Below are 115,343 nucleotides of genomic sequence, written 5' to 3' on the forward strand. Positions count from 1 at the left end.
GCACGGTTTCGTAGACGGCTACATCTAAGAACTCATAGACTAAGTTTTCAAAATTCTGAGTTAAGATGGCATATATAATCGCTATAAAGTTTTGTCGAGCATTCTTGGAAAGGTTTCCAACAAGACCAAAATCAATCAGAGCAATCTTTCCATTTGGAAGATAAAAGAAGTTTCCACCGTGAAGGTCTGCATGAAAGAATCCTTCATTCAGAAAACATCTCATAAAGATTTTTACACATTCATCGAGCTTAGAATCTAAATCAGCTATATGTTCACTAATTCTAGCACTATCACTAAAAGGAATTCCCTCAATCAATTCCATTACTAATAGGTCATGACAAGTAAAGTCTTTATATATTTTAGGTAAATGAAAAATTTCAGATGAATCGTACTTCGCAATTATTTTCTTTAGTTTTTCACAATTGAGTGCTTCAACATTGAAATTTAACTCACTTTGAAGTGAAAAAGAAAAATCCTCTAGGACTTTAGAGAAGCCTAAGAACTTAAAGTCATCTGCAGCCTTTTCAGTTTGAGTTGCCAAAAAGATAAGAATTGAAAGATCTGTTTGAATGATTCGATCAATACCTGGTCTTTTAACTTTTAAGACAACTTTTTCACCAGTAAGTAGTTCAGCTCGATAGACTAATCCAATTGAGGCAGTTCCAATCGGCTGCTCTTCAACAGTTTTAAAGACTTCTTCAATCTTTTTTCCTAACGATGCTTCGACATTCTTTTTAATGCCAGAGAAAGGAATCGGCTTCACTTCATCTCTAAGTTTTTTCATATGCTTGATGAAGTCTTCATCAAAAATATCTTCTCTGGTACTAAGTAGCTGTCCAAATTTAACAAAAGCAGGGCCAAGCTCTTCAAAACAAAGTCTTAAGCGATACCCCATCACATCTCCCCATGAATTGTCATGAACAGAAACCTTTTGTGACTCTTCACTTTTTCTTGGGAAAACAAAGTTTGGGATTATATTAATAACATTTTGAGAAACAAACTCATCAAGGCCATTTTTAGCAAAAACAGTAGCAATCTCTCTTAAACGAGAAATATTTCTAATTGTTTTCGTTATTTTAAAACTCGTCGTTATTAGGCCCACATAATATCCTTTAAAAAATATCTATTATTTTATCACGATAGATTCAAAAGGTGCATAGCCCTATTGCCAGAAAAATGGTAAAAATAAGGAGTGAAAGAATTTTTTATTATTACATCGCTTTTATTTTCTCTAGTGACTCATGCAAATGATGAGACTTGCTCGCGCGTTGCAGTAATTAACCAACAAGAAATTCTTATTGATCCAAGCTCCTCACTAAAGGGAGAGGGCCTTCGCTATCATCTTGAAAAAGATAAAGTGGCCCTAAGTTATTTAAATGATTATCAATCACTACAGGAAGATATTTGGCGTCCTGCAATAATGGGAACTGTTGGTTCGGGCCTTATTTTATCGGCCTTTCTAACAAACCCTAGCTCAAATACCAGAAGAAGCCTTATTGCATCAGGAACGGTTGTTCTTATTCTCAACTACTTATTAACGAAGACAATTCAAACAAGTAATGAAGAATTACTTTATAAGAGTATTGATGAGTACAATAAGAGACAGGAACCTAAGATTTTTCTAAAGTCAGATGACCAAATTAATACACCTGAAGTTTATATTGAAAAAAGCTGGAGCTTCTAATGATGGACAATAAAGAAATTACTTGCCACGCGTGTCATAAAGCACTAGATCTTCAACCGGGACAGAAAATCTCATTAAAAGAAGAGTGTCCGTATTGCTACGCTAGTGTTCATTGTTGTAAAATGTGTAAGTTCTACGACATTACCGCATATAACGAGTGTCGCGAATCAAGTGCTGATCGCATTGTTGAGAAAGAAAAAGCTAATTTTTGTGACTACTTCGTCCTTAAGGGCGGTGGTAATGGCGGAGATAGTCAGGGTGACCTACTTGCCGCTGCAAATGCATTATTTAAATAAAGGAATTATTAATGGCAAATCCAATAACAAAACAAGGTTACGATACAATTCAAACTGAGCTTGACCACTTAATTAAAGTAGAAAGAGAAGAGCTTAAGGTTACAATTGCGGAAGCAAGAGAGCTTGGTGATTTAAAAGAAAATGCTGAGTATCACGCGGCCAAAGAAAAACAAGGAGTTGTTGAAGGACGTATTTCACAACTTCAAGGAATTCTTGCGAGCTGTGAAGTTATCGATCCTAGTACAATTAAATCAGATAAGATTGTTTTTGGAGCAACTGTATCAATTTTAAATATGGAAACTGATGAATCACAGACTGTTAAGATTGTTGGTGAGTCGGAATCAGATATGAAGAAAGGACTTATTTCATATAATAGTCCTCTAGGTAAAGCACTTATTGGTAGAGAAGAAGGCGACGAAGTTCTAGTGCGTGCACCAAAAGGTGATATTGAATATGAGGTGGAGAGCATTGAGTTTAAATAAGGATCTCCTATCCACTCAAATTTCTGATCTCTACGCAAAGCCTACCAAAACACTCGAAGCGCTTAATAAAAAAAATATACATACAATTAATGATTTGCTTTGGCTTATGCCAAGGCGAATCGTTAAATTACCAGAGATAGCAAAGTTTCAGTATGCAAATATTGGTGATTTCTTTAGAGGTCGTGGCACTATCATTTCAATGCAGGCCAAACCCAATTTTAAATCAAGAGGCAAAGGACGAGCAGTCCTCTTAAATATAGCTGTTACCATTAAGGATGATCTCAGTGAGCATTATATTACTCTTAAATGGTTTAACGCATATCAATCAATTCAAAAAAAATTAGAACAACTTAAACATCTTGAATTTTTAGGTGTCGTATCAATATTTAACGACTCACTACAAATTGTTAATCCTGAACTATTTGAAGTAGGAAAGTCAGATTCAGAAAGTGGTCTACGTATTACCTACCCTACAATTGAAAGTGTTAAATCACATCATATTCAAAAGGTATTTGATAAATTACCAAGCGGATTCTGGGACAAAATTCCAGAAATTATTCCAAGTAATATACTTGAAGACAAAGGTCTTCTGTCTCGCAGTATGGCCTTTAAATATCTCCACGGCAGAGTTCCTTCTGACAAATGGAGCCAAGAGAAATTTGATCAAGCAAAACGTCGAATTATTTATGAAGAATTTATCTACGATCAACTAAAGATCAAATTGCGAAAAAATAAAAGAAGTGAGTTATCCAGAAAAAGCCTTAAAATAAGCTCTGATCAGATTCAAAAAGCTAAATCATTATATCCTTATGAATTAACAATAGACCAAGACAAGGCCCTAAACGACATTGTAAATGATTTTGAAGGAACGACACCTGCAATGCGATTAATTCAGGGAGACGTAGGTTGTGGAAAAACGACTGTTGCCGTAGCCTCTGCTTACTTAATCTTAAAGACAGGTGGGCAAGTCGCTCTTATGTGTCCTACGGAAACCCTAGCACTTCAACACTACCGAGAAATAGAAGAAATTCTTGGCAACGATTTTAATGTTGAACTACTTGTTGGAAGCACTAAGACCAGAGAAAAGAAAAAAATAAATGAATCTTTAGAAAATGGTAGTTGCAATATCGTAATTGGAACCCACTCTCTTTTTCAAGACAGTGTAAAATTCAAGAATCTTGAACTCGCTATTATCGATGAGCAACACAAGTTTGGTGTCGAGCAAAGAATTAAACTAATGAAGAAAGGTGAAAATCCTCATTGCTTAATTATGTCAGCAACACCCATCCCACGATCACTTAGCTTAACCAAATATGGTGACCTTGATATATCCATCATTAAAACAATGCCTGGAGGAAGAAAAGGTCAGAAAACTCGTATTGTTACAAATTCAAATTTGAATAACTACTTAAGTTTTGTGAAAACTAGGCTCGAAATGAAAGAGCAGGCTTATATTGTTGTTCCGGCAATTGAAGAATCTGAAAATGAAGACATCAGAAACCTTGAACACACATACGAACTTTACAAAAAATACTTTCCCGAGTTTAGAATTGCCTACCTACATGGAAGAATGTCTCCAGATGAAAAACAAGCCGCGATTACAGAGTTTAAGGAACATAAGACAGATATTCTCATTGCGACTTCAGTTATTGAAGTTGGTATCAATATTATTAACTCAACTATTATGGCCATTCTAAGCCCTGAAAGATTTGGTCTCAGCAGTCTCCATCAGATGAGAGGACGCGTAGGACGAGGAAATAAGCCGGGCTTCTGCTTTCTTGTCACAGACAGAGAAATCACACCTGATAGTATGCAGAGACTACAAGTAATCGAAAAGTACACAGATGGCTTTAAAATTGCTGAAGAAGACTTAAAGATTCGTGGAGAGGGAGATCTCTTTGGACAAGAGCAGTCAGGAGTCGTCACTCAGAAAAGATTGGCCAATATCGTCCTCAATCAAGACATCTTATATGAAGCGATTGAGGATATAAAGAAGTACCCTAATGACTTTGACTCCATCATTGATTTTATGAACCATGATGAAAAAGTTTTCACTACGATTTAACTTAGCAAAAAACTCAGATCGAGTATAAAATAGAGCTATGATTCACTTAAAAGTATTAAAAACAAATGACCTTTTATCTCTAGGAGAATATCGTTTTGATCTTCCGAGGGTTTATATTGGGAGATCTATTCACAATAACTTGATCATTGAAGATAATAGCATTGAAAAAGAAATTGGAGTACTGAAGTCAATTAGTCATTACCTAGTCTTTGAAACAAATAGCTCTTATAAAGTGAATTCTAAAGCCGTTGAAGGTATCGTAAGGTTAGAAAATGGTGATATCCTTGAGTGCCAAGGGCTACAGATACAAATACTTGAGTTTCTTAAAAGTGAAGAAAATGACTTTCAAGACTATTACAAATACCTTGAGAAATTAAAAGTAGAAGATCCTGCAAAGTACGAATTTATTCAATCTCTTGAAGAACATTATATTACTCTAACTGGAAAATACGACGATGACTTCTTGGAGAAATAAAGCAAAGTATCATCGAGTGGATGAAACAACTAAGATTCAATATTGGACTAATATTGATAACTTAGAAGAAGTACATAATCGTGTCATTGTTTTTAATTACGGCCTAGTTTGTAATATAAGGCACTTTGTTTATCAGATTGATCACTATGAAAAGCTTGGATATAAAATACTACTACATGATTACCGAGGACACTATCAATCAGAAACAACTCAAGGTGTTGAGTCTATTACATTTAAGAATATTGTTAGTGATCTCAATTCATTAATCAGAGCTCTTAATATCAAAACATCAATACATATCGGACACTCGATGGGAGTTAATGTCACTCTTGACTATGCTCATAAGTTTCCAGAAGAGGTACAAAAAATTGTTTTGATTTCTGGAACAATCTTTCCTCCACAAGATGTCATGTTTGATTCGAATATTATTGATATGACTGAACCCTATATCAAAGAATTAAAAAGAAAGTGGAAATCCCAATTTCAATTCATTTGGAAAAATGTTTACCGTAACCCTCTTGCTAGCGCACTGGTATGGAATGGCGGTTTCAATATTAAGAAAACGAATATTGAATTTGTTGAATATTACATGAAGAAGCTCGGAGAGCTTTCACCGGATATTTTCTTTCAACTACTTGATCAAATGAGAGATCAAAGAATTATTAAAGAGCTTGAAGAAATTAAAACTCCAACACTAATCATTGGTGGCGACAAGGATAAAGTCATTCCAAATTATCTGCAACAAATCCTTCACGACAGTTTGAAGAATTCAGAGCTCTATATCATTAAAAACGGAAGTCATGTTCCGCAAGTTGATTTCCCAGAGTTTATCAATGAAAGAATTGATTTATTCTTGAACTAAACCTTTATGAATCAAAAGCTTTTTGAAAACACGATTCATAGCATAGATACGTTGTGCTTTCTTATATTCACTATGTGATGCTTCACCTTCAGAATTAATGCGATAAGAAGTTTCGTCAACAACCTGAACTTCAAAAGGGTAAAAGAATCTGATATCTCTAGCCAGTGAAGAAAAGTCTAAACCAAGTAATTCCTTAGCAACTGCTGAATCCTCTTCTTTAGCAAGCTTTCTTAATTTGAAAAACTCTGCCAAGAAAGGGTTCTTATACTTAATTAGCTGACGACACGTAAATTGAACTGAACGGTATTTTGTAGAAGAGTGAAGATTATTTTCATTCTTTAAATTATCAAAGCTACATTCATCAATTTCTCGATTAACTGCTGAAACAAATCTCTCTTCTGAAAGATTATTTCTTAACGCCATTTTAACTAAACTTGAATACTTTGTTCTAAAATGATTGATATCAAAAATAGTATTTAGTGATCTTGAAGGCTTAATATTATGCGGAGTCACTACATAATTACGAATTAAGAATTGTAGAACTTTCAAAATATCTAATTTGTTTTTAGTAACTAAACGAACACCTACTCTATCAAAAAGTTCTTCCGCAACGTTTTCTGCCTTATGAAGTAACTTGATAATAACACTATCACGTGACTTCTTTGACTTAGTTTCAAAATCAACGAGAGGAATTGAGATATCCCCAGACTTTAAGTAAAGGTTATTATCTTGATCACGATGAAGATAGCGATAGAACTTATCAAAAATTTGCGTTTGAATTTGATTGAAGTAATTTGAACGAAGGTCTTTATCCGCGTGCAAAATAGTATGCATAACCTTTAAAACGATTTCCGCCCATAATTGCTCCTCAACTGTATGATCTGAATTTCCAGTGGCCATAAGAAATAAACCACTAATATCTGTGACAGTATAAAGAGAATTAGGAATCTCTAGGTCAAGCCCATCAGGAGTCCCATCCTTTAAAAAGTAGCGTTTAATGAATTGGACCGCTTCTTGAAAATTACCAAATAACTCAGCTCTTGAAACGGGATCATCAGTATCTAATCCATAACCTTTTAAGAATTTATTTACTTCTGTGATGTCATCCAGCTTGGCAACAAAGAAGTTTGAGTCGAGTGCAGATTTTCCACCTACTACAACATCAAATACATCCCAGTCGAAAATATAATTTTTTAAATAATCAGGTCGATTCATAAAGTTACTTTGTTCTATCGTTGAGTAATGCTACCATAAGCCCATGAAGACAGAAAATCAGCTAAAAAATACAAAAAAACTGACATTAAAGTCACTAACTGACTTAAGAATTCTTTTTCTTACTTTTTTTGGTGCAGGACTTGCGCCAAAAGCACCAGGAACAGTTGGAAGTTTAGTGACAATTATTCCTCTCTATTTCGTTGGTAAGCTGAATGCACCTTTCTTCTTCTTTATTCCCTTTCTTCTAATATTAACAATTGGGGCAGTATTTATAACTGGTGTAATTGAAAAAGAATATGAGTGTGCTGACCCATCATGGATTGTTATTGATGAGGTTATTGGAATTTGGATTGCGTCATTTTTTATACTCGATCATAGTTACGTAAGTTACGTAGCTATTTTTGCCCTATTTCGCCTCTTCGATATCTGGAAGATAGGACCGGTAAAATACTTCGACAACCGCAAAGACGCTATAGGAACGGTTTTCGACGATGTCGCAGCAGGTCTTATGGCAGGTATCTGCTATATCCTTACTTTTAAATTGTTAGAATTTATCTCTTGACTTACGCAAAACTTACGCTAAAAATATTTATAAGCAAAAAGTAACAAATTAGAAAGTGATCTAATTGGATCTTTTAATTAACTGTACTTACAGAGAAGTTAAAAATCCTCCTTTTTGCATTAGCTGATGACAGATAAATTTGGTAGAACAAAGTAAATAGAAAAATGGAGAGCTTATGGCCACAACATCAACTGAAAAGAACAACAAGCAAAAAGCATTAGATCTAGCACTTTCAACAATTGAAAAACAATTTGGAAAAGGTGCAATCATGAAGCTGGACAATGAAAATGGTCCAGAAAAAATTCCAGCGATTCCAACAAGCTGTTTAGGTCTTGATTTAGCGCTTGGTGTAGGTGGTGTTCCAAAAGGTCGTATTATCGAAATTTATGGTCCAGAATCATCTGGTAAGACAACACTAACTCTTCACATTGCTGCAGAAGCTCAAAAGCAAGGTGGAACTGTTGCATTTATTGATGCTGAGCACGCTCTTGATACAGTATATGCACAAAAGCTTGGTGTTGATATTCCAAATACACTTATCTCTCAACCAGATAGTGGTGAGCAAGCTCTAGAAATTACAGATATGCTTGTACGATCTGGTGCCGTTGATCTTCTAATTGTTGACTCTGTTGCAGCACTTACACCAAGAGCTGAACTTGAAGGTGACATGGGTGATTCACACATGGGACTTCAAGCAAGACTTATGTCTCAAGCACTTAGAAAGCTAACTGGTTCTATTAATCGTTCAAATACGACTGTAATTTTCATTAACCAACTTCGTATGAAGATTGGTGTTATGTTCGGTAACCCAGAAACAACAACTGGTGGTAACGCTCTAAAGTTCTATTCTTCAGTAAGACTTGATATCAGAAGAACTGGTGCTATTAAAAACGGTGATGAAGTAATTGGTAACAGAACGAAAGTAAAAGTTGTTAAAAACAAAGTAGCTCCTCCATTCAAAGTTGTTGAGTTCGATATTATGTACGGACAAGGTATTTCACAAACTGGTGATTTATTAGATCTTGCAGTAGCAAATAATATCGTTGGAAAGGCTGGTGCATGGTTCTCATATAATGAAGCTAAAATTGGTCAAGGACGTGAGAACTCAAAACAATACCTAGCAGATAACCCAGAAGTAGCTCTAGAAATTAAAAATAAAATTCTAGCACTACACGGACTAATTAAAGATAACACAGTCGTAGATCAAGCAACTGGTGAAATTATTGAAGATGAGCCAGTAGTTGAAGAAAAGAAGACTAAGAGTAAGTCTAAGTCTAAAAAAGTAGTACAATAATCAAATATAGCCCCTTAGGTTTCTATCCTATCGAATGATAGATATTAATATTAAGGGGCACCCTTTTAAATGACTCTCAAAGAAACTATCGATAAACTTCCGCTTGGAGAATCTGAAACAAAATCAGAGGATATTCGTTCATTCAAACGAGCTTATCAATACTGCATCTGGCTTCTTTCAAAGAGAGATTACTCAAGATATAAACTATCCCAAAAACTATACGAAAAAAAATACACTCCATTTATTGATCAACTACTCGACTTCTTAGAAGAGGCAAAATACCTACAAGAAGAACAATATATCCGTACACGAATAAAAACCTTCATGTACAAAGGTTTAAGTAAGAGAAATATTCTGAATAAGTTACGTGCAGAGAGAGTTGAACCAAGCACTGAACTTATCGATGAGTTGTTTGATGAGTATAGATATACTGAAAATGGGCAATTACGCGAGTTAATTAACAAGAAATTGCGCTCTAAAGGTGTTTCGGCCCTCGAAGATTTTAATTTTAAGCAAAAGTTGATACGCTTTCTTTTGTCAAAAGGACATTCATACGACAAAATTAATACTGAACTAAAAAATGTCCAAAATGATGAGGAAAGTAATGCACAAAACTACCCTTTTTAATTTCATTCTATTTATCTTATTACTACCTCTATTATCATGTAGAGTAGATAGAGATGATAAGAATACACTTCGATTTCCTTTAACAGAATCGATTTCTACAATTGACCCTGTAAATGCATATGATTCGGTTTCAATGTCTGTAATTTATCAAGGGTATGAACAATTATTTGAATATCACTATCTAAGAAAACCACTAAAGCTTGTTCCTCTTTTAGCAGAAGAAATGCCACAAGTTTCAGATGACGGGCTTACATATACAATTAAAGTTAAAGAGGGAGTTCAATACCACGACCACCCTGCCTTTAATGGACAGCCTCGTTATGTAGAGGCGCAAGATTTTATTAACCAAATCAAACGTCTAGCTTTTACACCTTATCGTAGTAATGGTTGGTGGCTATTTGATGGAAGAGTTGTTGGTTTAAACAAGTTTAGAAAAGAAGTTGGGAGTGATTTTGAAAAACTTTTATCAACAAATGTTGATGGACTAAAAGCACTTGATAAGAGAACGCTACAGATTAAACTTATCGCTCCCTACCCTCAAATGCTAAATGCACTTGCAATGAGCTTTACTTCACCAATGCCAGCTGAAGTAATGAAGAAAGATACTTTTCTTGATGAGTTGATAGGAACAGGGCCATATAAATTAGATAAGTGGTTTCGTGGCTCAAAGCTTTTTATGAGCCGATTTAATAATTATCACAAGTCTTTCTATCCTGGTAAAGGTGATCGTTTTGCTCACAGTAAGAACCTTTTATCGGATGCTGGTAAACGCGTTCCTTTTATCGATAAGATTGAATTTCATATTATTAAAGAAGCTCAAACAAGATGGTTGCAATTTATGTCTGGAAAACTCGACTTCCTAAGAGTTCCAAAAGATAACTATCATTCACTTGTTTCACCAAGTGGAGAGCTAACAGAGGAATTTCGCGACAAGAAGATCACTCTTGATATCTTTTCAAGTTTCACTTATTGGTGGTTCTCATTCAATATGAAAGATCCAATTGTAGGAACAAATAAGAATTTAAGATTAGCAATTGCACATGCTGTAAATGTTGAAAAGTATATTAAGACTTTTACAAATAATATTGGTCTTAAGGCAAACTCAATCTATCCTCCAGGGATCCCAGGGTATGACCCATCAAGGAAGCTGCCGTATTCATATAATATTGAAATGGCCAAGGAGTATCTAAGAAAAGCAGGATACCCGGACGGAAAAGGGCTTCCTACTCTTGTCTACGATACAAGAGCATCATCGACGACACAAAGACAGCGTGCAGAACTTCTTAAGCAGGATCTTGAAGCAATTGGTATTAAAATGAAAATACAACTTAATACTTTCCCTGCTTTCTTAAAGAAATCAAAAGAAGGAAAGCTTCAAATTTGGCTAGATGGTTGGACTCTTGATTATCCAGATAGTGAAAACGTTCTTCAACTACTAACAACTAAGAACCAGGCACCTGGACCTAATGTTTCAAATTACTCAAACGCTGACTTTGATAAAAAATTTGAAAGTATTAAAGTTATGAATGATAGTGATGAGAAATATCTTCTGATGTCACAAGTTGAAGATATTGTTTTAGAAGACCTTCCATGGGTTCTTCTTTACTATTCACGTGACTATATCGTTTATCATAACCGACTAAAAAACTTTAGATATAACGATCTTGTTGTTAATAAAGTTAAATACTTAAGATTAAAATAGTAAATAAGCACCATATTTCGGGGGAATAAATTTCCCCCGAATTCCGACACTACTGCCCCTATCATTTTTTTCCCTATATTTCCGAATAGTAGATCAGTACGCTTGTAAAGCCTACTACTGCAACAAAGGAAGTAATGAATGAAGACTCTTGCACATTTCATACTCGTCATCATAGGCATACTATTTCAAGCTCAAGTCATGGCAAAAGACTATATGATCTATTCTGTAGAACATGAACTACCAATGACAAATGACGTACAAGAAATTCAAAAGAACTACTACGTAAATTTAGGAGAAAAGCAAGGTATTAAGAATGGTACCTTACTTGATGTGTATCGTGTTGTGATTCTAAACGATCCATATGATCGTGAGAAACGCTACCGTCACAAGATGAAAGTTGGACAACTTGAAGTTATTCATCATGACTCAGATACCTCAATTGCAGTAACAAAGAATTTTAATGATAAAGAAAGGCATCCTATTTTAGAGATACCTGCATTTATGGTCGGTGACCAAGTTAACGTAAGTCTTAATTAGAGCGTTCATGGAGCAGAAATCTTCTTTGCTTAAGAAGTTCTATCTGCTCCTTAATGGCCTTCGTGGCCTTCTTCTGTCGTCTTATCAGCTCTTCATCTCCACCTTGTTCTTCTAAAAGCTTTAAAACCTTTGCGGCCATTCCATCTGCAATCGCTAGCTTATTAGACATTTCGTGAAGAAACTTTCTTTCTTCTAGGGCAAGTTCAACAATTGTAGAGTTATCCATTAGTCACCAAAATATTTATAACTTAACACTTCACCATAAAGTGTTTGTGATTCTATTCTTAATATATCAATCTTAAAAATATAGTAACCAATTGCCAAATCACATGGACCATTTTTAAAAATTAAGTCAATTTTACTTAAAATTCTTCCAGCGCAAATACCGTGGAATTTTTGTTGATAATGTTTAACTGACTCTAATACAGCTTGATGTTCAATAAATATAAATAATTGTTGCTTCATAGAATATTATTATGCAAGTAAAGCACTCAACAATTACATCTAAGTGTCTTAAATCACATAGGTAAAGTATAAGTACTTCTAAATATTTTAAATATTTAGGCCCTATCTCTAGACAAAAACAGCGCTTTGTCCTATAAAAATAACTTAAGTCACATTTAATTTTTCGGAGTGCACAAAATGGCAAGAATTACGATTGAAGACTGTCTAGAAAAAGTTGAAAACCGCTATGAGTTAGTACACCTAGCTGCTAAACGCGTAAAGCAATTAAGAGATGGTGCAGACCAACTTGTTAAGAGTAAAAATAAAGATGTAGTTACAGCACTTAGAGAGATCGCAGCTGGTAAAGTTAAGCATGCTCCAGTAAGTGAGTACGATTCAGACGAATTCTAAGTCGAATTTAATTTTAAAAAAATTATTTTGAATATAAGAAAGGCCCTAATTAGGGCCTTTTTTATTACTTAAATTTTGGTTTGAACTTTGGTAGCGCGATTTTTAAAACTTCATCAAAATGCGCAACAGGATAGAACTTCATTCCCTTTCTATGTCTTTCAGGAACTTCTTTTAAATCCTTTTCATTATCAATTGGTAACATAATATTCGTAATACCTGCTCTCTTTGCAGCTAGTACTTTTTCTTTAATACCACCAACAGGAAGAACCTTACCAGTTAAAGATAGTTCACCAGTCATGGCCAGATTACTCTTAATTGTCACATTGTGAGCAAGTGAGTAAAGAGCAAGTGCCATCGTAATACCTGCAGATGGGCCATCTTTTGGTGTTGCACCAGCAGGAAGGTGAAGGTGAACTTCTCTTTCAGAAAGGAAGTCTTCCATTTCATCTTCGTTTTCATCAGAAGCTTTTCTCTTAGGCTTCATCTTGAAGTGTTCTTCCATTTCATTTTGAAGAAGTTGCTTAACATAACTATATGCTAGGTTAGCTGACTCATTCATTACATCACCTAACTGGCCAGTTAGTTTGAAGCCTTTTCCGTTAAGAGAAAGAGTTTCGATATAAAGAATATCACCACCATAACCAGTCCAAGCAAGACCTGTTGTCATACCAGGACATAGCTTTTTAAGAGCCTTCTCACTTTGATAACGAGCAGTTCCTAAGATATCTTCAAGGTCCGTAGGCTTTGGATTGAATACCTTATGTCTCTTGGCCTTAACTTTTTCAAGAGCAGCACGACGACACATTTTAGCAATCATCTGCTCCATTACACGAACACCTGGCTCACGAGCATAATCTTCGATAAGCTTTTTAAGGGTTGCTTTTGTCAGGCTAATATCTTTCTTTTCTAAACCGTGTTTTTTAATTTGTTTAGGAATTACCCACTTAGTAGCGATTGAAAGTTTCTCTTCCATCGTATAACCACTTAGCTCAATAATTTCCATACGATCTAAAAGAGGCTCAGGAATGTCGCCAATATAATTCGCTGTTGAGATGAAAAGAACTTTTGAAAGATCAAAAGGAACATCTAGGTAGTGATCGATGAAATTATGGTTTTGCTCAGGATCTAAAACTTCTAGTAGCGCTGATGCCGGATCACCTTGAAATGATTGTCCAAGCTTATCGATTTCATCAAGCATGATTACAGGGTTATTCACCTCAACACGCTTCATTGCTTGGATTAAACGTCCAGGCATTGCTCCAACATATGTTCTTCTATGCCCTTTAATCTCTGCCTCATCTCTCATACCACCTAGAGAGAAACGATAGAACTTACGACCTAGAGATTCAGCAATTGATTTCCCCATTGATGTTTTACCAACACCAGGAGGACCTGCTAAACAAAGAATTGTTCCATCAAATTGTGGCTTTAATTTACGAACGGCCAAGAACTCCATGATTCTTTCTTTCGCTTTTTCAAGGCCATAGTGCTCTTTCTCAAGAATCTTCTGCGCCTTATCCATATCAACATGATCTTCAGTTGACTTTGACCATGGTAGATCCACAATCCAATTTAGATATGTACGAGTTACATTGTATTCTGGTGACGAATCTGGAATTACCTCAAGTCTTTCAATCTCTTCATTTACAGACTTAAGTACATCTTCTGGAAGTTTTGCTTCAAGAATTCTTTCTTTAAGCTTACTGATATCACGGGCCTTATCATCTTCTTCCAATCCTAGCTCAGATTTAATTACCTTGAGCTGTTCACGTAAGAAGTACTCTCTTTGATACTTATTAACCTTATCATTAACTTCATCAGAAATTTTCTTTTGAATGTCTGCAACATCCTTTTCTCTTTTAAGATATACTAGTAGTTTCCCAAAACGTTTTTTAACAACAAGAGTTTCTAGGAAGTCTTGTGCCTCTGGAATATCTAGAGATAGTGCAAATGCAACTAAGTCAGCAAGTGCTCCAGGTGAAGATGAGTTAATCATAGCAAGCTTCATTTCTTCGTTAAAGTATGCATTTACTTCACTAAGTTTTTTAACCTGATTGATGATTGAACGAGTGTATGCATCTAGTTCCTCATCTTCTTCTAAGATATCGTCAAATACTTCGTACTTAGCTCTTAGTAGAGGGGATTGTTCATAAATATTTGAAGCACGGTATCTCTTAATACCGTGTACAAGAACGTTTACAGAACCATCTGGTAACTTAAGCCTTTTAACAACCTTACAAAGAACACCTACTTTATAAATATCCTTTGAAGTGATTTCCCTAGAATCTAGGTCTTCTTGAATTGAAGGATCAATCTCACCTTCTTCATTTTTTAGATCATTCTTAACTAGGTTAAGAGCAAGATAACCACTCTTAATTAGATACTCATCTAATTCAGCAGTGAACTTATCTTCAGTTAAAATAATTGGCGCAATCATTCCCGGAAAAATCGGGCTATTCATAATAGGTATGATTACAACATCTTCAGGAAATTTTTCATCTCCTTGTGAGTCTTTAATTTGCACGTTGTATTCTTCGTATTCATTCATAATAAATCACACCTACTTTTTAATATCGATTACTAATCGACCTGGATTTTTTAAAGTGAAAACATCAATTGAATGTTTTCCATCAATGACAAGTTCTGCAGAAAGTGTATCGTCTCCAACTGGATAAAAATCTACTTTCTTCACAAGTTTAGAAGTTCCAAAAGAACCTACTTTTTTATTAAGCTTTGTTTTAAAAAAATCTACATAAATCTTATTCTCTTTTTCAGACTTATAACCGTAGACTCTAGGGGCCTCATTAGTTTCAAAGTCAAAGACAAGTCTTTCAAAACCTCTTGAGCTACCATTTCCGTGACGAATTGATTTCAATACAGAATTAGTATTACTATTTGTCGAATGAAAGATTCCTTTGTTGAAAAAGATAGATCTTTTTTTATCCGGAATTTTACGAATTCTTTCGTTTAATAAATCTTGTGAATAGGCCTTGTGACCCAGAGAGAAAACTGTGATTAACAAAAGTACTTTTAATAGATTCATATTTACCTTCCATGGGATAATTAGTTAAATTTTACTAAATTGCGCGTTAAAAATGAATAGTAAATTTGGATAATTAGACTTTTGATTTTCTTAACTGTGCTGCACCAAGCAATCCAAACAAAAGAGCTAACCAATAGATGTGAATCTTATATTCACTAGATTCTCGAGAATTATCAACTGAAGCAATTTTCCTGCCTGCAGTCTTCTTATGAAAAATATCTTTATCAGTTCCAATTCCTTTCAGTCCCTCACCATAGATACTACTTATCCAAAGATTAAATGTGCTAAATGAGTTGGCACCAAACTTAGGATTATCTGGGAAGGCTTGAGAAATGACAGCATCTTCGCCATTGCGACCGATAACATTATAAACGCCAAGACGCTCATTCAATGGGTAGAAATCATACTCACCTTTTCTTAAAAGAACGATATAACGGCGTCCGACAACGAATCTTGGTTTAAGCTTATTAGGATAATCGATCCCTTGCCAAGTCCCACCATCATAGACAAAGCTAAATGAATTCTTATTCAAGAGTTGACGAGAGCCAAGACCAACAGACTTCTCCAATTTAAATGAGACATTAGTAACAACTGATCCATCGCTTAATTTCTTGGGAAAGCTTCCTTGATAGGTTCCCATAATAATAGCATTGGACTCCGAAAGCTGTTTGCTCAATGGGATTTGAAATAACTCTTGTGCCGAACTAGTTATAGAAATAAATATAAAAATAGAGCACAATAAGAACCTTAACATACGATTCTTATCGGATATTCTACTTAATACTTTAGTCTTTTAATCAAGCTCTATCGTATTGAAATTACTAAATATCTCATGGTTATCGAGAAGAACTAGCGTATTGCCCTGGCCAGTTAACCCCTCAAGTAATTCACATATTGATGAAAGTTCATTAATTGATAGACCGTAAGAAATATTTGTTAGCACAATAATCGAATTTTTAACCTTCTTATCAATGGCCTTAAGGAGTTTAACGCGAAGGCGCTCCCCACCAGAAAGTGAAGGAATTGTTCGATCGAGAGTTAAGTAATCGAGATTAAGAAGTTTTAAATATTCGATTGTTCTTTTAATCTTAGGTGTTGTAGGAAGTGTTTCAAATAAAGTTGATATCGGTGTTTTACATGCATCTATTATCGTATACTTTCCATCTGTGATAGTGGCATAAAATTTCTTCAGGCCTGTTCCACCACACTCATCACAATCAAAAGTAACATCTTCTAGAAACTGCATATCAATTTCTTGTATACCTTTACCTTCACAAACTGCACATTGACCTAGTTTACTATTTTTAGAAAAGTGTCCTTTCTCTAAACCAAGAGACTTAGAAACAGGAAGCCTTGAAAAATAATTTCTCACATGGCCACTTAAGTCTAGGGCCGTCCCGACAGTAGAACGACTAGTCGACTTCTCAATCCTTGTTTCATAAATAAAGATATTCTCAATTCCATCAGGATAGCTTAAATCATCTATTTCATAAGAAGTTTCAAAATCGTATTTTTCATTAAAGATATCTTCATTTAACTCATTAAAAAGTGCATTGATTACAAGTCTCTTATCAAATGAATCCATTTGAGTCTTTACTTGATTGATTGTTCCAACTTGAAACTTAATTTCATTATATCTAAAGCCCTCAAACTCAATATTTTTAAAAGTAATTTCTTCATCAACACGTTTCTTTTTTGATGATTGTTTTTGAATTTTTTCTATTTTAGGTAACTTATGTGCGACAACTTCACCACCAAGATGACCTGCCCCTGGACCAATGACAATATTGTGATCACTTCCCTGCTGTAGAACTCTACTATGTTCAACCATCACAACTGTATTGTTTATCGAAAGATTTTTGAGAAATTTTAATAAAACTTTTTGTTCATCTGAGTTCATTCCAAGACTAGGCTCATCAAGAACAAATAAAGATCCACTTCCTTGAAAGCTTAAATAGCGTACTAAGAGGGACTTTTGGTATTCACTCGTTTCTAATGACTTAAGCTTTGTCATCAATGGAAATTGCCCTAAACCTAATTCAATGGCAATTTCTAACTTGCTTAATATTTTTTTTACGATCGTATCACTTTTGTCTACAAATAAGTTTTCGTATAACTCTTCTAGAGTAAGAGATAAACAATCTCCATATGAAATTATATTCTGAAGTTTTCCACGATGAAGTAAAGCACTTGGAGAAACTCTTCTTCCCTCACAAACATGACAACACTTTTCACTTTGAAGAGACCTTAGAAAAATTCTTGCTGAGCGCTTGTAGCGTTTTTCTTCAAGCCCATAGAGAAAGTTTAATACACCATAAAAGCGTCCACTTCCATTCATAAGAATTTCTTCAACTTCATCTTTTACATCACAAAAGCGACTATCTGGAGACACCCCTATTTTTTTAATTTCTGCTACAAAGTATTTATAATGCTCGCTATACTTGGCATACTCTAAAAAAGTAATGGCACCGTCAGAAATTTTTTTCTTAGGGAATTTTACAATTTTATTAATATCATAACTAAGTGTTGATCCATATCCCTTACATTCGGAACATGCCCCTACTCCATTATAAGGAAGCAGGTCACTAATTTGCCTCGCACTACGCACATTCTCTTCAGAACATTTAGGACAAAAGGCCGTTGTATTTAAATTGAAGTGCTTTAACTTATCTTGTCCTGCAAGATAAACACTTAACTGAGCAACTGCACTATTTTTAATTAGTTCCATCCATTTTTTTCTAAATTGGCCAATACTCTTAGGCTTCATTCGAAAGATCTCCCACTGGGAATCTTCTTTATCAAAATCACGAATAGTCTCAGTTTTTGAATCAAAACTTCTCGCAGGCATTCCATTTATGTTTTCGAGATAATGATCTTTACCAATAAGCACATGGATAACTTTACAATCATCGCTAAGAGAATCCGTTATGTCAGTTTCAACTTGTGAAAGTCCATCAACAAACTCATTTCCATGTATCAAGCACTTTGTAGAAAATGGTTCAAAATATAGCTGTGCTAATTCATAACTAATCTCTAATTGGTCGGCCATATTTAAGCGCGATCCAACAATTGGATTGTTTTGCGCTAGACTCCAAACTGGTAAAACAGGTGAAATACTATCTACTTCAGCACTTGTAGGAACTCTTTCAAAAAAATTCATTGAAGATGGTAGTGAATTTAAGAATCTTCTTTTGGACTCATTTGCCAGTGTATTAAAAACAAGTGAGGATTTTCCTGATCCAGACACACCTGAAACACAAGTTATCTTATTAATCGGAAACTCGACATTAATATTTTTTAAATTATTAGTTCTTACGCCTTTAAGCTGAATGGATTTTGCCATAAGGATTTATAGCATAGAAGAAAAGTTTTTGGTAAGCCCTTGAATAGACAAGGCCCACAAAAGTGGGCCCTGCATATATTCGAAAATATTGTAAGATAAATCTTAACGCTTCGAGAATTGGTACTTTGCTCTTGCACCTTTCTGACCAGCTTTTTGTCTTTCAACTTTTCTTGGATCTCTTGTAAGGAATCCAGCTGATTTAAGCTCGCCTCTAAGAGCTGCATCGATCTTAAGAATTGCTCTTGCAATACCAAGACGAGTAGCACCCGCTTGACCAGTAGTTCCACCACCAGTAACGTTGATCTTTAGATCATATTTATCTGCAAGTTTAAGTAGGTTTAGAGGTTGGTTAACAACGTATCTATCTGTACCTTTTGTGAAGTACTCTTTGATATCTCTATTATTAACAACAACTTTACCAGTTCCTGCAGCCATGTAAACTCTAGCAACTGAAGATTTTCTTCTACCAACTGCCTGTGAATCCCAAGTTTTTCCTTTAGCCATAATAATAACCTCTTACTAGAATTTGTATTCTACTGGGTTTTGAGCGCTATGAGCATGCTCAGATCCAGCAAAAACCTTAAGTTTTGTTAGTTGTTTTCTACCTAGAGAATTCTTAGGAAGCATACCTTTAACAGCGTTCATAAGAATCGCTTCTGGCTTTCTTTCTAATTGTTCTTTAGCAGTTCTTTCTTTAAGTCCACCAGCATACCCTGTGTGTCTGTAGTAAACTTTATCGTTCCACTTATTCCCAGTAAATCTAACTTTTTCTGCGTTAATAACAACAACAAAATCACCAGAATCTGTATGAGGAGTGTACTTTGGTGAGTTCTTCCCTCTTAATACATTAGCGATTTCAGTTGCTAAACGTCCAACTACCATATCAGTAGCATCAATTAAGTGCCATTTTTTGTCAGCGTCTGCTGGCTTCAACACAAATGATTTCTCAGTGTACATAGTAACCTTCCACTTTAATAATGTTAAAAATCAATAAAACGTAAACGCATCATCAGAATAAAATGATTTGTTTACAACACTTAAGGACCTAAAGGCCCATAATTCCGTTGTTTGTGGGGTAACGGGTTTCGGCAGATATTAAACAATTTATGCCAATAAAACAATGGGAAATTGTTATTTTTTTGGCCATGCGTAATATTTTCTTCGATCTTAAGTCTTTGAAATTACGAAAATTCCTAAAATTGGCCAATCGTGATGTGGAAACGGCCAAATGAGTCACCACCAACGCGGTCTAATTTTATACCATAGTCAAAATCCAAGGACCCAATTGGTGTAAAAAACTTAAAGCTCATCCCTACTGATTTTAATAAGTCGAAGTTATCAACTTTATCAACAAATACGCGTCCCGCATCAAAGAAGACAGCAATGGCAGAATAGTCGCCAATATAATATCTTGGTTCAAGTCTGAAGTTTACAAAGAAAGCCTCACCTCTAACTGTTGTATCATTAATATACGTACCGTCTGTTAGTCTTCCACTTTCCAGATCACTATAACCACGAAGATAATCACGTCCAATTAAACGAAAAACTTTTAAAGGTGGAATATAGCCTGTTGTCATTGGCTTACCATCTGTATCGATAATAATATTTCCACTACTATCTTTAACAATATCACTTGAGAAGTTATGCTCGTACCCTAGGGCAATCGAAGTTGCTAAAGTAATATCTCCCATAGGGATATAGTTAAAATTTCGAACGACGGCCTTGTGATAGTCAATTGTTAGGTCTTCACTTTCTTGCGAACCAAGGTAAGGGTTTGCAAATTCCCAAGAGAAATTAAACCAAGAGCCTTTCTTAGGTAAGGTTTTATTATCTCTAAAGTCTAAAGATAGCTCTGGTCTGATTGCACCAATAATATACTTATCTTCATCAATTGCATCTGTTGCATCAAACTGTCTGATATTATCAAATTCATAAGTCAGGCTCATTGATAAGACATCAGAGAAGGTCTTAATTAGCTGCGGAGAGAAACTAATGATATCAGCATCAAAATCAGAGTATCTTTTTCTTTCGTAACGAGCAGTGGCCTTAAAAGTTACTTTCGATTTGAATAAATCGTAGAATAAATACGGCTCAACATATTGGAACTGTACTAATCCTTCTAATAACTTTCTTGAATTCTCCCTTCTTCGATCATCAAGATACGAGAAATCAGTTCTCCAGTTTGTCTGTGCCTTGAAGATGAAAGAGCGGTTCATTCCATTGAAGTTATTATAAGAAATTGTCGTAGAGAATTTTAAACCGAGATCGGTTCTAAACCCTGGGGCTATTTCGGCAAGGCCAAAATCTTTCTCAGTAACTTTAATAACAAAGTTTAGATATTTCTCTGTTTGTGAAACTTCTTCTCCAACAAATGAAGAAATATTTACGTTTGAAAATAAGCCAAGTTCTCTTAAGCGTGCAATAAAGTCGTTCATGGCCTTAGGGGTAACAAGATCCCCACGCTCTAACGGAAGCTCTCTTCTAATAACAACATCTTTAGTCGTCGAGTTACCAGTTACAATGACATTTCCAAGATAGGTCTTTACACCAACACCAAATTTTAGATTTAATTCAATTTCGTTAGTTGCGGAGTTTACATTGACAATCTTTTTCGGACGTTTTTCAGTATATGTGCTGAAGTAATAACCACGTGTCTTTAGTGAAATCAGGGCATTCTTTAAATCCTCATCAATGTGAACAACATTGAAAGGTTTCCCTATTTTATTTTTAAGAACATCTTTAATAAAGTATCTGGCCTCTTCATCTTCAACACCCTCAATATTGATTTTACTCAAAATATATTGAGAACCTTCTGAAATTGAAAAAGATACAATTGCAGCATCACCACCATCGATAAAGTCGACTTTAGGCTTTTCAATATTAACGAAAATATAACCATCTTTAACATAAATCTCTTTGATCTTCTCAGAGGCATTCTCAAGTCCTCTTTCATGTAGATAGTCTGCCTTTAACAAATCTGAATCAGTCTTATAGTAAACTTCTTTAAGCTTTTTACTGTTTTTGAAGTGATTTCCATTAAAGTTAATTTGAGCGACTTTGACCTTACGTCCCTCATCGATAGTAAAATAGAAGTTTAAAATTTTATTTCCATTAATATCAAGCCCACGAGCTTCTGTTAGCTTAGACTTTGCATAATAGTAACCATTTTCACGATAGAAGTTAACAATATGACGATTAAGTGAAATATCATCAAATCTTCCCTTATTATTTTGAATATACTTTTTAACATGAGAGAGAAGGTCGTTATGATTTAAACGATAGTTATTATAAAAATTAACACCGAATCGAGAACCTAATTCAACATTAAAAACCAGCTCATAATTACCGTTACCAAGAACGTTCAATTCTTCTTTTACTCGTGATAGCCAAAAACCGTTTCTTATTAATAAGGAACGGTACTCTTGAAGCATTTTTTTATAATTCGTAAAATCAAGAGAGCTTCCCTTAATACGATGCCAGAACTTCTCTGCTTCGATTAAATTTACTCCAGATAAACCATTTAATTTTATTTCTTCAAGTCTCCTGATCTCATTCTTTAATAGATTTAGAGTAATCTTTATTCCTTCTTGATTTAGTTCTTTAGAGATTGAACCTACTTTAGAACCCTTTTTAAAATACTCTTTACCTATGGCCTTAAGTCCCTCTTGTGCTGACATATCGTCAAAGTAGTCACCTTCCTTCAATTTAAAATCGTTTTTTATACGACGATTAAGAACAGAGTCTGTCCCCTTTACATTAATTGATAGGATTCTAGGTTTTGTTTCTACAACAATATTTAGACGGCTCTTTTTAACTTCATAATAAAAAGTTTTATAATATGGTTTTGCTAATTCAAATTGAATAATTCGACTTAGCTCTTCACGAGTTAATTCTTTTCCTTCGTACTTTTTGAAACTTTCGATGATAAAAAGACATTCTTCACGTCCGGTACAATCAATATCAACATTTTTGATATGTATATTTTCGGCACCAAGAACAGAACCAATTAAAAAGATGAATGTGGTAATTAATCTTAAAATGACCATTTATATTTTATGTCGGCTCCCACTGAACCGTCTGTTCCTTCTTTATTATTAGTATCATCTTCACTTTCAAAGATCCCTTCAATAGAGAGTTTATCACTTATACTATAATCAACATTAATCGATTGTTTATTACTTTCACTATCAAAGGTATTGGAAAACTTTAAATTGATATTGTCATTTACTTTTTTGGTAATCTGTAGCTTCGTGGCCGTCTTTACAGATTGTTCTGATTTCGTAGCTTCTTCAATTGGACTATCAGAACTTTCAGTAAACTCTGGTAAAACACTTAGTTTTAACCCAAGTGCAGCATCTAGGCCTTCATTTATATTTAACTGGTCAACCAGAAATGTACCAATTCCAATAGTCGTTAAGTTAGTTCTTTGACTATCTTCCAAGTTTTGAGAAAAGTCAGATGTTACTCCAAGAGTGAGTAAAGAAAAGATATTATCACGAGAAAGAGATGGATTTGACTCTAAATTGATAGAAATGTCATCAACTGAACCAGTGATTCCCATTTCGATATCATATTGTCCAATAGTTGAGTTTGCTAAAAGGTTAAGAGTAATAGGCTCAATATTCTCTTCTTTCGTAAAGTAAACAACACCCTCAGATAAGATGAAATCATTACCTCTAAATTTAAACTTACTTAATCCTGGAACAATAATAAGTTGTCCCTGCATGGCCGGATTAGTAAACTGTCCATCAATATGTAAATCACCTGCTATTAAAAGATCTGCTAAGCGATTTCTTAGCCTAACTGTCTCTTTAATACTTAAGTCGATATCAAGATTGATTAAATCAGGGATACCTCTTTGATTCTGGGTAATGTACTTGCTCAAACTTTTATTGAATTCTGAAGAAGACTTGAAGTCATTAAATTCATTTTCAATAAGTCCACCATTAACAAAAACACTTCCTTTAATTAAATAAGGAAAACCACGGCCACTTAAGGTCAACTTACCATCTGTATTAATAATAGATCGCGACTCAACCTGATAGCCTACATTTGTATAATTAGAAGTTATATATACTTCAGGTAGTGGAAAACTTGCTTTTATATATCCAGACAAGTCAAAGTCACCTGAGCCAATCTCGCCACTTAGATTATTGATTAGTATTTTTTGGTCACGATAGGCGCCGACACCACTTGCATTAGAAATTTCTAAAGGAACACTTTTTAGCTTTAGTCCAAAGTTTGAAGTACTTAGAGAATGGGAAACGTCATATTTTTTACGATTTCCAACAATAATCCCCTTACCTTTAATAGTTCCAAGAATCCTTTCAATCTCACTTGTTAAAAGTGTTAAATAGCTAAGATTAATATCTAAGTCTTGTACTAGTTGGAAACTTTTATCTACGTTTCCACTACCAATTAAGTGATAGAAACCACCAGAACCACTCAATGATAAATTAAGTTGCTTAATCTCCGATTGGTCAATCTCAATTGAAGTAGGTTTTTTTAAAGTTAAAGATCGTCCATAATTACTTATATGAAACTGTGTTAAATTCATAATCGAACTTACTGGACGATTTGGATCGAAGTCGTAAGTTAGTTGTCCACTAAGCTGAACAAAACCATTCAATTCATTGTTAAAAGAGTTGTGTTCCGATATAAATGATAGGGACGGTTTAATATCTGGCATATCGACATTGTAGTTTAGGATAACTCGCGGATAACTTTTACTAAAGTCTAACTCACCGTCCATATGAATACTTTGATTAAGAATATTTGTATTAAAGTTAATTATCTTATCCTTAAAACTAAACTCTAACTCCGAAGCACCAATTTCGTCATTTCCAACTTTTGTTTCAGTTAGATATGCATTCCCTTTTCCCCTAAGAACGCCATTTCTCTTTGCTTCAACACTAGCAGAAAAGTGGCCATTATAACCTAAGCCTAGATCACGATATCGATAAAAATCACCAAGTTTGATTGGTGTTGTAATAAAAGAAATTTCTTCAAATCCATTCTTAAAATTATAAATAAAGTCTGCCGATGCACTAGATCGGTTCTTCTTAACAAAAGCATCTTTGACTGATACATCATCATTTGAAACGATAAGCTTCAAAGAGATGCTATCAATAGGCTCTTTATAAATGCTCACCTTATCTGAATTGATATTTAAAGAAGTAATAAAATTAGAAAATTTACCATTCAAATTTACATCAGCATTAAAAACACCTTCAAAAGGTGTCGTATAAATTTTTATATCTTCCCAGATTGGCTTAACATTTCGTTCTAGCAGACTTAGATCAACACTCTTGAGTCCAATATTTAAATCAACTTCATCTTTGACTAGATTTACAGTTCCTGAAATAGAGGCTTGGCCATTGGTCCTATTTCTAAGTTCATTTACATAAATAATATTCTTATCAATTGAATATTTTAAATTTGCACTAGACTCTTTTTCCAAAAGAAATCCAAATACTTCAACATATTTTGCGTTCAAAGTATTCACATCGATAATTACTTCATCTGAACCTTTTATCGAAATATCAAAGTCACCTCGGCCTTTTGCAACTTTAGCAATCTCCCCACCTAGATCAGAGATGCTAAAATCATTTGCTTTAACAGTGAAGTCCACTTCACTCCCAACAACAGATCCCCAACCTACAAGCGACGAAGAGTTACTTTTTGCATTAATACCAATTCGAAAAACACTTCCTGCAAAAATATTGAGACTAGATATGTCTACTTTCTCAAAGTTTAAAATATTATCATTAGTAGGTTTTAGTGCTAAATTTTTGATATAAAAGGGACTACCTTCAATACTATCAACAAGAACACTTCCATTTTCATCCATACTTAAGAGAACGTTCCCATTTGCACGTCCTTTCAAAAGGGTGAAGTCATCACCTAAGAAGTATAAAACGTCATTCAAGTGAAGGTTTTTCGTTTCAACGACAACTTTATTTTCAACGACTTTATTCTCACTAAAGTTCAAGATTAACTCATCTGATATTTTAGCCTGGCCATTATTTATTTCACCAATAAATTCCTTTATTGTAAGTTTATTATTATGAAATGAGTATTTTGATTTAAACGTGTCGAGGTTTACAAAGTCAGAATGAATGTTGCTACCATTGGAAAGTCCACTTACGAAAATATCTTTCTTATCAATAGCTCCTGTTATCGTCGCCTTTCCTTCAAGGATACCATCTATATTTACACTATACTTCTTCTTTAGCTCCTCAAAACTATCAAAATTTATTTTATACTCAATATCTGAATGAATTTTTTTGTTTTTAAATTCATATTTACCAGAACCGCTTATTTTAGAGTCTTTAATAAACACATAACCATTTCTAACACGAATGTTATCTTCAACTATCTCAGCATCTAAAAATAAATTATCAACAATAGCACCCTGCCAACTCACATTTTCAATATCTAAGATAATATCGTAACTGTACTCGAATGGACTTAGTGCCAAATACTTTATTGGAATGTTGAGATTGTTTTCAGCAATATAAAAATCAGAATTTCTAATTTCAATTTTATTAATTTTAAAAGGTAATTGATTGGTTACATTATTAAGCGTGTTAAAAATACTCACTTGTGAAGTATCATCTTCACTCTTTTCTAACTTTTCAAGAACAATGTAACCATCGCTGAAGTCTACTGCGTTAAATCTAACATTTGATGAAAATAGGCTTAAAAGAGAGAATGCTGCAGAAACATCCTTTACATGTACTTCTAACTCGTCTTTCACCTTAAAGTTTACATCTTCTAGGATAGTACGAGGAGGAAAGAATCCACCGGAAACCCTTGAGAATGAGAGAGTCATATTAGAATCAAGAATGATATTCTTATTTATATATTCAGTTAGTATTGTTGAGACATACCTAGATTGAATAAATCGCCAAGCTCCAACAGCAAGAAGTCCGAATGCAAGTGTGAATATGATTAGAAATTTATTAACAAATCTCATCTCTTCAACATAACCTCTACATTTCTATAACCAGGATATATTCGGTTAACAATTATTGCTAGGAAGTAAGCTCGTTCCTTATTACCAAGTTTTCGATAGGCTACGGCCATTTCAAATAGAGTGTTTATATATTCATCTTTCGACTCACAACCATCCACTAGTCTTTCTCTTAGTTCAACTAGTGTTAGGAGCTCATCCTTTTTATTTAGAGTTGTCTCATAAGCTTCAATATATTCTCTATCTAATGTACGTTTTGGTGCAACTCTAACAAACTCCGAAATATCATCAAAGTCTTTTAGGTAGTAGTTAATAGCTCTTATCAGATCATTATCATCACTATTCTTCCCATACTTATAGATAATAGACTTATGCTCACTTGTTTCGAAAAATAAAGGAATGACTTTAAAAATAGATTCGATGAACATTAAAGGGTCAATTAACTCTATGTCTCTTTCAAGTTTTTTTCTTAAAGTTGCGTATTGAAAATATTTCTCAGAGTTTTTAACAGTACTAATCGTTGAAATAGAATTTGAAAAAGTTTCATCTACTTTTTCAGTACTTAATACACTTATATAAGAATCAAAATTTTGTGAGTATGAAACACTGAAATGATTTAAAATATTTTTTAATTCATTTAGTCGATTTATTTTTTTTCGTTTTAATAAATAACCAATTAGATTTTTTATTTCGATTGATAGTTTTTGTACTTTTCCATTTGAATGAAATAATAAAATTTTTAAAATTGAATCAATATATAGATTCTGACTTAATAATGATTCTTCATTTTCGATACTATGACTTTCTAAAAACGCAATGAGTTCCTGCGTACTACCAAGTAACGTTTTGATATCATAATTTGTATTTGTCATTGTGTTTTCTGACACATTGCCTCTGGTATAAGAAATACTAGTAACTATCTAATATTATTATATCAAATAATTAATTTAATTAATGTTAAGCGTACTTTTTACCACAGAAATAATTGGATTAGAGACAAGAAAAAGGCCCTTTTAAAAGGGCCTTCACTATTAGAAAAATTATTTATTTACACGTTCTACGTAATCGCCAGTTCTCGTATCAATTTTCAGGATTTCACCTTCTTTGATAAATAGTGGAACGTTAACTTGAAGGCCTGTTTCCATAATTGCCTTCTTTAGTCCACCTTGAGCAGTGTCACCCTTTAGGCCAGGGTCAGTTTCTGTAACTACAAGCTCAACAAAGTTTGGAAGCTCAATCGAGATTGGTTTTCCTTTATAATATAATAGTTCTACTTTAATACCTTCTTGAAGGTAATTAGCCGCGTCTTCGATATATTCTGTTGCTACGTGAATTGTTTCAAATGTTGATTGGTCCATGAAGTTAAACCCTTCAGGATCATTGTATAAGTATTCTACTTCTTTTTCATCTAGATCTGGTTGCATTGCACCCGTTGCTACACCTGACTTAAAAGTTCTTTCAATAACTGCACCTGTTTCAAGGTTCTTAATTCTTAACTTGTAAAAAGCAGAACCTTTACCTGGATTAGTGAAGTCACATTTAATACAAACATATGGTTTGCCATCGATTTCTAGTTTTAAACCTTTCCTAAAGTCATTTGTCGATATTTCCATAAAAATCCTTTAAATTAATTGCGATAATATTGCTAGGAAGTAACCTTTTTCTTTTAAACCTTCTATCACAGCTGTTGAAGATTTTGCAGTAATTTTATTCTTTCTAAACTCCTCTCTGAGGTTTGTGTTTGAAAGATGTACTTCAATTACTGGACATTTCATAACGCGCAAAGCGTCTAATATAGCAATACTAGTATGAGAAAAGGCCGCTGGATTTATGATCAGAGCTTTAATATCAGACTCCGATGCGGCGTGTATTTTTTCAATTATTTCTCGCTCGCCATTAGATTGAAACCATTCGACATCAACTTTGTACCCAAAGTCCTCAAATTTTTTATTTGTATACGACTCGATAGCGGCAAGGTCTAAGCTGCCATAGATTTCGGGTTCACGCTTACCTAACAAATTTAAATTAGGTCCATTAATGACTAAAAATTTATCCATTTAAAACTTCGCTGCTTCTTTTCTTTAGATATGATTCAAATAGCTCAAATGCCATTGATAGTTTTTCGAATTCAACCTTCGGCTTTTCTTCTAGCTTTTTGGCAGTAGATTCAAATGCGGCCATTAGATCTTCACGCCCTTTGCTCTCACTTATCTCATCAAGTCCTTCAAGCTCTCTTAACCTATCTTGAATTCTCTTATCATCTGGATTTTCAACTAGTGCGCTATTTAATACCTCAATAGCTTTTTGCTTGGCACCTTGTTTTAAGTAAAGATCAACTAGAGTATGACTAAAGATTTGTCCTGGTTCTTCTTTACTCTTGTCTTCAACAACAGGCTCTTCTTTTATTTGTGGAACTAAGCTTAAAGTGCTCCAGCTTTCAATCTCGTCATCAAGATTAGAGATATCAAAAGTCTTTTGAGTTAAGTCCTCATCTTCAACGCTATCGAAGTTATCATACTTAACAATAAACTCAGTCGCTTCCATATCTTTAGGTGAGATAAAGAGAACTCTCTTGTATGTATTAAGAGCTTCTAGAATGAGATTTTGTTTAAAGCAAGATTGTGCAAATAATTTTAAAAACTTTATATTATCGCCATTTATAGAAAGCTGAGGCTTTAATATAGTATACGCCTCTTCAACCTCATCCTTTTCAAGGAGAAGTTGTCCATAAATAATGATTGCAGCAGAAAAATTTGGATGATGAATTAAGCCTCTTTTTAGCAAAATAAGAGCTTCATCGTTCATACCAACTTTGCGATATACTTCTGCCAGAGGAGCAAAGACTTTCGACCGAGGGTCTTTCTCCAATTGACTCTTATATTTTGAGATTAAATTATTATAATTTTTCATCTACAAGCTACTTGTTAACCCAGCACGTTCTTGGTTAATAACCCTTGGAGTGATGAAAATGACAAGTTCAGTCTTACTCACTTGAGGATTATATGGAGTTCTAAATAGCCAACCAACAATCGGTACATCCTTTAAGTAAGGTACACCAGAGTGTGATTCAATTTTCGAGTAACTATAAAGTCCACCTAAAACAATAGTTGATCCATTCTCAACAAGAACATTAGTCTTTACTTGTCTCTTTGTTTTATCAGGTGGTGCTCCTGCCGCTGGTGCGGTACCAAATTGCTCTTTTGATAGTTCTACAATTAAATCGATTGCCCCATCATTTGCAACCTGAGGTGTAACTGCAAGACTTAACTCAGCAGTTGTTTCCTTAAATGTAATTGTAAGATCCTCACCAGTTCCTTCTCTTTCTTCGAATGAAGTAGTATCGGTTGAAACAATCTCAGCTTTTACATTATGCTTAGTTACGACACGTGGTGATGCAATAATCTTTCCTTTCGACTCACTTTCAAGAAGTTGTAATTGAAAGTTAAGGTCAAATAAGCGACCAAAACGAGAGATTGTTACACCAAGAAGATTTCTTGTTGCTTCACCAGTTGTTGGAGCACTTGAAAAACTTAACCCCGGCCCTGAGATACTCGTGCTACTCGCTGCTCCTGTTATCTCCGTTGATGTAGGAATTTGTCCAATAGGATCATATCCAAAATTTAAACCATTTTGTAGACCAATTTGCTTTTGATAACCTTCGTTGACTTCAACAATTTTTGATTCAATCAATACCTGAGGTGTTTGACGATCTAGGATATCAACAATTTTTGCAATCTTCTCTGTCGTCTCTAAGGTATCATTAATAATTAAGTTGTTTGTTCTCTCATCTGCAATAATTGAACCTCTTGCAGGAGTTACATAGTCCTTTAGAAGTGTTGTTAAGTCTTTTGCTTTTGAATATGAAATTGGAAGAATTTTAGTCACTAGAGGTTCCGCAACTTCTTTAATTTGTGTCGCTTCTCTCTCTTTTCTCTTCTCTTCAGTTGCTTGAGCAAGAGTTTTAATTGTTAGGATCGCCCCATTCTTTTCAGCAACAAGTTTATTGATTGATAAAACAGTATCAAGTGCTTGGTCCCATGGAACATTCACAAGATTTAGTGATAAAGGTTTAAGCTCCGCTACATCATTTGTCATGATAACGTTAAATCCAGAAGCATCCGCAATTAAATCAAGAATATCGTTAATCTTCATGTCTTTAACATTTAAAGAAATCTTATTACCAACGTATTTTTTTTGTCCTGAAAGAGTTAGGTTCTCGAGAATATCTTCCATGCTCTTAGATTTTGGCTTTAAAAGTCTTTCAGCTTTCTTTTCTTCAACTGCAGACACAACGTTATCTTGCTCTTTTGAACTAGCAAAGGCACCGTAACGATTTTCAAAGATAATGCTCGCTAAATTTCCAGAGGTTTGAATTTTGGAACGTACGTTATCACGTAGTTGTACAACAACTCTAATATCTTGAGAACTTCCAGGTGCTTTGAATGCCGAAACAAATACAACACTTCCAGAGAACTCAGATGTATCAAAGGCCCTTAGAACTCTTTGAGTTGAAATGGTGTTTTCAATATCGATGATTACTTGCTTATCTTTTACAACTTGAAACTTCTTGATCTTGAAGTCATTCTTATCAAAATTAAAATTCAAGTAACTTAAGTCATCTTTTTGTTGAAAATCAATTTTCGTTAAATTTGCAGATAGTGCAAAAAATGAGTATAGAATCGATACTGCTATGACTATTTTTTTCATTTTTACTCTTCCTAAGTAAAATTATTATATTTTAATGATATCACAATTTGAATTTTATAAAAGTATTATGCATTACTCAGATAAAGGAAGTATTGTTTCGAGATACTCTTCTTCATCATATACATTAATAATTTTCTCAACTAATACTACCCCACCAGGTAGAATTGCTTTAACTTCAACTTGATCTGGGCCAATTTTCATCCCTTCTTTAATTATGACAGCTTCTGATAATCCTTCATCATCAACTTGCTTAATTATAGCTCTTGCATCTTTACCTAAGAATATTCCAGTCACTCTTAAGCGATCAATTCTCAAGTGGTCAGTTGTAAGCTTATTTGAAAATCCAGTAAACTTCTCTCTTCTGGCTTTTTTATTACCCATTTTCTTTTTATATTTTACCTTAAATGGGTCACGGATATTACGGCCAGAACTTAAATCAGACGAAACTTCTCCAAATGAGAGATATGAAAATAAACAGATGAGCATTATTTTGCTAAATTTTATCATTTTCTCTTCCTAGTTCTTTTCTTTGGCGCTGGCTTCTTTTGTTTTTCGCTTAACTGCTGCTCAATTTCTTTAATACCACGTTTTTCTCTATGATTTTGATTATAAATATAACTCTCAATTGTCGCATAGAGATTGATAATCTCGTATCTAGACTTATTCGTTTTTGTAATTTTACTAAGATTAATATCTCTAACATTAAGAATTCGCTCTTGTTTAGAGATATTTTCTAATAATAGTAAAAATTGTAAGTAGGTTCCTTTTCCAGAAAATGTATAATACTTCGTTATGTAAAACCCATTCTCTTCTTGACCACTTGGATTAATCTGTACATCTTTAATTTTCAGACTCTCACCTAGTTTTTTGATGAGATTAATACTTTCGTTATCACTTATATCTTTAGGTAAGCGTCTTTGTGTTTCTTCCAATTTTTGAGCAACGATCTCAATTTCTTCTTTCTTTTGCTCAACATCTCTCTCATAGTCTTTAAGTTTTTTTAGCTCTTTTTTCTTCTTAGCTATTCGACCATTAATCGCATTAAGATCAGACTGTAGGACTTCTCTTTCTGAATCAACTAGATTATAAGCCTCGTATGCCTGAAAGGCTCCCCAAAGAATAAGTAGTAAATATAGCTTATTAATTAATGATAACATTACTAAAGGTCTCCATATGATTGAACTTTCCCTTCAATCGAAAAACTTTGTAACGTTACGTTTTCACCATATAATTGGTCCTGTATCTCTTTCAATTCTTTCATTCCAAAGGTCTCTGAACTAAAGCCATTTCTTGGGATGAAATATTCTAGCTCCTTCACATTATTGATGAAGTCCCCAACTGAAGAGAAAGAAATGGACTCCCCTTCAATTTTGATAACTTTCTTATCATCGATAGTCAGCGTATTGAACCAAATATCATCATTTAAAGAACTAGACAGACCTCTAAGAACTTTATATGGATTTGATTTCTTTGACATTACTTGTGCAACAAGTGCTTCACGACTTTTAAGCTCTTCAATTCGCTTGGTAAATGCATCCATAACTTCTGTTAAAGAGCCATAAGAGTCTACATCTTTCTTAATCTTGTTATAAGTTGCTCTTTGCTGAACAATCTGATCTTGAATATCTTTATTTTGATTTTTAAAATTTGGAACCAAATAAGATGTCATCGCGTAGTACATAGCATAAGCAATCACGAGTGATTTCTTATTCACCTTATTAAGATCAACACCAAGAATAACTGGAAGCTCTATTGGCTTCTTTTTTTCTAATAGGTTAATTTCTATCATTTTGGAAACTCCCTAAGGGCCAATCCAAATGAGACAACACCTTCGTGGGCCATATCATTTAACTCTTCATCATCAAAATCATTTTCATTAAATTCAATTTCATTAAATGGATTTAGTACGTTTACATCAACACCAAATGAAGATCGAATCTCTTCTAATAAATTCGGTAATCGAACAGAGCCGCCGGTAACAGTAATATTTTTTAATGAATCATCTGATGTAGCATTTATATAAAAGTCGTGTGCCTTCTTTAGCTCATTAACTAGGGTTCCATTGATTTCGTTAATAATCATTAAAACATCGTCTGGAACGCCTCCGCCAGCGGACATCTTTTTCAAGTCCTCTGCCTCTTGGAAGGTAACTCCTAACTGCCTTTGAATTTCTTCAGTAATGCTGGCACCACCAATAATAATTTCCTTAACAAAAACGGGAATACCTTTCTTAAGAACAATAAATACAGTCGCCTGAGAACCTATATCAATTAACAAAGTAGAAGGAATAAGTATCTTATTAACATCTGTACTTGTTGTAGGCTCGAAAACGTCCTCATCGAAATCTTTAGTGATGCTACTTTCGATATCATCATCTTCAGAAGCAAGTTCATAAATATTTGTGAGAGCAATAGAACATAAGTCCACGACTTTAACTATTTTACCCAAGGATTCAATTATTGACTTGAATGACTCGAGAACATCTTTTTTAACTGCACAAACAATAACATCGAGACCTCCCCCCATGTTTTCGCCTATAACATACCAATCAATATTACAGTCCTCTACAGGAAATGGAAGATACTGCTCGGCTTCCCAAATAACTTGATCTTCAAGTTCTTCGTCATCACCACCAGCTAATTGTAACTTTTTAATGACTGTATTTGGGCCAGATAAACCAAGACAAATATATGGTTCATTCACCTTAGCATCTTTGAAGGCTTCCTCTAAAGCTTCTTTGAGAGCGTCCTCATCTTGAATTTCGTCTTCGATAATTGCAGCTTCCGGAAGTGGAACAGATGCATACTTAACTAATTTATAAGTATCATTTTTAGTAATTATTTTAGAGACCTTTACTGAGCTTTGACCGATGTCAACACCAATAAGTTCTTTAGGTACTAAACCTAAACCTTCCCTAATTTTAAATATAACATCCTGTATATCAATATTCTTCTTCATCCGTGACCTATCAAAGTATTATTTTATTATACTCTGCACAGTCCAGTCATTTCAAGAAGTTATTTAAAACAGTAATGCGCCCAGCATCATTTTAAAGACACTTGGAAAGTAGATTTGTATCACTGCAACGATGATTATGAATGGCCCAAAGGCAATTGCCTGATCTCTTTTGATAACCTTAAACATCAATAGCGGCAGCATAAGTAAACTACCAAAGATGCACGAAAAGAGCATATTGTGAATAATTCCAAGTGGCCCGAGATATATACCTAAGACGCCAAAGAGCTTGATATCTCCACCGCCAAGACCGATGACCCCCTTAATTCTATAAAATAGGTAAGTAATTAAGTAAGGTACTAAGAATCCTATCAAACCACCAAGCACCCAGTGTTTCCAATGAAAGAAAAAAACAACATGAATGAAGAAGATCACACCAAGGTATACATTGATAACATCAGGTAAGATTTGGTGTCGAATATCAATAACAAAGTGGACAAGTAAACAACAGGCAACAGTGAAGAAGAATAGATATGACGTTAGGCCATGAAGACTAATATCGTCGCCAAATAACAAGAGAGAAATTGATGCTGTTAAAAATTCTATTACGGGATACTGAAAGCTTATATTTGTTTTACAATTGGCACACTTCCCCCTTAAACCTATGAAGCTGAGAATTGGTATATTGTGAAACCATTTAAGTTGAAATCCACATTTCGGACAGCGAGATCGATCAATAAAGAATTTTTCATTAGTCGGAAGTCTAAGTATTAGAACATTTAAAAAACTTCCAATAAGAGCGCCAAAAATAAATGCATAGATTTTAAATAGAATTATCATTAGCTCAACTCTTTATTTTTGAAAACAAAAGCATTAATGAATGAAAGCACCAAAATATAAGCTACACCATAAAAATAGCTATTCATAATATTTTGACTTGAGACAAGATCAGTATTGAAAACAAAAGGTTTGTAATTAAGTAAATTTAAGTCCGGCAATACTGCTTTATAAAGTCTAAGAACAAGTTCTAACCCTTCACGATTTTTTACAAAAGATAAACTAGAGATATGTGTTATGGCATGACCAACAAAGTATATAACGACAGTATTAATAACACTAAGAGCACGTGAAGTTATTAAGCTAAAAAAGAGGACTACTAAAAACAAAAGAATTGACTCTAAGATCCCTAAAAACAACGAATTAATAATAACGCTATCTAAAACTCCACCACGAAATAAATAAACAACTAGAGAAGTTCCAAAAATAATAAAGGAGCTTAGAATTAGAATCGAAGAAACTCCCAAAATTTTCCCTAATAAGAATTTAACCCTCGAGATAGGACGAGACAGGGTTATGTAAATAGTTCTTGATTCTATTTCATCTGACAATACATTTACACCTACAAATATTGCCAATATATTTGCGGCCAAAGAAGCCCCCCCTAGCCCAAAATCAATTGATATCCTCAAAACATTTCCATAAGAAAATTCTGAAGTTATATAACTTAAGGTTAAAATAAAGAGAGCAATCCATAGGGTAAGATAAAGAACTCTACTCTTAACGATATCCTTAAACGTAAATTTAGCAATTGTTAATATATTCTTCATTTATTTAACCGATATACTATTTCTTCTAGAGACGAGCTTTCTCTAATTAATTTCGATATTTTTGCTCCCGACTCAATTAGTTCTAAAACTTTCTTATCTTTAAGATCTTCTTCCACTAACAGTTCGCAGTCCTTGATTCCATCATTATACTTTATAACAAACTTATTACTTGTATTCTGAGAAACTAATTCCTTGATTGGACCATTGTAAATAATCTTTCCGCTCTCTAGAACCACAACATCATGACAAACTTCTTCTACATCATTTACAATATGTGAAGAGAAAAAAACGCCAACACCTTCTTCATTCACTTCTTTAATGACGTCCTTAAACTCTTTTCGCCCAATTGGATCTAGTCCTGAAAGAGGCTCATCCAAAATGATAAGACGTGGATTATGTAGAAGAACAGAAACAAATCCAAGACGTTGCAGCATTCCTTTCGAGTAACCTTTAATTTTTCGATCTAAAGCAAATTTTATTTCTAGCTTCGTCGCCCATTTTTCAATATTCTTTTCAATTGTCTTATTTTCAATCTCTTGTAATTCACCACAGTAAGTTAAGAATTCGTAACCTGTTAAATTCTGATAATAGTATGGACGCTCAGGCATATAGCCAATAAGCTTCCTTACTTCATCCTCAGTCCAATCAATATCTAATATCTTAATTGAACCAGTATTTGGTTTAATAAACCCAAGTATAATTTTAATTAATGTTGTTTTCCCAGCTCCATTTGCGCCTAAAAAACCAACAATCTTTCCATTACTAAGTTCAAAACTGACATCTTGTAATGCCACGAAATCTTTATTCCAAAAATCTTTCTTAAACGATTTCGATATATTTTCACAAATTAACATAGAAGCCTTTTTATTTTTTTTAATACTAGTATAATCAGATATGCTCATGAAGAAAACACAACTTACAAATAAATTGATTCCAATGATCCTATTCATTTTTTTAGTAGGTGTTAACCACATTCTTTCATTTAGAAAGCCTATTAATCCTGAGTTATTTACTACTTTAAATAGTGACTTCATCAAGATTGTATCATTTGGTAATTATAGATTTATTTCAAGTTACTATTGGACAAAAACACTTCTGGATGCCGACACTGATCATGTAAAGAACAAAGAAAAATCTTGGCTCTACTATAGGTTTAAACTGATAGCTGATCTGGACACAAGGTTTTACGAAAACTATCTCCACGGAGGTATTTATTTATCAATCATTAAAGACGATATCATAGGAGCCGAGATTATTTTTAAAAGAGGTCTAGAAGTTTTTCCTGATGACTACAGACTAATGTACAATGCAGCCTTCAACTACCACTTTCAACTAAAAGACTATAACAACTCATTAATAATGTATCAAAAGATTAGAAAATCACCATACGCTGCAAATTTTATAATTCTTCCAAGACTTATTGAAGAGGCAAGGAACAAACGAAAAACCAAACAGTCCCATCTTCAACTACTTCAATTACAATTGAATAAAACTAAAGATGGAAAAGAAAGAGAAGTTTTAATTAAGAAAATAGAAGAAATAAAAAAGGCCTCAAATTAATGAGGCCTTCTATCTTTAGAATAAAAAATTAAAGATTAGTAACCTTTATTAATCTCTCTAAGTACCTTGTCTTGATCAATCGCCCACTTACTTGCAGTAGCAGTAGTGATACTATCTGAATCAATATAACCGATTGCACCGGCTACAAAGTAACCACCCTGAGCATCAACACCAGGAGCTGTTTGTGAACCGTCACCCATGTTTGAAACAGCAATAGTAGAAATGTTAGCAACAGTTGTTCTCTGTCCCCCCACTTTCTTAAATGCAGGTGCACCAAATTCAATATTTTGACAAGTTCCACCGTTATCTCTAACGATTTGGTTTGGTGTAGAGTTAGCTGCACTAAATCCAATTGAGTAATAATTACTTCCACTAGATGGTGTCGCAGTATCCCATGCACCATTTGGAGATACGTAACCAGCATCACCTAAACATGTACCAAATGAATCATAATCAGTTTGGATAGCAGTCATTGCTGAGTAAATTGAAGCTAGTTGAAGCTTCGCTTCAGAAGTTTTCGTTTTCGCTTGATACTTTTTAAAGTTTGGAATTGCTACAGCAGATAGAATCCCGATGATGGCAACAACAACCATCAGCTCGACCAGGGTAAACCCCTTTGAGTTTCTCAACTCGTTTGTAAAATTCATGTCTTTTCTCCTCGTTAACCTAGTTTAGATAGATTAATTAAATAAGCTTAAGAACTTAGCTAAAATTAAGATTTAGCTAGCCCTATAAATACTTTACGGCATATTTAACTTAAATATTAAGTCTCAATAAAATCAATCCCTTACCTTAAAACAATAAATAAATTTAACTACAATTTTGCCACTAAAGTTTGTCAATCTAGGTATTTAGGCACCTGCTGACATAAACATTGGCAGATAAATTGCTATAAGAACTCCACCTATGATTCCACCAAGTACAACAAGCACTAAAGGTTCTAGCATTTTTGTAGCAGCTGTAATTGCATCATTAACTTCATCTTCAAAAACAACAGAAATCTTTGCAAGCATTTGATCGATTGCCCCTGTTGATTCACCAACTTTGATCATCTGAGCAACCATTTCAGGAAAATAATCAATCTTTGTTAGCGGCTCAGTCAAAGTTTTACCTTCTATAACTTTCTTTCTTACTTCTTTGATATCCCCAGAGATAACACTATTATCAATGGTTTCAACGCAAATTTCTAAAGCATCAATTAAGGCAACACCGGAACCAAGAAGAGTTGCTAATGTTCTTGAAAACTGGGCCAAGCTTCCTTTGATGATAACGGCTCCAAAAGCAGGAATATTCATAGAAAACTTATCAAAAGCAACCTTTCCCTGTGGTGTTTTAACAAAGTAAGTAAGGAAGATCATGGTAGCAATTGCACCTATAATCATTTTCCCAGAATACTCACCAAAGAACTCTGACGTATCAATTACAAACTGAGTGATCCAAGGAAGCTCTTGTCCAGTGTCTGCAAGCATTCCAGTAAACTGAGGAACAACGTATGTAATAAGGCCCCAAACAACAAGTGCACCAATACCAGAAACAATTAATGGGTAACTCATAGCCGATTTAATTTGTTTTTTTATCTTCTCTTGCTTCTCTAAATGTTCTGTTAGTTTCGATAAAATTTCATCGAGAATCCCACCGATCTCTCCGGCCTTGACAAGGTTACAATAGAGATTATCGAAACCTTGCTGTTTACGCATACTTTCAGCAAGAGTATTCCCTTCTGCTACATCAGTTGCAATATTCTTAACAGCATTCTTTAGTGCAGGATTCTTTTCTGACTTATAAATAATTTCAAGTGCCAAAATAATTGGTACACCAGCATTGATCATAATTGATAATTGCTTAGTAAAATTCATCAATTCAGGAGCACCAAATGCCGAACCAATTCCTTTCTCAATTAACCATGCATTAATATCAAATTCTAAAATTGAAGGTGGAATAATCTTACGTACACGATTACCTTGGGCGCGTAGTCTTTTCTTCGCATCCTTTTCATCGTTGGCCTGGATTTGTCCACTGGCCTTTTTACCGTTCTTATCAAGTCCTTCCCATTTATATAGTGGCATATCTTACTCTATCGCTCCTTAATACCTAATTGTGGGCCCAACTCTTCTGGGTTTGTTGAATATGACATTGCTGTCTCAACATCAATTGCACCAGAATCAACATGCTTTTTAATTGACTGATTCATTGTCGTCATCCCAGTCTGATCCTGCCCAATTTGCATCTGTGAATAAATTTGGTGCATTTTATCTTCACGTATTAAGTTTCTAATGGCCGGTGTTGGTCTTAGAATTTCAAGACAAGCAACTCGTCCTGGTTCATATGTTTTTGGTAATAGCTGTTGTGAAACGACACCTTGTAGAACGAATGACAGCAGTGTACGTACCTGGTCTTGTTGATCTGAAGGGAAAACGTTTACAAGACGGTTGATAGTTTGCACACATGAGTTAGTGTGAAGCGTTCCAAAAACTAAGTGTCCTGTTTCAGCAACAGTTAAAGCAGCTTCAATTGTTTCCACATCCCTCATCTCACCAACGAGAACAATATCAGGGTCCTGTCTTAAAAGCCCTTTTAGAGCATTTTCAAATGAGTGAGTATCTCGGCCAATCTCGCGTTGATTCACAATACTTGTCTTATGTGGATGGACGAATTCGACCGGATCTTCAAGCGTAACAATATGCGCAGGCTCCATTTCATTAAGACGATTTATAAGAGCTGCAAGAGTTGTCGATTTCCCTGAACCTGTTGGACCTGTTACAAGGAAGAGACCATTTGAAACATCAGTCATTTCCATCAATACATTTGGTAAATTCAGAGCTTTAAAATCAGGAACAGCACTAGGAATTAAACGAAATACCGCAGCAACTCCACCTTTTGAATAGAATATATTGGCCCTAAAACGAGCAAGTCCCTTAATCCCAAAGGCAAGATCGAGCTCTAGATTTTTTTCAAATTCATTCCTTTGTTCTTCAGAAAGTATTTGATAAATAAGCGACTTACTTGAAGAAGCATCAAGTGCAGGAAGTTTTACCCTAACAATATCACCATTAACTCTCATTGCAGGAGCAGTTCCTGGTGTTAAGTGCAAGTCTGAACCACCATTATCAACCATCAACTTAAAAAGCTGTTGGATCTTTAGAGATTCGGCACTTGTGATAGCACCTGTTTTAGTTTCGGTTTTTGTTTTTGTTTGCGTACTATCGCTACTCATCTATTTCACCTATAGAAAATATTATTATAATTTATCAACACTCGAGTTTTTAATTGCTTCAGCTAAAGTTGTGACTCCTTCAGCAACTTTAGTCAGGGCCGACATTCTCAATGTCTTCATCCCATCGGCAATTGCCTGTTTTTTCAAATCATCAGAAGAACAATGTTTTAAAACAAGATCTCTTGCTGCAGGAGTCATTTCTAGAACTTCATAAATTGCAACACGTCCTTTATAACCAGAACCATCACAGAACTCACATCCAGTACCGTGATAAACTTTAAGGTTCTTTGCAGAATTTGGAGTTACACCACATGCAACGATTTGTTCTACCGTTACGCTCTCATCAACAGTCTTGCAGTTTTCACAAATCTTTCGACATAGTCTTTGTGCAACAACGACATTTAGGGCCCCTGTTACTAGAAACGGCTCGATCCCCATATTTAATAAACGGGTAACTGTTGAAGGTGCATCATTCGTGTGAAGAGTTGATAAAACCATGTGACCAGTTAAGGCCGCTTCAATGGCAATCTCACCTACTTCCTGATCTCGAATCTCCCCAACCATGATAATGTCTGGATCTTGTCTAAGAAAGGCCTTAAGAGCTCTAGCAAAGTCCAGCCCAATATCTTTCCTAACGTTTACCTGGTTAATCCCCTCTAAGTTAAATTCACAAGGGTCTTCGGCAGTCGAAATATTTTTTTCAATATTATTAAGTTCTGATAATGCAGAATATAGAGTTGTTGTTTTCCCTGAACCAGTTGGTCCAGTAACAAGACACATCCCATATGGTTGTCTAATACCTTCTAAGAAAACATCAAGTTGTTTCTTTTCAAAACCTAACTTAGTCATATCTAACTGAAGATTTGATTGGTCTAAAAGTCGCATTACAACTTTTTCACCAAATAAAGTCGGTAATGTAGAAACACGGTAATCAATAGGGTTACCATCAATCTCTAATTTAATACGTCCATCTTGTGGAATTCTTCTTTCAGAGATATCAAGTTGAGAAAGAATTTTCATTCTTGAAACTAATGGCAACAGCATCGATCTTGGAGGTGCAGCGTATTCATGGAGAGAACCATCTAATCGAAATCTAATTCTAAAATTATTTTCATAAGGCTCTACGTGAATATCGGACACCTTTTTAATATATGCTTCTGCTAAAACTTTATTAACGTACGAGATGATATCTTCACCAATATCCTCTTCTTTAACGTTCTCTTCACCTTGTCCCTGATCACCTCTAACCTCTCTAACTGTTTCAAGGATTTCATCAATTGAGGCTTGAATATTTTGATATAATTTTTTCCAAGCAGACAATGAAGTTAAAACAAATTCTACGTTAGACTGAATTTCTTTTTGAATTTCTGCTCTGATTTCAACAAGTGATGGATCGAATATTGCTAATGAGATAGTCCCTGATTGTCTCTTTAGAGGAACAATTCGAAATTTTGTTGCAACACCTTTTTTAACTAATTGTAGTGTTGAACCTGGTACACGTGTCTCTGATAAATCAACATAGGCGAGGCTACTTTGTTCTGCAACGGCCTTTGCAAATTTAATGTCATCAAAGAAATTAAATTTTAATAGATCTAATTCTGATACAACACCAGGGTTCTTATTTGCAGCTAATGGCACTAAATCTTTTCGTGGTACCATACCGGTTTTTGAAATGACTTCTAGAAATTCTTTTCTTATCACCTTACGTTATCCTAATATTAGTTTCTTTAAATATTGAATACTTAGATACTCTAACTATTTACTATTTATTTACTATTATAACGTAAAGTTCCAAAATTTTTTTGCTTCTACTGCTTGTAGGTAAAGAAGTTCACTTCCGTCTACATAAGTGAGTTTATTACTCAGAAAAGACTGATGATATTCATGAGAATAGTTCATATCCCAAAAAATTGAGTTTTTTGATAACACAGAATTGAATTGAAATTGACGTGCACAACAATTGATAATCAAAGCTTTATCTAGACTAACAAAGGAATCGTATTTAATAGAGTTCAGATCACCGTTCTTTTTTCTAGAGAATTGGTGATAATTGATATTTAGCTCTTTAAATAAGACTTTGAACATATTTGTCATTGCGCCATCACCTAGCATAACGATTTCTTTTTGTTCATATGAGTTGTTAAGAATGATTTCTTTAGCTGCCAAATAGTCAGTATTTGTGCCAAAAAATTGTGTCCCATCATATTTAATGCAATTAATTGCACCTATTTCTTTTACACTTTCTTCCAACGAGACATCGTTTAGAAAGTGCTTTTTATACGGTGCTGTTATTGAAAGACCTTGAAGATTTGAAAATATCTCTTCCAATTGTGGAATATCTTTTTCATCGTTAATATCCAAAAGACTGTATTCAACTTGGCCATCGAAGAGTTCATTATAGATTTCTGGTGATTTCGAATGTTGAATATTCTTCCCTAGAAGTCCCAATTTAAGCATTAAAATATTCTCGCGTCTTTTTCACATCTAACTTAATTTGTTCAATAAGTTCATTTACTGATGAAAATTTCTTTTCATCTCTTAATCTTTTAATAAATGATACCTCTAGTTCATTTCCATAAATATCATTATCAAAATCTAGGATATGTGTTTCAACGAAAACATTATTTCCATCTGTAAAAGTAGGATTATGACCAATATTTGTTACTGAGTACCAAGTTGATTCACCAAACTTAGTTTTCGTAATATAGACACCATTTTTAGGGTAACGACGATAGCGATCAAGGGCCAAATTAGCTGTAGGAATTCCAATTTGACGGCCACGGCCAGCACCCTTTATAACACGTCCCCTTATAAAATAGTTTCGTCCTAAATACTTTCCAACACTTTCAACGTCACCATTTGCTAGAGACTCACGTACAACTGTACTAGAAACCTTATCACCTTCAACGTCATAAGAGCAAAGTACATTTACTTCTGTTGATTTTGATGAACAAAAGCTTTTAACAAATTCATGATTTCCTTTCTTTTGCGCACCAAAGGCAAAATCATGACCAAGATAAATTCTTTTCGGTTCAATATGATTGAAAATATATTCATTTAAGAATACTTCAGGTTCTTTCATCGAAAGATCACGATTAAATTCGATCTCTAATAGGTAATCAATATTTTGATGAGAAAGAAGCTCTCTTCTTTCTTCATAACTATTAATTAGGTAGTGCTCTTTTGGATTTAGAATTTCTATAGGATGTGGAGTAAATGTTATAACAACGAGTTTTAATCCATCATCATGGCATTCATTATATATTTGATTAATAATTTTCTGATGGCCACGATGAACACCATCAAAGTTACCAATAGTAACTGCAAAATTATCACATTCTATTTCGTTTAAGCTTTTAATTATTTTCATAGTCTGCTCTAGCTAGTTCTTGCCAGTATTCTTTCTTATACTTAAGAGGTAACTTAGCGCCTTTATACTCATTTTTCCCAGCGTTATCGACAAGGTCGAAAAAGTACTTTCTAGCTTCATCTGAAACCTTCATCCCCTTAATACGATCATTTAAGCTATCACCGTGTACACTTGGTGTAAATATTGTGATGTGATGAAAAATATTTGAATAATTAAATTCGTTTTTAAGGTTTTTAAAAGGGTCTCTATCAAAGAGTCGGATATAAGGAAACCCCGTAATTATTAGAATTAATACTATGATTCCCACTAGCGTATAATTAATAATATCCCACAGGTTTCTTTTGCTAGAGGTAACAAATACTGGCGCCATAATATTTTCTGCAAGAATCGTTTTCTGTACAGTAGGTGCAACAACCTGATTATTTTTAACAACTTCTTTTGTCTCACTAGATGCGATATTTGATGCCGCACTACCAGAACCAATAATCACAAGTGGATCAACAACTAGCTCCGTCGTTTCAAACTGTCCTGTAACTGGATTGAATGTCGATAATTCAATCTTTCTTTGAGAAACAAATTCTGCTCTCTTTGCTAAGAATGTATAATCAAATACTTTATTTTTAATTAGTGGAGTTTGTTCAACCATTTCCGCTCTTGTTTCAAAAACTTCAAACGCGTCAGAATTAATTAAAGTAGGTGCATCAAATTTCTCAAGTGCTCCATCACCACGAACTTCTAAACGGGCCTCTAACACATCGTTGACAACAATTTTACTTTTATTAAGACTTAAATTGAAAGTGTGTTTACCAACAAGTCCAGTAAAAGACTTAGGCATATTCTCCATAGGAATCTGAAGGGACTTTATTTTAACACGATCACTTCTAATCGTTTTCGACTTATAAGTTGCAGAACTAAATGAAAATGACATCCCAAAGGCATTTCCCTGTCTGTTTTTATAATCAGGGTGTTGAAAACGAACTTCGATAGGATCAATCGAAAGGTTCCCAGGTTTTTCAGGATAAAGAACACTTTTATAAACAGGTATACGTTTATAAACGTCTCCTTGAACACTTACTCTCTCAACATTGGTACGAGGTAACTCAAAACGTTTTAAAAAATTCTTTTGTACCGGAAATTTTACGAATTCTGGGTTAGTTATTTCACCCTTAAAGTATACATAGTAGACAAGATCAATCTTCTCTCCAACATATGCCTGTGTTTTATCTACTTCAGCACGTATAAAATAATCTTGAAGCCTTGCCCTTTGACTTAGAATACGAATAGATAAAGAACGGTGTTTGACAACTTCATTTCCAAAGTCAACTTTAATATCTCGAACTACAGCACTTCCCTTTTTTAATGCTCTAAGTTCATAGACATAATTGTAGACTTTTTTCTGAATCATTTTACCGCCAGCAAAATATCCTTTTACCATCAGTCGACTAGCATCATTTGTATTGTCAGAGACTATTTCAGCATTATTAAGCTTGAAGCTTACATAAGGTTCTGTTTCTCCCTGATATTCAAAATTGATTATTAGTTTGAACGAATCCTCTAACGCGACCTCAGATGAGCTTACTTTTGCAGTTATCGTTTGTGCGATAGAAGAAAATGTTAATAGAATTAAAATTATATACTTAAACATTACCAATCCTTACGATTATTATTTCCATCTGAAGTTGTATCGATAAATTTTTTCTGTAGTTGCGAATCATCATTCATAATCTGCTTAAAGACGCCATTCGCTTTCCTCATGCGCTTTTTCTTCTTGGCCTGATCTTCAAGATCTTTCCATTGTTGTTGCTGAGTTTTTTGCTTTTTCTTATTCTTATCATCTTTATCATTTTCATTTTCAGACTGACTTTGGTCTTTCTTTTCATTACCTTTATCAGATTTTTTTTGATCTTTTTTATTATCTTCTTGACCCTTCTGCCCTTGATCTTGTTTACCGTCTTTTTCTTGTTGACCATCTTTCTTTTGCTGTTGTTGGTCCTGTTTCTTATTCTCTTTATTATCTTTGTTATCCTTATTTTCTTTGTTTTCTTCTTGTTTCTTCTTATCTTCTTCTTGCTTTTTCTTATCCTGCTTTTGCTTTTGAAGAGCAAATTTAATTTGCTTTTTGATTGCATCTGAAAGCTCTTCATTGTCTGCATTTTGTTCCAAGATATATTTATAAAGATTAACAGAATCGACAAATTGATTATTTTTTAATAGAGCTGTTGCATAATTAAAAAGGTCTGTTGGTTCCTCAGCTTCATAATTATTCAGTGTTTCATTATAGATATCTGCAGCTTGCTTTTGTCCATCTTTCTGTTTTAAAAAAAGCTCTGCCAATTTTAACTTCTCAGCTTTTGAAATATTTCCTGCTCTCATCTTATCAACTAGCATTTCTTGCATTGGATCGACCTCTACTTCTTCTTGAGCATAATTATTGCCAGATGGAACAATAAACAAAGAAATTAGAATTAGCATGGTAATCGTCTTAAATGTTTTAAAACGACCAAATAACACAGATAGAATATAGAAGATAATGCTTGTAACAATTAACCAGTATCCTAAAACAGGCCTAGATCTCAATGTCCCCTTAGTGAAGGAATTTAAATGAATATCTTTAAAGAACCCAAGAATCTCTTGTGTTGGTAAGCTATAGGACTCCACAAACCATACTTTGGCGTACTTTGATTTGTTAACTAGATTCTCAAAAAAATGTTTATTCAATTTAGAAATGATCTCAACGCCATTAAACTTTTTGTAACCGAAGAAGTTACCACGCTTTCCACGCATAGGTATTTTTCCTCCTTCCTCAGTTCCGACTCCAACAATTGCCAAACTAATTTCATTAGGAATATCAACTTCAACATTAGAGTGTTCTTCTCCATCTGTGATTAAAAGAATATTTCCCTTTGTAAAACCATCACTTGTCTTAAAGAATTGGAATGCTTCCTTTAATGCGAGACTCACATTTGATCCACCTTCAGGAGCAGCACTTAACATTGTCCCTAAGCGAGACTCTAGAATATCGACATCATCTGTAAATGGTACAATTTTACGTTGTATATCTGAGAAAATACTTAAGGCAACTTGATGGCCATAAGCATTTTTAACAAAGTGCTTTGCAATAATAGCAGCTTTTGAAATGCGATTAGGTCTAATGTCTTCAACCAGCATGCTTAATGAATTATCAATTAATATTAAAGTTCGCTGATTAGGAATATTTGATTCAACAAGCTCTTCGGGGCCACGAAGGTCACCAAGTGAAAGCGCAAAACCAAAGAAGGCCAAGGTATAGCACAACATTGACAATTTACTAACTGGCCTAGAGTTAAAATTCCAAACCTGTTTAACTATTTTAAAAAAACGCTTTCTTAGCAAGTACAAAAGAGAGATAAATATAGCAACCGCTACAATAGAAATGATCAATAGCTTTGTATTAACAAAATCCATTATGCAACTTCCCTTAAGTATAGACGACGTGTTCCTTCAACTAACATCAAAAGTAAAACACCTGCGAGTAAAAACTTATAATAATCTTCTTGATAAATAATACGCCCTTTAATCTCAAGTCCCTTCCTTTCAAGTTTATTAATTTCTGAAAGAACTTCATTCAAAGAGTCATTATCTGAGGCAACAAAATCCTTACCTCCTGATAGTTCTGCAATCTTTTGAAGAGTTTCAAAGTCCATGCTTGCACCAGGCATATTTTGATATCTTTTTCTACCAAAAGCATCTCGTCCAATTGGTAATTTTGCATCTGGATCACCACCAATACCAATCGTATAGATCTTTATCCCTAATTCTTTAGCTTTCTCAGCGGCTTGCATAGGTGACATTAGACCAGCATTTGCGCTACCATCAGTTAGTAAAATTATTGATTTATTCTCAGCAACACTGGTTTCTGATCTAGCAAGGGCAAGCCCAAGAGCATCACCAATATTTGTTCCCGATCCTAGAAATCCAATATTAATTTGTTCAACTGATTGTTCTACTAGTTTCAAATCTGTTGTTACTGGAATTAGCGTGAATACCTTATCTCCAAACATGATGATACCTATTCGATCAACAGGAGATAGCTCTACAAATTTTCTTATTTGGCTTTTCGCAGCTTCTAATCGATTGGGAGGAAAATCCTCCGCTAGCATCGATCTAGAAACATCAACAACAAAATAAATGTCATTAATCTCTTTTTTTACATTACTTTTACCCATCGGAGTCTTTGGGCCCATTAAAGCAAAGCTGATAAGTGCCCATGATACAAGAGAGGCAAGAAATAAAATTCCTCTTAAAAATGACGGCCTGGATTTTAGGCTATAGCGTGGAGGAAGGATTAATTCCCCTTTTTTAAAGATTGCAAAAAAATCGATGCACCAAAATAGAAAGCCTATAATACCTACGATAAACAAATATTTATTGTGGAATATATAATTACTTAACAATGATATTCTCCTTTGCACGATTATGGAGATCAGAAATTGTTAAATCATCTTCATGAGTCCAATTTTTCTTATACTGAAGCTCATTTATCTTATTTAAGTAGTCTTTTAAAATTTTCCTATCTTCAAATAACTCTTCAAAACTTAGTTTCTCAGAATATATATTCTCGTGTTTTTCACGAGTATCAGCATCCTTAAATAAATCAACCTTATCGGCCCAAGCCTTTTTAACTCTTTGCTTTTTATTGTATACTTGAAACCCAAAAAACGAGATTAGAACAAGGGCCAGAAGAACTAATACATATAAGACATAATCGATAATAGACTTATCTTTTTCTAATTTCTTATCAAATACGATAAAGTCTTGTTGTTCAACTGCAGTATCTTGAAAGTTAATACCAGAAAATGAAACGCCAAGGGCCATACCGCGATAATCCCATATTTTTGGAAAGGAACTCTTCGGTGTTGCAACTAAAACACCACTAGCTTCTACGATATAGTATTGCGGATTTGTTTTTAAAAAATATTGTTTATTAATTTTTGATATCTTAACAATGTCGGCAAAGTCACGTGACATTAAATTATTCTTAATATCTTCATCAATCACATCTGTAATAGGATAAATTGTAAGTTTAAAATCGCGAATTTCACCAACACTCCAAATTTTCTCATCACCTTCAAGACTCAGTTCTATTTTTGTATCAAGAGCACTAGTGTTTACAGTGATAGACATTAGAACGATTGTAAGAAATGAATAAAAGAAATGTAACCTCATTATAACATCTCCTTAACAAAATCTTCCAAGTAGCGATCTCCGACATTAATGTCTTTGAATCTAAATCCATAATTTAATGGTTCGACTTTTCCTTTAAGTTTGGCATCAACTTTTCCGCTTCCTTTCCCTGCAATACGTCCAATCACAGAGAAACGAAACTCATTTGAAGTATCGAGAGGACAAAGTAATCTAAAAGCATGTACATGTTTTCGTGCTGTTAATCTTTTCAAAGTTTCTGGCGACAAGAACTCATAAAAGTCACTAAGGATAACAACTTCTCTTTTCTTATAAAACTCTCTTACTAACTCAGCATCAAATTTTTCAAAATTACGCTCTTTTTGAGATACAAGATATTCCGTGTCAATTTCTCCGGCCTTATTTATAACGCTAGACTTTCTTAGTGCATCAACAAATGCGACAAGACCTGCTTCACCTCTCTTCTTTTGAACTCTTACAACTCGATCATTCAAACAGATAATTGTTTCTATATAGTCATGAGTTTTCTCAGATAGTAAGTAAAGCAACGAGATAATCTCAAAAGCAGCAGCTAGTTTTGACTTACCATTGTGTCCAATAACCATGCCAGGGCTACAATCAAGCAAGATAGTAATCTCAACATTCCTTTCTTCTTCGAATGTCTTGATATATGGAGTATTCGTTTTAGCAACCATTTTCCAGTCAATAAAACGAACGTCATCACCATGAACATACACCTGATGTTCCTTAAACTTTAACCCCGTACCTCTAAAGTGAGATTTAAGCATGCCAATAGAAAATGAGTTTGCTCTTTTGAACAAACTATTTTTCATATTTTGAACAATTTGATGTACTTCAAGTGTTTTCATATTAAATCATTTTCTGAGCAATCTTAACTGCTAAGTCCCTTGGGTTTAATCCATCAATAGATGCCTCATAAGTTAAAATAATTCTGTGCCCTAAAACAGAAGCAACAACTTTCATTACATCATCTGGTGTGACATAATCACGTTGCGCCATAAATGCGTTAAAACGTCCTAACTTCTGTAACCAAATAGCAGCACGAGGTGAAGCCCCCGCTTGCACAAGTCCTTTAAAATCTGGAGAAAAGTGTTTATCACCAGGTCTTGTTGCTCTTACTATCTTAATAATTAAATCCTTCATCTTATCATCGACATAAACCTTATCAATCTCTTGGCGAATTGAAAGAATATCATCTGTTGAAAGAATAGAGCTTAAGTCTTGTTTAATACTTTCTAAATCAAGAATTGACTTCTCTGCTTCAAAATCGGGATAATTAACACTTACTTTCATCATAAATCGATCTAGCTGAGCTTCTGGAAGCGGGTAAGTTCCTTCCTGCTCAATAGGGTTTTGTGTTGCAAGTACAACAAATGGACTCGATAACTTATGTGTAGAATCACCAATCGTTACTTGCTTTTCGGCCATAGCCTCTAATAGTGCAGATTGTACCTTAGCTGGTGATCTGTTAATTTCATCGGCAAGTAAAAGTTGTGTAAAGATTGGTCCAAACTTCGTAGAAAATTCTTCTTTCTGTTGTGAATATACCATTGTACCGACTAGGTCAGAAGGAAGTAGGTCAGGCGTAAACTGAACCCTTTTGAATGTTAAATCACAAAGCTTACTCATTGTTGATACAGATAATGTTTTACCTAAACCAGGCATACCTTCAATAAGAAGATGTCCTTCACAGACTAATGCCGCAATTATACTATCAAGCATTTCATCTTGACCGTATACTATTCTCTTTGCCCTATCTAAAACACTATTAACCTTCTGTCTTGAATTATCAGTCATTTCTTTCCACCTTATAAGCTAAATATTTTATATAATTTGATTTTGAATCAAGTCGACTAATAGGATGATCTAGTCCCTGAATACCTGTATCAATTAACCTAATTGAAAGATTATTCTTTTGAGCACTTCTAGCAACACATTGATCTAACTCATTCATTGAGATATTTTGTGTGCATGATGCTGCCGCTAGAATTCCACCCTTATTAATCATTTTAAAAATACGAGTATATAATTTTTCATATCCACTAATAGCGGCTTTCTTGTCTTTATAACTTTTACTAAATGCAGGAGGATCGCAAACGATCACATCATAACTAAGTCCTTCACTTACTTTTTCATCTAAAAACTTAAAGACATCCTGACGTGTGAAACTACCACGGTTGCTAAAGTTATTGAGTTCAACGTGATTACTAACCACATCTGCCATATTTGCTTGATCAACAAACTCAACCTGCTCTACACCTGCACGTAAAAGGTGAAGTCCCCAAGAACCCACATACGTAAAAAGATCAAGCCCTGTTTTATAGCTTTGCCCTGTTCTCTTTATTAGCTCTTCAAATTTCCTTCTGTTTTCGCGGTGATCGTAATAATATCCCACCTTTTGCATCATCTCTCTTTTGATCTGATACTTAAAACCGGTTTCTTCAATTTCTATTAGTTCAGGTAATTCATCACTTTCAAAAACAGGAAGTTCTTCAATGTCGCGATACTTCTTATTATCCAGAAGTATTACTTCCTTATCGAGAAGCTTTTGCAAATGTGCTTTTATTTCATTTCGATAAGTGTCCATTCCTGCTGTGTTAATTTGTAGAATGACACAATTTCTGTAACCATCCACAATTAGCCCAGGAAGTCCGTCTTCATCACCATAAACTAAACGAGCATCTTGCCCATAACCTATTTCAGAACGATAGCTTATTGCATCTTCAATAGATTTTGCTACATACTCCCAAGGCTCTAGCGATGATTTAAATATTGCGATATTCTTTTTTCGTGTTGAATTTGGATTAACAAATCCAATATACTTATTCTTCAAGTGACTAAAGCGACACCATTCACCAGGACGATGTGAACGGAGAGAGTCTTCAATGTCATTTTCAGATAAATGAATAACTTTACTTTCAAAGTGAAGTCTAACTTTTTTATTAATTTCTATTTGTCTCATTTATAGGCCTATAATCTTTTTAGCTTGCCCAGTATTGATTTGATAATTTTGAATTTTCAAATCTAGTTTACCTAGCTCAACCTTCTTATCCCCTGTCACAACATATGACACTGCTTCAATATTACTTGGTAATCCGAAAGTTCCAAATTTATCATACTCGATCTCAATCTCTTTAATTACTGAAGAAGCTCCTCTCCCCTCTGAAATAGAGATCTGAGAGATCACACTCTTTCCTTTTGCCCATGATTTTTTAGAGTAAGAAAATGATGTTTTTGTATGCAATTGTGGACTACTCGATTCGATCTCTTTAATTTGTCCACTCGAATATAGCTCAATACTTAAATCAAGTAACTCCGCTTTATCTTTAACTCTAATAAAGCGACTATTATTTTTTGGATCTTTCTTAAATGCACTCTGTTCAAGAGGTGTCGTTAAATTTTTCGCTAACACTAATTCGACATAAGGCTTAACTTTTGCAATTAACGTTTGCTTAAGTAAATCAAAACCTTTCTCGGGTAGCCCCTCTACTCTGATTCTAATATTATTCGGATACACCCAGTAGACTCGATAATAAACATCATCGGGTTCTAAGGCCGTATTTGACCTTACGTATTTTTCTAAGTTTGGCTCTCGAATATCAAAGAATAAGTCCTGTATCTGTCCCTCTAATGGAGTATACGTTCTTAACTTGTGATCGTTAAAGATACTACTATTGTTAGAAAAAACTGATGAAACAGAAAGTAATAAAACAACAATTAGAGATAAGTTAAATTTCAGCATAATATGTCCTTTTAACTTATTTTAAAAGGGACATAGACCATTACCAACTAGTTGAAATTATTTCCTTCCAATTGACTTTAGGGAGAATCAAATGCTTCTCTTTCTTATAAATAACTTTACCTGCAGCTCCCTTTACTCCTTTAAGATTTTCTACTTGAGTAAAAATAACAGGTATTTGATCTGCACTAAATTCACTATAATCGGCCAATATTGATGCTACGACACTGTATTTATCGAAATCGAAGCCTTCTAAATTTTTGGCAATAACATGAGCACTTTTATCTCCATCAAGATGAAACCAAATATCGCCTTTAGTTGACCATTTACTACGGATATAATCGTTTCCTTTTGTATTTAGGCCAACTGCAATAGAAATATTATTCCATCTAAAAACTGAGTGATCATCTGACTTATTAACTTCAGTACTCTTTTGAGCTACCTTTTTCCAAACAGGCACATTTATTTTTTCTTTAACAAATACGACTTTCTTAGACTCGATTTCTTTAATGACATCTGCAAGACGTTTCTCTAGAAACTCTTCACCCTTTCTAAGCTTCTTTATCTTTGAAAAAAGTACATTTTTCTTTTGATAATAATTAAGGCCGTAATCAAATTTTGCTTTAAGACTCTTGTATTTAAAGACGTGCTCACTTAAGTCCAATTCGTCATTGATTAGTTTTTTTTCTAATTCATGTCTGACCTGACAATTTTCTAAATCTTTTTCAATAAACTTCTTCTTTCGCATTAACTTCTTATTATAAGTCGTCTCAGCTTTTTTATTAAATACTTCAGTTTCATCTAACATGAGTTTGTTCTCATTGATGTCTTTCTTATCTAATTGTTTACGTCCAAGTTCGTTGAAAATATCAAAGTAGTCTTCAAATTCAAATAATTGCTTCTTATTCGATTGCCATGGAGAGAAATGCAATCTTTTCCCTTCATTTAGATAAACATAAGAGAAAAATAGCTGACGTCCTTTCCAAAATAGCAAGAGGTTGCTCTTGTCATAAAACTTAAAGTTTAAACATTTATCTTTCGTATCGACTTCAATTTCACTCAAACGTGCGTTTCTAATATTTGATCTTAAAAACTCTAAGAATTGATCCCTCGTTATTCTATATTCAGAAGGTATACTTGTAATTGAATCCCAAATTCCACAGTGCTCTCCACCTCTTCCCAGTGTGATACAAAGATTCTTACCTCTGAGTCTCAACTGTAATAGAACAAGCTTTCCAGAGGAAAAGATTTTTTGAATTTTTGGGTTTGTCGACACCCCATTTTCAAATAATTGCGCATTAATTTTATCGACATTTCGCCCTAGCTCTGAGAAATTTAAATTCATGAATAATCCAACAATTTTGTCACAAACACTGAGTAATATTGACTGGAGCAAGATTGCTTCTGAAATTATCACCCATGCAAGGTTTCAAGTTAATAAGAATATTATAGAACATAAACCAAAGATATTCGAATCTGAACAACTAGATGAACATTTTTATGACTTAAATGAGATTATTAAGAAAATTGATGAAACAGGTAATCTTGGTGATTTCTTCTTTAGCAATTTGAGAGATAGTGACGAGAACCACAATGCCTTAAATTATATTGCAAAAGGTGGCGTTGCAACATTAGATCAGCTAAATTTCTTAGCTAATACAATCGAGAACCTTTTTTCAACTAAACGTGTATTAAACTTTGGTAATTACCGAGTTTTTTTAGATGAATTAGTTAATAAAACACAGAGACTTAAGCAGAAATTCATTAATCCATTTCGTAAGTTTGTGGATGCTGATGGAAGTGTTCACTTAGAAAAACACCCTATTATTGCGCCATTGATACAAGAGCAAATAAGCTTAGAGAGAAGAATCCGTGAGACGATTAACTTTATTTTAAAAGATGAGGATATATCAAAGCGCTTGCAAATGGACACCTTTGACATTATCAATGAAAGATTTGTTATTCCTATCAGAAGTGATTCTTACCGAAGTGACTTAGGAAGTATTGTAGCAAGATCCTCAACAGGAAATACCCTCTTTGTTGAGCCGGTTGCAACAAGAAAAATGTCTAATGAATTAATTGAGATCAATTCAAAAATTGATTACGCAATTTCTCAAATTTGCAAAGGTTATTGTGATCTGATCAATAACGATCTCACGACAATGCGAAATGTTTATTCGTTCTTTATCGATCTAGACTATACATATACATTAGCTAGTTATTCACATACTAAGGATTTCTGTTACCCAGAAGTAAGCCAAGATGGTGCAACTAACCTAGTAGACTTCTATCATCCCCTTATTGAAAACTGTGTTCGAAATACGATCGAAGTCGAAAATAAGATGAGAGGAATTATCATCTCTGGGCCAAATACGGGAGGGAAGACAGTTTCCATTAAAAGTATTGTTATTGCGCACTTATTTTTAAAGCTTGGATTATTTATTCCTGCACAAAAAGCTAAATTACAATACAAAAGCGATGTTTTCTACTTCGACAGTGACTATCAAGACTTAGAGATGGGACTCAGTTCATTTGCCGGAGAAGTTCAAGTAATTTTATCAATGCTTGAGAATATTCAAAATGATTCACTAATTGCAGCGGATGAAATTTTTAATTCGACATCATCTGATGAAGCATCCTCTCTTGCCTACTCAATCATTAACTATGTCACTAAAGAGCTAGGATGTGATGTTTTAATTTCAACCCACCACCAGCTGTTAAAGACGAAAATACAAGAAAGTAAGGAGTTTATCTCGGCCCATGTGGGTTATGATTTTGATAACAATACACCTACTTACAAGCTAATTATTGGAACTCCTGGTTCATCGATGGCGCTAGAAATTTTTAATCGTCTAAGCAAGAAGCATAATATACCTGAGTTCATATTAGATGATGCAAAAAAGATGCTTGATACAAAATATGTAACCTATGAAAGACTTTTACAAGACCTGTCAAAGAAACAAGAAAGAATCGATAAGACACTTAAAGAAAATATACAACTTAACCACGAACTCAAGAACCAAAAGAAATCTCAAGAGGGTATTCTCTTTTTAGAGAAACAAAGGGCCTTTGATCAATATGAGAAAGAGATTAAAAAGATTATCAAAGGGCTCAATGATGTAAAATCCAAAAGTCTAAGTAATGAAATCTCTTCACTAAATAAACAATATGAAAGGCTCAAGCCAAGTAAAATTGAAAAGCCACAAGAAGAAAGACAAGTTGCCACAGAGATAAAAATTGGATCACGTTATTTTTGTGATCGACTAAACTCAACTTGTGTTGTCTTTGAGATCAAGGGGAAGAATTGTGTTGTCGAAGTAAATGGTAAAAAGATTTCTGTACCAAAGGCATCACTCTTTGATCAACAAGGTATTAATAATAAGAAGCCTCAAAAGACCAAAAAAGTTGAAATTAATGTATTTAAAACGATCAACTACACTACCGAAGTTAATTGTCGTGGAATGCGCTTAAGTGAATTTCAGCAAAAGGTTTTCTCTTGTATAGACGATCTTAGAATGGGTCATATTCCATATTTAATTATTGTCCACGGACATGGAGATGGAACATTAAAGAAATGGCTTAGAAATGAACTTAGAAGACAGCGCGATTTAAGTTGGTCACCGGATGAAGGAAATGACGGGGCAACACGTATTGATCTTACTCAATCGTCTTAAAAATACGTTCCGACTTAATATTCATCTGACCGGTATAACTATCTTGCATCATTGAAAACCAGACGAAGAATGCACGGCCTCTGATATTTTCGAATGGGACAAAGCCCCAAGCTCTCGAATCCGAAGAGTTATCACGATTATCACCCATAACAAAGTAGTGTCCTTCTGGAATTTTTGTCAGTGGATAATTAAGTTTATAGATATTATCCATGTCTTTTTTTACAACAAACTTTTTGTCCTGCATTGTAGTTTCAAGATAATCGTAATTATCATTATATTTAGTAGCTATGAGCTTTTCCGCTATTTCCTTACCGTTAATGTAGATCTTCTTATTCTTAATCTCTATACTTTCACCAGGTAAGCCAATAACTCGCTTGATATAATTAATTTTTGGATCATTCGGATATTTAAAAACAATTATATCACCACGTTTAACATCATTTGTTCTAAATATGTATAAAGGGTTTGAGTTAATACCACCTAAAGCAATATCAGAGAAAGGAAGTTTGAAACCATAACTAAATTTTTCGACAAGAATAAAATCACCTATCTCCAATGTTGGAATCATTGATCCAGAAGGAATTCTATAAGGTTCATAGAAAGAAGATCTGAAAGTGAGAAGAAATAGAATAATTAAAAATGAATCACGGCACATCCTAAGAAAGCTTTTCTTACGACTTGCTATTTTCTCTTCTAATATATCACTCACTTAATTCCTCGGTAGTATTTTGAAATAATCTCTTGTGCCAATTTTGTTGATTTAACATACCATTTTTCGTAGTTGATAATCATAATACACACAGAGATACCCTTATCGTCTAAATTCTTTTTAGGTTTAGCATAAGAAGTAAACCAATCTCTTTTACCAAATGGAAAACCACCAGTAATTGAACCTGTTTTCCCACCGATCTCAAGTTTATTAGAAATTCTTCGGCTCATATACCTTCTAAATGTTCTTCTTGCTGTACCTCGCTTAATCGTCCCTTGCATTAACTCAGAAAGCTCTTTTGCTGTCTCAGGTCCTATTACTTGCTCTTTTCGAACTTCATTTTCCCAAACAGTTTGATTTTGTTCATCAACAAGGTTGGTTGCTAGGCGCGGATATTGAAGAACTCCCCCATTGGCCACAACGCTTGATAAAACTGCACAGTGAACAGGAGAGATTTGTGTTCGTTTATTAAAACCTGAAGCGATCTCGGCCATCGCATAGTCTGTCTGCGGTATTTCAAAAGTAGACTTAGCTAAATCAATTTCTTCCATTAAGCTATCGTTAAAACCAAGTCTTTTGGCCATATCCTCAAGCTCTTCTGGAGTTGTATTATTAATCGCGGCCTTTCCAAAGATAACATTATTAGAATAGGCAAAGGCCCTATCAAATGAGGTCGTTCTCTGCCAACGAGATTTCTTATTTTTTAACTGATACTTGTAAAGTGTCGTTCCACGTCCGCGATACTTAAATTTGTCGTGAATATCAAAGTCTTCATTATTAATTAAATCAGCACTTGTTACAATTTTAAATACACTTGCAGCAGGGTGTGTTCCAGTAAATGGAAGAAGGTAATCAAAAACCTTCCCTTGACGTGTAAATCCAATACTAACAAGAAGGTTACCATTATTATTATCCATAACAACGACAGCTGCCTTATCTGGACGATAGTAACGAAGACGCTTCCTTACAAAGCTTTCTAACTTAGGATCTGTTGAATAATTAACTTTATAGGATTTTGAATTATGCGAAATCGTTTGCTTGAATGGAGTTTTAGGATCTAAAAGCTGGCTCGAAAGGTAGTGCCTCAATTGTTGATTATCGATGACACTTGCCTTTGGCTTAACTTCTATTTTCTTTTGCTCGTCTTTTCCTACTAAAAAATAACCTATTAACGCGAGCGGAGCTAAAACTAATAAATACTTATACAAAAACCTATACTTGAACACCTTTATAGCCCTTACCAATCACAAAGAACTCCTTACTTACCGAACGAGTAGATTTCGGCTTAAGGAAGTGGAATTCTTTAAAAATACTTCTTTGTGATTTTAGAAAGACTTGGGCCTCATGGCCATCAAATACTTTAATAACGAAGTTTCCATCCTTTCTTAAGAAGACATCTAAATGTGCAAAAACTTGTTCAATTAAATTTAAACTTCTCAGTTGATCAACAGAGCGAACACCGGTTGTATTAGGGGCCATATCAGAAATAACGACATCAAATTTTCGATCGAACTCAAGTTCTTCGACAGTCGTTACATCGAAAATAGACTTCTCGAATAACCTTACGTTCTTAACTCCTAAAAGCTTCTTATTGACTGGTTTAATATCAATACCAACTGCAAAGCCCTCGGGGCCTATCTTCTTGCTTGTATACTGCATCCAAGAACCAGGATAATAGCCGAGATCGAGTACGTTATTACCCTTTTCGATAACCTTGTACTTCTTATCAATCTCTTCTAACTTGTAAATAGAGCGGGCCAGGAAGTTCTCTTTTTTGGCCTTATTGTAATAATAATCTTTAACTTTAAACGTCATTAACTAAACCTTATATGTAATATTAGACTAACATTATTCAAAAAACTGAAAAAGTCGATTTTTGTAAGTACACGACATTTTTCTTACATCTGAGCGCGAAAAAAAAATTTCTTTTGTGAAAAAACTTATTGACTCAGGTTTTTTACTAACATTATTAACAGAGTTATCCACACTTGACCATAATGCTTGGTTATTTTTCATTAAATTAACTTTTACTAATGAAATGCCTTATTTTCAACACTTTACCATGCATGTTGCGATGTGATGACAGGTTTTGACAGGTTGCAAGTAAACTTACCAACAAAAAATACCAACTTATCCACATATGCACATTTCAAAGTGCTTTTAAAGCTTGTCAATAATATTTTTCGAATAAATGAAGTAAGATTTTGGGGGATGGATTTCCCTTGTGCTCAAAGCACAATAATAGTTATTTCAATAAGGTAGAAGAGGATTACTCGGAAGTAACCATAAATTCTAATTCATCACTACTTGCCAAAATAGCGCCGTACTCTTCTCCGTCATCATATGTAAATGAACTAGCAATCAGCTTGATACTACTATCAGCTGGATCGACAAATACAAATGGATGGGAAGTGGTTGCGTCTTTGCGCATTTTGTAGGAATCAGAAAACTCTTCAAACAATTGTCTTGTTATATGAGACTTAAACAGATGAAACTCCCTTTCATCGTTAACGTTAATTTAATTATAGTTTAAATCTCATATAAATAAATAAATTTAAGTCCTAGGATTTTAGTCAATTGCTCCAATTGTTCTAAGTAGGATCTTCACTCGGCCCTCAAAGTGCGAGTCTAGTAGACAAATAATAATATAGACCGCATAGATCATATTTCTAGAGCTTCTAAGGCCTCTAATCTTTTGAAAGATCACTTCGATAAGCAAGACACTAAAGAAAGCTAAGAGCCATAATATTGAGAAGTCCTGAAAGGTTCTTGAGCTAAATAACAGATCAATTAGAAGTAAGCACAGAATAGAGATCGCGACCTTAATTGAAGAGTCATGTGAGATATTTAGAATCTTATGCTTCTCACTGCGAGTTTGAGCAAGAATTTTATATATAAAAATAAATAGGCCAAAGAATGACAGTACAAAGAACGACTTGCGTGAGACTAGCCTTGATATTTCTGAAGAAATAATATTTACACTTTCAATCATCTCGATCGAGATCGTACTAGTAGATAAAAAGAAAAGAGATATTGATAAGAAAACTCCAAGTAGCGTGTACTTAAAAAATTGTCTCTTATACCAAGCTGTTTCCTCTTTAAAGAAGACGAAATGGATTAATAGTAGCTGGACTACGAGCAGGATAATATTGGATTTATCAAGAACTGTCCCCCACGCACCTAAAAGGCCAATAAAAAGCCCTGAGCGGTACGTAGAACTCTTTGTCGACCAAAGAGTAGACCATACCCATACCACTGAAAAAGTCGTTAAAAGGGTAAAACCGTAATTATTAGCTAATATCTTTGAAAATGACCATGAGGAAACTAACGCAAAGACACCTAAAAGTGACAATCTTCTTGAAACAAAATTTCGAAGAAGCGCATAGAACGTCATTAGAAATAACGACATCGTCACATAGTAGAAGTGAATCGACCACGAAAGGTTTAAGAGCTTTGGATACTTACTAAATGGAATATAGTTAATTGATATAAAATTCCAGAATGCTCCAGACACTCTTTCACTTGGATCAAAAAATAGTCTTAAAGAACTAGTCGAAAACAAGTTCGGTAACTGAGGCAGCGAAGTAAAGAACATGACGACAGTTAAGAAGAGTACCGTTTTTTCAAATTTATCAAGGTAGCGATATTCATGAAAGTTTGTAGATACAGACTCTTTAATGATCTTTCCTCTTGTAGGCCAAGAGTAAAACAGCCCCATTACAATCCACGTCACCCAAAAAATATTATAACTCCACTTATGTGGCAGTAAGCTTAAAAGGTTGAAGTATATCGCCATGAAGAACATTCCCATGAAGAGTCGATACACGACTCTGTCGATTGACGAATTTACTTTAAAGTAGATCTTTAATCGGTGATCAATTTCTTTTCCAAGTAGAAACCACTGGGAAACAATAAACATTGAGAAGAAGATCATTGCGATAATTTGCCAAATCGGCGCGAGATTAACTTCCTTTTGTAGATAAATTGGCAATAACAAGAATGTAAAATATGTAACTAGTCGAAATAACAAGAATTTTGTCTTTTCAATGTAAATATCCGACTTTTTCTCTAAAGTTTTCACCATAATACCCGATAAATTTAGTACAAAATCCCAATCCCAAAAAAATTACTTTCTCGAAAAGTACCCGCCCAAAAGGCGGGTTTTTTATTTTCAGGGATTTACCTATTATAGCGCCTAAAACATCAAATGACGAAGGTGCCTTGCCTAGAAAATTATTCCACTAATGATGCGACGGAAAAAAAACCTCAAGTGTGATAAAATCTGAGTTGGAGACAAGTGTGAAAAGGATTTTCACATTTAAAATCAGGAGGATTTTTGTCGATAGCAATGGGCTCCATTAACACAGGACTTCCTAAGGATATTGTTCAGCAAATTATGAAGGCTGAACGTATTCCAATCCAAAATATGGAAGTACGTAAGGGTAAGGTCGCTGACAAGAAAGCTCTTGTTCAAGAACTTACGTCCCTTGTTGAAGGAATGCGTGGAACCCTCCTCCAAAACGGTAGTGCTAGATCACTTAGAGAACTAAGTGTGATTGGCAATGATGATATCGTTGGAATTACAGCAGACAAAAATGTTGCAGAACCCGCAACATACCAATTTGAAGTAAAACAACTTGCACAAAAATCGTCGGCCATGACAAGTGGCTTTGCCGATCCTGAAGAGAGTTATATCGGTGTAGGTTTTATCCAATACTCACTACCAAACGGTGATACGAAAGAAATATATATCGACGCAGATAATGCATCTCTAAAATCAGTCGCCAAGTTAATTAACAGAGACGAAGAATCAGGACTAAGGGCCAGTGTCATCAACGATGGCTCGGAATCAGATACGCCGTGGCGCCTTATTCTCTCGCTTAAAGATACAGGTGATATTAATAAAGCAGATTTTCCAAACTTCTACTTCGTCGATGGTGAACAAGACTTTTATATAGAGTTTGAAAGAGAGGCCCAAGATGCAGTTGTTGCACTTGATGGCTTTGAAATTGAATTGCCAGAGAATAAAGCTGCAGAGCTAATTCCGGGTGTAACACTAGATCTAAAAAAAGCAAAGCCAGGTGATGAATTCACAATCAATATCAGCGAAGATGCTGGAAAAATTGGAGAAAAAGTTAAGTCACTTATTGACCAAATTAACGGTGTTTTCACTTTTATCAAACAACAAAACACAATGGATGAGACAACAGATACCTCAAGAACACTTGGTGGGGATATTCTCTTACAATCTATTGAATCAAGATTAAGAAATGCCATATTTAAGGATATTCCACTAAAAGATGGTAGCACTTCTCGTATTGGAGAACTTGGTATCCAATTCTCAAGAGAAGGTTTACTTGAGTTTGATCAAAAGAAATTTCAAACAGTGATGGAAAAAGACTATGACCATATCGCTGAAGTACTAACTGGTCGATATGAAGACGGTACGAAAACTAATGGATTCATCGACAACCTCAAAGAGACAGTTGGACAACTTCTTCAATTTCCAAATGGCCTACTGTCTTCAAGAAAGAGATCACTAGAAAATAATATCGAAACAATTGATAGAAGGATTGCTCAAAGAGAGAACATGCTTCAACAAAAAGAAAAAAACTTAAAAGATAAATTTTCACGCTTAGAAGGAACCATGTCTAGGATTCGCTCTCAAGGTGCAGGCCTTGGCGGACCTCAGCCAATGGGATAATTAAGGAGAAGTAAATGAGTTACGGTTTAGGAGCCTACAAACAAACATCTGTAAAAACAGCAAGTAAAGAACAAATCTTACTTATGCTTTATCAAGCTGCAATTAAGAACTGTAAAAGATCAATTGAAGCTATTGAAAAGAAAGATATTGCAGGAAAAGGACAATATATTGGGAAGCTTCAAGATATTATTATAGAGCTTAATAGCAGTCTAGATTTTGAAGTTGGTGGTGATGTAGCAAAAGAGCTTTCTTCATTATATGACTTTATGCTTTTTTCAAGTACACAAGCAAATATCAAGATTGATAAAGAGCCCCTAAAAGGAGTTTTAGAGGTACTAACAACTCTTTACGAAGGGTGGCAAGAAGCTGTTAAACAACTAAGAGTTGAGCAGAAGGCCAAATAATGGCAAATATGGAGATCTTTGACAAGATCACGAGACACCTTGAACTCATGGGACTTCTTGTTAACTCAACGAAGTCCATGATTAGCTCATGTCATAATGGCCGTTATGACCTAGTCGAACATATTTCAGAAAATAGAGAAAGGTTGATTAATATCATTCGCCTACTCCAGGATGAAATAGAAAGTGAGCTGCAAAATAATAAAGCTATTTATCCACAAGAAGATATGGAAATCTTCAAAGCATGGATTGGTGATGTTACAGAACTAGTTCAAGAAAACCAAAGACTCGATGAAGAGTGTTTAAACCTCTTGGCCCAAGCAAAAGAGTCAACTACTAAAGAGATCTCAACAGTATTCAAAAAGCGTCAACAGTTCCAGGGATACAACCTGAACAATGTAAAGAACAGGTAATACTAGACCAGTTTGCCCCCTTAATCAAAACTATAGTATAATATGGTGGAGCTCTAGGATAGAGCTTCACTTATACAAAAGACCATTGGGCCTTAGGACGAGGAAAATATGGAATTAATAAAAGAATCAGCACAAGCAATTCCTGCGAAATCACTTTCTTTTTTAGATATTCATTCTTATGAGATTAAACAATCGCGTAGTAATTTGAAAGTACCAGTTATTAACGGAGTACATCTTCATTCGAACTACCATCCAGCAAAAGAAGCTAAAAAGTTAATCGCCAACATTGAGCATCAGCTTAAAGAAAATAAGAATTTATTAATATTAGGTTTAGGTTTTGCCTACCATGTTTATGAAGCCTGTAAACTTCTAGAAACGTACCATGGACAAGATTACAAAGTTATTGTGATTGAACCAAATGAACAAACGTATGCAGAATGTATTAAAAACAACCTTTTCCCTAATAAGAATATAGAAGTCTATGCTACAGATAATATCGCTAGCATTTATAAAGAAAAGAATGTCGCTTCTTTCCTATCGCAAAAGCCGACAATTCTAACACATGCTCCGTCTTTTTCACTCTATAATACATTTTACAAAGCATTTTTAGATTTTGAAGCAAGTAGCAAAATCAGTGACTGTATTGAGCACATCAAGTCGAGTGAACTAAAGTCTCTTTTATATAATGCTGATCAAGACAAAAGCATTGATCAACATATTGAAAGTGCCATTTATCAAACAAACCAATTTAAAAATAAAAATGATTTTTTACTCCTAGCATTTGATGCAGTTATCAAGCAAGGATAAGAGGAATAGATGAAAGATATACTTATTATCAATTTCAAAAGACATGGTGACATTTTCCAAATGGGAAGACTTATTTCTTCTATCAAGAATAACAATCCTGATGCCAACATCACTGTTTTAATTAATAAAGAATTTGAAAAATCAGCGCAGCTTCTTAACGGTGTAAAGAACATTATCACTTTAGATAGAAAGAAGATTGTAAGTTACAAGAAAAATAAAATCTATTCGAACGGCTTTGCTCTTGATGAATTTGGCAAAACAATTAAAGAAATTAATAAAAGCTGGAATTTAGTAATTAACTACTCTAATGACCGAATTTCAACAAGTCTTGCATCATACCTAAACAAAGAATTCAAAGGTATTCAATTTGATTTAAATTGTAATGTTAAATATTCAAATGAATGGGCCGTCGTTTTCAACGATATTTTAACGCAACAAAAATATGCACCACTTAATTTTAATGACTGTTATCACAAGATGGTGGGTATTGAAGAAAATAATTCATTCAACGCTTTACATGTATCAAATGAATACAACAAAGTTTGTCATCAAAATTTCTTAAAGATGAGAAAAGCAGAAGGAAAAATTGATCCCAAACTAGTTGCAGTACAATTAACAGCTTCAAACATCAATAAAATGATTGAAAGACAAGAGCTAATAAACTTAATAAATAAACTAAATCACAAAGAAGACACAATTCCAATTTTAGTTATTGCACCAAATTCTGAAGAAAGATCATATGCTAACAAGATCAATTCAGAACTAGAGCAAAAGGCCGTTACAATTGAAGCACAATTCAGTGCACTACCTTCAGTACTAATTAATTGTGACCTTTTAATTACACCAGATACAGCAATTAAACATATGGCCGACATCTTAGATGTTCCAACAATAGAGCTTTCAATGGGACCTTCTCCATTTCTAAAGCAAGGATCGACTAATCAAGAAAGCATCATAATCACTCCAAGAGTGAAGGATCGAGACTTTGCCTATGGACCAAGTGCACATACAGAAAAGCAAGTTAGAAATAATGAGATCATAAAAGCAGATGATATTGTTTATGTATTAGATAAGTATTTTCTAAACAAAGATGTTCAAAATTTAGAAAATACTGATATTTCAATCTATCAAATTAAACATGATGAGCTAGGTGGATTCTATAAGAATATAGAAGGCCGTATGGATACAGAAATCGAACTTGAAAGATATCTTTCAAGAGACTTCTTATATCGAAAGATAGAAAGAAAACATCTATCAGGACACGGTATTGTAGAAAGTGATTTAAATTTCACATCAAGCTGGCTAGAGCAAGCACAAGGAGAGCTAATAAACTCTTCGAGACATGTATTAGCGGCAATTAAAGCAACACTCGCTAAAGACACAGCGAAACTACAACAAAAACTAACAGAAATAACTTCATATATGGGGCACACATCAGATTACTGTGCACTACCATTCTTATTTTATAGAGCAAAAATTAATAATATCGAAAACCCGACACTACCTGAAGTAGAGCATATTTTAATCGCCTTAAAAAATGACTTACAAATACAGTTTGAACAAATCAAAGAAGTTTCAAATCTAATCAGAGAAAGTCGCAGTAGATTACGTAAAGAATCTACAAAGGAATTATTAAATGAATCAAGATCGTAACACTTTAAAGAAAGAATTCTTTAAAGAACTTGAAAGAATACAAGAGAAACAAGTTAAAAGAGAAAACTTGAGTGAAGATGATATGTCTTTTTTATATCTATGCTCTATTTTAGAAGAGGAATAGGAGAATTCTATGAACGCCTTAAAAAATGAAGCAGATACAAAGAAGACAATTGCCATCATCCAAACAACAAGAATCGGTGACCTTCTTCAAACATCTCATGCGGTAAAATTACTTAGAGAAAATCATCCCGAGTATAGAATTATCTTAGTCGCTCGCAAGAAATTTGCCTCTCCAATTATGTTCCTACTAGAGAAAGTCTTTGACGAAGTCATTTCAATAGAACATAAAACAGCAATGATTGGTGCTGATAATGTTAGAGAGGCACTATCAAACCTAAAAAAACAACTAAAACAAATTAATGATCAAAACATTGAAGTTTCGATAAATCTCGCATTCTCAAAGTCTGCGACCTATCTTCATTCATTAATAGACTCAAAAAACAAAGTCGGTCCTCATTTCAATGATCTACATGAAAGAGTCATTACAGACAGATGGTCACAATATCTTTACTCTACTGTTATGAGAGGAGACTTAAATCCTTACAACTTAGTAGATCTATTTTCTTCAATTATTGGTACTACAAAGAAACTTACCCACTTAAGTAATAAAGATTTTTCGAAAGAAAAGAAAACTAATTTATTAATTCATCCATTTGCTTCAAATGAAAAGAAGATGTGGAAAGCAAATCGTTGGGTAGAGGTAATTTATCAAACACTTAAAAAGAATGACCAAGTAAAAGTTTATATTTGTGGTTCCAACCAAGATCAGGAATCGTCAGATGAGATAATAAACTCAGAACTTATTAGACCTTTTAAAGATAGAATTGAAGCTTGGATTGGGCTAGACCTTAAAGAATTATATTCTAAAGTTGATAATTCTTTTCTATTTGTTGGTCACGACTCAATGATTGGTAATCTATTAAGTTTCAAAAACATAAAAACATTAACGATTTCACTGGGAACAGTTAGGCCCCATGAAACTACTCCTTATGCATTAGACAACTATAATCTAGCTCCAAAAACAGAGTGTGCACCATGCTTTCCTAAAGATGAGTGTAAAGATTATAAGTGTCATAACGACGTTCCGTACAACATCACACATCAATGTATTGGTCAGTTGTTAAATAATAATAGAATCGATATTGAAGAGCTCAACAACTCATGTTCTTCTCTCTCCCTTAGCAGGGTAAAACTATATCAATCAGACATGCTTGATAATGGTGACTTAATCATTAACGAATTATTACATAAGGAACAAGATGCAAAAGAAGTTATGCGAAATTTCTATCACATTGCGTGGACTAGCATTTTTACTGAAGTTAACACTAGCATGGATATCCCTTCTTTTAATCTTCAAGCTAAAGCACAATTAAGTACACATATTAAGGGAATCGAAACTCTATATGAGCTTTCCGAGTTTGGAAAGAAGTACTCAAGATATATTATCGAAGAGATTAGCAAGAATACTCCTAGTTTAGAAGAAATTAAAAAGTTCTCTGCAAAGCTAGATGAAATTGATCGTTTAAGTGATCTTGTAGCGACTTCTTATCCCCTACTATCTCCAGTAATTGATTTTGCAAAAGTTGCTAAGAATAATCTACAAGGAAGCAATCTCGTAAATTTATCAGAGGCTGCATTCTACACATACAATGAGATTTCACTCATGTGCAGTGTTCTCTACGAGTTCTTCGAAAAATGCTCACTAATAAATAAGGCCAAGCAAGAGGCAAGGGAAAATATATGATCACATTAGAATTAGGAAACGATAGCTTTTCTTTGGATGGAAATTCAATTTCCCTAAGACAGGCCATCACAGCAATTGAAACAGATGGTATTTCTACAAATGAATCAATCACAGGTGTAGTCATTGAAGACAAGACATTTCCGATTAATGAAGTTGGTGAACTACTAGACTATACACTTGAAGAGTTGGGATACCCAAGCCTTCAGATTAAAAATTCTTACGAATTAGCATTCGAAGCGCTTGAAGATTGTAATCGTTATATTAACGAGTTAATTGATAAAATCTTAATTACAACGGATGAGTTCAATAAGGGTAATATCGATCAGGCCAATCTCTTTTTTGCCGATCTAATTGAGCTACTGGACCTCTACGTTCATTTAATTACAAGAATTCACGCAACTGCAAGAAAAGCTAACAAAGAATATTTTTCAGATAAAGAAGTTATTAAGAATCTAGAAATCCACCTATTTTCAGTCATTAAAGCACTAATACCAGCGCGTGAAAACAATGATATTGTGATGCTTTCTGACTTGCTAGAGTATGAACTAATAGATAATCTTAAACAGTGGAAAATCAAAGCAATACCACTCATTCAAGAGTCGAAAATAAATTACTAAATATCTATACTGACAAGGCTGTCTTGGAGTCCAACTTTCAAGACAGCAACTTTAAGACGACTTCAAAAAAAAATTCCCAATTACAAATTACAAAAATTAACGACTCAGAAATTGAGCTGAAACTTAATAGTAAGAAATTCGTTCTATTCAACTCACATGATTTTATACTCGATAACCTTGTTGATTCCAAAGAGCTTATTTCAAAAATTGATAAAGAATATCAATTCAAAAAGAAAGATAATATTCGTTCATTTCTTAAATATCTGACTACAGCAGAAGGCTTAAACGGATTTAGTTCGACACAGATATTGATTCATCAAAAAGGCACAACGAATATTTATTCAATCACGTATAAAAATGATGAATATTATGAAACCTATCAAGAACCTACCTTTTTCAATACCCTCTTTGCAAAGGTAAGAAAGAGTAAAAATAAATCCTTTGATCAAAAGGAATTATTAAATAAGGACATTCAACTTGATGGACACTTCTTGGCCAAAGAGCTTTCTTTTCGTGATTATAACTTAATTATACTTTTATCACGTAACGATCTATTTCCTATTGCAGATACAGATCGATCTATCTTTAATGATTTAATTATCAAATCTATTCCGAAGTTATTTAATATTATTACAATTGAGAGCAGCAGGCAGTCTAAATTAGAAAGTGACCGAATCTTAACCAATTTTCCTATCGACTCATTTATTATCACAGAAGAAAATGTTGAGATTAATCGACTTGGAATTGAAGTCCATCAACAAGATACAAGCTCTCTCCACCATGAAAGAATCTTACTCATGGGTGAACTATTAAACACGTTGAGACACGAGCTTAGTAACCCTCTTTTTGGTATTGATCTGTCACATAACTTACTTATTGATCAAACTAATGACTTTGATGTCAAGGATACGCTCTCACATATTTCAAATAGTGTGAAACGATCACAAGCTATTATTCAAGAGTTTTCAAACCTCTACAAAGATGACGAAGAGTTTACTTCAATTTCGCTAAAGAACTTAATTTCAGAAACTATAGTTTTAACTAAATCTGAATCGCGCTCACACAAAGTAAATTTCAACATGGAAAATGATATAGAAATCATGTCGAATGGAACACTTTTAAGCCAAGTAATATTTAATCTACTTATTAACAGCTCTCAGGCCCTAAGTGAGAATAAAATAGAAAATTCAAAAATAGACATTCTCGTTAGCGAATCAGATCAAAATATTATTATCGATATAAAAGATAATGGCCCAGGGGTTCCTGACTCTTTAAAGAACAATATTTTTAATCCATTCTTTACAACAAAGGAGACAGGGACAGGACTCGGCCTTGCCATTTGCAAAAACCTAACAAAGAAAATTAATAGTGATATATCACTAATTAATAGCAATAAAGGGGCACACTTTCAAATTAGTGTCCCTAAGGTACACAATGAAAATACTAGTCGTTGAAGATGAACTACTAATTCAAAAAACTATTGTAACATTACTAAAGCGAAAAGGTGTAGAAGTAATGTCTACAGCAAGTGGGAAAGAAGCAATCGAACTCATCAAAACAAATAATTATGATAGAATTATTTGCGATTTAATGCTTCAAGATATCACTGGTTTTGATATAATAGAAGAATCCAAAACAAAGTATAATGAAGCTGAAATATCAAACATTTTCTACATAATCACAGCTTATAGCTCCGAACAAATTGTAGAACGTGCTTCACTATATGGATGTAAGGTTATTCAAAAACCTTTTGATGATATCAATAACTTTATAAATGAAGTTACAGTCGAGGAATAAATGGCAGCAGCAAATAAAGTAGCAATTATCTTAAAGCCAAAAGTAGTTTCAGAATTTACTACTGTTTTACCAAATCTAACGAACTGGCTTAAGAGAAGAAAAGTTGATGTATTCTTCGAAAAATCACAAGAGGCAAGAATCTTAAAAATCTTTAAGAACTATAAATCTGAAGATTTTAACTTTATTAATAGAGACGAAATTTCTAACAGATGCAAAATTCTCATTACTCTTGGTGGTGATGGTACTCTTATTGGAGCAGCAAGAACTAAAGATATAAAAAAGTTAAATATCTTTGGTATTAACATGGGTAACCTAGGTTTTATTGCAGAATTTGCCAAACACGACTTCTACGATGGCCTCGAGATGGCCCTTAAAGGAAAGCTTAAAACACGTAAAGTTCAGATGTATCAAGCAGAGATTACAAGACCTGGACAAAAGAAAATAAAATTAAATTTTTTAAATGATGCCGTGATTACTAAATCTGGTATTTCCCGAATGTTTAATCTAGAACTTGAAGCAAATGGTGAAAGTATTTACAACCTAGCTGGTGATGGTCTCATCGTCAGTACGCCAATTGGATCAACAGCATACTCTTTAGCAGCTAATGGACCAATTTTACACCCTAGCGTTAAGGGAGTTGTCCTAACACCAATTTGCCCACATGCCCTCACACACAGGCCAATGGTGCTACCAGATAATGAAACATTGAGTATTATAATTCCACGCGGACAAGAAGATATCTACTTAACAATTGATGGGCAAAAAGAATTTAAACTAGAACCAAAAGATGAAATTCTAATTAAAAAGTCTAGAAGTAGTCATGTGAATTTTTACATTAATGAAGAAAGAAATTACTTTAGAACATTAAAAGAGAAATTTAAATACGGGCGTCGCTAATTTAAATCAAGTTCCTTAAATTGATAGTTTTCATTAATCATCAAGTACTTATTTGAAACAGGAACATAGCCACAATTATAATATGAAAAGTTATCAGATTTAAACTCATCTTGATAATGGCTGTGTCCACATATAATAACATCGACATTATATTCATTTGAAGCAATCTTAGCACTCTTTCGAAATTTATCTCGAATACTTCCATTAAGCTGTGTTTGGCCATACCTTTTCTCATTACGCTGTCGACTTTTATGAGATAGGTAATCCCCTATTGCTTTCACAATTTTATAATTAAAAACATATTTAGAAATAAGGGCCAGAGGATAACTTCTAATAAATCCACGCCAAACCTGATAACTAAAATTTTCAATTTCAATTTCATCACCATGACAAAAGAGAACTTTTTGATCATTTATTATTTCAACAAATGGTTTGGTCTTTACAATAATTCCATTATCCGTAAGTAAATCTTCAATATGAAAATCATGGTTACCTTGGATATAATAGATTGGTATTCCACGGGCCGTAATTTCTTTTATGCGATTAAAGAACCAATCATATTGTTCTTCGTATTCCTGGTAGCTTCCAACCATTAAATCAAAGATGTCTCCAAGAAGGTAAATACGATCATTTTCATTAAAGTTAATAGCGAGAAAATTTTTAAGGTATTCAGAATTTTTTTGATCCCATTTCACATGGATATCAGATATCACATAACTGCTCATAGAATTATCATATCGGAATCGCAAAGATAATCAAAGAAGATCTTTCATTAGTTTGTCACAACCACTTTGTAACTTCTTAACATGCTTACGATATTCTGGATTATTTTCAATGGCCACTGCTATCCGATAGGCTCCATATGGAAATCTCGATATCTGATAAGGTTTTATCTTCTTCTTGTTTACAACATTTCCTTTTACATGAATTTTTTCATTTGCAAAAACAACTTCAAAATTTAAAACCTCATTCTTACTATTAAAGAGCTGTTCATATTGAGAAGCTCCTAAAACAAATGAAACGCCTCCTTCACTGATATCAAAAATCTCATACCTTATATTTTGAAAACAGCTATACAGTGGAATGAGTGGTTCGAATCGTTCGTATTCTCTTCTCTCTAATCGTTTTTCTTTTATTGGATATGAAATTTCGAGACTATTACCGTGAGAAGCATTTAACTCACTAATAAAGATTAACTGTATGTCTGGAATGTAGAGTTTGAGAAGTCCTGGTCCGCGAACGAAGTGGGCCAAGCTATCTCTTAGTCCATCTTCTATTGTTAGGAAGATCTGTTTAGCAAAGGCATTAAGACTTTTAATTTTCACTGGAAGCCTAACAATATTTTGATCAATAACGTCCCAGATAATGACTTCACTGCCCTCTTTAATGGACTCAATAATATCTTGTTCAAACTTCTTTGTGCTCATCTTATTCTCAATTCCTAAATGACATACTCCTTATTTAAAATACGGTCTCGCTTCTCTCCTGCGCGAGACCGTTTTAATTATTTAAGAAAGGAGTGGGGGGTGTGTCCCCCATTTTTATTAACCTACTAATCTAAGGGCAGATGAATTGATATTATTAGCCTGCGCTAATGATGCAATCCCTGCTTGCTTAGCAATATTAGAAGAAGCAAGTTGCGATGACTCATAGGCCACATCTGCATCTTCAATAACTGATCTAGAAGCATCTAGGTTTGTCGCCTGAATCTCTAGGTTGTTCACAGAAGACTGGAGTCTTGACTGAACCGCACCAAGATTTGCTCTTTGCTCAGAGAGGCTTGAAATTGCCTCGTCGACATTCTCCATCGATCCTCTTGCATCATCTTTGGAAGCAACACTAAGGCCTGAAATATTAAGTGCTGATGCCGTTGCATTTGTTTGAGAAGGGTCATATTGAATCTGCCCACTATCTCCGGCAAAAGTACCAACTTGAATATCCATCTCTGAACCAGATCCATTAAGTAATGAGATCGATCCGAATTTTGTCGACTCAGCAATTCGGTCAACTTCTTTAACCAATTGCTGATATTCCTTATCAAGGAAGCCACGCTCAGTATCGCCAATCGTATCCGATGCGGCCTGTACTGATAGCTCTCTCAATCTTACTAAAATATTACTTGTTTCATTCATGGCCCCCTCTGCGGTTTGTACCATCGAGATACCATCATTTGCGTTTCGAGAAGCCTGACGTAAACCCTTGACCTGTGCTTCCATATTCTTAGCAATCGCTAAACCGGCAGCATCGTCAGCGGACTTATTAATCCTCTTACCACTCGATAATTTCTCCAAGGCTTCCCCTGAAGCTTTCCCTGTCTGTTTAATGTTTTTCTGCACCATCTGTGCAGCTGTATTAGTTGCAATACGTAAACCCATTTTTTTCTCCTTTCCTCACGTCCTACTAAAAATAGCTTTCAGACAAAATTAGTGTTCACAAATACCTGTTCGTTACACTCGGTTAAATACTTTAGTGAATCTCTCAGATAATTGGAAAAAAGTAAGTAAATCAATATAAATTCAATAAGTTAAGTATTAAGGAATCAATAATAAGTACTTAAAAAGAGGAGGAAAATCGACATTATTTTTTGTCACTAATAAATGATTAAGATCATATTTTGAAATAGATTTTATGAATACAATAAGGACTGAGCGATTCTCTCTCCTGAGTTTCTGCTCTTTCAAGATTCTAGTGGGCCACGTGAAAGCGTGGCCTTACTAAAAAAGGGCCTCTTGCGAGACCCCTTCATTTTAGATGTTGCTTTCGATTTAGATTTTTACTTAACCGATCAGTCTTAGTGCACTTTGGCTCGAAGCATTTGCTTGCGAAAGAACAGAAGTTGCTGAACTAGTAAGGATATTTGCCTTAGCTAAGTTTGCAGACTCTGCTGCTACATCAGTATCTCTGATTCGTGAATTAGCGGCACTCATATTTTCATTAGAGATCTCTAGGTTATTAATTGTAGACTGTAGTCTATTTTGTAAAGCCCCTAGCTCCGCACGTCCACCAGATACAGATGTCATGGCCTTATCGATAGCTTCAAGGTTAGATTGAGCGTCACCTTTTGTTGCTACAGATAAACCTCCAATTCCGAGATCTTCTGTTTTAACTGATACTGCTGATGGCTTGAAAGCAATTCTGTCATTTGTCTCATCATTATTAAGACCAATTTGGAATTCCTTATCTTCACCTTCACCATTAATTAGTGTCGTTCCGTTAAATTGTACTGACTCTGCAATTCTATCAACTTCTTTTGTTAGTTGTTGGAATTCTTTATCAGTAAATTCACGTTCAGTATCACCAATTGTATCCGATGCAGATTGTACTGAAAGTTCTCTTAGACGAACTAAAATATTTGATACTTCGTTCATCCCACCTTCAGCGATCTGAATCATCGAGATACCATCACCCGCGTTTCTTGCCGCTTGTTGAGTACCTCTAATATTCGCTCTTAACTTTTCAGATATCGCAAGTCCTGCAGCATCGTCACTGGCCTTGTTAATTCTTGAACCTGATGAAAGCTTATTTAAAGATTCATCTTGTGTTCTTTTAACTTGTCCTAAACTTCTTTGTGCTGCAATTGACTGTGTGTTCGTGTTAATTCTTAATCCCATTACTATTCTCCTCGAATAAGCAACCTCCTTGTGTAATTAGCGCTGAAACTCCTTGTCTCAACAAATTAAATCCCAAAACAACCAGACCCATCTGGCTGCAATACCCATAACGGTTACTCGGAAATATTCTTGAGGAAAAAGTGGTAGATTTTTTACTTTTTTTTAAGGTAGTCGATCATTCAAATCAAGCATATAGTCGACCATTTCAGTCGGTGATTGAATTACTTTTTCGATTGGAAATCGATTCTTTAAAGAGATATTGATAAATGCAAACTCAGCGTTGGCCATATAGTGTCTGCTTCGAAGATTAGTAATATCAATATCACACTCTTTAAACTTTAATAGAACAGGAAATCCAAATTTTAAAGTGGCCTTAATTGTTTTTAAAATATGAGCTGTGGCCACTTCAGTATCAGAAATATCGTTCGAGATAATTGCGATATCATTTTGAAAATGAATATACACTTAAGAACGGCCTTGGATTTTTTCAATTAGATTAGTCGTTGAGTAACCATCTTCAAAATTTAAACTTAAAACTTGTCCACCGTTAGCAGTAACAATGTCATGTCCAACAATTTGATCAATGGCCCAATCACCACCTTTAACAAGAACACTTGGGAGAACAGCATTGATAAGGTCATAAGGAGTATCTTCTTCGAAAATAAAAACCTTATCGACGGACTTTAAGTTTTCAAGCATAAACTGACGATCATCTTCTGAGTTCACAGGACGATCTTCACCTTTTAAGCGCTTAACACTACTGTCTGAGTTAAGTCCGATAATAAGAATATCACCAAGTTTCTTCGCTTCATTTAAATACATTAAATGACCTCGGTGAAGGATATCAAAGCACCCATTAGTGAATACAATTTTCTTTCCACTAAAGTGATTCTCTACATATTCCTTTGCTTCTTGATATTTCATTATTTACTCTTTTTAAGGCTATTCCCAAAGAATTTCTTATCTAGTCCTAAAATATATGGAAGTCCTAGTAGTGGGATAGAAATGAACTCAAAAAGAGTTCTTTCAATAATCGTATTAAAAGCAGCCTCATTTGATAGCTTTGGTTTTAGGCCACAAATATACTGACCAAGAGTAGGTCTGTAGACAGATGTAATACGATAAATAATATGGATAAGCACAAATAGTGCTATTAAAAATCTATAATTTGAATTTTCTAGTGTTATTTCAATAAATGATTCTAAAGGAACTCCACTTACTAAAAACATTGCGGCTAAGGTAACAGTAAAAATAACTAGTGATACACTCATATCAATTACATAAGAAGCAAATCGCCTCATGATAGAAACATCTTGCGACTTATTCTTTATTTCAATTTCACGATTCACCTTAGGGATTTCAGATTCAGTACCTTTACGATAAAAAGCTTCAAGTTCTGAAGGAACACTCATCTCTTTTTCACGGCCAAGAACTTTGTTAAAGTTATTTACATGTGATTGAGTTGGAGTAACTTCTACTCGTGCACTTTTTAAAACATCTTTACTCGCCTTTCCATGATGGAAACCAAGTCCTTCATTAATAGGCTTAAAAGGAATATCCTCGATTCCAAAGTCTTCGAAATTATCGAAATCCTCTAAGTCATTTAAGCGAATTGGTTTCTTACTATTTTGTGATTCTAAATTCATCCCTGGGCCCTCTTATAATAGGATGACACATTTTTTATTTAACATCAAATTTTCCAAGTACATAGCCTACGATTGTTAGTACTGCACTTTCTGTTTTGAGAATAGGAGTTGCAAGCTTAAGGCCCATAACATTATTCTCTTTCAACATTAACTCTTCTTCACGACTAGAAAGTCCACCTTCTGGTCCAATGATAATTAAAATACGTTTATCTTTAATGCTGTCTATACTTTCAATATCCATACCATTTGAACGAGATAATGTCGTTAAGAATATATAATCGTATTGATGGAAGATCTCGAATAAAGCATCAAGGCTTGCTGTTTCGTGGTGAACGATTGGAAAGTAAGGATTGTTTGATTGAATTAACGAACTTTCAATAACAGAGTTCACGCGATCAAAATTCTTTATTGACCAATTTGAGTAGTCTGCTTGAAAAGGAAATATTTCTGAGATGCCGACTTGAGTTGCATTCTTAAGAGAGCTCTCAAAGGCTTCTCTTTTTGGAAGCCCTATTGCTAAATCAATATGAGTATATTTCTCAATCTTCTCAAATGCTAATATCTTTAGTGAAACTTCACGCTTCGTGCAGTTAATCACTTCACTTGTATAACGGCCACCTTGTCCATCTAATAATAGTACTTCATCACCTTTTTTGACTCTTACGGCCTTAATTAAGTGATGGCTACGGTCATCAGAAAAACTAAGTATACCATCGATAGATGGAGAGAGGTCATCTCTAGTATAAATAGCGCGCATGAATTACTCCTTTTTTAGAAGAATTGCAGACCAATCACCTTTAGATAATACATCGATTTTCTTTAAAGACTTATATTCTTCAATAACAGCATCAACCTGTTCATTTAGAATACCAGAAAGGATGATATAACCATCATCAGCTAGTGAGTCTAAAAGAACTTCTTTTTCAGAAACAAGAACATGCATAAGAATATTAGCAAAAACAAGTTTATACTTATCATCTAGGTTGAATCGTTTTCTTGCAATAAGACGATGACCATTAAGACGGTCTTCATTTAAATTCAACTTAAGGTTTTCGTGACAGTTATCAAGGGCTGCAGGATCGATATCAACAAAGTCGACTAGCATATCACTTTTCTTGATAGCGCCGATTCCTAAAATACCTGAACCACAACCAAAATCTAAACAAAGATCTTTCTCTTTAAAAGAATCCTTTACTGCCATAAAATGCTTAAGGCACAAGTATGTTGTTTCGTGCTCACCTGTACCAAATCCCATGCCTGGAATAATATAAATATTATTATTGTTTTCTTTATAATCTTCTTCTTTGAACCACTCAGGAATAACACTTAACTCAGGAGTTACCTCAATCGGTGCGTAGTGCTTTTTCCATACTTCGTTCCAGTCAGAGTACTCTTCATCTTTAACTTCAATTGATAGATCCATCTCTTCAATTGCTTTTGCAAATTCATGGGCCCTATTAATATCTCCCTGAAAGAAGAAATAATTAAACTTCTTAATATCTTGATCATCTGAAATATCAACGACTTCATCAATCACAGACTCAGGAACGTCTCCACCAGAATATGCTCTCTCACCAAGAATCTCATCCACTCGATCTTCTTCCATTGAAAACTCTTCAATTCCATCAACTTCAAATTCATTAAGGGCGATCTTATTCACCTCTTCACATTGTGAGCTACTTTGAAATTCAATCGTAACAATTTTAAAGATTTCAGTTTTTACAGACATTCTCAATTTCCTTTAAAACTAGAAAATTTCCATTAGGATAAATTTCCTTAAGTTTTATACATTTACTCATTACCCAAATGACATTTGGATGCCATAAGCTAATATATGGGTATTGTTCATTTACTACTTGATTGGCCTTCTTATATAGAGCAACTTCTTTTTTCTTATTGATAGTCTGCTCGGCCTTATTAATTAAATTATCAAAATCCTTATTATCAAAAAAGACACGATTTGCACCTTTTGGGGCCATATTTTCAGAGTAAAATGCGAATTTAAGCATATCCTGGCCTGTAAATCCTACCCAACGCCCTAAATAAAGATCGTATTCTCCCCTTTTAATTCCTCGAAGGAACGTTCCCCACTCTTGAGGTACGACATTTACGACTATGCCAAATTTCTCAAACTCATTTTTAATGATTGTCACTAGTTCTTGTTGAAACTTATTACTGCTCGTCTTCCAAGTTAGCGAAAATGTCTTTCCATTATTGTCATACCAAATTCCATTTTTTCTCTCAAAACCTGCTTTATTAAAAAGCTCAAAGGCCTTCTTTGGGTTGAAGTCATCAACAGGTGTATCGATATAAAAATTCTTGAAGGATTTTGCAAAGAGGCCATTTGAAGCAACGGCATTATTTTTAAACTTGTACTTAATAATCTTATTTCTAGGTACAAGATGGCTTAGTGCCTTTCGCACATTTTTATTCTGGAGAATATCTTTTTTCTGGTTTAGTCCGATGTAGTTATAATCTGTTCCAAGTACTTTTTGTACATTTACATCACTATTCTTTTCTAAGTAATTAACCTTTCTAGGAGAAATATTGGCAACAGATAAGTCAATTTCACCCTTGATCAGTTTTAATGAAAGTGTGGTCTCATCTTTTACAACAACAAAATTCAAATCATAGTGATCTGGCTTTAAAGACTTCAAGTCGATTTGCAACGGCGCAATCTTTGCTATTTTATAGTCTCCAGCACCTACTAAATCTGACATTTCAACTTTCTCAAGCTTTTCATAATTAGGGATTTGAATAATTTTAAATAGGACTAAATTCGGTAAGTGATCAAGGCCAAAACTCTTATAGATTAATTCGAAAGTTAGTTCATCGATAATTTTAACTTCTTTAATATTTCCAAAGGCGAAGCGGAAAATCGATTTAATCTTCTCAGTTTCCGTAAAATAAAAATGAGACTTTTCCACATCTTTTGACGTTAAAGGAGCTCCGTTTGAAAACTTTAGATTTGGTTTAAGTTTAAATCGAATCTTATATGAATCTAGCGTGCGATACTCTTTAAAGGATTCGCATAATTGGCAAATCGGTTGCATATTGCTGTTGAAATCAATAAGTGAGGCATTCACAAGTCGATTAATATTTTGAGAGTTTGCATCTGTTGAGAAGAATGGACTCAAACTATTTGGAGATGACGAAATAGCGATGTTGAGACTCGCTCCATAACCCATTGAAGTTAGGAAAATAAATAGTAAAAAAGATAGAAATCTAAACATCGAATATCCCTGACGAATGACACAAATGTAATTATTATAAGATTATCACCTCTTTTATTTGATGTGAACTCAATCTATGTTAAGTTACTGAAAACATTAAAACAAAGGTCATCTATGAAGCTAATTGGAATCACTGGTGGTTCAGGTTCAGGAAAAACCACTTTTGCCTCAAAAGTAATTTCTAAACTACCCAAAGAAAAAGTATCTGTTTTATCTATGGATTCTTACTATCTACCAGAGCAACCAAAAGAGCATTATACAAAATCAGGACGACCAAATTACGATCACCCTAAAGCATTTGACTGGAAACTCTTGCAAGAACATATCACGGCCCTTAAAAATGATGAGCCTATTGAAGTTCCAAATTACGATTTTAAAACAAGTAGTCGTACAGCAACCACAACAACATTAAATCCTACTCCAGTCGTTCTTTTTGAAGGAATTTTTACTCTCTTTGATCAGGAAATTAGAGAGAAGTTAGATATTCGCTGCTTTCTCCATGTAGAAGCAGATATTCGCTTTACTCGCAGACTTAATCGAGATGTTGCTGAACGTGGAAGAAGTTTAGAAAGTGTTATCAATCAATACTATGACAGTGTTCGACCAATGTATGAGAAATTCCTAGCGCCTCAAAGACAGTATGCTGACTTTATTGTAGGTGAAGAAACAGATGTTTCCTCTGAAATCTTAGCTGCCAGACTTGTCCAATTTATTGAACAAAATAAAGAGTTCGAACTACTACTAAACACAACGAAAGGATCTTAATGTCTAATTTAAATATTTCACCTCTTGGTGGTGTTGGACAAATTGGATCTAATGCGACTTTAGTTTCTTATAAGAATACAAATATTATTATCGACAGTGGGATTCTATTTCCCTATGAAGACTGCTTTGATATCAATTATCTTATTCCTGATTTAAAAAATGTGGATGTTGAAATTAATGCTCTCATCATTACTCACGGCCACGAAGACCATATTGGTGCAATCTCGCATTATATTGAAAGATTTCCAGAGGCAGATGTCTATGCTCCAACATTTGCGAAAGAGCTAATAGAAGACAAGTTGTCGTACTTAGATCTTTCAAAAAGAATTAACAAACTTGAAAGTAAACTTGTAATAAATGAAATCGAAATTGACACGATTCATGTTAATCACTCGATTCCAAATACAAAAGGAATCCATCTTGGTATCAAAGAAATTGATACTGGAGTTCTCTTTATTTCTGATTTCAAGAGTGACTTTAATTCTATCTATGAAGAGCCTATTGAATTAGAGAAAATTAACCTCTTATCAAAAAAGTATAACAACCGCCTTGCGATGCTGGACTCCACAAATATCACAAGTAGTAATGAAAGAACGACTTCAGAGTCCGAGCTAAAAAAAGATCTACTCTCTTTTATCTCTGATGCAAAAGGACGAGTCTTTATCACATGCTTTGCTTCTAATATTCATCGTCTACAAACAATATTCAATATTGCTAAAGAACTTAAGCTTAAAGTAGTTCCTTATGGGAGATCTCTACTTAAGTACACACAAATTGCTAGAGATTGTGAAATTTTTAATGACCATGGCCTTGTTCGTGAAGTTGAAAGTGTTACAGATTTAAAGAAGAAACATATTATTCTATGTTCAGGGAGTCAGGGAGAATTCAGAGGAACTGTTAAGAGAATTACAAGTACCAGTGATAAGTACTATAAGCTAAATGAATCAGATACTTTTATCTTTAGTTCAAAAGCAATTCCTGGAAATGAAAAAAAACTAGCTCTATTATACAATGAAATCACAGAGAAAGGTTGTGAGGTAATCACACACTTTAATGGATTGATCCATGCCTCAGGACACCCTGGTAAAGCTGACCTTAAAGATGTTTATGATAGTTACCAACCAACAATTGCGATTCCTATACACGGCGAAACTTATTTTTTAAGAAAACATTGTGAATTTATCAAATCAATCCTTCCAATGACCGATGCAATCGAAATTAAAAATCACGATAGCATCTCACTATATTTAAATGGTAAAATTAAAGTTAGTCGCTCACAAGAGATCCCCCCAATTCTCATTCATGGAAATCGTATTGTCATCGAAAGAGAGAAGATCTCGGAAAGACGCAAGATGGCCACTCTCGGGACAGTCTTTGTCTCAATATCGAAAAATAGTATTGCACGCTCCCAACAAAGAGTTCACATAACGACGATGGGAATTCCATATGAAGAAGAGCAAATTAGTCAACTACAAGAAATTTGCTTTGATTACTTCAATGAAAAAGGAACAATTGATCAACGAAGTGAACGAATTCGAGTGGCGGTTAGAAGATATTTTCAAAATATCCTTGGATATAGGCCCCTGGCCATTGTTCATATTTGCTAAGTCCATTAAACTAATTACATGGACAACTCGGTTATCATCATAGCACTACTTGTAATCATTGCTATTGCGCTTTTTTTACTAATTGGCGTCTTTGCATTTATCGCATTTCGTAAAGAGATTCAAAAAGAAGAAACTCAAGACGGAAAACTTACCGATAAGATAAACACTCTATTAGAAAAAAATAAACCACAAGAAAAAATTCTTGGGTTATGTAGTATTTGTGAAAAAGAGCTCGTTGAAAATGATTACTTTAATGTCGATTCACTTCATCTGTGTCGTGATCATTTTAATCTCTATTCAAGACACGAGTGGGTTGCAATTACCAACGAAAGAACAACAAGCGATACACCGGAAAAAGGTGTCTATATCTATAATTTCAAGAAAGATACGTGGGATAATGATAATATTCCAACCTTCATTCTATGTGAGTACAAAATTGATGTGGAAAGCGATTTAATCGAAACCTATGTTCAACTCCATGTACAAAAAGAAATAGAAGATGAAATGAGACAAAGATTGAAAATACAAAAATAAGGGAGAACGTAGTGAACGATCTTGAAATCCTAAAAGGCCAAATTAATCAAATCATGGAAACTAATAAACCAAATGTTGTTTTCGATTCTAAGCACGATCGATTAATAAGAGATTGCGAAAAAGAATTAACTTCAGCTGGATTAAAACAAAAAGTATCTTATACGATTGATGCTCTTATGCCTGAAAAAAGAGATTCAAAATTCGGAGGCGGTCAATTTAGTCGCTGGCAATATGAGTTAAGCTGGCAGGATTGGGAAGGTAACTTCAGACTCGTACTAAGAAATATTCCACATAATAACTCTAAGCTTCTCATTAAACTTCCAGAAGACTTTAAAGTTGATACTGCGGAACTCCTCGAGTCTTTTAAATCTAATATTCTTAAAACAATTTCTTTATAAAAATAAAAAAAAGAAAGGGCCCTACAAGGGCCCTTTTTTGATGTTTCCATCAATATACTTTGGGGGGAATCCTATCGCTCTACTTGGCGAAAAGTTTCATTTCCAGAAGTTTGTGGAGACTCCTCTTTTCTTAGATAAGAAGGAGTATCTAGTTCATCTTCATCAAAGTTGATAAAACCAAGCTTTTCAGCAATTGATTTAGGACGATCAGACTTTTCCGTCGCAGCATTATTTCCTGTTAATACTTTTTCATTTGCCCAAGGATCAACTTCCGACTTCGATGCTTCGTACTGAGACGCTGCTTCTCTAATAGAATCAGTTAGACTAGGTCTTTGAGAAGTCTCTGAGTTGTCACCATCAAATGAATGAGTTCTTACAGGCTCTTGAGCAAGTTCTTGAGCTTGTTGTTCACGTTGAGCTTCCATTTGAATCTCTCTCATCGCGTCGACTTGTGGATTCGATTGAACAGGAGTTTCATGATAAGCCGCTTGTTGAACAGCTGGCTGAGCAAGAGGTTGCTCATAAACAGTCTTTTCTTCAACTACTGGAGCAACAGGTGCAGCAGGAGCTGTATAAACAGGCTTTGACTCTTGAACAACAGGTCTTCTTACTTCTTGTTGTGGAGCTGCATTAACAGTAGCTTCACGTCCACCAAGACCAGTTGCAATAACTGTAACCTTGATATTGTCTTCAAGTTCATCATCAACAACTGATCCAAAGATAACTTCTGCATCTTCATCAGCTGCTTCCATAATTAGAGTAGCTGCTTCGTTAACTTCATGCATAGTCATTGAAGATCCACCAGTGATATTAATGATGATACCTGTTGCGCCATCAATTGAGATATCCTCAAGAAGTGGTGAAGAGATTGCTTCATTAGCAGCTTTAATTGCTCTATCAGGCCCAGAACAAAGACCTGTACCCATAAGTGCAAGACCTTTATTAGACATAACAGTTGAAACGTCAGCAAAGTCAGCATTGATATGACCAGTTGTATTGATAAGGTCAGAAATACCTCTAACAGCATTTAAAAGAACTTCATCAGCCTTCATAAAAGTTTCTACTAGAGAAAGACTCTCACCAGCAAGTTGTAGTAGTCTCTGATTTGGAATAGTGATTAGTGAATCAACGTTTTCCTCAAGAGTTTGAATACCAGTTGATGCCTGTCTCATTCTCTTCTTACCTTCGAAGATAAATGGTTTAGTCACAACACCAACAGTAAGTGCACCTAGTTCACGTGCAAGTTTTGCAAGTACAGGAGCTGCACCAGTTCCTGTTCCACCACCCATACCGGCAGTGATAAATACCATGTCAGATCCTTCAAGAACCTGGCTTAGCATTTCATACTCATCTAGAGCTGCTTTACGACCAACTTCTGGGTTTGCCCCAGCTCCAAGACCTTTTGTTAACTCAACACCAAGTTGTACTTTTGTTGGTGCAAGGTTAACAGCAAGTGCTTGTGAGTCAGTGTTAGCAACAATATATTCAACACCAGTTAGACCGGCCTTAATCATTGTGTTTACGGCATTACAACCACCGCCACCAACACCAACAACGCGAATCTTCGCGCCTTCAGTTAATTTTAATTCGTTGTTGTCAGAAATTTCGAACATAAGTTCCCCCTTATTTAAAAAATTTCTCTGAATACTGATTTAATAGATCCTGATAATTTACTTACAATATCTATTTGATTAATATCTTCTTCCTCTTCCACGTCTACTTCTTTACCTTTTGAAGCTTCAAGCAGAAGACCTAAAACTGTAGAAAACTTTGGGTTTTGCATAATATTTGTCATGCCACCAAAAGCAATTGGAAAACCAATTTTAAGTGGACGCTCTAAAAGGTACTCACCAATATCTGGCATTCCTTTAATCATTGCTCCACCACCTGTAAGAACAACACCACCACTGATGTCATCTCCTAGGTTCTTTTCTTTAATAATATTTTTAATAAGATCAAATAATTCTTCAGCTCTCGCTCCAAGAACATTTGCAACTGTATTTAGTTGTACTTCTCTAGGCTTTGTTCCAGAGATACCTTGTACTGTAATGTGAGCTGATTGGTTTACCTGTTCAGGAAGAACAGAACCGTGATTAATTTTTATTCTCTCAGCTTCTGCATGTGGAATCTTAAGTGCAACTGCAAGATCATTTGTGAAGTGATTTCCACCGACAGGAATAACTTGTGTATGAACAAGGGCCCCATCTTTCCAAAGAGCAAGGTCAGTTGTCCCACCACCAATATCAACAAGCAGTGTTCCCATTTCTTTTTCTTCAGGAGATAGAACTGATTCAGAAGAAGCAATTGGTTGAAGAGTTACATTCTCAACTCTAATCCCCGTGTGCTCAACACACTTAACGAGGTTTTGAATTAATGAAATTGAACCTGTAACAATATGCACATGGGCCTCAAGACGAGTCCCACACATTCCAATAGGATTTTTAATTCCTGTTGTATTATCTACTTTATACTCTTGTGCAATAACATGAATAATTTCACGATCACTTGGCATCACTACTGCTTTAGCTGCTTCAAGTACGCGATCAACATCATCTTGTGAAATCTCGTTACCTTTAACAGCAACAACACCTGAGCTATTAAAACTATAGATATGGCTACCAGCAATCCCAATAGTTGCACTATGGATATCAACCCCGGCCATTAATCTCGCTTCTTCTAAAGAGTTATGAATTGAGCGAACTGTTTTATCGATATTTACAACACTACCTTTCTTTAAACCATGACTTGGGTGAGTACCAATACCAATGATTTCAAGCTCAGCTTTACCAGTGTTTTGATTAGAAATGTTTTGGATACCTACGATTGTGCAGACTTTAGTTGTACCAACGTCTAAACCGACAACGATGTTTTTTTCTTTCATTGAGAATCCTTTCTCTAGTTTTTTCTTACAGAATCATTCTGCTAATAAAGAAATCTAACGGCAATTTTTACCGCATATAATGAAATTTTAGAATTAGTCGTTGAACTTGACAACAACTTTTTTGGAATTTGTAATATTTATCACTGATGGAATTTTCTTTTTCTTGTTCATATAACCAATGATTTGAGTCAACTTTTCAACCTTAAGAGGCCATTCATCTTTACCCATAAAGACACTTGAAGGCTTTCCTTTTATCGAAAGAATCATTGTTAACTCTTTATCATCGCTAATAATAACTTCAGAAATTAGTTTTCTAAAAACAAGATCAAGATCTGCGATAATACGTGTGATATTTTTTTGAACTGTCTTATCCATTTCCCCTACAGGGATTGCAAGATAAGGAAGGGAATAATTTAGCTTCTTTTCTGTTCTTAGAAGAATTTCATATGTTGGATCAAATAGTTGACCATTATCAACAAGAATTGCCTCATAAGACTCCATCCCATTTTCTTTATAGATTTGAACTTTCATTAATGGAGATGGGCATTCATAGATGAAATTAAGCATTCCTTCCATCGGGTTATACTTAATCGTATAGTCTGATAGAAAATGTTTTTCTTTTAACTTATCCGCTGCAACTAAGTTCTTCATACTTCTTAAAGAACGGTTTTTTTCGAAGTCTTTTACTAATTTTAGAGTTAGTGTTCCAGCAGCACGTGAAGGACATTTACCAAAAGCCGTCTTATATTTAATCTTCTCATTTGGTTGTGATACTGCTGATGCAGAAGCACTCAAAAGAAGAAGTGAAATAATTGAAATAGCTTTTTTCATTAAATGTCTATCCTGACTTCAGGCTCAAACTTTAAACCATAGTTTAGATAAAGTTCTTCCTGTACAATTTTTATAAGTTCTTTTACATCGCTGGCCGTAGCTTTATCGAAATTCTCCATGAAGTTTCCATGAAGATTACTCACGCGTACGTCACCAACTTGTAACCCTTTCAAATTAAGTATATCAATAAATTGTCCTGCAGTGCAAGTTCGCTTATCTCCTACGATGTTTTTAAAGACACTTCCACAAGTTTTTTCCTTTAATGGTTGTGACTTATTTCTCATTAGGAGGTAGTTACGTATCTTCTCTCCAAGATTTTTATCTTGTCCTTTTGAGACAAGCTCAACCTGATAAACAATATCACCTGGTCGTAGAAAATTGTTTTGGCGGTATGAGAAGCTATCTTCAGTTGTTTCATGAAGGAACTCATTACCTTGTTTATCTATATACCAAATACGACTAACGATCTCACTAATCCAACCAAGACCTGTTCCAGCATTCATAAATACTGCTCCACCTAAGGTAGCTGGTATTCCTGTTATAACTTCCCATCGCATATTTCCAAATTTTGAAGCATGAGCAGTTAAGCTTGAAAGCTTTACAGAAGCGGGAAGAATATAGCTTTCATGATACTGATTGAAGATATGACGGTCATAATCAAAGTCTAGATTAATTATTGGATGTTCAATTCTTTCATTTAAAAGTTGATTAGCACCTAAGCCTAACACCATATAATTAAGGTTATTTTCACTAAGTGTACTTACAACTGCTTTAAGTCCATCAAGGTCCTTTACAGAAATAAAATCACCCTTAGATTGAAGTCTCATTGTCGAATACTTTGATAGATCCTTATCAACTTCGACTTCAATATTTGGAATATTAGCTAATAACTCTTTAATCTTATTCATTGCGATCGTTATCTAAAACCCATTCTCTAATGACTCGTCCAATTGATCCGGCACCTAAAGTCATAATTGTTGAATTCTTATTGGACTTAATAATTGTATCTAAGTCTTTAAGTTCAATGGTTTTAGCTAGTCCAGGATGAAGTCGATTGATATCTTCGACAAGTCTATCTGAAGTGATTCCAGGAATAGGACTTTCACTAGCTGGATAGATTGGACACATGTATAACTCATCAACATCGTTAAAGCAGTGTAAAAACTCATTCCAGCAGTCTTTTGTTCTAGAGAAACGATGTGGTTCGAAGATGGCAATTTTCTTATGGTCTCTAATTTCTTTTAATGTGTTTAGAGTTTTAGCTATCTCAGTTGGATGATGGCCATAATCATCAAGAATCTCTACATCTTCGTTCTTATACAGTAATTGAAAACGACGACCAACATTTTCAAAGCTTCTAATCGAGCTTCTAATCATATCCACTGGTACACCCATTTTATGAGCAATAGAGATTGCCCCAAGAGCATTTTGCACATTATGCTTACCAGGAAGATTAATGATAAAGCGTCCTAAATTCTCAGGACCTACGATCAGGTCAAATTCTGAACATAGATCAGACATTTTAATATCGACAGCTTGATAATCTGCTGGCTTTTCAATTCCAAAAGTAACAATTGGTTTTTTAATATGTGGAACAAGACTCATTAGTCTTTCATCATCTGCATTAAGTGAAGAGAGTCCATAGAAAGGAACTTTGTTAATAAACTCTTCAAAGCTATCCATAAGAACATCTTCACTACCGTAATGATCCATATGATCAAGGTCGATATTTGTCACAACCGACATGATTGGATTTAGCATTAGAAAAGATCCATCAGATTCATCCGCTTCCGCTACTAAGTACTCACCAGTACCAACCTTTGCATGTCCTGCAAGATTGGAAACAATACCACCGATTATATAAGTTGGTTCGTAATTACTTGCTTGTAAGATAGTCGCTAGAAAACTTGTTGTTGTCGTCTTACCGTGAGTTCCTGCAATTGCGATCCCTCTTTTAAGTCTCATAAGTTCGGCCAGCATCTCAGCTCTTCTCATAATAGGAATTTGCTTTTCACGGGCCATTTGCATTTCAGGATTTGATTCATTTACAGCAGATGAATAAACAACCACTGTCGTCTTATCAGTTATATTTTCACGCTTATGTCCAATAAAGACCTCAGCTCCTAAATCTCTTAAACGAGCAACATTGGCAGACTCACTAATATCTGAACCTGTTACCTTATATCCAAGACTCAGTAGAATTTCGGCGATACCACTCATCCCTATTCCACCAATACCAATAAAATGCACGCTAATATTTTGAATATTAATATTCATACTTGTTCCTTTTCACAAGATTACTTCTTCTAAATTTAGCGCATATATTGGCTATTGTTGAGAAAAAAACGGTTTCTGGCCTGACATCGCTTGTTGACGTGACACACAAGAGAAGATTACACCGATGGCAATTAGATTACTCATAAGTGATGATCCACCATAACTAACGAATGGAAGGTTAAGTCCCTTTGTTGGAAGTAATCCAAGAACAACCCCCATATTTAAACAAGCTTGAACGCCAATAATGAAAATAATGGACATGACCATTTTTTTAGCTATATCGTCTTTTAAAGAAAGAGCTAACTTAAATCCAATATGAGTGAATGCCATAAAGAGAACAACAAATGCGAGAACACCTAGAAAACCAAACTCTTCGCCAATAACAGAAAAGATGAAGTCGTTATGGGCCTCAGGAAGAAAGAATAACTTTTCTAAACTATTACCAATTCCTTTTCCAAAGAAACCACCATTAGCAAAACCAATCCACGACTGAATAACCTGAAAACCACTTCCTCTTGGGTTTGCCCACGGATCTAAAAATGCCATAAGCCTTTTCACGCGATAAGGTTGAGCAACAAGTATAAGAGATGAAAGAATTGTTCCAACGACTCCCATGATATAGAAGTACTTGCGATTAAAATTAGAAATAAAACAAGTAAAACCCATGCCTAGAGCACAAATAAAGAATGTTCCAAAGTCTGGTTGTAAAAGTAAGAGTAGAAGGACTAATCCAATATTGGCCGCATACTTTAAACGATTTTTAAGATTTAATTTTTCATAATTTTCAAAAAAGAAAAGTGACATCATAAGTATCGTATACTTTGCAAGTTCTCCTGGTTGTAATGAACCGAATCCTAAATTAATCCAACGATTGGCACCCTTAGCTACAACACCTAATCCAGGAATAAATGTAAGAACTAAAAGGAAGGCCACGACGAGATTTAAGTGAAATGAGAACTTTATCCAAAACTGATACTTTGTCTTTGCCACAACATAGGCCATCCCCACACCAATCAGAGCAAAAAGAATTTGTCTTGAGAAGAAGTGAAGACTTGTTCCGTAAACTTCTTTTGAAAACATATAGGATGAAGAGTAAACCATGACGATACCAACACCAACAATAATTGATGTGATAATTAAAAAGAGTTTTCCAAAACGATCCGTGTTTTCAATAGAGTTCATATATTAATCATATATGAAGATTGTATTCGATGCATTAGAAATATAGGAAACTGCGCGTCAGGCTATTTGATATACATTTGCGCAAAATGCCTAATTGGATCAATTCCTCTTTCATCAAAACATGTGTAGGCATTGAAAGGGTCTAGTCCTTCTTTTTGAATTATATTTAAAACACAATTCTTCTCTTTTTCATTTTGCACCAAGGCCGCCACTGTCACATGAAAGCTATTCACACTACTTTGAAAGTATTTGGCAACTTCGTGAATACTCGCCAAAGTTTCAGCACTCTTTACATAAGTACACGCATTAAACTCCACCAGAGAGATCGCTCTTCGATTGTCTAAGACTTCAGTTAAACATTGAAACTGATACTTAGTCGTAATTTGTGTGCATTGTTTTTTAAAACGAAATTGATTGTATTTTGAAAGTCGCTTGTCCACGAGGTTTTGACAGACTTTCACATAATCTTGATCAGCTTTAATTTGAGTAGAAAAAATAGAAACAAAAATAAAAAATAACAGAACCTTCATGACGAGATCATATGACTTAAAACTTGTTCTGTATTAGGCATAAAAAAAATGCCTGCATAATGCAGGCATTTCTATAATTATTATTTCAATAAATTATAATTGGTATACAAGCTTCTTGAACATCCTGCGATCAAAACAATCCAGTGGATTGTTTTGGCGCTGAAATGGATGTGACTTAAGGGCAGCTAGCGAAGCGCGGCTGACCGGCACAACACTAAAGTTGGTAAACTAGTTTCTTGAAGTAATTCCCACGCTCTTCGTAATCTCTAAAGAAATCCGTTGCAGGGTTACCTGGTGAAAGAATAATCGTATCACCAGTTCTCGACTTTTGATAAGCAAAGAGAACAGACTCTTCAAATGATCCAACAATGAAAGTTTGTGGATGCTCACCAAGTGCACGGTTCATTCTTTCTTTTGCTTCACCAACAAGAACGATGATTCTTGTTGTTTGAATTAGCTCATCAGTAAATGCTTCATACTCAAGATCTTCGATATCTTTTCCACCAGCAATTAAGATAACAGGAGTTTTAAACGCCTTAGTTGTCTCCACTAGTGTTCTCATATCTGTTGCTTTAGAGTCGTTATAGAAAGAAACACCATTCTTTTCCATTAAGAATTCAATACGGTGTGGAATTCCAGGGAATTTCGTTACACATGTTTGAATTGCTTCATCAGAAAGATCTAGTGCCTTACAAGCAGTGATTGCTGCTAGTAAGTTTTCACGGTTATTTTGACCAATGATTCTCATCTTCTTAACAACAAACTCTGAGTGGTAGTTGATATTTGAATGGATACGACGATCGTGGAAGTGTGTTCCTTGAATCTCTTCCATTACACCAAGCTTAACGAATGATCTTCTTGAGTACCAATAAGTCTGGCAATTTGCATTTCTAAAGAAGCTATTATTTGCAAGTTTGTCGAAGTTTACAATTAAAGTGTCATCAGGAGATAGTGTCTTGATGATACTTAGTTTTGTTTCCATATACTCACCCATTGACGTGAATTGTCCTTGTGGATAAGTATCTGCGATATCTGTAAAGACAACCATTTTTGGGTGGAAGTCAGTTAGACGTCTCATTTGAACAGCTGAAACCTCTACAACAACGTAGTCGATTTCATCTTTATTTGGCAGCATTGAATATTCGATAAATGGACTTTCACTTGTTCCACCAACAAATACATTCTTACCATCTTGTCTTAGAGTAAACCCAATCATGTGTGCTACAGTTGTGCGACCGTGTGATCCACAAACAGCAATAATAGGCTTACGACATAGCTTATTTCCAAGAGCGAATTCAGAATAAACTTCTTTCCCCTCTCTTCTTGCTAATTCTAGTTGAGGCATATTTGGATCAACAGAACCTGAATAAACAACAACATCAGCATTGATGAAGTCATCATCTAAGTGTTCACCAAAAGTCATTTCAACTGCAGGTTTAATCTTACGTAGTTTCTTTACAGCTTTATTAAGATCAAAAATCGGTTTGATATCTGTTACACGAATATTACAGTCAAGACGATTAAAGAAATTTATGAGTCTGAAACCAGTCTTTCCAATACCAACGATCAGGATATTCTTGTTTCTAAATCTCTCCATTCTCTACCTCATTTTTAATGTTGCGATCGCTAGAATCGCTAAAAATATACTTATAATCCAAAATCTAACAATTACTTTAGGCTCGGCCCATCCCAATAGCTCAAAGTGATGATGTATTGGGGCCATTTTAAATATTCTCTTCTTACGAGTTTTGTAAGAAGCAACTTGTAAGATCACCGAAACTGCCTCGGCAACAAAAACACCACCAATAATAACAAAAAGTAATTCACTTCTTGTTAGTACCGCCATTGTTCCTAGTGTACCACCTAAGGCAAGGGACCCCACGTCACCCATAAAAATCTGAGCAGGGTATGTGTTATACCACAAAAATCCAACGCCTGCACCGACGATTGCAGCACCAATGACAGCTAATTCTCCAACATTTTCAACATATGGCACAAAAAGGTATGACGCGATCTCTCTGTGACCAGTTGCATAAGCAATAAATCCAAGTGTTGCAGCAGATGTAATGATTGGACCAATAGCTAGGCCATCTAATCCATCTGTTAAATTAACAGCATTACTAGAGCCAACAATAACGATAGCTCCGAATATTATAAAGAAGCTCATCAGGTTAAAAACTGGTCCTTTTACAAAAGGGACAAATAATTGAGTGTCGATAACATTGAAGTGAACCATGGCAAAGACAGCAATTAGGGCAGTTGCAAACTGCCACACAAGCTTACCTTTGGCCGAAACACCTTTTGTATTTCCTTTAGAGATCTTTGCATAGTCGTCGATAAAGCCGAGTACAAAGTAGGATGCGGTTACACCACAGGTAATGAGAACTGGAATTGAATTAAAGTTTCCAGTTATTAACAGTGTTAATAAGATTGTCCCCAAAATAAAAACACCACCCATTGTAGGTGTCCCTGCTTTTTTTAAGTGAGACTCTGGCCCGTCATCACGTATTACTTGGCCAAACTGCTTGCGCTGCATGAAACCAATAAAATACTTACCCCAAATAATTGAGATAACTGTTGCAAGCAAGAAGGCCACAACTGTTCTAAATGTGATGTATTTAAAAATATTAAAAGCAAAGAATTCATCCCTTAGGGGATAGAGGAAATGATACAGCATGTAATCACCTAGTTTTTAAATTATATTACATAGTTATATCTATTAGCCTCTCTAGTTGTAAAGAACGAGAAGCTTTTAAAAAGATATAATCATACGAATTTAATACTACTGGCCAATTTGAGATAAAATCATCAAGATTTGCATAAGTTTGAGACGCGCCGCCAAAGTTGTTTTTATAAAATTTAGCAAAGCGGCCAATGAAGACTGAGTTTTTAATGCCTAGTTCGTTTAGTAAGTCCGCAATGGCCTCATGATGTTCTTGGGTCTTATCACCTAATTCATTCATGTCACCAATAATGAAGATAACTTTCTTTGTATCTGGAACTTGCTTGGCAAACTCTCTAATTGCAAGCCTCATTGAAGTTGGGTTTGCATTGTAGGCATCTAAATATATTTTTGAATCATTAACATTAATCCACTGGGCCCTTTTATTTTCAGGAAGTCTTAGTATTTTTAACTCGTGAAATAAACTCAGCGAAAAAATATTTTCTAAGACAAAACATGAAGCTTGAACATTCCAGCGATTATAAGACTCTTTAATAAAATCACTTTCAAACTCGTAAACATTTTTCTTGCTTACAGGAACAATTTTATCTGTAACTTCTAAAGTTGCTAACTTCTCGTCTTCCATATTTAAAAAGAATTTCTTTCCATGGTCTTTAACCCAACGATAAAGTGCAGACTTTTCTTTTAGAACGCCATTAAGATCGATGAGAAATTCAGTATGAGCATGGCCAATATTTGTAATATATCCATAATCAGGCTGTGCAATTTCACAAAGCACTTCGATTTCACCAAAGTGGTTAGTTCCCATCTCAATAATCGCAAATTTATGCTCATCCTTAATTGAGAAGATAGTTAATGGGACCCCAATATGATTATTGAGATTACCTTGTGTACAAATAACTGCTTCATGAAGAAAAGATTTTGCTAATGAGAACAGCATCTCTTTTGTCGTTGTCTTTCCATTTGAGCCTGTAAGTCCAAAAACAAAACCACCATGATTCTTCCACTCAATAATTCGAAACTTAGCGGCCTCTTGCAAGAACGAAAGGCTATCTTCAACTAAAAAGAAACAAAGCTCTGTATTCTTTTCAATGAGAGTTCTGATCTCCTCTTCTCTTTCTTTAGAATGAGTTAGAACAATTGCTTTTGCACCATTCTTTATTGCATCTGGAATAAAGCTATAAGCATCAAAGCGCTCGCCTTTTAGGGCAACAAATGTATTCTTATCATCAGACATACGAGAATCTGTAGATAGTAAAATATCAATATCTAGATCCTTACCAATCCTTTTTATAAGACCTGAAACTTTATTTAAATCAGAAATTAACATGATTCCCCTAATGCACTCTTTACTTCTTCAATATCACTAAAGTGGTATTTCACACCATTAATATCTTGATATTCTTCGTGTCCTTTTCCTGCAATAATCACAGCAGTAGGACGTTCATATTCTTTCACATAAGTATGAATTGCTTCCTTGCGATCGACGATAATATCAACGACTTCATTATTACCTTCAAGAATATCTTTGATAATCTCATTCGGATCTTCAGTTCTTGGATTGTCACTTGTTACAACAACCTTATCACTAAATTCCAATGCAGCCGAAAGCATCTTTGGACGCTTTGTACGGTCGCGATCACCTCCGCAACCAAAGATTGTAATAATGTCATAAGAATCAAAATGTTTCTTAGTTTCACGACAAATATTTACAATTGCATCAGGAGTATGAGCATAATCCACAATGAATACACTATCGCCCTTTCTAAAAAGATTAAATCTTCCCTTAGGTAAAGATAGCTTTATTTTTCTATTTAATTTTAAACTAGATGCCCTATCACAAAGAGCGAATGCTAATTCCAAGTTATCGACATTGTAGCTCAGGTTAAATTCTTCACCATAAATATTTTCAACTGAAGAAGCTATGTCAAAATTTAGCTTAGACTTGAATTCAATTTCTTGTGAACGTGGAATAATAAAATTAGATTCACTATAATTTGCAAGTTTTGCTTTAGCATTAAAATAGGACTCCATCGTTCCATGATAATCAAGATGATCTTGAGTGAAATTTGTCCATCCTATTGAATCAAACTTCATTTTCTTTACTCTCTCCTGCTCTAGTGCATGAGAGCTTACTTCAAGACAGAAGTAATTAATATCTTTAAGCTTAAAAATGATTCTTCTTAAATCAATAAAAGATGGAGTCGTCGCAGATAGACTTTCCATGACTTCACTCTCACCTTTGATCACACCAACGGTACCAATACTACATGCGCTTAAGCCGTTAGCATTAAGGATAAGCTGACAAAGATGTGCGACAGACGACTTTCCGTTGGTACCTGTAATTCCAATTAACTTTACTTCACGATTAACTGGATACAGCTCCTCAACTAACTCTTCTTGTAATTTATAAAAATCACACTCGTCCACAACTAGTGAATCAATGTCTGCAACTCTACGATTCGTAATAACCAGCCCAGCACTACCTTTTTCATAGCGTTGGCGAAATAACTCAACTGCTTTTACATTGTCATGTATACGATAAAAAGCGATATCACATGGTTTCGCTTGATCTAAATTTGCCGTAAGATCAGTAAGACCTTCCAAAAGGATATTGTATTTATTAATTAAATTATTCATATGTAGGTGGAGCGTATTTTAGTTTTACGACAACATCGCCATCACGATTACTACCAGCTTCTGGAGTTTGTTCTTGAACAACACCGACCCCAACATGACTTAGATCGATATCTAATTTTTGAGCAAGTGCCATTGCTGATTTTTTATCTAAGCCTACAAAGTTAGGAACTGAACCTCTACCTGTATAGCGCTTAGCAGACTGAACTCTTTTTACTGAGTCAAAGGCCATATCGTTCTTATAAGTCTCATTTTCAGCAAGGCCTTCGAATTCTTTATTCTTATAAAGAAGGTATTCTGTCACTTTTCTAAAAACAGGACCTGCAACTGAGTTCCCATAGTAAGACTTACCTCGTGCAGGTTTATCAACATAAGAGTAAACAACAAATTTCTTCTTAACGCCAACAGGGAAACCTAGGAACCCAGGAATATAACCAGTATAGCGTCCATTACTATCCGCTCTTTGTGCTGTTGAGGTTTTAGCAGCAATCTTAAAATAAGGAATTCTTGCTTTTCTTGCCGTACCACGCTCAACAGTATTTATCATCATCTCAGTGATTGATTTAGCAACATCAGTAGGAATAACTCTTTTTGATTTTACTTTCTTTGGATCATCAACTTTTAAGATTGTTGGTTGTACATAAACACCATCATTCGAGATTGCAGCAAAGGCCGCAAGCATCTGAATCCCTGTTGTTGCAACACCTTGACCAAAGCTGATATTACTTAAAGAAAGTGGAGATACATTCTTATCATCAGTAAAGATCCCACGAGATTCAGCAGGTAGCTCAATTCCTGTTTTCTCACCGATCTTGAAATCATTTAGTGTCTTCTTAAGTTTTGGAAAAGTTAAATCAAATGCAATTTTTGTTGTTCCAATATTTGAAGAGTACATAAGAATCTCTTCAACAGATAACCACTCAAATTTCTTTCTCGATTCAGCTTCCTTAATAATATGATCTTCAACCTTTAGACGGCCTTGTTCACAATAATAATTTGTATCAGGTCGTACAACTTTATTCTCTAGCGCTGATGCAAGTGTTAAAACCTTCAGAGTTGAGCCTGGCTCAAATGGGTCACTAATAAAGGCAAGCTTGCGATCACTTCCTTTTGAGTCACTCACATCATTAGGGTCGAATGTAGGATAATTTGCCATTGCAATAATTTCACCGGTCTCAGCATCCATAACGCCAACACCACCTCGTTTTGCATCAACTCTTTCAACGGCTTCTTTAATGGCCTTTTCAGCTACTGCTTGAACTTCCTTATCAATTGAAAGATAGACATCGTTTGCTCTTTCTGTAGGAATATTTTGGCTAACGTATCTTACAGGGCGACCTTTATTATCTTTAAAGTACTTAATAATTTGAGGCTCACCTCTAAGTTCTTTATCAAAACGATGCTCAATACCGGCCAGCCCATTATTATCGAGTCCAACAAACCCTAAGGTTTGTGCAGCAAGCTCGTGATTTGGATAAATACGCTTCGGAATTTCTTCAATATAAATTCCCTTAAGCTTTTTAATCTGTGCAACTTGTTCTTCTGTAAGCTTTGACTTTCTAGTAATCCAAGTAAAACGATTTCGCTCTAGCGCCTTCTTTGCGATACCATCGAGTTCCATCTCAGGAAGGATTGCCTTAAGTTTTTCATAAACTTTTTTATCTGAGATATTCTTTGGAATAGTAAAGATTGAGTAGGTTCTAATATTAATAGCAAGAGGGTTTCCATTGCGATCATAAATATGGCCACGTCTTGGAAAGACTTTTCTTTCTCTAAAGAATTGTTTTTTTGATTGTGATAATAAATGTCCACGATCAACAACTTGGATACGAAATGCTTTTACAAGAATTGCAACAAAAGCAATTGTAAAAATTGCGTATATAACTTTCAATCTGTTTTTTAAATTATTATCACTCACTACACTTACTTCTTAGCTGGAACAACAATGATTTGATGTTGCTTCGGCTGTGCTAAGTTATAATTACGGGCCATCTTTCTCAAATTAGATACAGACAGAAGTCTAGCTTTTTTAGCTTTTAACTCTTTTCCCTCAACTTTAATTCTCTCTACTTCTTTTTTAACTGTTGCGATCTCATAATTCAGCTCAATCCCTTTCATTCTAAAAAGTACGAATAAAACTGTAATCACAACTAGACTAAGAACAATTGGTAAGCCTTGTGAACTAAGAACAACTCCCTTGATCTTATTTCCAATACCTTCCTTCTTAGATTTTGTTCGACTCATCCTTGAGGCCATTTAACAATCTCCTATTGTTATTAATTTTCAATCTTTGAAAATTTCTCGTATTTATTTTTTGATTTCTTACTTACAACACGCTTAAGCACTCTTAATTTTGCACTTCTTGAGCGAGAGTTTTCAGCAATCTCCTCATCACTTGGAATAATTGGCTTTTTAACTTCATTTTCAAAAAGCATCTCACCAAGTCCATTTTTTTCATAATCTTTAAAAAGCTTCTTCACAATTCTATCTTCTAAAGAATGAAAGCTTATAATTAATATTCTACCACCAATCTTTAATAATGGTAGCACCTGATTAATTACGTCAGTTATTACATCCAACTCGCGATTAACTTCTATACGAAGTGCTTGGAAGCATTTTGTCGCAGGATGAATGCGACCAAATTGTAATTTTTTTGGATAACAATCTTTTATCAATTCTGCTAATTGAAAAGTTGTATTAATCGGGCCATTTTTATCTCTTTCAAGAACTATTCGCTCAGCGATTCTCCATGCAAATTTTTCTTCGCCGTAATCCCTAAAGAGATTGGCCAGATCCTGTGCAGAATAACGATTAATAATATCCTTGGCCGTTTGAATATTGTCATTATCGTAGTCCATACGCATATCGAGCGGCGCATCAACACGAAATGAAAATCCACGTGAGCCTTCATCGAAGTGATGAGAAGAAACCCCTAAATCAAGAAGAACTCCATTAAGCCCTCCGTTTGCTTCCACAAGATCAGCATGATTACCCATGACAATATCTTTAAAGTGACAAAAGTTAGAGTCATGTAAGAAGAGTCTATCTTCAACACCATTTTTCTTAATAAGTTCACGGCCATTCTTTAAAGCATCGGGGTCTTGGTCAAATGAAATAAGCTTGGCCTTCTCCTCTCTTTTAACAATCGCCAAAGAGTGACCACCGGCCCCAAACGTACAGTCTGCAAAAAGTAACTGATCATGTTCTTCACTATCTAAATAAAGATAATCGAGACATTCTTTCTTTAAGACGGAATAGTGCTCTTTATATTCTTCAACCATTAAATAACCTTATTTTATAAGTAGTTAGCAGTTACAAATTTAACGTAATAAAAGTGAACAAACTTTTAAAATCTTTCATTCATTTGACTTGTATACACTACCAATGCCAAAATTTTACATCTAGCGCAAGGAATTTAAAAGTACTATGAGAGATACTGATTTAATTTTAAATAAATATATTGAATCAAAAGTTTTAGATTTTAAGAATCGTGTTAACGCTTATAGCGCGAGGAAGAATTATTCTAAATCTTTTTTAAACTCTGCTAAAGAATTAACCAAGTCTGACTTAGTTGAAAGATTCAATTTAGTTAAGAATAATCTTTCTCCAAATGAAGCGATTAAACTAATGCGAAACCTTGTTACATCGAGTGCTTGGATCAGCTTTTCTTCAGCTCGCTATATACATTCTCTTACAAACTTTAAAAGCTTCGATAATAAATTCGACTTTGATAAGGTCAACTATCGATTCTTCAATGACCTCAAGGCCCGCAGACCAATCGACCTCCCTGATGATGAAATCTTTAGGATCATCTATAACGAAGTTGAATATGCTAAGTACCATCCAAATTACATTTCAAACTTAGAAGAGCCAAAAACAGATATTACAATTGTCTTAATTCCAGGTGTTTTCAATGAGTTATTTTCAACACCTTCGTTTGAACGCGCCTGCCAACATCTAAAATCAAAATATAATATTAAGTATTACACGCCCGAAGTTAATGGTTTTGATAATTGCTTAAAGAACGCAAAATCACTTCGTGAACAAATTGCTAAATATGTAAGTGATCATCCAGCAGAGAAGCTATGGTTAATTGCATTCTCTAAAGGTGGTCTGGACTCACTCCATTACTTAACTGATTATAGTGAAGAACAAGATGCCATTGTTGGCCTTTCAACAATTGCTTCCCCTATTCTTGGCTCTAATTCGTTTAATAAGAAATTTATTAAAACCCTAAATCTCATACATAATTTTTCTGACTCAAAACTTTATCAATTAATTGATGGCAAGAAAGATATCCTAGCTAAAGAAATGCAAAAGTCACTTTCTTCGACTTTTCGCAGGCCTTGGATGAGAAATAATCACGATAAGCTTAATCAAAACCTTTTCTATACTTCGATAGGGTTTTCATCGAAATGGTATGAGAGTCATCTCTGGATGATTCTTATGAAGATGTTTATAAGAAGCAAGAAGGATAATGATGGAGTTGTTGATACTGAAAGCTCATTATTCCCATACTATTTTGAAAGAGGCATCAAGCTTGGTATTTTAGATGGCCATCACCTTATTGGAAGAAGATCTTCTTTCTACTGCCAAGAAGCTTTGATTGAGGCCCATATTCATTACCTGAAGTATAAAGGGCTACTCTTTTAAGCCGCCCTTTAAATTCATCAGTACTAATTTTGACATTGTTTTAAGAGTTTCAAATACTCCAATACCTTTAACAGCGACAGCATCAAAGGCCGGCCTTTCATCGGCATTAAGTGTTTGATTCATATCCTCAACAGGTGTGACATTTGGAAGATCTCTTTTATTCCATTGAAATACAATCGGAATCTGATCAATATCGTAACCTTGTTCAGTAAGGTTTGCTTCAAGGCTTTTAAGTGATTCAATATTAGCTTCCATTCTCTCAAGTTGAGAATCGGCCACAAAGATTACACCATCAACTCCGCGCAAGATTAGCTTGCGAGATGACTCGTAAAAAACTTGCCCTGGAACTGTATATAAGTGAAAGCGAGTTTTAAAGCCTCTAATTTCACCTAGATCAAGAGGTAAGAAATCAAAGAAAATTGTTCTTTCATTTTCTGAGTCGAGAGAAACCATCTCTCCTTTATTTCCACCAGCAGTTTTCTGATAAATATATTGGATATTCGTTGTTTTACCACCAAGACCTGGTCCGTAATAAACGATCTTACAATTAATTTCCTTCGTATTGTAATTTACAAAAGACATGTGGCCCCCGTTATCCTAAAACGCCTGCAAAGAGGTCATCGACTTCGTTATCACTTATATCATCGAATAGAAATACCTCGTTTGGATCACTATCCCCTGATAAATGTGCTTCAATAAATTCTGGAAGCTTTGATTCAATACTTCTAATTCTTGCCTTTAGTTTTGCCGGATTATCCACATCAAAATAGATAAGACTTAGATAGATATCATCAAAGAAACCTGAGAGCTTTGTAATATAAATCCCTTTTGAAGAAGTTGCATAGTTGAATCTAAATTCATCTTGCGTTTCCTCTGGGATAAATTGAGAAAGAACCGAACTTGCCTGCCAAACACCAGCAATAAGGGCACCAGCAGTATCACTATCGAAATCAGTTTCAACACTTTTAAATGAATACAGTGGAATTCCGTCCTGACGACAAACAATTAAACCACTATTTACTAGAGAATCTAATCCACTATACTCTCTAAAAAACTCTTGAATAACGACTTCGATGTTATCCATAAACCTTCCTTACATTTTGGTTTTATTTTCTAATGCCTTAGATATAGTCATTGTATCTAAGTAATCGAGATTCCCACCCATAGGAATCCCAAAGCCAATTCGATCAACATTAACTTCATCTGAAAGAACTGATTTGATATAACTACAAGTCGCATCACCCTCAACAGACGGACCAATAGCTAAGATAACGGACTTAATACCAAGTTCATCAACACGCTTTTTAAGCTTATCAATATTTAACTCTGCTGGACCAACACCCAAAAGTGGATTAAGTACTCCACCTAGAACATGATATAGTCCTCTATATTGGCCACTTCTTTCAATGGCCATGTAATCAGTGATAGACTCCACAATACAAATCTCAGTTGATTCTTTACGATGAATATCACTACAAACAGCACAGATATCTTCATCAGCAAAGACACCACATTGATTACATTTTTTCAATTCTGCTAATTCATTTAAAGCAACAGCAAAGTCTCCTAATTCTTCCTTAGTCCACTTTGCTAAGCTAAGAACGTGTCTTAGTGCACTCTTTTCTCCAATGCCAGGCACTTTAGAGAATGAATCAACAAGATTATTAATTCTTTCAGGTAGTTTCATTAAGTTTAAGCCTTAGAAAAGTCCTGGAATATTTAGTCCACCAGTAACCTTGCTCATCGCATTTGAAACCATATCTTGTGATTCTTTGATTGCTTGATTAACTGCTGTTAAAACAAGATCTTCAAGAGTTTCAACATCATTTGGATCTACTGCTTCAGGATCAATCGTGATAGCTTGAATTTCTTGCTTACCAGTGATTTTAATTTTGATAGCACCACCACCTGAAGAAACTTCTAGCTCACGCTTTTCAAGCTCTTTTTGAAGTGTGCTAATTTTTTGCTGCATTTGTTGCGCCTGTTTCATTAGGCCTTGCATTCCCTTTGCCATTTTATTCTCCAATTTTTATTCATCTTCATTTAAGATAATTTTATCAATCTTAGAGTTAAATATTGAACTGGCCAATTGAAGCATTTCATCACCTTCAATTTCCTTCCTTTGATTTTGTTTTTCAATATTTTCATTCTCTATATTAATTTCAAATTTAGATTTAAAGTCTGTTTCTTCAGCTTTCTTCTTTTCAACTAGCTCTATTGATAAATCAATCTCTTGCACTTGAAAATATTTTCTAAGGTGTTCTCTTACCTTTTCAAGTGTCTCTTGATTATTCATATGATCAAAGAAAACTTTTGCACCAGTAGGATAGCCGATAAGAAGGGATACCTTATCCATCTGAACAACTAGATCACCAATTAAATTCCCTTGCTCCATATTTGCACCCATTACAGGTGAAGTTTTTGACAAGAACTGAAGAAAACCATCCCAAGACTTAGGGCCCTCAATAACAACTTCCTCTTCAATTGATTCAGTTTGAATTGACTCAACCTCTTGAATTTCTTCACGAGATTCTTCCTGTGGTTCTATAGGATCATCAAAAATAATTTTATGAGGCTTTACGACTTCCTCTTGTATAACTTCCTCAACTTGAATTTCAACTTCAGGCTTAGGAGTCGGAATAGATTGTGGTTGAACTTCTTTAGTAGCTACTTCTTCAGTCTCGGCCACAACTTGGGCCTTAGGCTTTCCCGCGCTATCCTCCACTTGAGTGTCTGCAATTATCTGATGTCTTAATGCTACCTTTCTCATTGCTAAGAGTGTTGCATCAGTTGGAATAATTGACTCAAGCGTCCACGTAAAGTCTTTTGCGAGTGTTTCATATACCCAGTAAAGTTCTGCTCGTGTTGTACGATCAAATATATCACCGTCCACTTTCGAAAGAACTCTCGACTTATCGTTAAAATCTTTTGCAATAACAATTGAAAATAGATTTTCAAGTAAAGACTTTACAATATTTTGTAGGGAGATATTTTGTGAAATTAGAGCATTAAAAGTATTTGTCAGCTCTTCAATATTTTCAGAAAGTGTAGAGTCAATTAATGTTTTAATTGAGCTAAGCTTTGCAATACCAAGGGCCTGAGCAAAGATATCCTCTGAAATATCTTGTCCAAACGAAAAACTTAAAACCTGATCAAATAAAGAAAGTGTATCTCTAAAAGATCCATTACCTAGCTTAGCTAGAGTTTCAATTAACTCTGAATTAGCAAAAGTAATATTTTCAAGTTGTGCTATGTGAATAATATGAGACTTAAGCTCTTCAACCGTTGCATTAACAAAGTCGAAACGCTGACATCTTGAAAGAACTGTACCAAGAAGTTTTTCAGGCTCAGTTGTCGCCATTAAAAATACGGCATGTTCTGGTGGTTCTTCTAATGTTTTTAAAAGGGCATTGAAGGCACTGTTAGAAAGCATGTGAACTTCATCAATAATATAAACTTTGTACTTTCCACTGGATGGTAGATAAGAGATATTGCTAATCAGCTCTCTTACATCATCAACACTATTATTAGATGCACCATCGATTTCAACGACATTCATCGAAGCCGCAGAATCAAAGTCTTGGCAAGCACTACATTCACCACATGGGTTTTGATTCTCATCACGAGTTTCACATCTTAGTGCTTTAGCAAAAATCCTTGCTATCGTTGTCTTACCAATTCCACGTGTACCAGAAAAGATATAGGCATGACCTAATCGATCATCTCTCAGAGAGTTAACTAAAGTTTTAACGATATGTTCCTGCCCAACAAAATCTTGAAATTTTGCAGGACGATATTTTCTGGCCAAGACCTGATATGACATTAAGCACCATCACTTTATATGATTTAAAAATTTTACTTGTTAACTATAGGAAAAATTATAGGTATTGGAAAGGGGCAGCCGATACAAACACAATGCAACAAAGGTTACCGTTGCTTCGTTCCCGACCTGGCGGAGTTAGCCCCGCTACATTTGTCTGACCGGCTACCGAACATGAATATAATATTTATCTTAGCATGATGTCAATGAAAGCTAGTATTTAATGATAATCGTCTCACCTTTCAGACTCACTGAGTCAGAGTTGATGAACTTCATCACAAATTTTAAAACGAATTTTGTTGCCGTCATACCTGCAACTCGTGCTCGGTTAACTTTAATTCTCACTTCACGCTGCTCCGGCTGAACATCAAGCTTCCCAGCGGCCTTAAATTTGAAAGTGAATAGAGATTTTAACTTGGCCGTCATATTAAAGTGACCATCAGCAACAGTAATTTTTAGATCACGAATACGATTCTTATCTGACTCTTTCTTATCCTCACTAATCTTTTGAATACTAAAATCAGATCTTCTAAGACATCCTTCATAAATTGAAACAGCATCCACTTCTTTATCAGTTGAATTTATTTTTACGCAACGGGCCTCGATCTTAGTGAAAGTAAACTCACCTTTTTTAGTTTGCGCCTCAAGTTGATTAGCAATTAGGCCAAGGTGCTGCTTTTCAAAATAAACTTGTCCGTCAAAAACATTAAATGGCATTCCCTCTCTAAGTAACTTAATCTCTTTTCCTGCAATTCGAGACTCTTCTAAACAACCTGCAAAAATTAGATCAAGATTAAAAGCACTTAAATTAGGGTCTTTATAACAATCAATATTAATATTTTTAAAGTTAATAGAACTATTGAGAAGGTTACCTGAAGCGCTCTGAGCATCGATGATTATTGAATCTTCTTTAAAGGCAACTTCCTTTCCACGAATATTTACATTAGATTGAGTCGCACCACTTTGTTTAATTTCTACGATTGCGAATTCTTTGCCCTCAAGTGGCTTAATGTGCATATCCTTCAAACAAATCTCATCTAAGTTAAATGTAAACTCATCACTTTGACATTTAATATCAACATCTTTGATATCAAAAAGAAATTGTTCTGCGCCAATACTTAGTTGTGGCCCATTTGCAAAAAAGCCAGTCTCCGCAAATTCGATTTTAGCTTCTTTCGCATAAATCATATTAAGTAGATCAATTTCAGTGAACTGCGGAAGATGAGTCGTAAGATTCAAATTATCTTTTTGAAAATTAATACGATTATTAAATAAGAAAGTGTTAACAAGAAAAAGCTCACCATTCTCAGTTAAATCAAACTCTACAGCATCGTATTTTATATACACATCTCTTGCGTGTGCAACGCCACCAAGAAATTCACTTCCTAGCTCTCTATTTAAGTTGATGGAATCAACTTCAAAAAACATAGAGTTGGCGATACAAGATAATGCGAATGTTGCCGTAAAGATAAATTTAAACATATATTCATGTTCGATAAATATCGTCAGAATGTAAACAGTAGAGATTTAACTTTGACGTTTTCGATAAGTTTTTCGACGCAATTTAAAGAAATCTGATAATACTTTCGAGCATTTAAAGTGCTCTACACCACCAATGATAGAAAATTTATGATTGAAGCGCTTATCTTTTTGAAAACTGTAACCTAGTGATACTGACCCGGCCTTCTGATCATAGGCACCAAAGACTACATTTTTAAAACGTGCCTGCAAAATTGCATATAAGCACATCGGACAAGGCTCAAGCGTAATATAGATTGTGCAATTAAGAAGTCGCCAATCCCCAAGTTTTTCACTGGCCTCTCTTATGGCGAGAATTTCCGCATGGGCCGTCGTATCTTTTTGATGTTCTTTTAAATTATGAGTACGAGCTATCACGTTATCATTTTCATCAACAATGATTGCTCCCACAGGAACCTCTCCTGCCTTGAAAGCAAGTTCCGCTTCTTTAAGCGCCAAGTTCATATTCCAAATGTGTGATTTAATGCTCATGATTTAAATTTTTTATCTTTTTTGGCCTTACGCTCAAAATTCCAATACTTTTCTAATTCGCCATAGCGACGACGAGAAGTTTCATCAGTGTTATGAAACCTTACTCCATATGTAAAAGGTCGTCCTATCGAATGTTGTCTTTTAGATACCACTTCAACGCTCAGGCGTCCATCAATGCTTGCCGTTAGCGGCTCAATTTCTAGCTTTTGACCAATCTTCAAATCATCGAACAGAGTAAGGCCGCCGGCTTTACGACGAAGATCAACCAGTCTTCCCTCCACACCATCAAGACCTTCTGAGTAAACACATGTCTTTAAATCATTACGGTACCTAAAATCATATTCCCACCAACTTATGACAGGATAGAAAACAGGTGTGTATAAAGAAAAACAAAGTAACCCAAGAAGCATTAGAGACATTGTGTAGAGAAAAAATAATGAGAAGTCATTATAGTAATACAAAGACCTCAAAATATAAAAAATGATAAAGAGTGCAACAACGACACTTAATGTCCAAAAAGAATAGTGAACATTTTTTTGCATTCGATAATAGAGTCGATAAAGGATAACGGAAAATATGATTCCAAAGAGTGCGATAAAGTTAAATTGAAATTTAAAGAACTCATAACCCTTGGCCAAGAAGAACAAGAACATATGTAGAGAGAACAATGCCTGAACTTTATTGAAGTCACTCTTAATTGATAGTTTACTAATACTGATTAACATTATTCTATTTTATCAAAATAGGATCATTTGATAATCAGTGGCACTATTTGCTTAGCCCCTTCTTCACGAGTAAATTTATATTTTTTATCATCTATTGTTAACTCATACTCACCAGGTTTAAGGTTAACTGGATAAAGATGGATATGGTCATAAATACCATACCAAGATCGTAGGTCAGCTAATTCTGACTCTTGTATGGCACGATTTCCAGCAGCGTAAGCAGCACTTGCAGAGAGATAAGCAATCAAGCTACCACTATTATAAAGACTACGGTAAGTCTGATAGGCAGAAGTTAAAAGAGCAATATGCTTTGCCGCAAGCCTTGCACCTACTTTTGCTTCTAAAAGGGCCACATCATTTTTTAAAGAACTACTCAAGACTTCAGAAGTATTAGTCATAAGTACCGAGCCACCGCTTTCGACCTCCTCCCCTTTAGCATTTTTGATTGTGACCTTTTTGGGAGTCGATACTGTAGATGAATCAATCTTAGGTAGTTCAAAATAAATCTTTGGTTCAGTCCCTCTGGTAAGAGCAAGCATATTTAAAGAGAAAGTTACAAAGTCATCCATTCCTTCATCATTTGAAATATAAACTCCCACAGGAAGCCCTAATGGAAAGTCGTATACTTTGGCCGTTTTCTTGATGACATGGCCATTTAAAATAATGAGATAAGTATTAAATGATTTTCTATTATTAAAGAAATCGTATGTGTGCTTATAAGTCTCTGTTTCCGTTATATACTTTGAAAGCTCAGTCTGACTCATTAAATGTAGCTTCTTATAATCTTCTTGATATTTCTTATGTGATGAATTGTAGCTAGGATACAATCCCATTTGCTGAATAAGATCTCTCTTTCCTATTTTCTTGAAATTATTAACAATCGAGCGGTCTTTGGCCCTACCATAAGTATCATGAACAACAACTCCCATCAGATCAATAAAGGTTGATCCCTTATAGATTGCACGTCCTCTATTTTGGGCCTTAAAGTTTTCGATATAGGCACTCCAATCTCTCAGAGTTGAAACCATGGCCTGTTGATGAAATCTCTTTTGCTTATCTGAAGTAACTTCTTTACTCTTCATATAATGAGCTAGAATTTCATAAAATCGAATATTGGCCTGTTCGAATTGATTTGGGTAATAGATGTCAGTGGCCTCTCCAATAAAAAGAGATTCTACTTTGTTTGAGATACTAATTTTGTATAATTCGTTTGCAATCTCTTTAGCATTGTTAAGATACAAAAGAGCATTGTCATAATCTTTTAAATTAAAATAAGCAATACCAAGCTCAGCTTGTTTTAGAAATCGATCTTCCTCTCGCTTATAGACTTCACCTTTGTTAATTTTTTCAACAACACTTTTGTAATCGTTACTTTTATATAAAGATGAAATGAGGTCACCTTCATCCCTTACTTTCCTTGCTGCACATGAGACAAGAATAATAAGGAATGAAAGAGTTATAATCTTTTTAAAATTAGTAATATTCAACTAATTACCAACCTACTTTTGATTTTTCTGAATACTTATTAACACGTGTTCTAGTTCTCATAACTTCGACACCTCTAGAAATGTCAGTCATACGAATATTCATCGTGTATTCTTTTAATGTTTTCCCACTTCTTGAACGTGGTTGCATTCTTACATTACCAAAGATCATAATATCTGCACCTGCAGCATTTCCAATTTTCTTAGCTTCAGCAGGACTAACCATTCCATCATTTTGATATTGAATCTCTTTTAACAGGGCCTCACGAGCAGAAGCATCAATTAAGATATATTCTCCTGATTCACTTAACTGAGTTAAGAATTCATCAGAAATATCATCTGACGGGAAATATGGTTCGGCCGTTTGATTACTAAATTCAGCAACAAATACTTTAGGACGTCTTCCCAACTTGAGTAGGTAATTTTTAAATCCTTTATGTTGTTTCATTTTTTGAATCACTGTTTCAACTGAATTTTCAGTATCACGTGTAACCCATGCATCAGTAATCTCTAATGACTTCTCATCTGATGTGTCTCCCGAAACACGCTCAGCTTGAAATCCCCCACATGAAACTAATGTAAAAAGCAGTGTAAGAGCTAAAATCTTTTTCATATATCCTCCATTAAATTTTTAAATCAACAAAAATATCAGGTAAGTCGTCCATCAACTCACTAACAACTTCTTCAATAATGGCCTTTTCAGAACGACCTGTTTGTGTATATCTTTTTGTAATATTCAATTTCTTCTTATTGAAGTTAATCTCCAATGTCTTTTTTACAAAACCATCAACATTTAAAAACTCGTCAATTAAAGCAATTGCAATATTTAAGCGTTCATCACTCTTTCCTGAAAATACATTATTCTTATTAAGCTCACTTATTAACAGCTTATCAACGACCTCAAACTTCGGTTGTGAATAAACGTGTAATGTAATTTCTTTTTTAGGACGTACTTCATACTTTTTAACTTTAGACTTATAACTATCTGCTAAAGTCATCATATATAGCTCTAACTTTTTAATCACGCTATTATTGGCCCTAATTTTAGAAAGAACTAAATTATAGCCAGACTTATATAAGTCTTCGTTTTCTTTTTTTAATTCAGAAATATCACTTTTTAATTTAGTTATGAACTTTTTAGTATTTAATCCCATTAAGACACAATAGTATGATTCCTCATCAACAAATGACTCAATCATTTCAACGCCAAATAAATTCTCAGAAACTTCTTCACTGACAAAATCAGAATACTCGCCTTCATCTAATTTACCATTCGAGCTTTCAATCGATATAAATTTTGCTTTTACTTTAACCTGAAAGTTTTTAGCAATCTCGACTCTTGCATCTTCTGTTGCCTCTTTTTCACTAAGGCCACATGTTTTTGCACATAAGAAATCCTTAGGACATGATTTTATTTGTCCAAATGAATAAAGACTAAAAAGTGAAATCAGTAGGATCTTAATCTTCAAATTTTTGTCTCAGCTCTTCTTTGTGTGAATCTTTAGCAACAGCAATGGCTTTTTCTTGTGCATAACGAATAGCTCTTTGTAGAGTATCTTCTTTAATACCTACTAATGAAAAACAAGTATAGTATGGATCACCAATAAGCTTTTCATCTTTCATTTTTTGTCTCTTTTCCCAGTACTGTTCTTTTACACGAACTCCAGAAACTTTCGTTCTAATTGACTGAGTTAGAGTTTCAGAAAATGTTTTAATTTCCTGTGAGTCTTCATCAAGGTTTGTTACTTCTGTATAATCATTTGCAATCTCTTGCGAGATCTCAGAAGCGATTACCGCTGTTGATCTGGCCGTAGCTGACTTTACACAAAGTCTTCTATTTCTATTTTCAGATTGAGATAAGAAGTAGTGATAGTCTTTATCACCTTTATAGTTATCAGCGCTTTCTAACCAATCAGGTTCAATTTTATTTGAAGCATTTAAGATTTTATAATCAATTTCAAATTCCCTCGCCTTCTTTCCAGAGGCACAAGAAATCAACGCAATTGATATTAAAAAAAATGAGAAAAACTTTGTCATGATATCTCCTAAAAAATATTCTTAGCGGACTTTTCCAAGTCAACTAATTTTACTTTACGCTGAGATATAATCAATGAAAAATTATTTTAATAATTCCTTAACAGCGACATGGCTCAGTAAGAAGCCTACTGTTCCAGTCATGTATGTGGCCGTACCTAACCCACCATCACAATCTAACTTAAGTGCCTTTGACGTATTATCAATATCACACTTTTTAATCTTCTTAGATGGCTCTGGAGAATAGACACATTGAACCTTGGCCTTTGAACGGCCAAGAGGATAAAGGTGCTTCTTTTTAAGTTCTTGTCTCACTTTTCGATAAAGCATATCCTGCTTTGTCTTAGATAGTTCCGCAACAGTAATCATTGTAGGGTCAACTTTCCCACCAATTGCCCCAGAACTTACAATTTTAACTTCACGCTTATAGCATTCATTAATTAAGATCGCCTTCTCACGAGGCGCATCAATAGTATCAATAATTATAGAAGGCTTCTCAGCAAAGATCTTATCCATATTCTTTTCATTAAAAAAACAATAATGGCAGACAACTTCACAGTCAGGATTAATCATCGCGATCCTCTCCTTCAGAGCATCGGCCTTCATCTTTCCATAATTTCCATCGTGAGCATGTAGTTGACGATTTGTATTTGATACACAAATATCATCGAGATCAACTAAAGTGATTTTATTAACACCCAAACGTGCAATCGATTCAACACACCAGGTCCCAACACCACCAAGGCCAATAATCATAAAATGTGAGTCTTTAATTATAGAAAAAGCCTCGGCTCCAAGTAGGGCCGCTATTCCATTAAATCTTTGTTCGTGATTTGACATAGGCTTGTAAAAATAGGTGCTTAAGAAACATGGCGCACTCGGCAGGAGTCGAACCTGCGACCTTCTGATCCGTAGTCAGACACTCTATCCAGCTGAGCTACGAGTGCGCATGTAGGAGTTATTTATAGCCCCTAACTGCTCATATTGTCAATGCGTTCTTGCATTCAAGGAAATATTTGTCAGAGGGCCCTAAAAAATTGGACAATAGGCTCAATTTATTAATTATTTAACAGCTTAATTCATGAACAAATTTATACTTATATTACTGACTTTTCCCCTACTAGCGCTTGCAAGCGAAAGTAGTGAGCTACAAAAATCCCTCGATCAAAGAATCAAAGAAGACAATCACTCAAATAGTACTTCCTCTTTAGTTACTGCACATAGACCAAATTACATCTTACCAATAACCTATATGCACGACCCGAATGAAGTGCCCTACCCTGTAGATGATGAACTTAAGAATATCGAAACAAAATTTCAACTTAGTTTCAAGTTCACATTGTTGTCACATATCTTTGGATCAAAGACTGATTTGAATTTTGCCTATACTCAAAAGTCATTATGGCAGCTTTACAATAAGAAAAACTCGGCAGCATTTAGAGATACTAATTATGAGCCAGAGTTATTTGTTTCTTTTGAGCCATTCAAAGAAGACTGGCGTATTTTTAAAAATTATTACCACTTCGGCTTCGTTCATCAATCCAATGGTAAAGACTTACCACTATCTCGAAGCTGGAATAGAATCTTTGCAACAACGTTCTTTGAATGGCAAAAGACACTATTCATGCTCAAGGTTTGGTATCGTATAAATGAAGAAGCTAAGGATGGACCGACTGATTATACTGGTGATGACAATCCCGACATTACTGACTATCTTGGCTACTTTGAATTAACAGGTATCCATAAAATCAACGGCCATACCCTTTCTTGGATGCTAAGAAATAATTTGAAGAAAGATAATAAGGGTGCTCTCGAAGTTAACTGGTCTTTTCCTTTGCCGGAAACACGTTTAAAAGGTTATCTTCAAGCCTTCACCGGCTATGGTGAAACGATGATTGATTACGATTACAATATGACTCGAGTAGGACTCGGTGTCGCATTTACAGATTGGTTATAATGAAAAAATTATTAGCGACAATTTTACTCTCTACACTTACTTTTGCCAGTAATTACAAGCCAGAATATTGGGGTATTGGATTTGGTTATCGTAATGCAGACATCCCATTTAAAGTAGCAGATAAGAAAGTTTCTGATATTATCCCTCTCTTCTTTTATAAGCGTGGAGATTTTCAACTCGATGGCCTATCAGCGCACTTCACTTTTTATCGACCTATTAAAAAGTTAAATATCAACCTTATGTCAAAGTATCGATTCTTTGATACTCCAAAAGATACGCAAAACACAGTTCGTGGAGCCGGCTTCGACTATGGTTTTGAAGCACAATATGTTCACTCAAAGATGTGGAGAACAAGGGCGCAGCTCCTCGCAGACCATTCAACAAGAAGCTATTTCAATTTAAAGACTGAAGCTGACCTTGTGTGGAAGAAAGTCTTCTTTCGTCCATATGCCTATGCAACAATTAGAACTGCAGAGTTTAATAATAAGTATTATGGTTTAGATGTATCAAATCCTGGTCCAGGCTATGAAGTTGGTGCCGGAGTTAAGGCCGCCATAAGAGTACATAAAGACTTTAATATCCTCACTCATGTAAAAGTAAGTGCTCTTGATAATGAAACTGCCGACGCTCCTACCATTCGTAACCAAGTAAACACGGAAACATTTTTAGGTATCGGATTTATGGATCCACACCTAATCCATATGAATGGACACGAGATTACAAAGCGTTCAAAACTTAAGTCAAAAACTTTTATTAGAGCGGCTTATGCTATGGCCACTCCATCAAACCTAAGTGATATCCTCTCTTTTCATACAGCAACTGATAAGTACAAAAATGACTTGGTTTCCTTTGCTTATGGTATTCCAATGGCCGATCAATTCCTAGGGGCCGACATTCCAGTCTATCTTCTGCCTCAATATGTTGGACATCTTAAAAGTGACGTACAGGAAAGAAGTAATGAATTCGTCCTAGCTGTTAAGATCTTCATTCCATTTCACTGGCCGACGAAGTTGAGACTTGGCCTTGCTGAAGGTATTTCTTATGCCGATCAAATCACTTACATCGAAGAGTTTGATATTTCAGGAAAGGGTTATCGTAGTAGTAAGTTCATGAATTATTTAGACTTTTCTATCGATTTTAGCTTAGAAAAAGCGGGACTAGAGCACACTTGGCTTGGGCTTATGATTCATCACCGTTCAGCAATTTTTGAATCGTCTTCAATGTTTGGAAGAATCAAAGGTGGAAGCAATTATATTGGCGCATATATCCAACAAGATCTATAGAACCTGCGAAGCTTTAAATGAAAATAATTGAAAATCTCAATGATTTCAATAATCTCTATAGTGGAAAAATCTGCTTTTCTGATCTTTGTCATGAAAATTTCGCTCTAGAAACATGATATTCATCCGATAATGAGTGCATGAAAAATTTAAGCTATATATTCACTCCATTATTTTTATCGACCACTATCACAGGACTTAGCGTATTCTACAGTCAAATAAACCTTATCGAAGGTCTATCTTTCTTTAGTGCACTAATTCCTTTTACATTCTTTGCCGTTAAGGAACGAAGAAAGCATCGAATGAGTCTTCAATCTTTTGTACAAAAGCTAGATTATCTTCAACGAAATATTGTTGGAACAAACGCTCAATTTTTTGAATCTTGTGAACAACTTGATGAAAGTACGGAAGAACAGGCAAGTGCTGTTATTCAAACAAGTGCTACAAGTGATGAAATTAGTGCCATGATTACTAAGACGACAGGATCGATTGATTCATTCGAAGCAAATATTAAAGAGATCAATGGACTAATTAGTAGAAGTGACCACTCATTAGCAAAGCTAGAAAAGAATATTCAATCGAGCTTAACAACAAGTCGTGATATCACTGAATCACTAAGTGATATTGTTGTTAACCTTAATGGTTTCTTATCTACATTTACCGATGTTGAATCTAAAGCAATGCTTATTAATGATATTGTTTTCCAAACGAAACT

114 protein-coding genes, 1 tRNA gene and 1 other RNA gene (2 of these 116 cut by a window edge) are annotated in these 115,343 nt (G+C 34.6%); 33 read left to right on the plus strand and 83 right to left on the minus strand.

Features of this window, described 5'->3' with window-relative positions; genetic code table 11:
- Nucleotides 1-1,102: the 5' portion of an ABC1 kinase family protein gene (locus ACRXC1_RS15005; RefSeq protein ID WP_433660010.1), read on the minus strand. Its footprint begins 614 nt before the window's first position; 1,102 of the gene's 1,716 nt are visible here — the first part of the coding sequence; its start codon is at nt 1,100-1,102; its stop codon lies off the left edge, out of view.
- Nucleotides 1,103-1,192: 90 nt separating this feature from the next.
- Between ACRXC1_RS15005 and ACRXC1_RS15010 the strand changes: the two genes are divergently transcribed.
- The 6 genes from ACRXC1_RS15010 to ACRXC1_RS15035 are packed head-to-tail and all read left to right on the plus strand — an operon-like array spanning nt 1,193 to nt 5,864.
- A complete protein-coding gene (locus ACRXC1_RS15010) occupies nt 1,193-1,684 on the plus strand; it encodes a hypothetical protein (protein ID WP_392861114.1) in 492 nt (163 codons plus the stop codon).
- Nucleotides 1,684-1,980: a hypothetical protein gene (locus ACRXC1_RS15015; protein WP_433660013.1), complete on the plus strand. Its 297-nt coding sequence runs from the start codon at nt 1,684-1,686 to the stop codon at nt 1,978-1,980. Before ACRXC1_RS15010 ends, ACRXC1_RS15015 begins: the two co-directional genes overlap by 1 nt.
- Nucleotides 1,981-1,991: 11 nt before the next feature.
- Nucleotides 1,992-2,462 carry a transcription elongation factor GreA gene (gene greA, locus ACRXC1_RS15020; RefSeq protein WP_433660015.1) on the plus strand — a complete coding sequence of 157 codons (471 nt, stop codon included), beginning with the start codon at nt 1,992-1,994 and terminating at the stop codon, nt 2,460-2,462.
- Complete coding sequence (locus ACRXC1_RS15025) at nt 2,449-4,527, plus strand: ATP-dependent DNA helicase RecG (protein ID WP_433660017.1); 2,079 nt, start codon at nt 2,449-2,451, stop codon at nt 4,525-4,527. The genes greA and ACRXC1_RS15025 overlap by 14 nt, the downstream gene beginning before the upstream one ends.
- Nucleotides 4,528-4,564: 37 nt before the next feature.
- Nucleotides 4,565-5,002, plus strand: a complete 438-nt coding sequence (locus ACRXC1_RS15030) for a hypothetical protein (RefSeq protein WP_433660018.1) — start codon at nt 4,565-4,567, stop codon at nt 5,000-5,002.
- Nucleotides 4,983-5,864 (plus strand): alpha/beta fold hydrolase, encoded by an 882-nt coding sequence (locus ACRXC1_RS15035; protein ID WP_433660020.1) that lies wholly within the window; start codon nt 4,983-4,985, stop codon nt 5,862-5,864. The genes ACRXC1_RS15030 and ACRXC1_RS15035 overlap by 20 nt, the downstream gene beginning before the upstream one ends.
- On the opposite strand, the gene ACRXC1_RS15040 is transcribed toward ACRXC1_RS15035, so the two are convergent.
- Nucleotides 5,850-7,079: a TIGR04552 family protein gene (locus tag ACRXC1_RS15040; RefSeq protein ID WP_392911090.1), complete on the minus strand. Its 1,230-nt coding sequence runs from the start codon at nt 7,077-7,079 to the stop codon at nt 5,850-5,852. The two genes, ACRXC1_RS15035 and ACRXC1_RS15040, sit on opposite strands and share 15 nt — an antisense overlap.
- A gap of 43 nt (nt 7,080-7,122) precedes the next feature.
- Here ACRXC1_RS15040 and ACRXC1_RS15045 point away from each other — a divergent pair, with 43 nt between their 5' ends.
- From ACRXC1_RS15045 to ACRXC1_RS15065, 5 genes are all read left to right on the plus strand, one after another.
- On the plus strand, nt 7,123-7,641 hold the full coding sequence (locus tag ACRXC1_RS15045; protein ID WP_392911088.1) for a phosphatidylglycerophosphatase A family protein: 519 nt from the start codon (nt 7,123-7,125) through the stop codon (nt 7,639-7,641).
- Nucleotides 7,642-7,816: 175 nt separating this feature from the next.
- The gene (gene recA / locus ACRXC1_RS15050; RefSeq protein WP_433660023.1) at nt 7,817-8,935 is read left to right on the plus strand and encodes a recombinase RecA; all 1,119 of its coding nucleotides are present in this window, start codon (nt 7,817-7,819) and stop codon (nt 8,933-8,935) included.
- A 69-nt stretch (nt 8,936-9,004) separates the two neighbouring features.
- On the plus strand, nt 9,005-9,562 hold the full coding sequence (locus ACRXC1_RS15055) for a regulatory protein RecX (RefSeq protein ID WP_392861126.1): 558 nt from the start codon (nt 9,005-9,007) through the stop codon (nt 9,560-9,562).
- The gene (locus ACRXC1_RS15060; RefSeq protein WP_392911083.1) at nt 9,540-11,264 is read left to right on the plus strand and encodes an ABC transporter substrate-binding protein; all 1,725 of its coding nucleotides are present in this window, start codon (nt 9,540-9,542) and stop codon (nt 11,262-11,264) included. The genes ACRXC1_RS15055 and ACRXC1_RS15060 overlap by 23 nt, the downstream gene beginning before the upstream one ends.
- A 138-nt stretch (nt 11,265-11,402) precedes the next feature.
- Nucleotides 11,403-11,801, plus strand: coding sequence for a hypothetical protein (locus tag ACRXC1_RS15065; protein ID WP_392911081.1), 399 nt, complete (start codon nt 11,403-11,405; stop codon nt 11,799-11,801).
- Here ACRXC1_RS15065 and ACRXC1_RS15070 read toward each other — a convergent pair.
- Nucleotides 11,794-12,027 carry a hypothetical protein gene (locus tag ACRXC1_RS15070; RefSeq protein WP_392911079.1) on the minus strand — a complete coding sequence of 78 codons (234 nt, stop codon included), beginning with the start codon at nt 12,025-12,027 and terminating at the stop codon, nt 11,794-11,796. The genes ACRXC1_RS15065 and ACRXC1_RS15070 overlap by 8 nt on opposite strands.
- Nucleotides 12,027-12,266 (minus strand): hypothetical protein, encoded by a 240-nt coding sequence (locus tag ACRXC1_RS15075; protein ID WP_392911077.1) that lies wholly within the window; start codon nt 12,264-12,266, stop codon nt 12,027-12,029. Before ACRXC1_RS15075 ends, ACRXC1_RS15070 begins: the two co-directional genes overlap by 1 nt.
- A gap of 177 nt (nt 12,267-12,443) precedes the next feature.
- On the opposite strand from ACRXC1_RS15075, the gene rpoZ reads away from it, so the two are divergent.
- Nucleotides 12,444-12,656, plus strand: a complete 213-nt coding sequence (gene rpoZ / locus ACRXC1_RS15080; RefSeq protein WP_021267614.1) for a DNA-directed RNA polymerase subunit omega — start codon at nt 12,444-12,446, stop codon at nt 12,654-12,656.
- Between the two features lie 64 nt (nt 12,657-12,720).
- On the opposite strand, the gene lon is transcribed toward rpoZ, so the two are convergent.
- The 20 genes from lon to ACRXC1_RS15180 all read right to left on the minus strand — a co-directional run bounded on the left by lon (nt 12,721) and on the right by ACRXC1_RS15180 (nt 37,140).
- The gene (lon, locus tag ACRXC1_RS15085; protein ID WP_433660027.1) at nt 12,721-15,204 is read right to left on the minus strand and encodes an endopeptidase La; all 2,484 of its coding nucleotides are present in this window, start codon (nt 15,202-15,204) and stop codon (nt 12,721-12,723) included.
- A gap of 12 nt (nt 15,205-15,216) precedes the next feature.
- Nucleotides 15,217-15,699, minus strand: a complete 483-nt coding sequence (locus ACRXC1_RS15090) for a hypothetical protein (RefSeq protein ID WP_103218451.1) — start codon at nt 15,697-15,699, stop codon at nt 15,217-15,219.
- Between the two features lie 73 nt (nt 15,700-15,772).
- Nucleotides 15,773-16,339 carry a hypothetical protein gene (locus tag ACRXC1_RS15095; RefSeq protein WP_392911075.1) on the minus strand — a complete coding sequence of 189 codons (567 nt, stop codon included), beginning with the start codon at nt 16,337-16,339 and terminating at the stop codon, nt 15,773-15,775.
- A gap of 153 nt (nt 16,340-16,492) precedes the next feature.
- Nucleotides 16,493-19,042: a hypothetical protein gene (locus ACRXC1_RS15100; protein WP_433660030.1), complete on the minus strand. Its 2,550-nt coding sequence runs from the start codon at nt 19,040-19,042 to the stop codon at nt 16,493-16,495.
- Between the two features lie 102 nt (nt 19,043-19,144).
- On the minus strand, nt 19,145-19,546 hold the full coding sequence (rpsI, locus tag ACRXC1_RS15105; protein WP_021267519.1) for a 30S ribosomal protein S9: 402 nt from the start codon (nt 19,544-19,546) through the stop codon (nt 19,145-19,147).
- Nucleotides 19,547-19,561: 15 nt separating this feature from the next.
- Nucleotides 19,562-19,999: a 50S ribosomal protein L13 gene (rplM, locus tag ACRXC1_RS15110; RefSeq protein ID WP_021267593.1), complete on the minus strand. Its 438-nt coding sequence runs from the start codon at nt 19,997-19,999 to the stop codon at nt 19,562-19,564.
- Between the two features lie 236 nt (nt 20,000-20,235).
- Nucleotides 20,236-23,088: a BamA/OMP85 family outer membrane protein gene (locus ACRXC1_RS15115; RefSeq protein ID WP_433660032.1), complete on the minus strand. Its 2,853-nt coding sequence runs from the start codon at nt 23,086-23,088 to the stop codon at nt 20,236-20,238.
- Nucleotides 23,076-27,020, minus strand: a complete 3,945-nt coding sequence (locus ACRXC1_RS15120; RefSeq protein ID WP_433660034.1) for a translocation/assembly module TamB domain-containing protein — start codon at nt 27,018-27,020, stop codon at nt 23,076-23,078. The genes ACRXC1_RS15115 and ACRXC1_RS15120 overlap by 13 nt, the downstream gene beginning before the upstream one ends.
- The gene (locus ACRXC1_RS15125; RefSeq protein ID WP_433660036.1) at nt 27,017-27,904 is read right to left on the minus strand and encodes a hypothetical protein; all 888 of its coding nucleotides are present in this window, start codon (nt 27,902-27,904) and stop codon (nt 27,017-27,019) included. Before ACRXC1_RS15125 ends, ACRXC1_RS15120 begins: the two co-directional genes overlap by 4 nt.
- A 153-nt stretch (nt 27,905-28,057) precedes the next feature.
- Nucleotides 28,058-28,630 carry an elongation factor P gene (efp, locus tag ACRXC1_RS15130; protein WP_392911065.1) on the minus strand — a complete coding sequence of 191 codons (573 nt, stop codon included), beginning with the start codon at nt 28,628-28,630 and terminating at the stop codon, nt 28,058-28,060.
- A gap of 9 nt (nt 28,631-28,639) precedes the next feature.
- Complete coding sequence (locus ACRXC1_RS15135) at nt 28,640-29,074, minus strand: type II 3-dehydroquinate dehydratase (protein ID WP_433660039.1); 435 nt, start codon at nt 29,072-29,074, stop codon at nt 28,640-28,642.
- Complete coding sequence (locus tag ACRXC1_RS15140) at nt 29,067-29,927, minus strand: tetratricopeptide repeat protein (RefSeq protein ID WP_433660041.1); 861 nt, start codon at nt 29,925-29,927, stop codon at nt 29,067-29,069. The genes ACRXC1_RS15135 and ACRXC1_RS15140 overlap by 8 nt, the downstream gene beginning before the upstream one ends.
- Nucleotides 29,928-31,724, minus strand: a complete 1,797-nt coding sequence (gene pilQ / locus ACRXC1_RS15145; protein ID WP_433660043.1) for a type IV pilus secretin PilQ — start codon at nt 31,722-31,724, stop codon at nt 29,928-29,930.
- Nucleotides 31,725-31,796: 72 nt separating this feature from the next.
- Nucleotides 31,797-32,231: a hypothetical protein gene (locus ACRXC1_RS15150; protein WP_433660045.1), complete on the minus strand. Its 435-nt coding sequence runs from the start codon at nt 32,229-32,231 to the stop codon at nt 31,797-31,799.
- Nucleotides 32,228-32,881 (minus strand): type 4a pilus biogenesis protein PilO, encoded by a 654-nt coding sequence (gene pilO, locus ACRXC1_RS15155; protein WP_433660047.1) that lies wholly within the window; start codon nt 32,879-32,881, stop codon nt 32,228-32,230. The genes ACRXC1_RS15150 and pilO overlap by 4 nt, the downstream gene beginning before the upstream one ends.
- A gap of 2 nt (nt 32,882-32,883) precedes the next feature.
- Entirely contained in the window at nt 32,884-33,513 is a 630-nt protein-coding gene (locus ACRXC1_RS15160; protein ID WP_433660049.1) for a PilN domain-containing protein, read from the minus strand.
- Nucleotides 33,510-34,682 carry a type IV pilus assembly protein PilM gene (gene pilM, locus ACRXC1_RS15165; RefSeq protein WP_433660051.1) on the minus strand — a complete coding sequence of 391 codons (1,173 nt, stop codon included), beginning with the start codon at nt 34,680-34,682 and terminating at the stop codon, nt 33,510-33,512. The genes ACRXC1_RS15160 and pilM overlap by 4 nt, the downstream gene beginning before the upstream one ends.
- Nucleotides 34,683-34,745: 63 nt before the next feature.
- The gene (locus ACRXC1_RS15170; protein ID WP_433660053.1) at nt 34,746-35,519 is read right to left on the minus strand and encodes a prepilin peptidase; all 774 of its coding nucleotides are present in this window, start codon (nt 35,517-35,519) and stop codon (nt 34,746-34,748) included.
- On the minus strand, nt 35,519-36,286 hold the full coding sequence (locus ACRXC1_RS15175) for an ABC transporter permease (RefSeq protein WP_433660055.1): 768 nt from the start codon (nt 36,284-36,286) through the stop codon (nt 35,519-35,521). The genes ACRXC1_RS15170 and ACRXC1_RS15175 overlap by 1 nt, the downstream gene beginning before the upstream one ends.
- Nucleotides 36,283-37,140 carry an ABC transporter ATP-binding protein gene (locus tag ACRXC1_RS15180; RefSeq protein ID WP_433660057.1) on the minus strand — a complete coding sequence of 286 codons (858 nt, stop codon included), beginning with the start codon at nt 37,138-37,140 and terminating at the stop codon, nt 36,283-36,285. The genes ACRXC1_RS15175 and ACRXC1_RS15180 overlap by 4 nt, the downstream gene beginning before the upstream one ends.
- Nucleotides 37,141-37,186: 46 nt before the next feature.
- Between ACRXC1_RS15180 and ACRXC1_RS15185 the strand changes: the two genes are divergently transcribed.
- A complete protein-coding gene (locus ACRXC1_RS15185; protein WP_433660059.1) occupies nt 37,187-37,846 on the plus strand; it encodes a hypothetical protein in 660 nt (219 codons plus the stop codon).
- 35 nt (nt 37,847-37,881) lie between these two features.
- Here ACRXC1_RS15185 and ACRXC1_RS15190 read toward each other — a convergent pair whose 3' ends face one another.
- From ACRXC1_RS15190 to ACRXC1_RS15260, 15 genes are all read right to left on the minus strand, one after another.
- Nucleotides 37,882-38,493, minus strand: coding sequence for a type IV pilin protein (locus tag ACRXC1_RS15190; RefSeq protein WP_433660061.1), 612 nt, complete (start codon nt 38,491-38,493; stop codon nt 37,882-37,884).
- A 204-nt stretch (nt 38,494-38,697) separates the two neighbouring features.
- The gene (locus tag ACRXC1_RS15195) at nt 38,698-39,912 is read right to left on the minus strand and encodes a type II secretion system F family protein (protein WP_433660063.1); all 1,215 of its coding nucleotides are present in this window, start codon (nt 39,910-39,912) and stop codon (nt 38,698-38,700) included.
- Between the two features lie 8 nt (nt 39,913-39,920).
- Nucleotides 39,921-41,060, minus strand: a complete 1,140-nt coding sequence (locus ACRXC1_RS15200; RefSeq protein WP_392911037.1) for a type IV pilus twitching motility protein PilT — start codon at nt 41,058-41,060, stop codon at nt 39,921-39,923.
- A gap of 24 nt (nt 41,061-41,084) precedes the next feature.
- Nucleotides 41,085-42,761: a GspE/PulE family protein gene (locus tag ACRXC1_RS15205; RefSeq protein ID WP_433660065.1), complete on the minus strand. Its 1,677-nt coding sequence runs from the start codon at nt 42,759-42,761 to the stop codon at nt 41,085-41,087.
- A gap of 75 nt (nt 42,762-42,836) precedes the next feature.
- Complete coding sequence (locus ACRXC1_RS15210; RefSeq protein WP_433660067.1) at nt 42,837-43,517, minus strand: hypothetical protein; 681 nt, start codon at nt 43,515-43,517, stop codon at nt 42,837-42,839.
- Nucleotides 43,510-44,430 carry a bifunctional riboflavin kinase/FAD synthetase gene (locus ACRXC1_RS15215; protein WP_433660069.1) on the minus strand — a complete coding sequence of 307 codons (921 nt, stop codon included), beginning with the start codon at nt 44,428-44,430 and terminating at the stop codon, nt 43,510-43,512. The genes ACRXC1_RS15210 and ACRXC1_RS15215 overlap by 8 nt, the downstream gene beginning before the upstream one ends.
- On the minus strand, nt 44,417-46,075 hold the full coding sequence (locus ACRXC1_RS15220; RefSeq protein WP_433660071.1) for a hypothetical protein: 1,659 nt from the start codon (nt 46,073-46,075) through the stop codon (nt 44,417-44,419). Before ACRXC1_RS15220 ends, ACRXC1_RS15215 begins: the two co-directional genes overlap by 14 nt.
- Nucleotides 46,075-47,874 (minus strand): vWA domain-containing protein, encoded by a 1,800-nt coding sequence (locus tag ACRXC1_RS15225; protein WP_433660073.1) that lies wholly within the window; start codon nt 47,872-47,874, stop codon nt 46,075-46,077. The genes ACRXC1_RS15220 and ACRXC1_RS15225 overlap by 1 nt, the downstream gene beginning before the upstream one ends.
- On the minus strand, nt 47,874-48,635 hold the full coding sequence (locus ACRXC1_RS15230) for a VWA domain-containing protein (protein WP_392911025.1): 762 nt from the start codon (nt 48,633-48,635) through the stop codon (nt 47,874-47,876). Before ACRXC1_RS15230 ends, ACRXC1_RS15225 begins: the two co-directional genes overlap by 1 nt.
- 217 nt (nt 48,636-48,852) lie before the next feature.
- Nucleotides 48,853-49,635 (minus strand): hypothetical protein, encoded by a 783-nt coding sequence (locus ACRXC1_RS15235; RefSeq protein ID WP_433660075.1) that lies wholly within the window; start codon nt 49,633-49,635, stop codon nt 48,853-48,855.
- Nucleotides 49,635-50,480, minus strand: a complete 846-nt coding sequence (locus ACRXC1_RS15240) for a DUF58 domain-containing protein (RefSeq protein ID WP_433660077.1) — start codon at nt 50,478-50,480, stop codon at nt 49,635-49,637. Before ACRXC1_RS15240 ends, ACRXC1_RS15235 begins: the two co-directional genes overlap by 1 nt.
- A gap of 1 nt (nt 50,481) precedes the next feature.
- Nucleotides 50,482-51,429 carry an AAA family ATPase gene (locus ACRXC1_RS15245; RefSeq protein WP_392911019.1) on the minus strand — a complete coding sequence of 316 codons (948 nt, stop codon included), beginning with the start codon at nt 51,427-51,429 and terminating at the stop codon, nt 50,482-50,484.
- On the minus strand, nt 51,422-52,594 hold the full coding sequence (locus tag ACRXC1_RS15250) for a class I SAM-dependent rRNA methyltransferase (protein ID WP_392911017.1): 1,173 nt from the start codon (nt 52,592-52,594) through the stop codon (nt 51,422-51,424). Before ACRXC1_RS15250 ends, ACRXC1_RS15245 begins: the two co-directional genes overlap by 8 nt.
- A complete protein-coding gene (locus ACRXC1_RS15255) occupies nt 52,595-53,374 on the minus strand; it encodes a hypothetical protein (RefSeq protein WP_433660080.1) in 780 nt (259 codons plus the stop codon). It abuts the gene before it with no gap.
- A gap of 40 nt (nt 53,375-53,414) precedes the next feature.
- Nucleotides 53,415-54,716, minus strand: a complete 1,302-nt coding sequence (locus ACRXC1_RS15260; RefSeq protein ID WP_433660082.1) for a hypothetical protein — start codon at nt 54,714-54,716, stop codon at nt 53,415-53,417.
- On the opposite strand from ACRXC1_RS15260, the gene ACRXC1_RS15265 reads away from it, so the two are divergent.
- Complete coding sequence (locus ACRXC1_RS15265) at nt 54,715-57,045, plus strand: endonuclease MutS2 (RefSeq protein ID WP_433660084.1); 2,331 nt, start codon at nt 54,715-54,717, stop codon at nt 57,043-57,045. The two genes, ACRXC1_RS15260 and ACRXC1_RS15265, sit on opposite strands and share 2 nt — an antisense overlap.
- On the opposite strand, the gene lepB is transcribed toward ACRXC1_RS15265, so the two are convergent.
- From lepB to ACRXC1_RS15290, 5 genes are all read right to left on the minus strand, one after another.
- Nucleotides 57,029-57,754: a signal peptidase I gene (gene lepB / locus ACRXC1_RS15270; RefSeq protein ID WP_392911009.1), complete on the minus strand. Its 726-nt coding sequence runs from the start codon at nt 57,752-57,754 to the stop codon at nt 57,029-57,031. The genes ACRXC1_RS15265 and lepB overlap by 17 nt on opposite strands.
- Nucleotides 57,751-58,962, minus strand: coding sequence for a penicillin-binding transpeptidase domain-containing protein (locus ACRXC1_RS15275; RefSeq protein ID WP_433660086.1), 1,212 nt, complete (start codon nt 58,960-58,962; stop codon nt 57,751-57,753). Before ACRXC1_RS15275 ends, lepB begins: the two co-directional genes overlap by 4 nt.
- Nucleotides 58,963-58,966: 4 nt before the next feature.
- Complete coding sequence (locus ACRXC1_RS15280) at nt 58,967-59,569, minus strand: SAM-dependent methyltransferase (RefSeq protein WP_021267437.1); 603 nt, start codon at nt 59,567-59,569, stop codon at nt 58,967-58,969.
- A 454-nt stretch (nt 59,570-60,023) separates the two neighbouring features.
- Nucleotides 60,024-60,185 carry a hypothetical protein gene (locus tag ACRXC1_RS15285; RefSeq protein WP_433660089.1) on the minus strand — a complete coding sequence of 54 codons (162 nt, stop codon included), beginning with the start codon at nt 60,183-60,185 and terminating at the stop codon, nt 60,024-60,026.
- A gap of 138 nt (nt 60,186-60,323) precedes the next feature.
- On the minus strand, nt 60,324-61,745 hold the full coding sequence (locus ACRXC1_RS15290) for a hypothetical protein (protein ID WP_392911003.1): 1,422 nt from the start codon (nt 61,743-61,745) through the stop codon (nt 60,324-60,326).
- A gap of 345 nt (nt 61,746-62,090) precedes the next feature.
- On the opposite strand from ACRXC1_RS15290, the gene fliD reads away from it, so the two are divergent.
- The 11 genes from fliD (at nt 62,091) to ACRXC1_RS15345 (ending at nt 71,850) form a co-directional block, all read left to right on the plus strand.
- Nucleotides 62,091-63,458: a flagellar filament capping protein FliD gene (fliD, locus tag ACRXC1_RS15295; protein ID WP_433660091.1), complete on the plus strand. Its 1,368-nt coding sequence runs from the start codon at nt 62,091-62,093 to the stop codon at nt 63,456-63,458.
- A gap of 14 nt (nt 63,459-63,472) precedes the next feature.
- Nucleotides 63,473-63,862: a flagellar export chaperone FliS gene (fliS, locus tag ACRXC1_RS15300; protein ID WP_392861197.1), complete on the plus strand. Its 390-nt coding sequence runs from the start codon at nt 63,473-63,475 to the stop codon at nt 63,860-63,862.
- Complete coding sequence (locus ACRXC1_RS15305; protein ID WP_433660094.1) at nt 63,862-64,272, plus strand: hypothetical protein; 411 nt, start codon at nt 63,862-63,864, stop codon at nt 64,270-64,272. The genes fliS and ACRXC1_RS15305 overlap by 1 nt, the downstream gene beginning before the upstream one ends.
- 108 nt (nt 64,273-64,380) lie before the next feature.
- A complete protein-coding gene (locus ACRXC1_RS15310; protein WP_392910996.1) occupies nt 64,381-65,079 on the plus strand; it encodes a hypothetical protein in 699 nt (232 codons plus the stop codon).
- Between the two features lie 9 nt (nt 65,080-65,088).
- Nucleotides 65,089-66,732: a glycosyltransferase family 9 protein gene (locus ACRXC1_RS15315; protein ID WP_433660098.1), complete on the plus strand. Its 1,644-nt coding sequence runs from the start codon at nt 65,089-65,091 to the stop codon at nt 66,730-66,732.
- On the plus strand, nt 66,716-66,856 hold the full coding sequence (locus tag ACRXC1_RS15320; RefSeq protein ID WP_433660100.1) for a hypothetical protein: 141 nt from the start codon (nt 66,716-66,718) through the stop codon (nt 66,854-66,856). Before ACRXC1_RS15315 ends, ACRXC1_RS15320 begins: the two co-directional genes overlap by 17 nt.
- Before the next feature lie 9 nt (nt 66,857-66,865).
- Entirely contained in the window at nt 66,866-68,539 is a 1,674-nt protein-coding gene (locus ACRXC1_RS15325) for a glycosyltransferase family 9 protein (protein WP_433660102.1), read from the plus strand.
- Nucleotides 68,536-69,156, plus strand: a complete 621-nt coding sequence (locus ACRXC1_RS15330) for a hypothetical protein (RefSeq protein ID WP_433660104.1) — start codon at nt 68,536-68,538, stop codon at nt 69,154-69,156. The genes ACRXC1_RS15325 and ACRXC1_RS15330 overlap by 4 nt, the downstream gene beginning before the upstream one ends.
- Nucleotides 69,105-70,610: a sensor histidine kinase gene (locus tag ACRXC1_RS15335; protein ID WP_433660106.1), complete on the plus strand. Its 1,506-nt coding sequence runs from the start codon at nt 69,105-69,107 to the stop codon at nt 70,608-70,610. The genes ACRXC1_RS15330 and ACRXC1_RS15335 overlap by 52 nt, the downstream gene beginning before the upstream one ends.
- Nucleotides 70,591-70,953: a response regulator gene (locus tag ACRXC1_RS15340; protein ID WP_392910984.1), complete on the plus strand. Its 363-nt coding sequence runs from the start codon at nt 70,591-70,593 to the stop codon at nt 70,951-70,953. Before ACRXC1_RS15335 ends, ACRXC1_RS15340 begins: the two co-directional genes overlap by 20 nt.
- The gene (locus ACRXC1_RS15345; RefSeq protein ID WP_433660108.1) at nt 70,954-71,850 is read left to right on the plus strand and encodes an NAD(+)/NADH kinase; all 897 of its coding nucleotides are present in this window, start codon (nt 70,954-70,956) and stop codon (nt 71,848-71,850) included.
- Here the strand turns inward: ACRXC1_RS15345 and ACRXC1_RS15350 are convergent.
- The 10 genes from ACRXC1_RS15350 to ACRXC1_RS15395 all read right to left on the minus strand — a co-directional run bounded on the left by ACRXC1_RS15350 (nt 71,847) and on the right by ACRXC1_RS15395 (nt 80,340).
- Nucleotides 71,847-72,575: a UDP-2,3-diacylglucosamine diphosphatase gene (locus ACRXC1_RS15350; protein WP_433660110.1), complete on the minus strand. Its 729-nt coding sequence runs from the start codon at nt 72,573-72,575 to the stop codon at nt 71,847-71,849. The two genes, ACRXC1_RS15345 and ACRXC1_RS15350, sit on opposite strands and share 4 nt — an antisense overlap.
- Nucleotides 72,576-72,605: 30 nt before the next feature.
- Nucleotides 72,606-73,277: a hypothetical protein gene (locus ACRXC1_RS15355; protein WP_433660112.1), complete on the minus strand. Its 672-nt coding sequence runs from the start codon at nt 73,275-73,277 to the stop codon at nt 72,606-72,608.
- 117 nt (nt 73,278-73,394) lie between these two features.
- Complete coding sequence (locus tag ACRXC1_RS15360) at nt 73,395-74,225, minus strand: flagellin (protein ID WP_433660114.1); 831 nt, start codon at nt 74,223-74,225, stop codon at nt 73,395-73,397.
- A 402-nt stretch (nt 74,226-74,627) separates the two neighbouring features.
- The gene (locus ACRXC1_RS15365; RefSeq protein WP_021267426.1) at nt 74,628-75,461 is read right to left on the minus strand and encodes a flagellin; all 834 of its coding nucleotides are present in this window, start codon (nt 75,459-75,461) and stop codon (nt 74,628-74,630) included.
- 162 nt (nt 75,462-75,623) lie between these two features.
- Nucleotides 75,624-75,926, minus strand: coding sequence for a hypothetical protein (locus ACRXC1_RS15370; protein ID WP_433660117.1), 303 nt, complete (start codon nt 75,924-75,926; stop codon nt 75,624-75,626).
- Complete coding sequence (rfaE2, locus tag ACRXC1_RS15375) at nt 75,927-76,385, minus strand: D-glycero-beta-D-manno-heptose 1-phosphate adenylyltransferase (protein WP_433660119.1); 459 nt, start codon at nt 76,383-76,385, stop codon at nt 75,927-75,929.
- Nucleotides 76,385-77,107 carry a hypothetical protein gene (locus tag ACRXC1_RS15380; RefSeq protein ID WP_433660121.1) on the minus strand — a complete coding sequence of 241 codons (723 nt, stop codon included), beginning with the start codon at nt 77,105-77,107 and terminating at the stop codon, nt 76,385-76,387. The genes rfaE2 and ACRXC1_RS15380 overlap by 1 nt, the downstream gene beginning before the upstream one ends.
- Before the next feature lie 34 nt (nt 77,108-77,141).
- Complete coding sequence (locus ACRXC1_RS15385) at nt 77,142-77,864, minus strand: RsmE family RNA methyltransferase (protein ID WP_433660123.1); 723 nt, start codon at nt 77,862-77,864, stop codon at nt 77,142-77,144.
- 3 nt (nt 77,865-77,867) lie between these two features.
- Entirely contained in the window at nt 77,868-78,836 is a 969-nt protein-coding gene (locus ACRXC1_RS15390; RefSeq protein ID WP_433660125.1) for a 50S ribosomal protein L11 methyltransferase, read from the minus strand.
- Complete coding sequence (locus ACRXC1_RS15395) at nt 78,820-80,340, minus strand: ABC transporter substrate-binding protein (RefSeq protein ID WP_433660127.1); 1,521 nt, start codon at nt 80,338-80,340, stop codon at nt 78,820-78,822. Before ACRXC1_RS15395 ends, ACRXC1_RS15390 begins: the two co-directional genes overlap by 17 nt.
- A gap of 114 nt (nt 80,341-80,454) precedes the next feature.
- On the opposite strand from ACRXC1_RS15395, the gene udk reads away from it, so the two are divergent.
- From udk to ACRXC1_RS15415, 4 genes are read left to right on the plus strand one after another with little or no spacing between them, the layout of a single operon-like run.
- Nucleotides 80,455-81,105: a uridine kinase gene (gene udk / locus ACRXC1_RS15400; RefSeq protein WP_392957745.1), complete on the plus strand. Its 651-nt coding sequence runs from the start codon at nt 80,455-80,457 to the stop codon at nt 81,103-81,105.
- Complete coding sequence (locus ACRXC1_RS15405; protein WP_433660129.1) at nt 81,105-82,712, plus strand: ribonuclease J; 1,608 nt, start codon at nt 81,105-81,107, stop codon at nt 82,710-82,712. The genes udk and ACRXC1_RS15405 overlap by 1 nt, the downstream gene beginning before the upstream one ends.
- Before the next feature lie 18 nt (nt 82,713-82,730).
- Nucleotides 82,731-83,246 carry a hypothetical protein gene (locus ACRXC1_RS15410; protein ID WP_433660131.1) on the plus strand — a complete coding sequence of 172 codons (516 nt, stop codon included), beginning with the start codon at nt 82,731-82,733 and terminating at the stop codon, nt 83,244-83,246.
- Nucleotides 83,247-83,257: 11 nt separating this feature from the next.
- On the plus strand, nt 83,258-83,644 hold the full coding sequence (locus tag ACRXC1_RS15415; RefSeq protein ID WP_392910955.1) for a hypothetical protein: 387 nt from the start codon (nt 83,258-83,260) through the stop codon (nt 83,642-83,644).
- 71 nt (nt 83,645-83,715) lie between these two features.
- On the opposite strand, the gene ftsZ is transcribed toward ACRXC1_RS15415, so the two are convergent.
- The 14 genes from ftsZ to rsmH form a co-directional block, all read right to left on the minus strand.
- The gene (gene ftsZ, locus ACRXC1_RS15420; RefSeq protein ID WP_433660133.1) at nt 83,716-85,257 is read right to left on the minus strand and encodes a cell division protein FtsZ; all 1,542 of its coding nucleotides are present in this window, start codon (nt 85,255-85,257) and stop codon (nt 83,716-83,718) included.
- Nucleotides 85,258-85,271: 14 nt separating this feature from the next.
- Nucleotides 85,272-86,525, minus strand: a complete 1,254-nt coding sequence (gene ftsA, locus ACRXC1_RS15425) for a cell division protein FtsA (protein WP_392910950.1) — start codon at nt 86,523-86,525, stop codon at nt 85,272-85,274.
- A gap of 93 nt (nt 86,526-86,618) precedes the next feature.
- Nucleotides 86,619-87,356: a hypothetical protein gene (locus ACRXC1_RS15430; RefSeq protein ID WP_392910948.1), complete on the minus strand. Its 738-nt coding sequence runs from the start codon at nt 87,354-87,356 to the stop codon at nt 86,619-86,621.
- Complete coding sequence (gene murB, locus ACRXC1_RS15435) at nt 87,356-88,264, minus strand: UDP-N-acetylmuramate dehydrogenase (RefSeq protein WP_433660136.1); 909 nt, start codon at nt 88,262-88,264, stop codon at nt 87,356-87,358. The genes ACRXC1_RS15430 and murB overlap by 1 nt, the downstream gene beginning before the upstream one ends.
- The gene (gene murC / locus ACRXC1_RS15440) at nt 88,257-89,633 is read right to left on the minus strand and encodes a UDP-N-acetylmuramate--L-alanine ligase (RefSeq protein WP_393057001.1); all 1,377 of its coding nucleotides are present in this window, start codon (nt 89,631-89,633) and stop codon (nt 88,257-88,259) included. Before murC ends, murB begins: the two co-directional genes overlap by 8 nt.
- A gap of 51 nt (nt 89,634-89,684) precedes the next feature.
- The gene (ftsW, locus tag ACRXC1_RS15445) at nt 89,685-90,815 is read right to left on the minus strand and encodes a putative lipid II flippase FtsW (protein WP_392910942.1); all 1,131 of its coding nucleotides are present in this window, start codon (nt 90,813-90,815) and stop codon (nt 89,685-89,687) included.
- Nucleotides 90,816-90,877: 62 nt separating this feature from the next.
- Nucleotides 90,878-91,345 (minus strand): hypothetical protein, encoded by a 468-nt coding sequence (locus ACRXC1_RS15450; protein WP_392910941.1) that lies wholly within the window; start codon nt 91,343-91,345, stop codon nt 90,878-90,880.
- Between the two features lie 214 nt (nt 91,346-91,559).
- Entirely contained in the window at nt 91,560-92,942 is a 1,383-nt protein-coding gene (gene murD / locus ACRXC1_RS15455) for a UDP-N-acetylmuramoyl-L-alanine--D-glutamate ligase (RefSeq protein ID WP_021267585.1), read from the minus strand.
- Nucleotides 92,943-92,945: 3 nt separating this feature from the next.
- A complete protein-coding gene (gene mraY, locus ACRXC1_RS15460) occupies nt 92,946-94,022 on the minus strand; it encodes a phospho-N-acetylmuramoyl-pentapeptide-transferase (protein ID WP_433660139.1) in 1,077 nt (358 codons plus the stop codon).
- A gap of 25 nt (nt 94,023-94,047) precedes the next feature.
- Entirely contained in the window at nt 94,048-95,358 is a 1,311-nt protein-coding gene (locus ACRXC1_RS15465) for a UDP-N-acetylmuramoyl-tripeptide--D-alanyl-D-alanine ligase (protein ID WP_433660141.1), read from the minus strand.
- Nucleotides 95,352-96,668, minus strand: a complete 1,317-nt coding sequence (locus ACRXC1_RS15470) for a Mur ligase family protein (protein WP_433660143.1) — start codon at nt 96,666-96,668, stop codon at nt 95,352-95,354. Before ACRXC1_RS15470 ends, ACRXC1_RS15465 begins: the two co-directional genes overlap by 7 nt.
- Nucleotides 96,661-98,556: a penicillin-binding transpeptidase domain-containing protein gene (locus tag ACRXC1_RS15475; protein ID WP_433660145.1), complete on the minus strand. Its 1,896-nt coding sequence runs from the start codon at nt 98,554-98,556 to the stop codon at nt 96,661-96,663. Before ACRXC1_RS15475 ends, ACRXC1_RS15470 begins: the two co-directional genes overlap by 8 nt.
- A 32-nt stretch (nt 98,557-98,588) precedes the next feature.
- Nucleotides 98,589-98,921, minus strand: coding sequence for a septum formation initiator (locus ACRXC1_RS15480; protein ID WP_021267577.1), 333 nt, complete (start codon nt 98,919-98,921; stop codon nt 98,589-98,591).
- A gap of 20 nt (nt 98,922-98,941) precedes the next feature.
- Nucleotides 98,942-99,946, minus strand: a complete 1,005-nt coding sequence (rsmH, locus tag ACRXC1_RS15485; protein WP_392910931.1) for a 16S rRNA (cytosine(1402)-N(4))-methyltransferase RsmH — start codon at nt 99,944-99,946, stop codon at nt 98,942-98,944.
- Nucleotides 99,947-100,091: 145 nt separating this feature from the next.
- On the opposite strand from rsmH, the gene ACRXC1_RS15490 reads away from it, so the two are divergent.
- Entirely contained in the window at nt 100,092-101,318 is a 1,227-nt protein-coding gene (locus ACRXC1_RS15490) for an esterase/lipase family protein (protein ID WP_433660148.1), read from the plus strand.
- Here the strand turns inward: ACRXC1_RS15490 and ACRXC1_RS15495 are convergent.
- The 15 genes from ACRXC1_RS15495 to ACRXC1_RS15565 all read right to left on the minus strand — a co-directional run bounded on the left by ACRXC1_RS15495 (nt 101,307) and on the right by ACRXC1_RS15565 (nt 112,338).
- Nucleotides 101,307-101,900 carry a GTP-binding protein gene (locus ACRXC1_RS15495; protein WP_392861258.1) on the minus strand — a complete coding sequence of 198 codons (594 nt, stop codon included), beginning with the start codon at nt 101,898-101,900 and terminating at the stop codon, nt 101,307-101,309. The genes ACRXC1_RS15490 and ACRXC1_RS15495 overlap by 12 nt on opposite strands.
- 10 nt (nt 101,901-101,910) lie before the next feature.
- Entirely contained in the window at nt 101,911-102,402 is a 492-nt protein-coding gene (locus ACRXC1_RS15500; protein ID WP_392861259.1) for a hypothetical protein, read from the minus strand.
- A gap of 9 nt (nt 102,403-102,411) precedes the next feature.
- Nucleotides 102,412-103,005, minus strand: coding sequence for a recombination mediator RecR (gene recR, locus ACRXC1_RS15505; RefSeq protein ID WP_392861261.1), 594 nt, complete (start codon nt 103,003-103,005; stop codon nt 102,412-102,414).
- Nucleotides 103,006-103,017: 12 nt separating this feature from the next.
- Nucleotides 103,018-103,332 (minus strand): YbaB/EbfC family nucleoid-associated protein, encoded by a 315-nt coding sequence (locus ACRXC1_RS15510; RefSeq protein WP_021267713.1) that lies wholly within the window; start codon nt 103,330-103,332, stop codon nt 103,018-103,020.
- A gap of 15 nt (nt 103,333-103,347) precedes the next feature.
- Nucleotides 103,348-105,141, minus strand: a complete 1,794-nt coding sequence (gene dnaX, locus ACRXC1_RS15515) for a DNA polymerase III subunit gamma/tau (protein ID WP_433660152.1) — start codon at nt 105,139-105,141, stop codon at nt 103,348-103,350.
- A 70-nt stretch (nt 105,142-105,211) separates the two neighbouring features.
- Nucleotides 105,212-105,308: signal recognition particle sRNA small type (gene ffs / locus ACRXC1_RS15520), an RNA gene on the minus strand.
- Nucleotides 105,309-105,351: 43 nt separating this feature from the next.
- Complete coding sequence (locus ACRXC1_RS15525) at nt 105,352-106,620, minus strand: hypothetical protein (protein WP_392910923.1); 1,269 nt, start codon at nt 106,618-106,620, stop codon at nt 105,352-105,354.
- A gap of 45 nt (nt 106,621-106,665) precedes the next feature.
- Nucleotides 106,666-107,148 (minus strand): nucleoside deaminase, encoded by a 483-nt coding sequence (locus tag ACRXC1_RS15530; protein ID WP_433660154.1) that lies wholly within the window; start codon nt 107,146-107,148, stop codon nt 106,666-106,668.
- Nucleotides 107,145-107,873 carry a PilZ domain-containing protein gene (locus ACRXC1_RS15535; protein WP_433660156.1) on the minus strand — a complete coding sequence of 243 codons (729 nt, stop codon included), beginning with the start codon at nt 107,871-107,873 and terminating at the stop codon, nt 107,145-107,147. The genes ACRXC1_RS15530 and ACRXC1_RS15535 overlap by 4 nt, the downstream gene beginning before the upstream one ends.
- A 23-nt stretch (nt 107,874-107,896) precedes the next feature.
- Entirely contained in the window at nt 107,897-109,360 is a 1,464-nt protein-coding gene (locus tag ACRXC1_RS15540; protein WP_433660158.1) for a hypothetical protein, read from the minus strand.
- 4 nt (nt 109,361-109,364) lie between these two features.
- Nucleotides 109,365-109,970 (minus strand): CsgG/HfaB family protein, encoded by a 606-nt coding sequence (locus ACRXC1_RS15545; protein WP_392910914.1) that lies wholly within the window; start codon nt 109,968-109,970, stop codon nt 109,365-109,367.
- A 10-nt stretch (nt 109,971-109,980) separates the two neighbouring features.
- Complete coding sequence (locus tag ACRXC1_RS15550) at nt 109,981-110,826, minus strand: hypothetical protein (protein WP_433660160.1); 846 nt, start codon at nt 110,824-110,826, stop codon at nt 109,981-109,983.
- Entirely contained in the window at nt 110,816-111,394 is a 579-nt protein-coding gene (locus tag ACRXC1_RS15555; protein WP_433660162.1) for a hypothetical protein, read from the minus strand. Before ACRXC1_RS15555 ends, ACRXC1_RS15550 begins: the two co-directional genes overlap by 11 nt.
- A gap of 81 nt (nt 111,395-111,475) precedes the next feature.
- A complete protein-coding gene (locus tag ACRXC1_RS15560; RefSeq protein ID WP_433660164.1) occupies nt 111,476-112,231 on the minus strand; it encodes a tRNA threonylcarbamoyladenosine dehydratase in 756 nt (251 codons plus the stop codon).
- Nucleotides 112,232-112,261: 30 nt separating this feature from the next.
- Nucleotides 112,262-112,338, minus strand: a tRNA-Arg gene (locus ACRXC1_RS15565).
- Between the two features lie 134 nt (nt 112,339-112,472).
- Here ACRXC1_RS15565 and ACRXC1_RS15570 point away from each other — a divergent pair.
- From ACRXC1_RS15570 to ACRXC1_RS15580, 3 genes are all read left to right on the plus strand, one after another.
- Nucleotides 112,473-113,348, plus strand: a complete 876-nt coding sequence (locus ACRXC1_RS15570; RefSeq protein ID WP_433660166.1) for a phospholipase A — start codon at nt 112,473-112,475, stop codon at nt 113,346-113,348.
- A complete protein-coding gene (locus ACRXC1_RS15575; RefSeq protein ID WP_433660168.1) occupies nt 113,348-114,631 on the plus strand; it encodes a MipA/OmpV family protein in 1,284 nt (427 codons plus the stop codon). Before ACRXC1_RS15570 ends, ACRXC1_RS15575 begins: the two co-directional genes overlap by 1 nt.
- 137 nt (nt 114,632-114,768) lie before the next feature.
- Nucleotides 114,769-115,343, plus strand: partial view of a bacteriohemerythrin gene (locus tag ACRXC1_RS15580; RefSeq protein ID WP_433660170.1) — the beginning only. It continues 922 nt past the right edge of the window; 575 of the gene's 1,497 nt are visible here — the first part of the coding sequence; its start codon is at nt 114,769-114,771; its stop codon lies off the right edge, out of view.

The sequence above is a fragment of the Halobacteriovorax sp. GFR8 genome, from assembly GCF_050955245.1.
In the GTDB taxonomy this organism is placed as follows: domain Bacteria; phylum Bdellovibrionota; class Bacteriovoracia; order Bacteriovoracales; family Bacteriovoracaceae; genus Halobacteriovorax_A.

What these genes read in the sequence shown, in the direction of transcription:
- ACRXC1_RS15175 (WP_433660055.1), bottom strand. Translation starts at nt 36,286, where the DNA reads ATGAAGAATATATTAACAATTGCTAAATTTACGTTTAAGGATATCGTT.
- ACRXC1_RS15560 (WP_433660164.1), bottom strand. Translation starts at nt 112,231, where the DNA reads ATGTCAAATCACGAACAAAGATTTAATGGAATAGCGGCCCTACTTGGA.
- ACRXC1_RS15535 (WP_433660156.1), bottom strand. Translation starts at nt 107,873, where the DNA reads ATGTTAATCAGTATTAGTAAACTATCAATTAAGAGTGACTTCAATAAA.
- ACRXC1_RS15150 (WP_433660045.1), bottom strand. Translation starts at nt 32,231, where the DNA reads ATGATAAAATTTAGCAAAATAATGCTCATCTGTTTATTTTCATATCTC.
- ACRXC1_RS15135 (WP_433660039.1), bottom strand. Translation starts at nt 29,074, where the DNA reads ATGGATAAATTTTTAGTCATTAATGGACCTAATTTAAATTTGTTAGGT.
- ACRXC1_RS15385 (WP_433660123.1), bottom strand. Translation starts at nt 77,864, where the DNA reads ATGCGCGCTATTTATACTAGAGATGACCTCTCTCCATCTATCGATGGT.
- ACRXC1_RS15450 (WP_392910941.1), bottom strand. Translation starts at nt 91,345, where the DNA reads ATGAAGGTTCTGTTATTTTTTATTTTTGTTTCTATTTTTTCTACTCAA.
- ACRXC1_RS15265 (WP_433660084.1), top strand. Translation starts at nt 54,715, where the DNA reads ATGAATAATCCAACAATTTTGTCACAAACACTGAGTAATATTGACTGG.
- ACRXC1_RS15180 (WP_433660057.1), bottom strand. Translation starts at nt 37,140, where the DNA reads ATGTTAATTTGTGAAAATATATCGAAATCGTTTAAGAAAGATTTTTGG.
- murB (WP_433660136.1), bottom strand. Translation starts at nt 88,264, where the DNA reads ATGAATAAGATTAAAGAGTTATTAGCTAATATTCCAAATATTGAAGTC.
- ACRXC1_RS15220 (WP_433660071.1), bottom strand. Translation starts at nt 46,075, where the DNA reads ATGTTTAAGTATATAATTTTAATTCTATTAACATTTTCTTCTATCGCA.
- murC (WP_393057001.1), bottom strand. Translation starts at nt 89,633, where the DNA reads ATGAATATTAATATTCAAAATATTAGCGTGCATTTTATTGGTATTGGT.
- murD (WP_021267585.1), bottom strand. Translation starts at nt 92,942, where the DNA reads ATGGAGAGATTTAGAAACAAGAATATCCTGATCGTTGGTATTGGAAAG.
- ACRXC1_RS15235 (WP_433660075.1), bottom strand. Translation starts at nt 49,635, where the DNA reads ATGAGGTTACATTTCTTTTATTCATTTCTTACAATCGTTCTAATGTCT.
- ACRXC1_RS15430 (WP_392910948.1), bottom strand. Translation starts at nt 87,356, where the DNA reads ATGAAAAAAGCTATTTCAATTATTTCACTTCTTCTTTTGAGTGCTTCT.
- ACRXC1_RS15365 (WP_021267426.1), bottom strand. Translation starts at nt 75,461, where the DNA reads ATGGGATTAAGAATTAACACGAACACACAGTCAATTGCAGCACAAAGA.
- udk (WP_392957745.1), top strand. Translation starts at nt 80,455, where the DNA reads ATGAAGCTAATTGGAATCACTGGTGGTTCAGGTTCAGGAAAAACCACT.
- ACRXC1_RS15380 (WP_433660121.1), bottom strand. Translation starts at nt 77,107, where the DNA reads ATGAATTTAGAATCACAAAATAGTAAGAAACCAATTCGCTTAAATGAC.
- ACRXC1_RS15480 (WP_021267577.1), bottom strand. Translation starts at nt 98,921, where the DNA reads ATGGCCTCAAGGATGAGTCGAACAAAATCTAAGAAGGAAGGTATTGGA.
- ACRXC1_RS15250 (WP_392911017.1), bottom strand. Translation starts at nt 52,594, where the DNA reads ATGAGACAAATAGAAATTAATAAAAAAGTTAGACTTCACTTTGAAAGT.
- ACRXC1_RS15240 (WP_433660077.1), bottom strand. Translation starts at nt 50,480, where the DNA reads ATGAAAACACTTGAAGTACATCAAATTGTTCAAAATATGAAAAATAGT.
- ACRXC1_RS15065 (WP_392911081.1), top strand. Translation starts at nt 11,403, where the DNA reads ATGAAGACTCTTGCACATTTCATACTCGTCATCATAGGCATACTATTT.
- ACRXC1_RS15140 (WP_433660041.1), bottom strand. Translation starts at nt 29,927, where the DNA reads ATGAAAAATTATAATAATTTAATCTCAAAATATAAGAGTCAATTGGAG.
- ACRXC1_RS15575 (WP_433660168.1), top strand. Translation starts at nt 113,348, where the DNA reads ATGAAAAAATTATTAGCGACAATTTTACTCTCTACACTTACTTTTGCC.
- recA (WP_433660023.1), top strand. Translation starts at nt 7,817, where the DNA reads ATGGCCACAACATCAACTGAAAAGAACAACAAGCAAAAAGCATTAGAT.
- ACRXC1_RS15120 (WP_433660034.1), bottom strand. Translation starts at nt 27,020, where the DNA reads ATGAGATTTGTTAATAAATTTCTAATCATATTCACACTTGCATTCGGA.
- ACRXC1_RS15200 (WP_392911037.1), bottom strand. Translation starts at nt 41,060, where the DNA reads ATGAGTAGCGATAGTACGCAAACAAAAACAAAAACCGAAACTAAAACA.
- ACRXC1_RS15210 (WP_433660067.1), bottom strand. Translation starts at nt 43,517, where the DNA reads ATGCTTAAATTGGGACTTCTAGGGAAGAATATTCAACATTCGAAATCA.
- ACRXC1_RS15060 (WP_392911083.1), top strand. Translation starts at nt 9,540, where the DNA reads ATGCACAAAACTACCCTTTTTAATTTCATTCTATTTATCTTATTACTA.
- ACRXC1_RS15490 (WP_433660148.1), top strand. Translation starts at nt 100,092, where the DNA reads ATGAGAGATACTGATTTAATTTTAAATAAATATATTGAATCAAAAGTT.
- ftsW (WP_392910942.1), bottom strand. Translation starts at nt 90,815, where the DNA reads ATGAACTCTATTGAAAACACGGATCGTTTTGGAAAACTCTTTTTAATT.
- rpsI (WP_021267519.1), bottom strand. Translation starts at nt 19,546, where the DNA reads ATGGCTAAAGGAAAAACTTGGGATTCACAGGCAGTTGGTAGAAGAAAA.
- ftsZ (WP_433660133.1), bottom strand. Translation starts at nt 85,257, where the DNA reads ATGTTCGAAATTTCTGACAACAACGAATTAAAATTAACTGAAGGCGCG.
- ACRXC1_RS15245 (WP_392911019.1), bottom strand. Translation starts at nt 51,429, where the DNA reads ATGACTGATAATTCAAGACAGAAGGTTAATAGTGTTTTAGATAGGGCA.
- ACRXC1_RS15260 (WP_433660082.1), bottom strand. Translation starts at nt 54,716, where the DNA reads ATGAATTTAAATTTCTCAGAGCTAGGGCGAAATGTCGATAAAATTAAT.
- ACRXC1_RS15340 (WP_392910984.1), top strand. Translation starts at nt 70,591, where the DNA reads ATGAAAATACTAGTCGTTGAAGATGAACTACTAATTCAAAAAACTATT.
- ACRXC1_RS15345 (WP_433660108.1), top strand. Translation starts at nt 70,954, where the DNA reads ATGGCAGCAGCAAATAAAGTAGCAATTATCTTAAAGCCAAAAGTAGTT.
- ACRXC1_RS15185 (WP_433660059.1), top strand. Translation starts at nt 37,187, where the DNA reads ATGAAGAAAACACAACTTACAAATAAATTGATTCCAATGATCCTATTC.
- ACRXC1_RS15310 (WP_392910996.1), top strand. Translation starts at nt 64,381, where the DNA reads ATGGAATTAATAAAAGAATCAGCACAAGCAATTCCTGCGAAATCACTT.
- rsmH (WP_392910931.1), bottom strand. Translation starts at nt 99,946, where the DNA reads ATGGTTGAAGAATATAAAGAGCACTATTCCGTCTTAAAGAAAGAATGT.
- ACRXC1_RS15035 (WP_433660020.1), top strand. Translation starts at nt 4,983, where the DNA reads ATGACTTCTTGGAGAAATAAAGCAAAGTATCATCGAGTGGATGAAACA.
- ACRXC1_RS15510 (WP_021267713.1), bottom strand. Translation starts at nt 103,332, where the DNA reads ATGGCAAAGGGAATGCAAGGCCTAATGAAACAGGCGCAACAAATGCAG.
- ACRXC1_RS15330 (WP_433660104.1), top strand. Translation starts at nt 68,536, where the DNA reads ATGATCACATTAGAATTAGGAAACGATAGCTTTTCTTTGGATGGAAAT.
- ACRXC1_RS15355 (WP_433660112.1), bottom strand. Translation starts at nt 73,277, where the DNA reads ATGAGCACAAAGAAGTTTGAACAAGATATTATTGAGTCCATTAAAGAG.
- ACRXC1_RS15405 (WP_433660129.1), top strand. Translation starts at nt 81,105, where the DNA reads ATGTCTAATTTAAATATTTCACCTCTTGGTGGTGTTGGACAAATTGGA.
- ACRXC1_RS15350 (WP_433660110.1), bottom strand. Translation starts at nt 72,575, where the DNA reads ATGAGCAGTTATGTGATATCTGATATCCATGTGAAATGGGATCAAAAA.
- pilO (WP_433660047.1), bottom strand. Translation starts at nt 32,881, where the DNA reads ATGTTATCATTAATTAATAAGCTATATTTACTACTTATTCTTTGGGGA.
- ACRXC1_RS15170 (WP_433660053.1), bottom strand. Translation starts at nt 35,519, where the DNA reads ATGATAATTCTATTTAAAATCTATGCATTTATTTTTGGCGCTCTTATT.
- mraY (WP_433660139.1), bottom strand. Translation starts at nt 94,022, where the DNA reads ATGCTGTATCATTTCCTCTATCCCCTAAGGGATGAATTCTTTGCTTTT.
- ACRXC1_RS15280 (WP_021267437.1), bottom strand. Translation starts at nt 59,569, where the DNA reads ATGACGTTTAAAGTTAAAGATTATTATTACAATAAGGCCAAAAAAGAG.
- pilM (WP_433660051.1), bottom strand. Translation starts at nt 34,682, where the DNA reads ATGAAGAAGAATATTGATATACAGGATGTTATATTTAAAATTAGGGAA.
- ACRXC1_RS15530 (WP_433660154.1), bottom strand. Translation starts at nt 107,148, where the DNA reads ATGAGCATTAAATCACACATTTGGAATATGAACTTGGCGCTTAAAGAA.
- ACRXC1_RS15555 (WP_433660162.1), bottom strand. Translation starts at nt 111,394, where the DNA reads ATGACAAAGTTTTTCTCATTTTTTTTAATATCAATTGCGTTGATTTCT.
- ACRXC1_RS15225 (WP_433660073.1), bottom strand. Translation starts at nt 47,874, where the DNA reads ATGGATTTTGTTAATACAAAGCTATTGATCATTTCTATTGTAGCGGTT.
- ACRXC1_RS15255 (WP_433660080.1), bottom strand. Translation starts at nt 53,374, where the DNA reads ATGCTGAAATTTAACTTATCTCTAATTGTTGTTTTATTACTTTCTGTT.
- ACRXC1_RS15410 (WP_433660131.1), top strand. Translation starts at nt 82,731, where the DNA reads ATGGACAACTCGGTTATCATCATAGCACTACTTGTAATCATTGCTATT.
- ACRXC1_RS15100 (WP_433660030.1), bottom strand. Translation starts at nt 19,042, where the DNA reads ATGGCAAAATCCATTCAGCTTAAAGGCGTAAGAACTAATAATTTAAAA.
- ACRXC1_RS15040 (WP_392911090.1), bottom strand. Translation starts at nt 7,079, where the DNA reads ATGAATCGACCTGATTATTTAAAAAATTATATTTTCGACTGGGATGTA.
- ACRXC1_RS15305 (WP_433660094.1), top strand. Translation starts at nt 63,862, where the DNA reads ATGGCAAATATGGAGATCTTTGACAAGATCACGAGACACCTTGAACTC.
- fliS (WP_392861197.1), top strand. Translation starts at nt 63,473, where the DNA reads ATGAGTTACGGTTTAGGAGCCTACAAACAAACATCTGTAAAAACAGCA.
- efp (WP_392911065.1), bottom strand. Translation starts at nt 28,630, where the DNA reads ATGGAAATATCGACAAATGACTTTAGGAAAGGTTTAAAACTAGAAATC.
- ACRXC1_RS15015 (WP_433660013.1), top strand. Translation starts at nt 1,684, where the DNA reads ATGATGGACAATAAAGAAATTACTTGCCACGCGTGTCATAAAGCACTA.
- greA (WP_433660015.1), top strand. Translation starts at nt 1,992, where the DNA reads ATGGCAAATCCAATAACAAAACAAGGTTACGATACAATTCAAACTGAG.
- ACRXC1_RS15215 (WP_433660069.1), bottom strand. Translation starts at nt 44,430, where the DNA reads ATGAAAATAATTAAAAGCTTAAACGAAATAGAATGTGATAATTTTGCA.
- recR (WP_392861261.1), bottom strand. Translation starts at nt 103,005, where the DNA reads ATGAAACTACCTGAAAGAATTAATAATCTTGTTGATTCATTCTCTAAA.
- ACRXC1_RS15055 (WP_392861126.1), top strand. Translation starts at nt 9,005, where the DNA reads ATGACTCTCAAAGAAACTATCGATAAACTTCCGCTTGGAGAATCTGAA.
- ACRXC1_RS15390 (WP_433660125.1), bottom strand. Translation starts at nt 78,836, where the DNA reads ATGTCTGTAAAAACTGAAATCTTTAAAATTGTTACGATTGAATTTCAA.
- rplM (WP_021267593.1), bottom strand. Translation starts at nt 19,999, where the DNA reads ATGTACACTGAGAAATCATTTGTGTTGAAGCCAGCAGACGCTGACAAA.
- ACRXC1_RS15325 (WP_433660102.1), top strand. Translation starts at nt 66,866, where the DNA reads ATGAACGCCTTAAAAAATGAAGCAGATACAAAGAAGACAATTGCCATC.
- ACRXC1_RS15030 (WP_433660018.1), top strand. Translation starts at nt 4,565, where the DNA reads ATGATTCACTTAAAAGTATTAAAAACAAATGACCTTTTATCTCTAGGA.
- ACRXC1_RS15470 (WP_433660143.1), bottom strand. Translation starts at nt 96,668, where the DNA reads ATGAATAATTTAATTAATAAATACAATATCCTTTTGGAAGGTCTTACT.
- rpoZ (WP_021267614.1), top strand. Translation starts at nt 12,444, where the DNA reads ATGGCAAGAATTACGATTGAAGACTGTCTAGAAAAAGTTGAAAACCGC.
- ACRXC1_RS15570 (WP_433660166.1), top strand. Translation starts at nt 112,473, where the DNA reads ATGAACAAATTTATACTTATATTACTGACTTTTCCCCTACTAGCGCTT.
- ACRXC1_RS15500 (WP_392861259.1), bottom strand. Translation starts at nt 102,402, where the DNA reads ATGGATAACATCGAAGTCGTTATTCAAGAGTTTTTTAGAGAGTATAGT.
- ACRXC1_RS15315 (WP_433660098.1), top strand. Translation starts at nt 65,089, where the DNA reads ATGAAAGATATACTTATTATCAATTTCAAAAGACATGGTGACATTTTC.
- ACRXC1_RS15525 (WP_392910923.1), bottom strand. Translation starts at nt 106,620, where the DNA reads ATGTTTAAATTTATCTTTACGGCAACATTCGCATTATCTTGTATCGCC.
- ACRXC1_RS15075 (WP_392911077.1), bottom strand. Translation starts at nt 12,266, where the DNA reads ATGAAGCAACAATTATTTATATTTATTGAACATCAAGCTGTATTAGAG.
- ACRXC1_RS15545 (WP_392910914.1), bottom strand. Translation starts at nt 109,970, where the DNA reads ATGAAAAAGATTTTAGCTCTTACACTGCTTTTTACATTAGTTTCATGT.
- ACRXC1_RS15090 (WP_103218451.1), bottom strand. Translation starts at nt 15,699, where the DNA reads ATGAATCTATTAAAAGTACTTTTGTTAATCACAGTTTTCTCTCTGGGT.
- ACRXC1_RS15190 (WP_433660061.1), bottom strand. Translation starts at nt 38,493, where the DNA reads ATGAATTTTACAAACGAGTTGAGAAACTCAAAGGGGTTTACCCTGGTC.
- ftsA (WP_392910950.1), bottom strand. Translation starts at nt 86,525, where the DNA reads ATGAAAGAAAAAAACATCGTTGTCGGTTTAGACGTTGGTACAACTAAA.
- ACRXC1_RS15115 (WP_433660032.1), bottom strand. Translation starts at nt 23,088, where the DNA reads ATGGTCATTTTAAGATTAATTACCACATTCATCTTTTTAATTGGTTCT.
- ACRXC1_RS15285 (WP_433660089.1), bottom strand. Translation starts at nt 60,185, where the DNA reads ATGCGCAAAGACGCAACCACTTCCCATCCATTTGTATTTGTCGATCCA.
- ACRXC1_RS15465 (WP_433660141.1), bottom strand. Translation starts at nt 95,358, where the DNA reads ATGTTAATTTCTGATTTAAATAAAGTTTCAGGTCTTATAAAAAGGATT.
- rfaE2 (WP_433660119.1), bottom strand. Translation starts at nt 76,385, where the DNA reads ATGAAATATCAAGAAGCAAAGGAATATGTAGAGAATCACTTTAGTGGA.
- lon (WP_433660027.1), bottom strand. Translation starts at nt 15,204, where the DNA reads ATGAATGAATACGAAGAATACAACGTGCAAATTAAAGACTCACAAGGA.
- ACRXC1_RS15070 (WP_392911079.1), bottom strand. Translation starts at nt 12,027, where the DNA reads ATGGATAACTCTACAATTGTTGAACTTGCCCTAGAAGAAAGAAAGTTT.
- ACRXC1_RS15195 (WP_433660063.1), bottom strand. Translation starts at nt 39,912, where the DNA reads ATGCCACTATATAAATGGGAAGGACTTGATAAGAACGGTAAAAAGGCC.
- ACRXC1_RS15045 (WP_392911088.1), top strand. Translation starts at nt 7,123, where the DNA reads ATGAAGACAGAAAATCAGCTAAAAAATACAAAAAAACTGACATTAAAG.
- ACRXC1_RS15230 (WP_392911025.1), bottom strand. Translation starts at nt 48,635, where the DNA reads ATGGGTAAAAGTAATGTAAAAAAAGAGATTAATGACATTTATTTTGTT.
- ACRXC1_RS15395 (WP_433660127.1), bottom strand. Translation starts at nt 80,340, where the DNA reads ATGTTTAGATTTCTATCTTTTTTACTATTTATTTTCCTAACTTCAATG.
- ACRXC1_RS15360 (WP_433660114.1), bottom strand. Translation starts at nt 74,225, where the DNA reads ATGGGTTTACGTATTGCAACTAATACAGCTGCACAGATGGTGCAGAAA.
- ACRXC1_RS15495 (WP_392861258.1), bottom strand. Translation starts at nt 101,900, where the DNA reads ATGTCTTTTGTAAATTACAATACGAAGGAAATTAATTGTAAGATCGTT.
- dnaX (WP_433660152.1), bottom strand. Translation starts at nt 105,141, where the DNA reads ATGTCATATCAGGTCTTGGCCAGAAAATATCGTCCTGCAAAATTTCAA.
- ACRXC1_RS15320 (WP_433660100.1), top strand. Translation starts at nt 66,716, where the DNA reads ATGAATCAAGATCGTAACACTTTAAAGAAAGAATTCTTTAAAGAACTT.
- ACRXC1_RS15095 (WP_392911075.1), bottom strand. Translation starts at nt 16,339, where the DNA reads ATGGGAACCTATCAAGGAAGCTTTCCCAAGAAATTAAGCGATGGATCA.
- ACRXC1_RS15160 (WP_433660049.1), bottom strand. Translation starts at nt 33,513, where the DNA reads ATGATAGAAATTAACCTATTAGAAAAAAAGAAGCCAATAGAGCTTCCA.
- pilQ (WP_433660043.1), bottom strand. Translation starts at nt 31,724, where the DNA reads ATGAAAAAAATAGTCATAGCAGTATCGATTCTATACTCATTTTTTGCA.